This is a genomic window from Polaromonas sp. P4_F4 (genome assembly GCF_056401355.1).
The window spans coordinates 1-114,930 of record NZ_JBFUJO010000018.1; the positions used below are offsets into that span (position 1 = coordinate 1).

The window sequence follows — 114,930 nt, forward strand, 5'->3', positions numbered from 1 at the left end:
CTATATGGCCGCCGCCAAGGTAGGGGGCATTCATGCCAACAACACTTATCCGGCAGAGTTCATTTACGAGAACCTGATCGTGCAGGCTAATGTGATTCACGCGGCCCATACTCACGGGGTGCAGAAGCTGCTGTTTCTGGGTTCCAGCTGCATCTATCCCAAGCTGGCGCCGCAGCCCATGGCGGAGGATGCCTTGCTAAGCGGCAAGCTGGAGCCTACCAATGAGCCCTATGCCATTGCCAAGATCGCCGGCATCAAATTGTGCGAAAGCTATAACCGGCAGTACGGACGCGATTACCGCAGCGTCATGCCGACCAACCTTTACGGTCCGGGCGACAGCTATCACCCTGAAGACAGTCATGTAATTCCGGGCCTGCTGCGCCGCTTTCATGAGGCCAAGATGGCAAACGCACCGGAAGTTTCCATCTGGGGTACGGGTACGCCCAGGCGCGAGTTCCTGTACGTGGACGATATGGCCATGGCCAGTGTGCATGTCATGAATCTCGACCCTGCCATTTACGCCGCTCATACCCAGCCCATGCAAAGCCACCTGAATGTGGGATCTGGCAGCGATGTCACGATCGCCGAGTTGGCTCACACGGTGGGTAAGGTGGTCGGCTACGAGGGCAAGATCGTCTTTGATTCCACGAAATTGGATGGCACTCCTCGCAAGCTCATGGATTCCGCGTGTCTTCGCAGTCTGGGCTGGCAGGCCCATATTGGGTTGCAAGAGGGGCTGGCGGTGGCCTATCAAGACTTCCTGAAGAACAAAGCATGAGCAATACCAAGGCGCCCATGGCGCAACCCAAAGTCGCACTGATAACAGGCACCCGCAAAATCATCCGCGGTCTGCCCAATATCAGTCAGGGCCTCGAAGATTGCCTGTACATGGGCAATATCGATGCGCTGCGCGACTGGGAGCGCCAAGGATTACGTACGCATGCAATGGATGCTGTTGCAGCAGGAGCAACCCGAAGACTTTGTGATTGCTGCGGGTGTGCAATACCGCGTGCGCCAGTTCATCGAATAGACCGCAAACGCCCTGGGCATGCAGCTGCGCTGGGGGGCGAAGACGTCAACGATGTTGGTTATTGGACAAACCGTCATTCCCGCGAAGACGGGAATCCAGTGCCCCCCGAACCGGTAATCCGCATCGATCTCGGTTATTTCCGCTCCACTGAAGTAAAAACCTTGTTCGGAGATCCCACCAAAGCCAAACAAAAACTCGGCTGGGTGCCTGAAATCATGGCCCAGGAAATGTGTACCGAGATGGTCGCAGGCGATCTGGCTGAAGCCAGGCAACACGCACCGCTAAAAAAATATGGTTATTTAGTGAACGTAAGTGTGGACTAGTTGTGTTGCACGTACCATTAAGAAAAGCCAGTTCTGGTGCGCTCATTAATGATATTCGATAAGCTTTGGGATATAACCCAACGCGCGGTCAATATTCTGCGCAGATCACCGCACGGCTTACCTGAGATTGCCCGGCGATCTAGGGCGCGTTATCGACTCATTGCGTTTTCTGGCGCTACTGCCATTGCGACCAAGGTTGTTACTGCGCTAGTTGGATTGGCTAGTGTCCCCATGATTGTTCATTATGTTGGTAAGGAGCAGTTTGGGCTTTGGATGGTAGTTAGCTCTTTAGTGGTTTGGATGCAATTGGCTGACTTTGGCATCTCCAATGGTTTAACTAATGCCTTAGCCGAGGCCCATGGTCGCGACGACCCGGCAGCTGCAAGCGCATACTTGTCATCAGCCTTTGCGGCGACAGTACTGATAGCATTGATTTGCCTGCTTCCGCTGTGGGCTGTTTATCTTTGGGTACCGTGGGGAAAAGCTTTGAACCTCACTCAACCAGATTTGGTAGCAATGGCAGACGATGCCTTCCTTTTGGTGGGGTTGGCATTTGTCATTAGCATTCCTGTGTCTTTAGTTACCCGCGTCTATATGGCCTATCAGCGCAGCTACGTCATATCCATATCGCAAGCATTGTCGTCGGTTATTTCTTTTTTTGGAATGTGGTTGGCTGTGCAATATGGCACCAATTTACTGGGACTGGTCGCGATCGCAGTTTTTACACCAGTGTTATTCAATTTGGGGTTGTGGCTATTAATTTATAATTTAGATGCAGCGCTAAAACTGCAACGCCAAGGCATCAATAGAAAAGCAATCTCACGGGTGGCAAGCTCAAGCGTGCCATTATTTTTATTTCAGTGTGGTGCGTTGCTGGTGAATCAACTTGTCAATATCATGATTGCCAGGTTGGCGAACATTTCGGTTGTAGCGGACTACAACATGATATTGCGCGTTTATCTATTTGCTTTTTCTATTGCCGCGGCACTCAGCAGTCCGTTCTATGCAGCCATTCGTGATGCCTTCGAGCGTACTGATATTCGTTGGGTTAGAAAAGCCATTCAACGAAGTCTCATTTTGCGGATACTTGCATTGGTTCCTTTTTCACTGGCGCTGATATTTTTTGGCGACTCAATTATGCGTGGTTGGATTGGCGCTGGAAGTGCAAATGCCATAGGCTTTTGGGGTTGGTCTTGTGTGGTTTTATCATTGTTTTTTGTTTCTATCAGTTCTCTACTGAGCGAGACTCTAAGTAGTCTGGACGATATCTGGTCACAGATCGGTATGGTGTTTTTATCCGCACTCATCGTGATATTTTTGATGTACTTCCTTATTCCAACATGGGGTGTCCCAGGCGTTTTTTTTGCTATGGCAGCATCAACATGCATTCCAATACTCTGGCTGATGCATCGAGTGAAGAAAAAAATCGCTGTCGTATAAATTTTCCTCCTGAAAATTATGCATTTATATTCAAATAATTCTGAAATCCAATGCCAGACACCCTTAAAAAAATTTACGTGAATATTAAAGCGGATGCCACTCATATAAGGCGAAAGCCAATTGCCTTATTGTATGGTCTTGTTTTTTCATGGGTTAATTTACTTCGTGCAGCGTATAAGAATGGGCCAGGTGTTAAATTCCGCGTGGCAATCGCTTTATCGGCATTGCGATGGATTGGGTCGCGATTATCCAAGGGTGAAGTTTATAGATTGTTCACTTCACCGATGGATACCTTTCGCTACTTTGAGTTTGATTTTTTTTGGAAATCTATTTCACAACGAAACGCAATCGGAGATTATTTAGATGTTTCGTCGCCGCGAATGTTTTGTTGGCGAGTTATTGCCAGTGGTAAAACGCACCGTACAGTTATTTTAAATCCGGATGCCAAAGATTTGGCTGCTAGTGTTAATTTGTTTAAAGCTATTGGAATCGACAAAAAATGTGAGTTTTGTAGTGACCTCATTGGTGAATTTAAAGAGTCGCCCAATTCATTTGATTTGGTAACTTGCATCTCGGTGCTAGAGCACATACCTGACGAAGCCTCAATCAACGCGTTGCAAGCCATGTGGAAACTTGTAAAGCCAGGCGGACAATTGCTTCTCTCAGTACCTTGTGCGGCTACAGCATTCGAAGAATTTATTAATTTCAATGAGTATCATCTGCTTCAAACACAGAGTGATGGCTATGTATTTGGTCAGCGGTTTTATGATCAAAAGTTAGTTGAGGATCATATTTTCGGTGTCGTGGGTCGACCTGCGCGCATGGCGGTTTTTGGAGAAAAAATTGAGGGAACATTCGTACGTGATCGTGAGCGTAAACTTTCAGACTCAGACTACCCTTTCTGGCGAGAGTCGTGGATAATGGCCTCGGAGTATCAATACTTTGACCGCATTGAAAGTATGCCTGGTCTTGGCGTTGTCGCTTTTGAGTTTGTCAAGCGATGAAGATAGCCGTTATCGATCATGTTGGTAATCACGGTGGGGGTAGCCGGGTCGTGCGGGCGCTGCTGCCTGCTCTAAAGCAACTGGCTCCAGAACTTGAAATAACTTACTTTGGCAATCCCGCAGCCATACAGCGAGAGAACTCAGCCGAGGAATTTACCGCACTGAATATTCAGGTGCGTGCGCTGAAGTCCCTGTTGCTAAGCAAAGGCGCGGTTATTAAATCGAGTTACGTTCGGCGGGCAATTCAGTTATTGCAAGATCGATGGCTTGCAAATCAAAGTTGGCTACCTTTTGTATTGTCTGGTAACGTTTCTAAGGAAATTGTCGCTTGTGTCGAGGGGTTCGATCTTGCGTTTTACCCATGGCCCTTCTTGCTTGAATTTCCAAAGTTGGATTGTCCATCAGTAGGTATTTTTCACGACTTTAATTACAAATATTACTTTGGTGGATCATTCGTTTTTTCCGCTGAGCAACGTGCCCAGTTGGAAGCTGAAATGCCTGTTTGGCTGGCCAATACAACACCTGTGGTATCGACAAATTTCATGGCATCTGAATTGGCATTCTTTTATCCTGAAGCTGCTCATAAAACTAAAGTCGTCCATTTGGCACCGATGGGCAGTGTGGATTTGATCGAGCCAATGCAGGCTCAAAAGGTGGTAGCACAACTCGGCATTCATGATCAGTACATTCTCTACCCCACACACCTATGCAGTCATAAGAATCTGGGGCCATTGACTTCTGCGATGGCAATATTGCGGGAGCAAGGCCGCCAGATACAGCTTGTACTTACAGGTGCTGGAACCGAAGCTATATCGGGTAATGCGAGTACGATTGGAGTGCGACTTGACATAAATGGCGGGGATGTTCAGGGGCTTGGGTACGTTTCCAATTTTCAAATGGATGCACTCGTTCAATGTGCACTGGTTGTTGTCAGTCCGTCGCTCTATGAAGCTGGCAATGGCCCAGGGTTGGACGGGTGGGGCAGAGGTACGCCGGTGGCAATGTCAAACATCCCTGCTTTTTTGGAACATCTGGACGTTTTTGATGTTCGAGCTCAAGTATTCGACCCACGTAGCCCTCAGGATATTGCGAAAAAAATCGCCTTCATTCTTGATCATGGTGAGATCGCCCGTGAAGATGCAGAACACTCGCGTAATGCCTTGAGTCGATTGACATGGAGGAATACCGCTGAGGCGTATTTGAATATTTTTCAAAGTGTAATAAAGCAATGAACATGATTAAATACCCCATTTACCAACCCAGCCTAACTGGCAACGAAAAAAAATATGTCAACGAGTGCCTTGACTCCACATGGATTTCGTCCAAGGGTGAATTCATACAGCGCTTTGAACAGTCTTTCAGCCATTTCACCGGGGCGCGCAATGCCGCCACCTGCAGCAACGGCACTGTTGCCATCCATTTGGCCCTCATTGCCCTGGGTATCGGCGCGGGTGACGAAGTCATTGTGCCCACCCTTACCTACATTGCCTCGGTCAACGCCATTGTTTACACCGGCGCAACGCCCGTCTTTGCCGACAGCGTGGCGTCAACCTGGCAGGTCAGTGTGGACGACGTGCGCGCCAAAATCACCCCCCGCACCCGCGCCATAATGGCCGTGCATTTGTATGGACACCCCTGCGACATGCCCGCCCTGCGAGCACTGGCTGACGAACACGGACTGTTTTTAATTGAAGACTGTGCCGAAGCCTTTGGCAGCTACATTGGAACGCGCCACGTTGGCAACTTTGGCCACATTGCCACCTACAGCTTTTTTGGCAACAAGACCATCACTACCGGCGAAGGCGGTATGGTCACAACGGACGACGACACCCTACATGATCGTGTGGTCCATTTCAAAGGCCAGGGCTTGGCTAAGCACCGTCAGTATTGGCACGACGTGGTGGGCTATAACTACCGCATGACTAATATCTGTGCAGCCATTGGCTTGGCTCAGTTGGAACAGGCACAGTTATTTTTGCAAAAGAAGCGCGCTATTGCGCTGAACTATGCGCGGTATCTGGATCAGATAGGGCTGGACTACCTGAGAGAATCACCTGGCGTTACGCATTCATTCTGGATGTTTGCCATGCTTGTGCCAGATGCCAACCAGCGCGACCCTTTGCGCGATGTGCTTCAAACCGCAGGCATTGAAACCCGCCCCGTGTTTTACCCGGTACACACCATGCCCATGTATTCCCAGCGATTTCAAAGACATCCTGTGGCAGAAAACATTGGTTGGCGTGGCATCAACTTGCCCAGTTCGCCGGATATTTCGGTTGAAGGGCAAGAGTTCATTCTCGGAAAAGTCAAGGATTTCTTTTCGCCTCAAAAGTCATGAATCTTATTTTTGGTGCCAGTGGACACGCCACCGAGATTGAGTGGCTCACCCAAGTGTGTGAAGCTCCCGCCGGTCAAACCTGGCGTGCCGACAGCTTTGTGATGCCAGACACTTGCCCTCAAACGCTGCATGTTGGGCTGCCGGTGTTGACCGAATCCCAAGTGCTGCTACGGGGTGGACCTTTTAACGGCTTCCTTGCGCTGGGAAATCCCCGTTTGCGCCAAAAAGTCTGGCATAAATTTGACTCACCGCTGGCGGCGTGGCCTCTACTGATCCATCCAACCGTCACATTTGATAGCAGGTCAGGCAGAGTCAGCCTAGGCGCGGGTTGTATTATTTTTCCGGGGTGCACACTGACTAGCCAGCTTGGCCTGGGTTGCCACGTGCACGTTAATGTGGGCTGCAGCATCAGCCACGACGTGCGCATTGCAGACTTTTGCACCCTCTCGCCGGGCGTGCACCTGGCAGGCAAAGTCAGCCTGGGCGAGCGCGTCTTTTTAGGCATGGGTGCGGTGGTCATTGAAAACATCCACATTTGTGCCGATGCCATCATTGGTGCTGGTGCTGTGGTTGTGTGCGACATTGTAGAGCCCGGTACTTATGTGGGCATACCGGCCAAAAAAATCAAATGAGCAGGTTCAGGCATGCATATCGGCGTTAGTGCACACGGGTTTGTCGGCTGGGGCGGGGGCGTTGGATTTATTGAAAATCTGCTMTTTGGCTTGGTCGCAGTGCCCGACAAGGTGACCAAGATCACCGTTTTTGTACCTGCACAGAGGGAATTGCGCCAGCTGGCAGGCAGGGTAAAAAGAGCAGCTTTTCAACCGTCCCAAGCGATTCGGCATTTGTGGGGCACAACACATAACCTTACTCCTTGGCGGACGGCGCCAGCACTGTTCGCCAAAATTTGCCCAGTTGTCATGCGCTATGACGGCACATCGAAAAGTTTGAGTCAGCTTTGCCAACGTTTGAGGGTGGATGTGTTGCTGCCCAGTATGACGCCATTGCGAAAGTTCGGTACACCGTGGGCCGGCTATTTGTTTGACTGCCAGCATAGGTATTACCCTCAATTTTTTGGCTCAAACGAAATTGCCAATCGTGACCGCGACTTTGCACAAATGCTGCGCACCGCAAGTTGCGTCATAGTTAATGCCCAAGCTGTAGTAACCGACCTTGACACTTTTTTCCCTGATAAAAAAGCAAATATCTCCGCACTTCCTTTTTCACCACTGATGCGATCTGAAAATATCATGTCTGTCTTGGCGCAAACCCCCTTAGTTAGAAAAAAATACGATACTGGCGAGCAGTACTTCATTATTTCAAACCAATTTTGGATTCATAAAGACCATAAAACTGCGTTCAAAGCCTTTGCACTAGCAATTCAGGATGATGCCCTATCTAGTTATAGGCTAGTTTGTACTGGCGCGATGGAAGACTACCGTTTTCCGGGTCATTTTTCAAAGTTACAAGCATTACTTACATCGTTGAATATCAAAGACCGAGTTATTTTTACAGGTTATATTGATAAATTAGAGCAATTAGCCCTGCTTAATGGAGCCGATCTGATGCTGCAGCCAACGTTGTTTGAAGGCGGGCCAGGCGGTGGTGCGGCATATGATTCGGTAGCGTTGGGGGTTCCAAGTGTGTTGTCTGATATACCGGTCAATTTGGAAATTAATGACTCGACGGTTAGATTCTTTAAAGCAGGTGATGAGCAATCTCTAGCTAATGCGATTAAGCTGCAAATTCAGAGCAAAGCACTTCGACAGAACATGGATGAGCTATCACAGAAAAGCGGTGACTATGCACGCAAGCTGGGTTTAAGCTTGTTCGACATTGCTAGCACTTGTGCTGGAAGCTGTTGAGAAACAGGTTGAGTCTGCGTAATTTACCTTATGCCCGCTTTAAATATGCGTATCAAGTTTTCAACCTGAATCCGTGACCTCAAAACCCAGCCACTGCTTCCTAGCCTGAATTACGTCAATATTTCTAAAAAACTACGTGAAATCAGTCCTATCAGCCGTCCACAGTATCTCGAAAGCCCACTCGCGTGGATTTTCTGGTGATACTGCGCCGCTGATGCCAAATTGCGCGCAGGACTTTTTCTGCCCAGTCAGCCCTGGCGGAATAAATTTCGTATTACTAGATTTTCTGAGTGCTGCTGAACCGCTACGCCGTCTTGAGCTGGTACGGATTGGATTTTGAGAAATTAACTTTGCAGTGGCGACCATAATGAGCACCGAAAATCCTCCACTGATCAGCACGATCATCGCCGTATACAACGGAAGTGAAACGCTGCAGCAGTGCCTTGACAGTGTCACGCAGCAAACATATAAAAATACTGAACTGATTGTTATTGATGGTGGTTCCACAGATGGGACGGTGGATTTGCTGACGGCCAACCAGGAAAATATCGCTTATTGGATTTCAGAGCCTGACCGTGGCATATATAACGCCTGGAATAAGGCGCTGACTCAAGCACGGGGTGACTGGATTTGCTTCCTGGGTGCAGATGATTTTTTTTGGAATGAGCGCGTCTTAGCTCAGATGAGTGAGCAACTGCAAAAGCTTCCACCCAGTATCCGTGTGGCTTATGGTCAGGTGATGTTGCTCAGCGCTGCAGGAAAAGCAATATATCCAGTGGGTGAATCCTGGCGAAAAATAAAGCGACGATTCGGAAATGTCATGTGTATTCCGCACCAGGGAGTGATGCACCGGCGTAGCCTGTTTGAAGAGCGGGGGGCATTTGATGAAACGTACCGAATCGCTGGTGATTACGAGTTATTGCTGCGAGAATTAAAAATGGCTGATGCCATGTTTATTCCCGACTTGATCACAACAGGGATGCGTCAGGGAGGCATTAGCAGTAATCCTGCCAATAATCTCATCGCCATGCGCGAAATAAGGCGAGCACAACGAAAGCACGGTCAACGGCTGCCTGGATGGACGTGGTTAATGGCCGTGGCCAGGGTTTACATTCGGGCTGCGCTGTGGAGCGTGCTTGGTGAGCAATGGGCCCGCAAGTTTACTGACTTGAGTCGACGCCTCAGGGGTTTGCCGTCTTATTGGACCAAGACCTGAGCTTATGCGCCTTAAGTCGTTCGTAGCTGTTGGGGTAAGCATTGACTGATTTGCCAGGGAACGTTCCTGATTTTTTATCAGGCGTGAAACATAAAAACCAACTTCATATAGTCGCCGATGTCACTGTGACTTCAGGAGGGGAAGGGCTGGCGGCGTTGCGATATGCTGAATCTATTGCACGGGCAGGAGGGGTCGTTACCCTGTTGGCCAAACATATTCCTGCTTCTCCAAACACCGGGTTGCTTGGTGCCGGAAGGTTTGAATTGCAGGATGGCGTGGCAAGGCGCAATCTGCTGCCGTTGTTTTTTCAATATGACTTCATACGAAAACTTTCAGAAGCAAAGAATATTGACCTGATACATCTCCATGGCATGTGGTCACCGCTCCTGGCCGTTGCGGCAATGGTTGCGCGCAAGAGAGGTATTCCCCTTGTTGTCTCGCCACATGGGTGCCTGGAGCCTTGGGCGCTTGGGTATAAATACTACAAGAAGTGGCTTGCCTTGAAGACCTACCAGGGCGCGATTTTGCGCTCGGCCTCCTTGTTTGTCGCGACAGCGAGGCAGGAACTGGAAAGCATTCGACGACTGGGTTTACGTCAACCCATCGCTGTAATTCCCAATGGTGTCGATGTGGAGCAGCCCTTTCTTCGTGATGCGCATGAGGAGGTCAAGACAATCCTTTTCCTATCCCGTGTTCATCCCATCAAAGGGTTGCTGGATTTGGTTGAAGCCTGGGCGCTGGTGCGGCGACCCGGGTGGCGGATTGTTATTGCCGGAGGCGATGAGGGTGGGTACCGCGCTAAGGTAGAGGCCTTGATCCGGGCGAGAGAGCTGGAGTCTGATTTTGAATTTGTCGGGTTTGTGACGGGCGTGCAAAAACAGGCTTGCTTCGATAGTGCTGACATTTTTGTGTTGCCCACGTATTCCGAAAACTTCGGTCTTGCCATTGCCGAGGCCTTGGCCAACGAGTTGCCGGTGATCACCACGACGGGGGCGCCATGGCAGGAATTGCTGGAGCAGCGTTGTGGCTGGTGGGTGACGCCGGGCGTTGCGGGTGTGGCTGGCGCGTTGCGTGCTGCGATCGAGTGTGACCCTGTTGAACTAGGACTCATGGGCAAGCGGGGACGCCAGCTCGTGCTTGATAAATACTCCTGGACCCGGATCGGTTCCACGGCTTTGGAGGTGAGTGAATGGTTGTTGAATCGGTCCCGGCCCATGCCAGACGCTGTCAATGTGTCCGGACCGTGATGGCGTGCCGATGAAAATTCTGGTCATTACCCAGTATTTCTGGCCGGAAACCTTCCGCATCACGGAAGTTGTGCATTCATTGCAGGAGACGGGATGCGCCGTCACTGTGCTGACGGGGCAACCCAACTACCCCAACGGTGTCATCTTTCCTGGCTACAGCGCTACTGGGGCGGGCAAAGAAATGCATGATGGCTATGCGATTTACCGGGTGCCCCTGGTTGCAAGGGGAAGGGGGAACTCCCTGCGCCTTGTTCTGAACTATCTCTCGTTCATCGCATCGGCGTGCACCATCGGGCCCTGGCTGCTGAGCAAGCAGAAATTTGACATGGTGTTTGTGTATGCACCGTCACCCATCTTGCAGGCGATTGCGGGTGTCTGGTTCAAGCTGATCAAGGGCGCAAGTTTGGTCACCTGGGTGCAGGACCTTTGGCCGGAGAGTCTGGAAGTTACGGGTTTTGTGCGCAACAAGCGCTTGCTTCGGGCGGTTGCGGTGGTGGTGCGCTGGATTTACCGCCGCAATGATTTGCTGCTGGTTCAATCCCGGGCTTTTATTGAACCCGTACAGGCCATGGCAGATACGACGCCTGTTGTCTATTACCCGAATCCCGGTGAGCTCGCTTTTGAGCGCAAAGCACAACCGGGTGACAAGCCAGCCCTGCAGCTCGACCCGGGCTTTAACGTGGTGTTCGCCGGTAATCTGGGCACAGTGCAGGCGCTGGAGACCTTGCTGGATGCTGCCGAAATCCTGGCGACTCATCCTGACATCCGTTTGGTGCTGATTGGCAGCGGCAGCCGCACCACATGGCTGCAAGAACAAGTGACCCAGCGCCGGCTGCATAACGTTCATCTGCCCGGCCGGTTCCCTTCGGAGGCCATGCCGGCCATCTTGCAGCAGGCTTCGGCATTGTTGGTAAGCTTGGTACGGGATCCCACGATGAGCCTGACAATACCTGCAAAACTGCAGGCCTACCTGGCTGTCGGACGCCCTGTCATTGCGGCCATCGATGGCGAGGGCGCGCGCGTGGTTCTGGATGCGGGCGCCGGTGTGGCCTGCGCTGCCGAGGATGCTCAGGCGCTGGCTGAAGCCGTGCTGACGCTGCGCGCCTTGCCACCAGCAGCGTTGCAGCAGATGGGGGATTCCGGCCGGCGGTTTTATGCACAGAATTTTGAGCCAACCGTCTTGGCCCGGCGATTGGTAGAGTTGCTTGGCGGGGTGTCGCGTCGGTAGGCGGGCTGGGGTAAAACCTCAAGAGGGTCATCACCATGAATAGATCAAGCGCATGAAAATTCTCGTTCTCGGGGCCTCAGGCATGCTGGGCAGTGCCCTATTGAAGTTTTTCGCCGGCAAGCCTGACTATGTGGTGCAAGGCACGGTCAGGTCCCCACAGGCAATCAACTTGCTTCCTGAGGTGCTCAGGCCTTTCCTCATCGCGGGTGTGGATGTGGAGCAGCCTGACAGCCTGGTTCGTGCCATGGTGACAGCCAGGCCCGATGTGGTGATCAACTGTATTGGTGTCGTCAAGCAGCTTGCAGCGGCTGACGACCCATTAATGGCCATACCGCTCAATTCGCTTTTGCCACATCGCCTCGTGCATTTATGTGAACTGGCGGGTGCACGGCTGGTGCATATCAGTACCGACTGTGTGTTTTCGGGAAAGACGGGCATGTACACCGAAAATGATGATTCCGACGCTACCGATTTGTATGGCCGCAGCAAGCTCTTGGGCGAGGTCGACTACCCCAATGCCGTAACCCTGCGAACTTCCATTATTGGGCATGAGTTGAACGGTTCCCGCAGCCTGATCAGCTGGTTTCTGGCACAAACAGGTCCCGTGCATGGCTTCACCCGGGCGATTTATTCGGGTCTGCCGACGGTGGAAATCGCGCGGGTCATCTGCGACCATATCATCCCTGATGAGGCGCTTCGCGGTATGTATCATCTTTCTGCTGATCCCATCAGCAAGCATGATTTACTCATGCTGGTAGCAAAAGCATACGGGAAAACAGTTGACATCACACCCGACGATGAGTTGGTCATTGACCGGTCACTGGACTCCACCCGCTTTCGGGCCAGGACGGGTTATATGCCTCCCGCCTGGCCGGAGCTCGTGCGTAGCATGCATGCCTTTGGATAATTCACTCAACCAGACAATCAGACAATCTGAAAATCACATGGCCCAATTTACCCAGTCAGACCTGAAAACAATGGCGATGGCATGCGCCAGGAAAATAGAGCAGGCCAAAGAGGGAGTGGAATATTTCGCTGAGCCCTATCGGCACATCGTGCTGGACAATTTTATTGATCAGCGAATGGCTGATGCCTGCCTGGCGAATTTTCCGCCTCTCAGCGACAGTTCGTGGGAGCATGCCAACGACAAAGATATCGAGGTGAAGTTTCGTACGACATGGACTTCCGAGTTTGATATTCCAGAGGGCATTGTGGATGCAGTCCGCATTCTCAACTCCTCCTGTTTTCTCCAGGCGATGTCAGAACGAATTGGCATTGCGAAGCTGGTGGCGGACCCCTATTTCTCGGGCGGCGGACTGAACGTCACCCTGCGTGATGGCCTGCTGGACGTTCATGTTGACGGAAATTATCATGACGCCACTGGTTTGAACCGGCGGCTCAATGCGATTGTTTACTTCAACCCGGACTGGCAGGTCCAGTGGGGAGGGGAGTTTGGCCTCTACGATAAAACCGGCACAACATGCCTGAAAAAGGTAGCGCCCCTGTTTAACAGGCTGGTTATTTTTGATTCTCATGACTTCAGTTTTCACGGTCTGCCAGATCCCTTGACTTTCCCGGAAGGTGTTCCACGCCGCTCCCTGATTCTTTATTACTACACCAAAGAATCTCGACCGGCGCATCATGTGGCTGTGGATAGCCCCCATAGTGCTTTATGGGTCAAACGCGCTTTAATGGATAAGCGTGGCAACAAGACCCGTCACTTCAAATAGTTTCACGGTTGGTAAAAATGTTCAAAAACAAAACACTATTGATTACAGGGGGCACTGGCTCGTTCGGTAACGCCGTATTGCAGCGGTTTTTGGCGTCCGATGTTGCCGAGATACGCATTTTCAGTCGCGATGAAAAAAAACAGGAAGACATGCGTCTGTCACTGAAAAGTGACCGGGTGAAGTTTTACATTGGCGATGTCAGGCAATACGACAGCGTGCACGACGCGCTGCGAGGTGTTGACTATGTATTTCATGCGGCCGCGCTCAAGCAGGTGCCTTCCTGCGAGTTTTACCCGATGGAGGCCATGCGCACCAACGTGATGGGGGCCGAAAATGTCATGCGTGCTGCTATAGAGCATGGCATCAAGCGCTGTGTGGTGCTGAGTACGGACAAGGCGGTGTACCCCATCAACGCCATGGGCATCTCCAAGGCCATGATGGAAAAGGTGATGGTCGCCAAGTCGCGTCTCTCGGATGCAAATGGCACGGTGCTCTCGGCGACCCGCTATGGCAATGTGATGGCCTCGCGGGGGTCGGTGATTCCCCTGTTTCTCGATCAGCTCCGGCAGGGCAAGCCGTTGACCCTGACCGACCCGAACATGACACGCTTTCTGATGTCGCTGGAGGAGTCTGTCGATCTGGTTTTGTATGCTTTTGAGCACGCAAGGCCAGGCGATATTTTTGTGCAAAAGGCGCCGGCGTCTACCGTGGGTGATCTTGCGCAGGCGCTCAGGGAGCTCACGGGCAGTTCCAGTGAAATCAAGATCATCGGCACCCGGCATGGCGAAAAACTCTACGAATCTCTGGTGTCGCGGGAGGAAATGGCGCGTGCAGAAGACCTGGGCGGCTACTACCGTATCCCGGCCGATTCACGTGACCTTAACTACAACAAGTATTTTGTTGAAGGTGAAACCGAAGTTTCCAGGTTCGAAGATTACACGTCGCACAGCACGCGACGTTTGAGCGTCGAAGAAGTCAAGGAGACCCTGATGAGGCTCGACGTGGTACGTGAGGCGCTCGCCCATGCTTAAGGTCATGACGATCGTTGGCACGCGGCCGGAGATTATCCGTTTGTCTCGTGTGATCGAAAAACTGGATCAGCACTGCGAGCATGTTTTGGTACACAGTGGCCAAAACTACGATTACGAGCTGAATGAAGTTTTTTTTACGGATCTGAAAATCCGTAAACCGGACTGCTTTCTGGCGGCGGCCCGATCGACGGCGGCCGAAACCATCGGTCAGGTGATTGCTTCGGCAGACCAGGCGCTGGATACATACAAACCGGACGCGCTTTTATTGTTGGGAGACACCAATAGCTGCCTTGCTGCCATTGCCGCCAAGCGACGCAAGGTGCCCATTTTCCACATGGAGGCTGGCAATCGTTGCTTTGACTTCAGAGTGCCGGAGGAAATCAACCGGCGGATTGTCGATCACACGGCGGATATTAATTTGACCTACAGTGAGATCGCCCGGGAATACCTGTTGCGGGAAGGCTTGCCTCCCGATCAAATCATCAAGACAGGCAGCCCGATGCGTGAAGTGATTGATCACTATCGCTCAGGGATTGACGCCTCGGATGTGCTGCAACGTCTTGGTCTTGTTGAGCGTGAATATTTTCTGGTGAGCGCGCACCGGGAAGAGAATGTAGATGCGCCGGAAAATTTGACGCGCCTGCTGTCCATGCTCAATGCGCTGGCCGAGCGGTATGACGAGCCAATCATCATGTCCACGCATCCGCGCACCCGAAATCGCATGGCATCGCTGGGCATGAGTACCCATCCCCATATCGTCTTTAGCAAGCCATTTGGATTTCTGGATTACGTCAAACTTCAAATGGACGCCCACGCCGTGTTGTCTGACAGTGGAACGATCACTGAAGAATCATCCATACTGAATTTTCCGGCCCTGAATCTGCGTGAAGTGCATGAAAGGCCCGAGGGTTTTGAAGAGGCAGCGGTTATGTTTGTGGGGCTGGATGCAGATCGCGTGATGAACGGCTTGTCTCTTCTGGAAACACAGCCGCGTGGCGCCCAGCGTTTGCTTGGTATGGTTCATGACTATCAGTCCCTTAATGTGTCTGACAAGGTGTTGCGAATCATTTTGAGCTACACCGAGTTTGTCAATCAACGCGTCTGGAGGAAGGTTTGATTTCCTTCGTCTGCATTTTCCCGGTCTGATGCGGCTGCTGATTACTGGCGCTACAGGTTTCGTGGGGTCTGGCTTGCTGCGACGTTTGGCGCTGGAGCCAGGGCGCGAGGTCGTGGCTGCGACCCGGATAATGGGGTCGGACGGCGGGCTGGCTGATCAGCCGCCTGGCCAAGCATCCATTGCGGGTTCTTGCATCAGTAGGGTCCCTGTAGGGGGTATTCATGAAAAAACTGATTGGACCCAGGCGCTGGATCGGGTGGATGTTGCGATTCATACTGCCGCCCGCGTGCATGTCATGCATGAAACGGCTGCCGATGGCTTGACTGAATTCCGTCGGGTCAACGTAGAGGGCACGCTGAATTTGGCGCGGCAAGCCGCGAAGGCCGGCGTCAAACGATTTGTTTTTTTAAGTTCGATCAAGGTCAATGGCGAATCAACCCAGCCAGGGCAGGCTTTCTTTGCGGATGATTCACCCGATCCCCAGGATGCTTACGCCGTCAGCAAACACGAAGCAGAAGCGGGTTTGCGCCAGATTGCCGCCGAGACCGGGCTGGAGCTTGTTATTGTCCGCCCACCCCTGGTGTATGGCCCCGGGGTACGTGCCAATTTTCTCAGTCTGATCAAGGCAGTCGCACGGGGGATCCCATTGCCGCTGGGCGCCATTAACAATCGGCGAAGTCTTGTGGGTCTGGATAATTTGCTGGATTTCATCATGACCTGTGCGGATCATTCGGCCGCCGCCAACCAGACTTTCCTGGTCAGCGATGCCGAGGATTTGTCGACGACGGACCTGGTTCGTTACATTGCACGGGCCATGAACAAACCAGCTCGCCTGATTCCGGTGCCGGTGTCCGTGCTGGAAGCGGGCGCAGCATTGATGGGCAAACGGCATGTGGCGCAGCGTCTTTGCAGTAATTTGCAGGTGGATACTGCCAAAAATCGTGCATTGTTGGGGTGGATCCCTCCGTTCAGTGTGGATGAAGGTTTGCGCCAGACCGTGGCGCCATGGCGTGGTTAAGGCGTGAGGTGGATGTGAGCAAACGATGGTTTGATTTTCTTTTGGCCTTGATACTGGCGGCAGTCCTGTTGCTACCGGTTTTGATGGTGGCCTTGATCGTCAAGCTCACATCTCGTGGCCCGGTGCTGTATTGGTCTGACCGTGTCGGTCAGCGCAACCGGATTTTCCGAATGCCCAAGTTCCGCAGCATGCGGGTCGATACACCGGCTGTAGCCACGCATTTGTTGGAAGATGCCGCGGCTTATCTCACGCCGGTGGGGAGTTTCCTGAGAACAAGCAGCCTGGATGAATTACCCCAGTTGTGGAGCATTCTCAAGGGGGACATGAGTTTTGTCGGGCCCCGTCCGGCATTGTTCAATCAAAGTGACCTGATTTCGCTGCGCACACAATATGGCGTTCATGAAATTCCGCCTGGCCTGACGGGTTGGGCGCAAATTAATGGAAGGGATGAACTGCCTGTCCCGCAAAAGGTGCAGCTGGATGTTGAGTATTTGCAGCGCCGGTCTTTCTGGTTTGATTTGAAAATAATCTTCCTGACCGTGGCGAGGGTGATCCGGCGGGAAGGCGTTACTCATTAATCGGGATTGATTTTTACGGTGCCTTTCAGTACAAGTGATTCGTGTGATTTAATTACATCGGCAGTGATTTAACAAGGAGCATCCAACCATGAGCAGTCTGATCGATATTCAAACCCAAATTGAAAAACTTCAAAAACAAGCCAACGACATCAAAGTCCGGGAGTTTGATAAAACCGTTCAGGAAATCCTCGCCAAAATGCAGGCTTTCGGCATCACCCTGAAGGATCTGCAGCCCGGCAAGGGGCGTGGCCGTAAAGCCAAGGCCGTGCCCCAGAAAAAACCAGCCGGCAAAGGCGCTGCCAAGAAACCGGGAATCGCCGTTGCCGCCAAATACCGTGGCCCCGAGGGCCAGACCTGGAGTGGCCGGGGCTTGACGCCGCGCTGGCTTGCCACATTGCTAACAGAGGGCCGGACCAAGGAAGATTTCGCCATCAAGGACTGATCCGGCGCAACAAGTCACATGCAGCAAACAATCCTGGCGTGGCCGCGCGCCGTCAAGCGGCTGGTGGTGGCCGGGCTGGATGTGCTGCTGGCGCTGGTTGCCACCTGGCTGGCCTTTACGCTGCGCCTCGATGAGCTTCATCAGCCTACCGGTGCGCAGTGGTGGGTCTATGTACTCTGCCCCGTGCTGGCCCTGCCCGTCTTCATCAAGTTTGGACTTTACCGCGCCATTTTCAGGTACACCGGAAGGGCGGCATTGGTGGCAACCACGCAGGCCGTTGCGGTGTATGGCCTACTGCTGCTGGCTGCCTTGATGTGGTTGCAATGGCTGAATGTGTCGGATGCGGACATGCCGCGCAGCCTGGGTGTGTTGCAGCCCTTGATATTTTTGTTGCTGGTGGGTTTCAGCCGAGCCACGGCCCGGTTCTGGCTGGCGGGCCTGGGCCATGAGCATCGAAAAGCCGAAGGGCGCTTGCTGATATTTGGTGCTGGTACAGCAGGCGTGCAGACGGCATCGGCGATCGAGGACTCGGGGCAGTATGTGCTGTTGGGTTTCGTGGACGACGACCCGGGAAAAGTCGGGCGCGATATCAATGGGGTGGCTGTTTTTTCGCCGGCGCAGGTCTCGGGCCTGGTGCTTTACCAGGGCGTGACCGACATCCTGCTGGCCCTGCCCAGTGCGTCCCGGGAGCGCCGCAATGCGATTATTGACAGTTTGAGCGAGTTGCCGGTTCACGTCCGGTCGCTGCCGGGCCTGGCCGATCTGGCCAGTGGCCGTGTCACCGTGCGTGATTTCCGTGAGCTGGATGTGGAAGACCTGCTGGGGCGGGACCCGGTGCCTCCCAACGCCGAATTGCTGGCGCGCGACCTGGCGGGCAAGGTGGTGCTGGTCACGGGGGCGGGCGGCAGCATAGGCAGCGAGCTGTGCCGGCAAATAGCGCAGCAGCAACCTCGCCAGTTGCTGCTGCTGGACCACAACGAGTTTGGTTTGTACAGCATCCACCAGGAGTTGCTGGCCCTGTGTTCGGTTCAGGGCCTCAGGATCGAGCTGGTGCCGCTGTTGGGCAGTGTCGCCAATTACCCGCGCATGGCGGCGGTCTGCCAGCGTTACCGGCCGGTCACGGTGTATCACGCCGCGGCTTACAAGCATGTGCCTCTCGTGGAAAGCAACGCCAGTGAGGGCATTGCGAACAATGTGTTCGGCACCTTCAACATGGCCCGGGCCGCGATGGAGCAGGGTGCCAGCCGCTTTGTGCTCGTGTCTACCGACAAGGCCGTCAGGCCCACCAACGTGATGGGGGCCAGCAAGCGCATGGCGGAACTGGTGCTGCAGGCGCTGGCCGCCGAGGCGGCACCGGCGTTTTGTGGCAGCGGTGGCAGCAATGAAGCGCCGCAACGCGGGGTGGTCAACCAGACCTGTTTCACCATGGTGCGTTTCGGCAACGTGCTGGATTCAAGCGGTAGCGTGGTGCCGCTGTTTCGCCRGCAAATCGCGGAAGGCGGGCCGCTGACGGTCACGCATGCCGAAGTCACCCGCTACTTCATGACCATTCCGGAAGCCGCCCAGCTGGTGCTGCAGGCCGGCGCCATGGCCAGCGGCGGCGACGTGTTCGTGCTCGACATGGGCGCGCCGGTCAAGATACTGGATCTGGCGCGCCGCATGGTTGAGCTGTCGGGCCTGACGGTGCGCGACGCCGAATCGCCGGACGGTGACATCGACATTGAAGTCACCGGCTTGCGCCCCGGCGAAAAGCTGTACGAGGAATTGCTGATCGGGAACAACCCGCAAGCAACCGCGCATCCCCGCATCATGAAAGCGCATGAATCCCTGGCACCGTGGCCGCAGCTGTCGGCCGAATTGACGGCGCTGGGTGCGGCGGTGCAGCGGGATGACCTGGCCGCCATCAACGACCTGCTGGCACGGCATGTGCAAGGTTACAGCCCCAAGCCGGGCGCGTCCTGAGGGGTCCGGCACGGGTATTTCGGGTCCGGCACGCGCATGCGGCACAATTTGCGTATTGACTTTTCCTGAACAACTGCCATGACCCAACCCACCGTAACCGCTGACGATCCCGATCTGTCCCATGTAGGCCCGCGCGACAAGGCTGAAATCCTGGCCCAGGCGCTGCCCTATATCCGCAAGTTCCATGGCAAGACCATGGTCATCAAATACGGCGGCAACGCCATGACCGACCCGGCGCTGCAGGCCGACTTTGCCGAGGATGTGGTGCTGCTCAAGCTGGTGGGCATGAACCCGGTGGTGGTGCATGGCGGCGGCCCGCAGATCGAGGCGGCGCTGAACCGCCTGGGCAAGAAGGGCCATTTCATTCAGGGCATGCGGGTGACCGACGAGGAAACCATGGAGGTCGTGGAGTGGGTGCTGGCCGGCCAGGTGCAGCAGGACATCGTCGGCCTGATCAACCAGGCCGGTGGCAAGGCGGTCGGCCTGACAGGGCGCGATGGCGGCCTGATCCGGGCGCAAAAGCTCAAGATGGTGGACAAGGACGACCCGGCCAAGGAGCATGACATCGGCTTTGTCGGCGACATCGTCAGCATCGACCCCAGCGTGGTCAAGGCGCTGCAGGATGACGCCTTCATTCCCGTGATCAGCCCGATCGGCTTTGGCGAGGCCAATGAAAGCTACAACATCAATGCCGACGTGGTGGCGGGCAAGCTGGCGACCGTGCTGAAGGCCGAAAAGCTGGTGCTGCTGACCAATACGCCCGGCGTGCTGAACAAGGCAGGCGAGTTGCTGACCGACCTGACGGCGCGCGAGATTGACGACCTCTTTGCCGATGGCACGATTTCGGGCGGCATGCTGCCCAAAATCGAGGGTGCGCTGGATGCCGCCAAGAGCGGTGTCAATTCGGTCCACATCATTGACGGCCGGGTTCCGCATGCCATGCTGCTGGAAATTTTGACCGACCAGGCCTACGGGACCATGATCAGGTCGCATTAAATGGCCCCCACGCTTGCCACTTCGTGTGCTGCGCTGCCCCCCGAGGGGGCCCTCGCGCCTTGGGGCGGCCCGGCGGCGCTCAAGTGGGCATTGTCATGAGGCTGCTGCTGGTTGAAGACGATGTGATGCTGGCCAGCGGCATCAAGCTGGGGCTCAGCGACGCCGGGTATGCGGTCGACTGGGTCGGCAGCGCCGAGCGCGCCGAAGAGGTGTTGCAGGGCGAAACCTTCGATGCCGCCATCATTGACATCGGCTTGCCACAGCTCGACGGGCTGGAACTCACGCGGCGCCTGAGGCGTAGCGGCCTGGCCATGCCGGTGCTTATCCTGACGGCGCGCGATGCGCTGCAGGATCGCGTGCAGGGACTGGACATCGGCGCTGACGACTACATGGTCAAGCCCTTTGAACTGCCCGAGCTGCTGGCGCGCCTGCGCGCCTTGCTGCGCCGCTCGCAGGCTGCCACCAGCGCCACCCTGAGCTTTGGTGCGCTGGAGCTGGACACGGCCAACCGCCAGGCCCACGCCAACGGCCAGCTGATCGAGTTGGGCCCGCGTGAATGGACCGTGATGGAGTACCTGCTGATCAATGCGCCCAAACCGGCCAGCAAGGACAAACTGCTGCAGGCCCTGACTGGCTGGGACAAGGAGATCACGCCCAACGCCATTGAGGTCTACATCTCGCGCCTGCGCGGCAAGCTGGAGCCGCATGGCATTGCCGTGCGCTCCATCCGGGGTTTTGGCTACCGCCTGGAGTTGCGCGAGGTTTCGCCAGGTGCCGGTGTGGAGTAGCGCCCATGAACTCCCCCGGCCGTGCCTGGTTTGCCCGGTTCAGCGACTTGGTACGCCGCCTGAGTAGTGGTCTGAATACTGGCCTGAAGAGCCGCCTTCACGCCAGCGCTTTCCATGTCGTCAACAGCCGGCTGATGCCTGCCGCCATGAAGTCGGGCCTGCAGCGCAGGTTGCTGCTGCTGCTGCTCGTTCCGCTCGGCATTTTTGCACTGGTGAGTATTTACTTTGACTACCAGACCGCCGGCAATGTGGCCTTGCAAAAAGACCAGCAACTGCTGCGGCTGATTCCCCTGCTGGTCGATTCGGTGGTGGCGCCCGGCGTCACACCGGACAGCGCGCCGGTGCTGCTGCTCGCCCCGGCGGTCGAAGACTTCATCAAGGGCCTCGCGGGTTCCGCGGGCTTTCGCATTTCAGATGCCAAGGGTGGGTTTCTGGCGGGTGAGCCCTGGATTGCCGACATTCTGCCCGCGACCCACGAGCCCGAGTTCCATAGCATGGAGGACGGCGGCGTGACTTACCGCATTGCGGTGCAGCGCGTGAACACCGTGGCCGGCGAGCTGATCGTGCAGCTGGCCGACGGCTCGGACCCGCGCCAGCAGTGGGTGCGCTCCATCCTGCTCAAGGTGCTGTTGCCCAATTTCATTCTGGTGGTGGCGGCGGGGTTTGCCGTCAACTGGGCCGTCACGCGCGCGCTCAAGCCGCTGATAGACCTGAAGGAAGCCGTGGAACGCCGCAGCCCGCGGGATCTGAGTGCCATTGACCCGCTCACCACGCCGGCCGAAGTGCGGCCGCTGGTGAGCGCCCTGAATCGCCTGTTTGGCCTCGTCAATGACCAGGCCGACGGACAGCGTCGCTTTGTCGCCGACGCTGCGCACCAGTTGCGTACTCCGTTGGCGGGGCTGCAGGCCCAAGTCGAGGCGTGGGCGCAGGCCGCGCGGGCCAAAGGGGCGGACGGCGCCATCCTGCTGTCTGCCGACAAAATCATCAAGCTGCGCAGCGCCACAAGGCGTACCTCGCAACTGGCCAACCAGTTGCTGGCGCTGTCGCGCGCTGACGCCTCGGCCATGGCCGCCCAGCCTACGCAGCGGGTGGACCTCAAAGACCTGTGCGAGGCGATTTTGCCCCTGCACCTGGATGCCGCTACCGGCAAGGGCATCGACCTGGGGCTGGACGCCCGGTCTGCGCAAGTGAACGGCTACGAGTGGCTGCTGCGGGAACTGCTGGGCAATCTGGTGGACAACGCCGTCAAATACACCCCACCCGGCGGCACGGTCACGATTCGCTGTGGCCCTCTTCCCGCTCCGGGTGATCACGCCCCTGACACCCGCCCGCCGTACCTGGCCGATGCTGATGCCAAGGCCGACGGCGCGCATCGGCGCTGGGGCGTTTTTCTGGAAGTGGAAGACGACGGGCCCGGCATTGCGCCCGAGGAGCGCACCAGGGCCTTGCAGCGCTTTTATCGGGTGCGGGGCACGGCCGGCGAGGGCAACGGCCTCGGGCTGGCGATTGCCGATGAGATTGCCCGTGTGCACCACTCACAGCTGGAGCTTGACTATGCCAGCACAGGCCATGGTGGAGATGCAGGCGATGGCGAAGATGCGGACAATGTTGCGCAAGGCCCACGCGGCTTGCGTGTGCGCCTGCGTCTTTAGTCTTTCGCGTGTTTGGCCTCTTGGGTTCAGCCAGGGCTGTCGTCAGGCTGTGCGAGAATCAATTGCAACGATCCCCGGTTTTTTGAAACATTCTTCATACCGCCACTTATGTCCGACTTAGCGTCTGAACCCGAACTGAGCCCGAACGCCACGCCAGCTTCTGTCGAGTCCGCCGTGCGCAAGCGCCCCAAGCCGGGTGAGCGACGGGTCCAGATTCTTCAGGCACTGGCGACCATGCTGGAGCAGCCGGGTGCAGAACGCATCACGACGTCGGCGCTGGCGGCCAGGCTGGAGGTGAGCGAAGCGGCCCTGTACCGGCATTTCGCCAGCAAGGCGCAGATGTTTGAAGGGCTGATCGAATTCATTGAGCAAAGCGTCTTCACGCTGGTCAACCAGATCGGCGAGCGCGAGACAGACCACGCGGCGCGCACCCGCAAACTCGTGGTGATGGTGCTGCAGTTTGCTGAAAAGAATCCGGGCATGACGCGCGTGATGGTGGGCGATGCACTGGTGTTTGAAAACGACCGGCTGCAAGAGCGCATGAACCAGTTTTTTGACAAGCTCGAGTCCAGCCTCAAGCAAAGCCTGCGCGACGCAGCGGCCGCCAACGGCGCCGCCACGCCCACGGTCGATGCCCAGGTGCGTGCCTCGGTGATCGTGGCCTTCATGGTGGGGCGCCTGCAGCGCTTTGCCCGCTCCGGCTTCAAGCGGCTCCCTTCCGAGCACCTGGAAGCCAGCCTGGCGACGTTGTTGGGCTAGGCCCAATGCGGTTCAGTTAGCACACCGCGTGCAGTGCCGATCATCTCCTTCCCCCGCTGGGGGAAGGCCGGGATGGGGGCTCACGGCGTGGGCATCGAGCCGCCGTGCTCACCTGGTCGCCGCTGGCCCCCACCCCAACCCWCCCCCAAAAGGGGAGGGAGCTTCACGGGTCCTTGATTGAACCGTATGGGGGCCAGTCCACAGGGAAGCCAGTGGGGGCCGCGGAACGGGCTTTGCCCGGCCGCAGGCGCCGTCCCCTGGAAGGGGAAAAGGCGCGACACGAAGTGCGCGTCCGATAGGGGTGATTTTTTTCTGGAGGGGACGCTACACGCAGTGAGCGTCAGCAGGGGTGAGCTTGTTCACCAGTTCCACAACGTACCGTCATGCTGCAGGCGGTTCACCGGCAGGTAGGCGCGCTGGTAGGGGTATTTGGCGGCCAGCTTCTCGTCGATCTCCACGCCGTGACCGACGGCTTCGCCGCAGTCCATGAAGCCGTTCTTGAAGCTGTAGGCATGCGGAAACACTTCATCGGTCGCCTCAGTGTGGCGCATGTACTCCTGCACGCCGAAGTTCGGCACCCAGGTGTCAAAGTGCAGGGCCGTGCCCATGCACACCGGTGACAGGTCCGTCGCGCCGTGGCAGCCGGTGCGCACCTGGTACATCGCGGCAAAGTCGGCGATGCGCCGCAGGTGCGTGATGCCGCCGGCATGCACCACGGTGGCACGGATGTAATCGATCAGCTGGTTCTGGATCAGGTCCTTGCAGTCCCACAGCGAATTGAAGATCTCGCCCACCGCCAGCGGCGTGGTGGTGTGCTGGCGTATCAGTTTGAACGCTTCCTGGTTCTCCGCCGGCGTGGCGTCCTCGATCCAGAACAGGTGATAGGGCTCCAGTGATTTGCCCAGCCGCGCCGCTTCGATGGGCGTGAGTCGGTGGTGCACGTCGTGCAGCAGGTGAATGTCGGGACCAACGGCCTGGCGCACCGCGTCGAACAGCTTGGGCGTGTGCAGCAGGTATTTCTCCGAACTCCAGTCGTGCTCGCCGGGCAGGTCAGCGTCTGCGGGTTCATAGAACAGCGTGCCTTTTCCGACGCCGTAGACCTTGTCCAGCCCCGGCACACCGCTCTGTGCGCGGATGGCCTGGTAGCCCATTTCCTTGTAGCGCAGGACTTCATCGACGGTTTGTTCGATATCCTTGCCGTTGGCGTGGCCGTAGACCATCACCCCGGTGCGGCTGCGCCCGCCCAGCAACTGGTACAGCGGCAGGTTCGCGGCCTTGGCCTTGATGTCCCACAGCGCCGTATCGACTGCGGCGATGGCGCTCATGGTCACCGGCCCGCGCCGCCAGTAGGCACCCTTGTAGAGGTATTGCCAGATGTCTTCGATCTGGTGCGCATCACGCCCGATCAGGCAGGGAATCACATGGTCGGTGAGGTAGCTTGCCACCGCCAGCTCGCGGCCATTGAGCGTGGCGTCGCCGATGCCGGTGAGGCCCTCATCGGTTTCTATCTTGAGCGTGACGAAGTTACGGCCGGGGCTGCAGACGATGACGCGGGCGTTGGTGATTTTCATGATGCGTGCTGGGGGTTTCAGTGAATGGACGGGGCGGGGGACCGGGGCCGCTGTTTAGCGCCAGGCCTGGGCGAATTCCTTGATCACGCGCTCCAGGTGGGCGCGCATGGCGGCGCGTGCCGCTACGGGGTCTCGCGCCATCAGCGCATCGAAGACGCGCTGATGGTCTTCCTGCGACGACACGCGCAGGGCGGGGCTGTGAAAGTGCTGGTCAATCTTGGCCCACACGGGGCCTTTGGCATGGTCCCACATCGCGGTCACCATCTGCAGCAAAACGCTGTTGCCGGTGGACTCCGCGATATACAGATGAAACCGGCGGTCGGCGGCTTCGTTGGCCACCTTGTCGTCCATGTGCAGGCGCATATCGGCCAGGGCCTCGAAGATGCGGTCCAGATCGGCGTCCTTGCGCGTCTCCGCAGCCACAGAGGCGATTTCAGATTCGATCAGGCAGCGTGCGCGCAACAGCTCAAACGGCCCCGGTCCGGCTTCTGGCATGAAGACCGGGGTTTGTGTCGCCGTCGCCGGGGTCTGGATCACATAGGCGCCGGAGCCGCCCCTGACCTCGACGGCTCCCTGCAGTTCCAGCGCAATGATGGCTTCGCGCACCGAGGTGCGACTGACCTCGAACTGCTCGGCCAAAGCCCGTTCCGACGGCAGGCGGTCGCCCGCCTTGACGCCTTTTTGCGCCAGCAGCGCCAGAATCTGCGCGGCCAGCCGCAGGTAGGGCCGCTCGACGTCGGTCTCTTCAGGGTGAAGTTTTGCTGCGGTAGCGGGAATGAGTTGGAGGTTCATAAGAGGGTTGCCAGCAGGACGGGCCTGTCAGGCACAAGAACTGAAGATGGTTTACCAATTAAGCCAGAGACTGCCAACCCTGACCATTCAACACGGCGTTTCATCGGCGTGTCGCCGGGTTTGCTGCTCTTTTGGGGGCCATGAATGTGACAGGGATGCATAAGTGTATCTCGTAGCGCTTACTGGTTAGACCAAACTATAAGTGGTTTACCAATTTTGGCTTTACTGGTTTACCACTATGGCATTTCTGGTTGCCACTTTTAAACTTCCGTTCAGTTGGTGTCAGGCCAGCTCTTCCCAAAACCTGGCTTTTTCAAATCAAACCCAAGCGGAGTCATCTATGCAGATCAAGAAAATTCTCAGAGTTGCGGCGGTCGGCCTGACGGTTCTGGCCAGCGTCGCTTTGACGGGCAATGTCGCTTCAGCCCAGACCGTCACCGACATCGTCAAGCGGGGCAAGGTCAAGATAGGTGTCTTGGTGGGGGCTCCGCCGATGGGGGCGGTGGACTCGTCCGGCAATCCGGTGGGCTTTGATGCCGATACCGCGACCCTGCTCGGCAAGTACCTGGGCGTGCCGGTGGAGATGGTGGCGCTGGAGCCGCCGGCGCGTATTCCGGCGCTCGAGTCTGGCAAGGTGGACTTTCTCGTCTCGACCCTGGCGCCCACGCCTGAGCGCGCCAAGACGGTGATGTTCACCATTCCCTATAACGCCTTCCAGGTCGGCATTTACGCCAAGAAAGCCCTGAAGATCAAGGACTGGGCGGACCTCAAAGGCAAAAAGGTCGGCGTGAATCGCGGCTCCAGCGTAGAGCCGACACTGGTCAAGCAGGAGGGCTTGGTCGGCTTGAAGGTCGTGCGTTTTGACACCGATGCCGCCGTCATCCAGGCCGTCTTTTCGGGGCAAATCGACGCCTGTGCCGAGCCCGACACCATGGCCAACCAGAGTCTGAAGGCCCGGCCCGATGGCGATATGGCGCTGAAATTCATGTTCAGCAAACAGCCCAACTCGATGGCCGTGCGCAAAGACGCTTTCGAGTTGCAACAGTGGCTGAACAACACGATCTATTACATCAAGATCAACGGAGAGCTCGACGAAATTGCTCGCAAGTGGATTGGCTCCCCGCTGCCCGATCTGCCTACCTTCTGATTTTTCCCCTGATCCCTGGTCCCCCGGGATAAGGCATTGGCGCCGCCTGAAGCGGCGCCAATGTGCGTGCCTTGCCGTTCAACCCGCTGAAAGATGCCTGTGAAAGCCGAGCTTCATTTTCAATCGATTTTTGCCAGCTGGCAGCTCTACGCCGAAGGTGCGCTGGGTACGCTGGGCCTGGTGGTGTGCGTGATTCCGCTGGGATTTGCGCTGGCGGTGGCACTGGCGCTGGCGCGCAAGATCGCACCCCAGCCGATTCCCAAACTCGTCACGGTCTATGTCGAGTTTTTGCGCAACACGCCTTTTATCGTTCAGCTTTTTTATATCTACTTCGGACTGGGATCGATGGGCTTTCCGATCCCGCCGCTGATGGGGGCCTTGCTGGCGCTGATGCTTAATTTAAGCGCCTATTCCACGGAAATCATTCGGGCCGGCATCGACGCCATCCACCCGTCCCAGCTGGAGGCCGGGTTGTCCCTGGCCATGACCCGCGCCCAGCTGTACCGCCATGTGGTCATCATGCCGGCGCTGGCCAGGGTCTGGCCGGCGCTCAGCAGCCAGTTCGTGCTGACCATGCTGGCCACCAGCGTGTGCTCGTTCATTCCGGTGACCGACCTGATGGCCGCCACCAAGTTTGTGGAGTCCAACACCGCGCGCGGCTTCGAGGCCTACCTCATCCCCGCACCGATTTACCTCGGCGTCGCGCTGCTGATGAAATGGGGCCTGGCCGTGCTGGGGCGGACGCTGTTCCCGGCGCTGCAGGACGCCAAAGCCAATGCGGTTTCGAAAGGTTTGGGATGATGATCGAAAGCTTCGGGTTTCCCGAATTCATGTTTTTGATCCGGTCTCTGGGCTGGACGCTGGCACTGACCGTCTCGTCGCTCTTGCTGGGCAGTGTGATCGGTGCTTTTTTTGCCATTGCGCGGGTGTCTCACAACAATCTGCTGCGCAATGTCGCGGTTCTCTACATTCAGGTGCTGCAGGGCCTGCCGGTTTTGCTGGTGTTATTCCTGGCGTATTTCGGGCTGGCCTATATGGGTTTCGATCCACCGGCACTGGTCATTGCCACCATCGCCCTGGGCCTGTATGCCGGGGCCTATCTGGCCGACATCTGGCGTGGTGCGATGGAGTCGGTGCCTTACCAGCAATGGGAAGCTTCGTCCTCGCTGGCCATGACGCGGGCCCAGCAGTTTCGCTTCATCATCCTGCCGCAGTCGGTGCGTATTTCGCTGCCGCCCACGGTCGGGTTTCTGGTCCAGCTGATCAAGAACACCTCGATCGTGTCCGTCGTGGGCTACATCGACCTGATGCGCGCCGGCGAGCACATCGAGACCAGCCTGCACTCTCCCTTCATGGTTTACGGGATCGTGGCGCTGCTGTATTTCTCGCTGTGTTTCCCCTTGTCCCACCTGAGCAAAATGTTAGAGAGGAAAGTACATGCCAATCGTCAAAATTGAAAATGTCGTCAAGCGTTTTGGCGCAGTCGAGGTGCTCAAGGGTGTTTCGCTGGATGTCCAGGCGGGCCAGGTGGTGGCCATCATCGGGCGCAGCGGTTCGGGCAAAAGCACCTTGCTGCGCTGCCTCAACGGGCTGGAAACGATTTACGCCGGAAACATCGACATTGCCGGCCACAAGCTCGACAACAGCGGCCGGCATTTGCGGGAACTGCGCAAGGACGTGGGCATTGTTTTTCAAAGCTACAACCTGTTCCCCCATTTGACCGTGGGTGAAAACATCATGCTGGCGCCGCGCATCACCAAAGGCATCTCGCGGGAAGAAACCCGGCGCATTGCCGAGGCGACGCTGGCGCAGGTGGGACTCTCGGAGAAATTCGGCGCCTACCCGGAGAAGCTGTCCGGCGGGCAGCAGCAACGCGTGGCGATTGCGCGCTCGCTGGCCATGCAGCCCAAGGTCATGCTGTTCGATGAGGTGACCTCCGCGCTGGACCCCGAGCTGACGGGCGAGGTGCTGATCGTGATGGAAAACCTGGCCAAAAACGGCATGACCATGCTGCTGGTGACGCACGAGATGGGTTTCGCCAAGAGCGTCGCCGACATCACCGTCTTCATGCACCAGGGCAAGGTCTGGGAGGCCGGCCCGTCAGAGCAACTCTTCGCCTCACCCCAAACGCCCGAGCTCAGGCAGTTCATTGGCGGCAGCCTGAAATAGTCGTCCTTATCCTTCATTGTGTCTTCATTGCAACGCCTCGTTCCATTCACTCACCCCATTCAAATTTGCGATTCAAGTCCATGACCACAGCCCAACGCCACCCCCCCGCCGACCTGACCCGATTTGCCAGCCAGTTGCTCACGGCCGCCGGCCTGCCCGCCGCCAAGGCAGACACCGTGGCTCGTTTGCTGGTGCTGACCGACATGATGCAGCGCCATACCCACGGCGTGGCGCTGTGCCCGCTCTACATCGACCAGTTGAAGAACCAGCTGATGGGCACTGACGGCGAGCCCGAAGTGGTGCGGGACACGGGGGCCACCGTGGTGTGGGACGGCCACTACCTGCCCGGTCTGTGGCTGGTCGACAAGGCCTTGAGCCTGGCGTTCGAGCGTGTCGCCCGGCACGGCGTCGTGACCTTCGCCATGCGCCGCAGCCACCACATCGCCTGCCTGGCCGCGCTGGTCAAACAGGCCACCGACCGGGGCCTGGTGGCCATCCTGGCCACGTCCGATCCGGGCGGCAAGTTTGTCGCGCCTTTTGGCGGACGCGACCCGGTGTTGACCCCCAACCCGTTTGCCATCGGCTACCCCGGCAGCAAGGCCCCGGTGCTGGTGGACATCTGTGCTTCCATCACCACCGTCTCCATGGCCCGCACCAAGGCCGCAGCCGGTGTGCAGTTTGAACACCCTTGGTTGATGGACAACGCCGGCCAGCCGACCACCGACCCGCGTGTGCTGGAGCAGACCACGCCGCGCGGCTCCCTGCTGCTGCTCGGCGGTGCGGAATACGGCCACAAGGGTTTTGGTCTGGCCTTGATGGTCGAGGCCCTGACCCAGGGGCTGGCCGGCCACGGCCGCATTGATGCCCCCAACCGCTGGGGCGCCAACGTGTTTCTGCAGGTCATGGACCCCGAGGCCTTTGCCGGCCGCGACAACTTCCTCACCCAAATGGATTTCATTGGCGACGCCTGCCGCGCCAGCACGCCGGTTCAGCCCGATGGTCTGGTGCGTTTGCCGGGCGACCAGGCCAGCGGCAACATCGCGCGTGCGCAGCAACAAGGCATCGCCCTGAGTGACGCCACGCTGGACAAACTCGCGGCCTGTGCGACCCAGTTGGGCGTTGCGCCCCTGGGCAATGCATGACCACGGCAGCCACCAGCGCCGGAGCCACTAGCGCCGGAGCCACTACCACCAGAGAAAGGCAGATCGCCATCTCGGCCGTCGACGGCAAGCTGGTGCTGGACAAGGGCGCCATCAAAGTCATCAACCACGGTGAGCGCGACGGCGCCATGCTGTACGACCTGTCCGTCTTCCCGCCCCGGGAGGTGGGCTATCTGGCCATGCCCACCAGCCTGGCCGGTCCGCCGCAAAGCGTGGCCGTCAGCCCGGACCAGACGCTGGCCCTTGTCACGGCCGCGCAAAAAACCGATCCGGCCAACCCCGCGCGCACGGTACCCGACACGCGCGTGACCGTCATCGACATCGCGTCCGGGCCCGCACGCATCACGCAAACCCTGGAAGCCGGACTGGGCCCCACGGGGGTGTCGTTTTCACCCGACGGGCGCATGGCCGTGGTGGCCAACCGCAATGACGGCACGCTGTCCGTGTTCCGTGTCGAGGGCCAAGCCCTGGTCAAAACCGCCACCGTGCCGGTCGGCGACCGCCAGTGCCAGCCCGCTTCGACTGCCTTCACGCCCGATGGCGCCACCTTGCTGGTGTCGCGCGACGGCGACCATTTCGTGTCGGTCTTTGATGTGGCCGATGGCCAGGTGCGGGCGGCCGGGCGCGACATCAGCGCCGGCATCAAGCCCTATGGCCTGTCGGTGGCGCCCAACGGCCAGTTCGCGGTGACGGCGAACGTGGGGCGGGTCAGCGGCGACGCGGATTCGATCAGCGTGATCGATCTCAGGCGCAAGCCCTACCGCGTGGTGGACACGCTGGGTGTTGCCGCCACCCCGGAAGCGGTGCTGATCTCGCCCGATGGCGCCTGGGTGGTGGCGGTGTGCCATAACGGCTCCACCCGTGCGGAGGACTCGCCTTTTTTCAACCCGCACGGCACCCTGGTGGTGTTCCGTGTCAGCGGCCTGCAGCTGGTCCACCATGCCGAGCACCCGATTGGCCGCTGGGCGCAGGGCGCGGCGTTTTCGCACGACAGCACCGCCCTGCTGGTGCAAAACACCGTGGAACGTGAGCTGCAGGTGTTTCGCGTCAGCAGCCAGGGCTTCACCGACTCTGGCGAGCGGCTGCCCATCGCCTTTGGCAGCTTTGCCGCCATCCGCACCGTCGATTTTCCATCCACCTGATCACCTATGCAGCCATTGAACCAAGCCACACTGACGCAGTTGACGGACTCTGCGCTTGCCACACCATCACCAGTTCAACTGCCGCGCTACCGCCGCACCGATGCCTACGTAGGCGTGGTGCACCTCGGGCTGGGCGCCTTTCACCGCGCCCACCAGGCCATGGTGTTTGATGCCCTGCTGCAGCGCGGCGACCCGCGCTGGGGCGTGCTGGGCGTGGCCATGCGCACGACCGAATTGGCCGACGCGCTGGCTGCGCAAGATGGGCTGTATGCAGTGCAGGTGGCCAGCCGTGAGGCGCTGCGCTGGCAAATGGTCGGCTCGGTGTTGCAGGCCTGCGTGGCGGCGCGCGAGCCCGGGCAGGTGGTGGCGGCCATCGCCGCACCCGGCACGCGTTGGGTGACGTTGACCGTGACCGAAAAAGGCTATGGCCCCGCACTGGCGGCCTTGCTGGTGCAGGGGCTGGCGGCGCGCCGCGCGGCGGGTCTGGGCGGGCTGACGATCGCTTCCTGCGACAACCTCTCTGACAACGGCCGCAAGCTGCAGCAGCTGTGTGTGGATGCGGCGCAGCACGATGCTGCGCTGGCGCAGTGGATTGACACCGCCTGCGCCTTCCCCAACAGCATGGTCGACCGCATTGTTCCGGCCGCCACCGCACAGCATCGCAGCGATGCGGCACAAGCGCTGGGACTGGTGGATGCTTGTGCGCTGGGCACCGAAGAATTCTGGGAGTGGGTGATCGAGCGCCGCTTTGTCGACGACGCGGATGGCGTCGCGCTGGCGGCTGCCGGTGTCCAGGTGGTGGAAGACGTCAAACCCTTTGAGGAGGCCAAGCTGCGCATGCTCAACGGCAGTCACACGGCCATCGCGTTGATCGGTGCGGTGCTGGGTGTGCCCACGGTGGCCGACTGCATTGCCCGGCCTGACATCCACCGCTTTGTTCGCAGCCTGATGACCGAGTTGGTGATGCCGCACCTGCAGCGCCCCGGGCTGCCGGCCTATCGCGATGCCTTGCTGGCACGTTTTGCCAATCCCGAACTCCGGCACAAGGTGCACCAGATCGCCACCGACAGCTCGCTCAAGATTCCCTTGCGCTGGCAAGCGACGGTGCTGGCGCAACTGGCGGCGAACGGCTCGATTGAGCCCCTGGCGCTGGCCGCGGCGGTGTGGATGCGCTACCTGCTGGGCGCGGATGAACAGGGCCAGGCCTATGCCATCTCGGACCCGCTGGGGGCGGCCTTGCAGGCCACCGCGCAGCGGCGCCGGGACGATGTGCCTGGCACGGTGCGTGCGCTGCTCGCCGTGAGCTCGATATGGGGCGAGGTGTTGCCGCACGACGCACGCTGGACCGCGCGCGTGGAACACTGGTTGCAGGTCATTCGGCACCAGGGTGTCGCCGCTGCGCTGGCGCAGCTGCATCCGTCAGACTGAGCCCTTGCCGGGACTTCTCTCCATCATCAGACGGGCATTCGGCTACTGTTCGTCCTGAGCCTTCGCAGGGCTTCGTCACTTCGACAAGCCCAGGACAGGCCAGACTCAGCCCGAACGGTGTGGCGCCATGATTGACGTCAATAAACCAAGGCAATAAGTCAATAAGGCCATAAGGCAATCAGACGGCGCACGGGTTGCGTCGCATCGCTGCGACCTGTTCGCACCGCGGTCGGGGTGCGAACAGGCGCGGGTTCACTCAATCGAACTGCAGGCCGCCGTTGAGGTCCAGCACTTCGCCGGTGATGAAGCCACTCAGCGGGTGCGCCAGAAACAGCACGCTGTGGGCAAATTCCTCGAGCTCGCAAAAGCGGCCCACCGGGATTTTCTGGCGCAGCTCGGCTTGCCGCTCGGCGCTGACCTGCTCGGTCAGCATCTGGGTCTTGACGAAGGTTGGGGCCAGGGCGTTGCAGGTCACACCAAACGGGGCATATTCGCGTGCAAAACTGAAAGTCAGCGAAATCACGCCGCCCTTGCTGGCCGCGTAGGCCGGCAGCGGCGACAGGCCGCCGGTTTTGGCACCGTAGGACGACACGTTGACGATGCGGCCAAAGCCGCGTGCCTTCATGCCCGGCGCCACGCGCTGGCTCACGTAAAACACGCCGTCGAGGTTGATGCTCAGGGTCTTGCGCCACAGCTCGGGGGTGGTTTGTTCGCAATTGGCGTACTGCAGAAAACCGGCGTTGTTCACGCACACGTCGATGCGGCCGAAGCGCGCCTCGATCTGGTCGCAGGCCGCATGCACCTGGGCCTGGTCGCTCACGTCCATGGTGAAGCAGGCCAGCCGGTCGCCGTGCGCTGCCAGCGTGCTGGCGACCTGGTCGGTCCGCAAGTCGGTGGCGGCCACCCGGTAGCCTGCGTCGAGCAGGGCGCGGACGGTCGCCAGGCCCATGCCGGCGTTGGCGCCGGTGACGAGGGCGACCTGGTCTTGAATGGGGGGAGTCATGGTGTTGAGGGACATTTAAAAGTTGCTTGATGGTTTATGACCGGAAATCAGTTTTGCAATGTCGCGCCGACCTTGCGGCCTGCCGCAACAATTTCTTGCCAGGTCTGGGCATCTACCTCGATGCCATCGACTTCGCGCTGCACACGGGTGGCACGCTCAGGGTCGCCGGCAATCTGCACGGCGTCAAAGCCGGGTGCGACAGGGCCGGCCTGCAGCCAGTCGACAAACGCCACGGCTTCCTGCTCAAAAGTGGCCTCGGTGCCCAGTTTGGCCGGGTCGATCAGGATGCTCAGCATGCCGTTGACCACCGCACGCACGGCGGGGTCGGTTGGGCGGTGCCAGGTGCCGCTGCCCGTCAGCGCGCCGCCCAGCAACTCACAGGCCACGGCCAGGCCGTAGCCCTTGTGTTCGCCAAAGGCCAGCAGCGCACCAAACAGGCCGTTGCTTTGGGGCACCACCACCACGCCCGGGTCGGTGGTGGGGCGGCCGTGTTCGTCAATCAGTGTGCCGGGTTCGACGCGCCGACCTTCGTTGTGTGCGACCCGCATCTTGCCTTGTGCTACGCGGCTGGTGGCAAAGTCCAATATGAAAGGTTCGCGCCCTGCCAGCGGGATGCCAATGCAGCAGGGGTTGGTGCCATAACGCCCGTCGGCGCCGCCAAACGGCGCCACCACCGGGCGCGACTGGACGTTGACAAAATGCAGCGACACCAGGCCCTGGTCCACCGCCATTTCGGCAAAGTGCCCGATGCGCCCGAGGTGGTGGGCATTGCCCAGCGTCATGATGCAGCTGCCGTGGGTCTTGGCGCGGTCTATGCCCAGCGCCATCGCCTGCTCGCCGACGACCTGGCCGTAACCGCGCTGGCCGTCCAGCGTGAGCAGCGAGCCGGTGTCGAGGACTACCCGCACGCCGCTGTTGGGTTTCAGGCCGCCTTCGAGCACCGCGTCCACGTAACGCGGCAGCATGCCCACGCCGTGTGAGTCGTGGCCGCTCAGGTTGGCCAGCACCAGGTTGGCGGCGACGGTGGCCGCCTCTTCGGGCGAACTGCCGGCGGCTTTTAAAACCGTAGCTACCTGTGCACGTAACTGGGGGGCGGAGATGGTGTGGCTCATGAGGATGTTGAAGGTGTTCTGGGTTTTATTCCCTCTCCCCCTGGGAGAGGGAGTGAAGAAAAGGACTACATCACCGCGCCGACCTGCCAGGGCACAAACTCGTTTTGCCCGTAGCCGTGTTTTTCGCTCTTGCTGGGTGAGCCCGAGGCGGTGGCCAGTACCAGTTCAAAAATGCGTTGCCCCATCTCTGCCACCGTGCTGCTGCCGTCGATGATTTCGCCGCAGTTGATGTCCATGTCGTCTTCCTGCTTGCGCCACAGCGCCGAGTTGGTCGACAGCTTGAGCGAGGGCGAGGGCGCGCATCCATAGGCCGAGCCGCGGCCGGTCGTGAAGCAGATCAGGTTGGCGCCGCCGGCCACCTGGCCGGTTGCGCTGACCGGGTCGTAGCCGGGCGTGTCCATGTAGACAAAGCCGTGGGCCTGCACCGGCTCGGCGTATTCGTAGACCGCCTGCAGGTTGCTGGTGCCGCCCTTGGCGACGGCGCCCAGCGATTTTTCCAGGATGGTGGTCAGCCCGCCGGCCTTGTTGCCCGGCGAGGGGTTGTTGTTCATCTCGCCTTCGTTGATTTCGGTGTAGTGCTCCCACCACTTGATGCGCTGGATCAGCTTCTCTGCCACCTCGGGTTTCACCGCCCGGCGCGTCAGCAGGTGTTCCGCGCCGTAAATTTCGGGTGTCTCGCTCAGGATGGCGGTGCCGCCGTGTGCCACCAGCAGGTCCACCGCCGCGCCCAGCGCCGGGTTGGCGCTGATGCCGGAGTAGCCGTCCGAGCCGCCGCACTGCAGGCCGATGGTGATGTGCGCGGCGCTGCAGGGCTCGCGTTTCACGTTGTTGACCGCGGGCAGCATCTCGTTGATCAGTGCCACGCCTTTGGCCACGGTCTTGGTCGTGCCGCCCGTGTCCTGGATGTTGAACACCTTGAAGGTTTCGCCTTCCCGCAGGCTGCTGTGGGCCAGCCAGGCATTGATCTGGTTGGCTTCGCAGCCCAGCCCCACCACCAGCACGGCGGCGAAGTTGGCGTGCGTGGCGTAACCGGCCAGCGTGCGCTGCAGCATCTGCATGCCCATGCCCTCGGTGTCCATGCCACAGCCGGTGCCGTGGGTCAGCGCCACTACGCCATCGACATTCGGAAAATCGGCCAGTGCCGCCGGGTTGGTGCGCCGCGAAAAATGGTCGGCTATGGCGCGGGCCGCCGTGGCCGAGCAGTTCACGCTGGTCAGCACGCCGATGTAGTTGCGCGTCGCGACGCGGCCGTCGGCCCGCTTGATGCCCATGAAGGTGGCTTCCCGCCGCGGCGGCTCGGGTTTGACATCGGCGCCAAAGGCGTAGTCGCGCTCGAAGTCGCCCTTGTCCGGGCCCATGTCGAGGTTGTGCGTGTGCACATGCTCACCGGCGGCAATCGGTTTGCTGGCAAAGCCGATGATCTGGTTGTAACGCCGCACGGGCTCGCCCGGCGCGATGGCGTGGGTGGCAATCTTGTGGCCGGCCGGGATCAGGCCCTTGACCGGGACACCTTCGACGCTGGTGCCGCTCAGCAGTTGCTGGCGGGCGATCAGGACGTCATCGGCAGGGTGAAGGCGAATGAATGGGGTCATGGAAATTTCTCTTCAGTCAAACATTTCAACAAAATACATCAACAAGACATTTCAATAAAACATCTTCGGCAGCCACAGCACCAGCTTGGGGAAGTAGGTGATGATGATCAGACTGCCCAGCAGCGGAAACAGCCAGGGCAGGATGGCGATGGTGGTGCGCTCGACCGAGAGCTTGGCCACGCGCGCCAGCACAAACAGCACCATGCCCATGGGCGGGTGCAGCAGGCCAATCATCAGGTTGAGCACCATCACCAGTCCGAAATGGATGGGGTCAATGCCCAGCTGCACGGCGATGGGCACCAGGATGGGCACCAGAATCGTGATGGCCGCCGTAGGCTCCAGGAAGCAGCCCACAAACAGCATCAGTACATTGGCCAGCAGCAGGAAAACCCAGGCCTCCTTGGTGAAAGCCAGCACCCAGCTGGCGATGTCGGTGGTCACGCCGGTGGCTGTGAGCATCCAGCCGAAGATGGACGCCGCGGCCACGATGAACAGCACGGTGGACGTCGTCTCCACGGTATCGAGGCACACCTTCACGAAACTCTTGAAGGTCAGCGTGCCGTACCAGGCAAAGCCGAGAATCAGCGACCAGACGCAGGCAGCAATGGCGCCTTCGGTGGGCGTGAAGATGCCGGTGGTCATGCCGCCGATCAGCAGCACCGGCGTCATGATGGGCAGCACGGCCTGGAACTTGAACGCCTTGTCGGCCGCGAACAGCGCCACCAGCGCGGCGGCCACGGTAACTTGCGGCGGAAAGTCCAGCTTGCCGATCAGCAGCCACAGCAGCAGGGGCCAGCCGATGACCACGGCGGTCTCGATCAGCGCCTTGCTCAGGCGGCTCCACTCGAACTTGACGTCGGCGCCCCAGCCGTTCTTGTGGGCGAAGTAAGCCACCGTCAGCATCATCAGGATGGCCATCATGACGCCCGGCAGTATGCCCGCCAGAAACAATGCGCCGACGCTGACGTTGGCCATCATGCCGTAGATCACAAAGGGCAGGCTGGGCGGAATGATGGGCCCCAGCGTGGCGGAAGCCGCCGTCACGCCCACGGCAAATTCGGTGCTGTAGCCGTGGTCCTTCATGGCCTTGATCTCGATCGTGCCGAGTCCGGCCGCGTCGGCGATGGCGGTGCCGCTCATGCCGGCAAACACCACCGAACCCACGACATTGACATGGCCCAGCCCGCCCTTCATCCAGCCCACCAGCGCCAGCGCGTAGTTGTAGATGCGGTTGGTGATGCCGGCGTTGTTCATCAGGTTGCCGGCCAGGATGAAGAAGGGCACGGCCAACAGCGGAAAGCTGTCGATGCCGCTGACCATGCGGTGAATCACCACGAAGGGCGGGGAGCTCTGGGTGAACAGGATGTAGAGGAGCGAGGCGCCGGCCATGGCCATGGCCACCGGAAGGCCGCCGCTCATCAGGAACAGGAAAACAACCTTCAACATTTAACGGTCCTCCATGGTGGATTCAGGGCGTTCCAGCACGCTGTAGCCGCGCTTCACGTGCACACGCATGACCCAGAGCGAGCGCACGCACATGGCCGCAAAGCCGATCAGGCAGATGCCATACACCAGGTTCATGGGCAAGTCGACGATGGTCATTTTGTAATTGCCCATCTTCATCATCATTTGCCAGGTCAATACAACCGCAGCCGCCAGGAAGGCGATGCGCAGCACATCGGTGAGCAGGGCCATGGCCCGCCCCAGCCAGGGTGGCATGAAGCGGTAGAAAAAGTCGACCTGGATGTGGTTGTTCTTGGCCACGCCAATGGCGGCGCCCACGAACACGGTGGCGATCAGCAGGTAGCGCGCGATCTCTTCGGTCCAGGCGGCGGAGTCGTTCATCACATAGCGTGTGAAGAATTGGTAGAAAACCGTCAGCCCCAGTGCCCAGAAAAACAGCAGTGCCGCCCAGGCTTCGGCGGGTGTGTCCGACAGGTCAACCGCTTCGTCGGTGGCATGGAACTCGCCGTCGTCGCCCATGACCTTGGGCAGGGCGTCGATGTCAGGAATGGTGATCATGATGGTAGGGCGCAGGGGTTGGTGGGGAAGCCCCTCCCCGCGACGGGGAGGGGATCGAATGGCATGGGGATGGCGATCTGCAGCGTTAAGCCCCGCCCAGGTTCGGCGGGGCAACACGCAGTGCCTACTTGAGGGCCTGGATGCGGTCCCAATCCTTCTTGTCATAGCCCATGGAGCTCATGTCCACGGCTTTCACGATGCGGTCGCGGAACTCGTCCTTGTTGACCGTGACGACATTGAGGCCTTTTTTCTTGAACTCGTCGACCAGCTCGCCTTCACGTTTCTTGATGTCAGCCGTGGCGCTGGCTGCGGCCTCCTGCATCACGTCGGTGAAGATTTTCTTGTCCGCATCGCTGAGCTTGGTCCAGACGTGGGGGCCGACCTGCGTCACCAGTGAGTCCAGGATGTGGCCGGTCAGGATGATGTTCTTCTGGACCTCGAAAAACTTCTTGGCTTCGATGGTGGGCAGCGGATTTTCCTGCGCATCGACGGTGCCGTTCTGCAGGGCCAGGTAGACCTCGGCAAAAGCGATCGGCGTCGGGTTGGCGCCGCAGGCGCGCGGCAAGGCCATGTAGGCGGGCACGTCCGGCACCCGCATCTTCAGGCCCTTCATTTCATCGCAGGTCTTGAAGAGCTTGTTGCTGGTGGAGTGGCGTGCGCCGTAGTAGGTGACGGCGACGGTCTGCACGCCCGTTTTCTGCTTATAGCCGTCGGCCAGTTCCTTGAAGACATCGCTCTTGGAGTATTTGAGCAGGTGCTCAGGGTCGCGGAAGGTGTAGGGGTAGTAGCCCACGCCGATGCGCGGAAAGCTGCGGGCAGCGAAGGAGGCGCCCGAGATGATGATGTCGACGGTGCCCAGCTGCAAGCCCTGGTTGATGTCGCTTTCCTTGCCCAGCGTGGAAGCCGGGAACACCTGGATCTCGTAGCGGCCGGCGGTGCGCTTCTTGATCTCGTCTGCCGCCCAGACCGACCACTTGTGATAGGGCTCCGACGTTTCATACACGTGGGCCCACTTCAGCTTGGTTTGCGCATGGGCGATGCCAAATGACCCCATGGTCCCCGCCAATATTGCGCACAGGGCCATGGTTTTTATCGTCGATCGTTTTGTCATGTTGTCTCCTCGGTTGAAAAAAGGTGAACGTGAAAAGTTAAAAAATTGAAGAAGGTAAAAGTAAAAGCAGGGAAGTGCTGGACGCAGGCATCAGCTCGTCTTCGCGCGGCGCCAGCTCGCGCTGAATCGGGTGTGGGATTTGTCCATGTGGGCATGCATCGCAGCGCGGGCAGCGGCGCCGTCATGCGCGCAGATGGCGGCGTAAATCGCTTCGTGCTCGTCGATGGCGGATTGCCATGACTTCATGGTCTCGAAATAGCCACCCAGGCGCGTGAACAGCGGGCCGCGGCGCGAATCCCAGAAGCTCTGGACGGTTTCGATCAGCACCACGTTGCCGCAGGCCTCGACGATCGCGGTATGAAAGGCCCGGTCGCCTTCGAGCGGCAGCACGCCGCGCCCGGCATCGCTTTTCATGGCGTCTATGGCTTTGCGCATGGCGTCAATGTCTTTGCGTTTGGCCTGGACGGCGGCCATGGAGGCAATTTCGCCTTCCACCACGCGGCGCGCCCGGATGAGTTCCAGCGGTCCCCATTCGGTCGGCGCAATCTGCGGCCCGTTTTTCCGCTGAACCTGGTTCGACCGGTCCAGCACGTAAACGCCGGAGCCGGTGCGCACTTCGACCCAGCCTTCCACTTCCAGCGCGATCAGGGCTTCACGCACGGAGGGACGGCTCACGCCCAGTTGCTTGGCCAGGTCACGCTCAGCAGGCAGGCGTTTGCCAGCCGCAAACTCGCCCTTGCTGATCAGCGAGCGCAATTGCTCGGCAATCTGGCGGTACAGGCGTTTCGGTTCGACGGTTTGGATGGGCATGCGGGCTTTGGCGGCGAATTAAGGGTTAGCCAGAATTGGACAAGTGGTAAGACCAATTGATAATCCCATAAATCCACCGGCGGTGGCATCCGGCTAAACCCTGTAATACCGTTCATGACCTGAATAACCGACCTGAATAACCGACCTGAATAACCGCGAATAACCCTGGATACCCTTCCGCACCATGAAACCGCAAGTAACGATCGAATCCATCCGCCTGCGGCAGGTCAATTTGCCGCCCAAGGTCGTGCGCACCGACGCCATCCAGTCCTTCGTGACGCAGGAGACGCTGCTGCTGACCGTGCGCTGCAGCGATGGCGTGGAGGGCACCGGCTACGCCTACACCATAGGCACCGGCGGCTCGTCGGTCATGGCTTTGCTGCACGACCACCTGGCGCCGCGCCTGCTGGGCCGCAACCCGCTGCTGATTGAAGCGATCTGGAAAGACCTGTTTTTCCATACCCACGCCACGGCCGTCGGAGCCATCACCAGCCTGGCGCTGGCCTGCGTGGACACCGCGCTGTGGGACTGGCGCGCGCGCAGCCAGAACCTGCCCTTGTGGCAACTGCTGGGTGGCGCGCAGCCGCGAGTGCCGGTGTACACCACCGAAGGCGGCTGGCTGCACCTGAGCGCGGATGAGCTGGTGGACCAGACGCTGGCCGCCAAGGCCGAAGGTTTCAAGGGCGCCAAGATCAAGGTCGGCCGGCCGCATGTCAGCGAGGACGTGGCGCGCCTGTCCAAGGTGCGCGAGGCGGTCGGTGCGGGCTTCAACATCATGACCGATGCCAATCAGGGCTTCAACCGCCCCGAAGCCGTGCGCCGTGCGGCGGCTTTTGCCGCGCTGGACCTGGCCTGGCTGGAAGAGCCGCTGCCGGCGGAAAACATCTCCGGCCACCGGCATCTGCGCGAACACACGGCCATTCCGGTGGCGGTGGGCGAGTCGATGTACCACCTCAGCCAGTTCCGCGAATACCTGGAGCAGGGCGCCTGCAGCATCGTCCAGCCCGACGTGGCCCGCATTGGCGGCATCACACCCTGGATCAAGGTGGCGCATCTGGCCGAGGGCTTTGATGTGCCGGTGTGTCCGCACTTCCTGATGGAGCTGCATGTGAGCCTGTGCGCCGCCGTGCCCAACGCGGCCTGGGTCGAGTACATACCGCAGCTCGACGACATCACGACCAGCCGCATCCGCGTCGCGGAGGGCTACGCCTTTCCGCCGGACACGCCCGGCCTGGGCATCGAATGGGACTGGCCCGTCATCGGCAAGCGGCAGCTTGCCGACGTGACCATCAAGTAAGCCATCGCAATCATCGCAATCATCGTCAACAACCAAGGAACAAGCATGAGACTCCAGGGAAAAACCGCACTGGTCACGGCCGCCGGACAGGGCATCGGAAAGGCCACCGCGCTGGCCATGGCGGCCGAGGGCGCCCAGGTGTGGGCTACCGACGTCAATGAGAAACTGCTCGCCGACTACGCCGGCGTGCCCAACATCAAAACTGCAGCGCTCAATGTGCTCGACAAGGCCGCCATCCAGAAACTGGCGGCCGAGTTGCCGCCGATCAACGTGCTGTTCAACTGCGCCGGCTTTGTCCACGCTGGCTCCATCCTGCAGGCCACCGACGAGGACTGGGACTTTGCCTTCAACCTGAATGTGCGCTCGCAGTTCTGGATGATCCAGGCCGTGTTGCCCAATATGCTGGCCCATGGCGGCGGCAGCATCATCAACATGGCCAGCGTCTGCGGCTTCAAGGGCCTGCCGAACCGCTTTGTCTATGGCGCCTCCAAGGCCGCGGTGACCGGCCTCACGAAATGCGTGGCCGCTGACTTCGTGACGCAGGGTGTGCGCTGCAATGCCATTTGCCCCGGCACGGTCGACACCCCCTCGCTGCAAGACCGCATCAATGTGTTTGAGGACCCCGACGAGGCGCGGAAAAATTTCATCGCGCGCCAGCCCATGGGCCGCCTCGCGCAGGCCCATGAAATTGCGCCGCTCGTGGTGTTTCTGGCCAGTGACGAATCGGCCTTTGTGACCGGGCAGTCCTATGCCATCGACGGCGGCATGACCATATGAACCAGCTTGACCTGGCCGGCCGCCATGCGGTGATCACCGGCGGCGCGGCGGGCCTGGGCTTTGCCATTGCGCAGCGCATGCTGGCTTCGGGCGCGACTGTCACCGTGTGGGACCTCAACCCGCAGGCGCTGGCGGCGGCCCGAACCGAACTCGGCGCGGGTGTGCATACCGTTGTGGTGGATGTGAGCAGCCATGCCAGTGTGGTGGACGCCGTGCGGCAAACCGTGGCCCACCATCCGGTCATTGATGTGCTGGTCAACTCGGCCGGCATCACCGGCCCCAACGTCAAGCTGTGGGACTACCCGCCCGAGCAATGGATGCAGGTGCAGCAGGTCAACCTGAACGGACTTTTCTTCTGCTGCCGCGAGGTGGTGCCGCACATGCGCACGCGCAACTATGGCCGCATCATCAATATCGCCTCGGTGGCGGGCAAGGACGGCAATCCCAATGCCAGCGCCTACAGTGCCAGCAAGGCCGCCGTGATTGCGCTGACCAAGTCCCTGGGCAAGGAACTCGCCGATACTGGCGTGCGCGTCAATTGCGTGACGCCGGCTGCGGTAAAGACGCCAATTTTTGACCAGATGACGGCGGAACACATCCAGTTCATGCTGTCGAAAATCCCGATGGGCCGCTTCGGCACGCCCGAGGAAGTCGCGGCCATGGTGACGTGGCTGGCAACCGAAGAGTGTTCGTTTTCGACCGGCGCCGTGTTCGACCTGTCTGGCGGGCGTTCGACCTATTGATGTGATTGATGTGATTGATGTGACTTTGATTTAACCAGAAGGAAAACCATGAAACTCGTTCGTTATGGCAACCCGGGCAAGGAAAAGCCCGGACTGATTGATGCCGAAGGCAAGCTGCGCGACCTCAGCGGCGTGATCAAGGACATCGGTCCCGACCAGCTCGGCGATGCCGCGCTGGCCAAGCTGCGCAAACTGAAAACCGACAAGCTGCCGCTGGTCAGGGGTTCGCCGCGCATGGGCTGCCCGGTCAGCGGCGTCGGCAAGTTCATCGCCATCGGCCTGAACTACGCCGACCACGCGGCCGAGTCCGGCTTGCCGATTCCCGCCGAACCCGTCGTGTTCATGAAGGCCACCAGCTGCATCCAGGGGCCCAACGATCCGGTCATGCTGCCCAAGGGCTCGGTCAAGACCGACTGGGAGGTCGAGCTCGGCGTGGTGATCGGCACCCGCGCACGCTATGTGTCGCAGAAGGACGCGCTCACTTATGTGGCCGGCTACTGCACCATCAATGACGTCAGCGAGCGCGAGTTCCAGATCGAGCGCGGTGGTACCTGGGACAAGGGCAAGGGTTGCGACACCTTCGGCCCGATCGGTCCCTGGCTGGTGACGCGCGACGACGTGCCCAACCCGCAGAAACTGAGCATGTGGCTGGAGGTCAACGGCAAGCGCATGCAAAACGGCTCTACCAAAACCATGATCTTCAGCGTGGCCAAGCTCGTCAGCTACGTCAGCCAGTTCATGACGCTGGAGCCCGGCGACGTGATCACCACAGGCACGCCTCCCGGCGTGGGCCTGGGCATGAAACCGCCGGTGTACCTGAAAAAGGGCGACCAGATGACGGTGTGGATCGAGGGCCTGGGCGAGCAGAAGCAGACTGTGGTGCCGTTCAAGCTCGTGAAATAAAGCCCCCACGGTCGCTCGCTTCGCGTAACTCCCGAGGCCTTGCAGGCCGCGGCTCGCGAGACGCTTCGCCTCTGTCGCCTGTCCAAAGCTGCTCGAGCAGCTTTGGAGCCGCAGGCTCCAGCCCCTCGGGGGCCGCTGCGCCTGTGGCCCGGCAAAGCCGGTTCCACGGCTCATACTGGGTGAAGAGTTCGAGCGAACACAACTAGCGGGGGCCGCGGGACTGGCTTTGCCAGACCGCAGGCGCCGCCCCCTAGAGGGGGGAACAAGCTACACGCAGTGAGCTTGGACAGGGGGAGCCAATTTCTCCGCCCCCTGAGGGGGGAACAGGCTACACGCAGTGAGCCTGGACGGGGGTGGGCTTGTTCTAGGGTTTACCCTTGGTTTGGCTAGACCTTGTTCTCTATAAACAGACACTCCATCACCCGCAGGGCTTGACCGTCTTCGAATTGTTGCAAAATAGAACGATCGTTCGTTTTATTTTGGCTCAATCCCATGACCGTCAATGAACTCCCTGTCAAAACCGTTCCCGTCCCGGCTGCGCCTATCCCTGCGATCGGTGCACTCGTGCCCAAAAGCCAGCAAAAAGGCCAGCAGACCAAGGCGGCCATTGTCGATGCAGCTCTGGGGCTGGCCACGCAGATCGGCCTTGAGGGCCTGAGCATCGGGGCGCTCGCCGAAGTCATGCACATGAGCAAGTCCGGCGTGTTTGCCCATTTTGGCTCACGCGAGGAACTGCAAATTTCGGTGGTCCGCGAATACCACAGCCGCTTCGAGGAAGAGGTGTTCTTCCCGGCATTGCAGGCTTCCAGGGGTCTGCCGCGCCTGCGCGCACTGTTTCACAACTGGATGAACCGCACCTCGGTCGAGATCGATTCGGGATGCCTGTACATCAGCGGCGCCGTCGAGTTCGACGACCGGCCGGGGCCGGTGCGCGATGCGCTGGCGGGCTCGGTGCGGACCTGGCTGGCCGCGATGTACCGCGCCGTGATGCAGGCCAAGGAGGCCGGGCACCTGCAGCGCGATGCCGACGAACAGCAGATGGTCTTCGAGATTCACGGACTCATTCTCGCGCTGCATTACGAAGCCCGTTTCCTGAAGTCCCCCGGCTCTGTCGCCCGCGCCAACACCGGCTTTGCCAACATCCTGGCGCGTTACGGCAACGATGCGCCGTCGCCGGCAGAGCCATCCCCTGGCGCTTCGCCGACGAAGGCGCCGGCAAAAATCTCTCCCAAAACATCTTCATCTTCGAAACCGGCTTAAAGCCAAAGGACCCTCCATGCCTCAGTACACCCCACCCCTGCGCGACATGCAATTTGTCATGCACGAAGTGCTCAAGGTCACCGATGAATTGAAGGTCTTGCCGCGGCATGCCGACATCGATGCCGACACCATCAATGCGGTGATTGAAGAAGGCGGCAAGTTTGCGGCTGAAGTCACCTTCCCGCTCAATGTCAGCGGCGACCAGGAAGGCTGCACGCTGGACAAGACCACCCATGAAGTCACACCGCCCAAAGGCTTCAAGGAAGCGTATGCGAAGTACGTGGAAGGCGGCTGGGCCGCGTTGAGCTGCGACCCCGAGTACGGCGGCCAGGGCCTGCCCTTTGTCGTCAATCAGTGCGTTTACGAAATGATGAACTCGGCCAACCAGGCTTGGACGATGTACCCGGGCCTGTCGCACGGTGCGTATGAAGCCCTGCATGCCCACGGCACCGACGAGCAGAAAAAAATCTACCTGCCCAAGCTCACCAGCGGCGAATGGACCGGCACCATGTGCCTGACCGAGCCGCACTGCGGCACCGACCTGGGCCTGCTGCGCACCAAGGCAGAGCCGCAGCCCGACGGCACCTATCGTCTGACCGGCAACAAGATTTTCATCAGCGCCGGCGAACACGACATGACCAGCAACATCGTGCACCTGGTGCTGGCCCGCCTGCCCGATGCGCCACAGGGCAGCAAGGGCATCAGCCTGTTTGCCGTGCCCAAGTTCAACGTCAACCAGGACGGCTCGATCGGTTCGCGCAATGGCATTTACTGCGGCGGTATCGAGCACAAGATGGGCATCCACGGCAATTCCACCTGCCAGATGGTGCTGGAAGACGCCGTGGGCACCCTGGTGGGCGCACCCAACAAGGGCCTGGCCGCCATGTTCGTGATGATGAACGCCGCACGCCTGGGCGTGGGCAATCAGTCGCTGGGCCTGACCGAAGTGGCCTACCAGAACGCCCTGGCCTATGCCAAGGACCGCATCCAGATGCGCTCGCTCTCCGGCGTGAAAGCCAAGGACAAGCCGGCCGACCCCATCATCGTGCACCCCGACGTGCGCAAGATGCTGCTGACCGCCAAGGCCTATGCCGAAGGCGGCCGCGCCCTGGCCATTTACTGCACGCTGCTGCTCGACAAGGAGCTCCACCACCCCGACGAAAAGGTGCGCAAGGATTCCGGCGAAATCGTCGCCTTGCTCACGCCCATCGTCAAGGCCTTCCTGACCGACAACGGCCACATTGCCACCAACGCCTGCATGCAGGTCTTTGGCGGCCACGGCTTCATCAAGGAATGGGGCATGGAGCAGTTTGTGCGCGACAACCGCATCAACATGATTTATGAGGGCACCAACACCGTCCAGTCGCTGGACCTGCTGGGCCGCAAGATCCTGGGCAACAACGGCGCCACGCTGAAGAAATTCGGCAAGCTGATCGGCGCCTTGATCGAAGAGGAAGGCGTGAACGAGAAGATGGCCGAGTTCATCAACCCGCTGGCTTACCTGGCCGACCAGATGACCAAGTTCACGACCGAGCTCGGCTTCAAGGGTTTCCAGAACCCCGACGAAGTGGGCGCTGCCGCAGTCGACTACCTGCGGGTCGCCGGCCATCTGGTGTTCGGCTACTTCTGGGCCCGCATGGCGCAGGTCGCGCTGCGCGAGATTGCCGCCGGCAACACCGACAAGTTCTACGTGGCCAAGCTGCAGACCGCGCGGTTTTACTTCGCCAAACTCTTCCCCGAGACCGCGACGCTGATGCGCACCGCGCGTTCAGGCAGTCGGGCGCTGATGGACACCGATGAGGCGCTGGCTTGAACCATGCGGGGTCAGCCCCCACCCCCGCCCTCCCCCAGCGGGGGAGGGAGTTTCTTTGGCCTTCTTTGCGATCTTTTCTTTCTCCCTCTCCCTCTGGGAGAGGGTTGGGGTGAGGGCTCCCCAACCCATTAACGGAACCACATGATGCAAAAATTCACAGTCAAAAAAGTCGCCGTACTCGGCGCCGGCGTGATGGGCGCGCAGATCGCCGCCCATCTGGTCAATGTCAAGGTGCCTGTGGTGCTGTTTGACCTGCCCGCGAAAGAGGGCCCGAAGAATGGCATTGTCATCAAGGCGATTGAAAGCCTGAAAAAACTCAAGCCCGCGCCGCTGGGCGTGCCCGAGGACGCGGCGCTGATCCAGCAGGCCAACTACGAAGAGCACATGGAGGTGTTGAAAGAATGCGACCTCATCATCGAGGCCATTGCCGAGCGCATGGACTGGAAGACCGACCTGTATCACAAGATCGCCCCCTTCATTGCCGAAGGCGCTATCGTGGCCAGCAACACCTCGGGGCTGTCGATCACTAAACTCAGCGAGGCCCTGCCTGAATCGATCAAGCCGCGCTTTTGCGGCATCCACTTCTTCAATCCGCCGCGCTACATGACGCTGGTGGAGTTGATCAACACGCCCACCACCGAGCCGAAAGTGCTAGACGACCTGGAAGCCTTTGCGGTCAGCGCGCTGGGCAAGGGCGTGATCCGCGCGCACGACACGCCCAACTTCATTGCCAACCGCGTCGGCATTGCCGGCATGCTGGCCACCATCAAGGAAGCCGAAACCTTCGGCCTGACGTATGACGTGGTCGATGACCTGACCGGCAAGAAGCTGGGCCGCGCCAGCTCCGGCACCTTCCGCACCGCTGACGTGGTGGGCCTGGACACCATGGCGCATGTGATCAGGACACTGCAGGACAACCTCGGCCCCGTGGGTGGCTCAAGCAGTGGGAAAGTGGAAGACCCGTTTTCGGACATCTACGGCACGCCGCCGGTCCTGGCGAAATTGCTGGAATCCAAAAGCCTGGGCCAGAAGACCGGCGCCGGTTTTTACAAGAAGGTCGGCCGGGACATCTTGCGGCTCGACCCCGAGAGCATGGAGTACGTGGCCGCAGGCGCCAAGGCGAACGAGGTTGTCGGACGCATGCTGAAGAAGCCAGCCGGCGAGCGGCTGAAGCTGCTGCGCGAGGCCGAGGGCGCCGAAGCGCGTTTCCTCTGGGCCATCCTGCGCGACCAGTTCCACTATGCCGCGGTGCACCTCGAAAGCATTGCCGAAACCGCGCGCGACATCGATTTTTCGATGCGCTGGGGCTTTGGCGCCAAGCAAGGCCCGTTCGAGTTATGGCAACAGGCCGGCTGGAAGCAGGTGGCCAGCTGGATCCAGGAAGACATTGATGCGGGCAAGGCGTTGAGCAAAGCGCCGCTGCCCGACTGGGTGTTCAAGGGCCCGGTCGCCGACGCGGGCGGCGTGCACACCGCCGAAGGTTCGTGGAGCGCCTCGGCCCAAAAATTCATTCCGCGCCGCAAGCTGCCGGTTTATGAGCGCCAGCATTTCCCCGAAGACGTGCTGGGTGCCAACGTCCCGGCTTTCGAGACCGCCGGCACCACGCTGCATGAAGACGATGCCATCCGCCTCTGGACGCTGGATGGCGCGAACGGAGAAAAAGGCGACGTGTTGATTGCCAGCATCAAGACCAAGATGCACGCCATCAGCCCCGATGTGGCGGAAGGCCTGGCAATGGGCGTTGACCTCGCCGAGAAAGGCTACAAGGGCATGGTCATCTGGTCCAACGACGAGATGTTCTCGGCCGGCGCCGACCTGCAGGCCATGCTGCCCGCCTTCATGATGGGTGGCGCCAAGGCGATTGAAGGCGCGGAAGCCGAACTGCAAAACGTCATGCTCAAGCTGCGCTATGCCGCCGTGCCGGTGGTGTCGGCGATCCGCGGCCTGGCGCTGGGCGGTGGCTGCGAAATGGCGGTGTATTCGGCCAAACGCGTCGCCACGATGGAAAGCTACATCGGCCTCGTGGAAGTCGGCGTCGGCCTCGTTCCGGGTGCCGGCGGCCTGGCCTACATTGCGCGCCGTGCAGCGGAAAACGCCGCCATGTCCACCAACAAGGACATACTGCCTTTCCTGACCGAGGGCTTCACCGCCGCCGCCATGGCCAAGGTGGGCACCAGTGCGATTGAAAGCCGCAAGCTCGGCTACTTGTTGGACAGCGACGTCATCGTGCCGAACAAGGACGAACTGCTGTTCATCGCGCTGAACGAAGCCCGCGCCCTGTTCAACTCCGGCTACCGCGCGCCGCACAGGCGGCCCTTCCCGGTCGTGGGCCGCAACGGCCTGGCCACCATCAAGGGCCAGCTGGTCAACATGCGCGACGGCGGCTTCATCAGCGCCCACGACTTTCACATTGCCAGCCTGATCGCCAACGTGGTGTGCGGCGGCGACGTGGATGCCGGCACCCTGGTGACGGAAGAGTATTTGATGACGCTGGAACGCAAGGCTTTCTGTTCGCTGCTCGAAAACCCGAAAACGCAGGAACGCATCATGGGCATGATGAGCACCGGCAAACCAGTTCGTAATTGATAAAGCTACTGCGGAGCCCTCATGCGTCGTTGCAGCCCAAGCCCCATCCTCACGTACCTGAAGTACGTTCCGGTGGGTCTCGGGCACCCGCGCCTAGCCTGACGGCTCCTCGCTACGCTTTCTCAATCACGAACTCTCTATTTTTATGACAACTCCTAATCACGTCCCCAACCGCCTGGAGCGCCAGCTCGAGCGCCTGTCCGAGGTGCCGGCCTTTGCCCGCACCTGGTTTCGCAGCGTGATCCTGCGCCGCGCCGTGCCATTCACTGGCACGGCCGGGCTGGACTTTTTGCAGATGAGCAACAACCGGGTTGAAATCGGCATCCAGAACCAGAAGAAGGTGCAGAACCACATCGGCGGCGTGCATGCCTCGGCCATGAACCTGCTGGCAGAAACTGCCACCGGCATGGTGGTCGGCATGAACGTGCGAGACGACTGCGTCCCGCTGGCCAAGGAACTGAAGATGACCTTCAGGAAGCGCGCCACCGGCTCGTTGCGCGCCGTCGCAACGCTCACCGACGAGCAGCGAGCGGCCATGCAGGCCAGTGACAAGGGCGAAGTCAATGTGGCGGTCACGGTGACCGATGAGGCCGGCGTGAATCCGGTCGAGTGCGAGTTTGTTTGGGCTTGGGTGCCGTCAGGTCGCCTGCATCCCAACCTTCCCTCACAGGGGGACGGAAGCTGAACATCTCCCCGCATTGCTCCTTCCCCCGCTGGGGGAAGGCAGGGATGGGGGCTCTACGACATGCAAAACCAAGCCACCCTCAACGCCAGAATGTTCGCCAGGTCGCTCCGCCGCGAAATGACCGACGGCGAGCAACTGCTATGGCAGCGCTTGCGTGGCGAGCAACTGGGCGTCAAATTCAGGCGCCAGCATCCTGTCGGGTCCTACGTGGCGGATTTTGCGTGCCTCGCTCCCCAGCTGATTGTCGAGATAGACGGGTCGCAGCATATTGACCAGCAGGCCTATGACGCAAAGCGCGATGCATATTTCGAGTCTCTCGGATTTGACGTGATGCGTTTTCCGGCAAATTTGCCGTTCTCCGATTTGCAGTCGATGGTCGAGGCCATATACAACCGTTTGACCGAATTGGCCGCGGTCGCCCCCATCCCAACCTTCCCCCAGAGGGGGAAGGAGCCTGAGAGTTCACCCGTAACACCTCTGCCCCCTCGGAGTGCGGCGCTTGAAACCTCTTCTGTAACACTCCTTTCCCCTCAGGGCGGGGAGCTTAAAAACTCCCCCGTAGCACTTCTTCCGCCTCGGGGTGTAGAGCCTGAAAATTTCCCCGCACCACTCCTTCCCCCTCTGGGGGAAGGCAGGGATGGGGGCTCTCCCGAACCCTTGCCCGCAAGCCGCCGCTTTTAAAAGACACCCAACCTTTTACAGATTCACCGATTCACCGAGAAAGAGTTCCCCATGAAACAAGTCCAGGAAGCCTACATCGTTGCCGCCACGCGCACGCCCATCGGCCGTTCGCACCGGGGGTTTTTCCGCAATACCCGTCCCGACGACCTGCTCGTCAAGGCGCTGCAGGCCGCGCTGGCCCAGGTGCCCACGCTGGACCCGAAGGCGATTGAAGACATCATCTGCGGCTGCGCGATTCCCGAAGGCCCGCAGGGTTTGAACATCGCCCGCATCGGTGCGGTGCTGGCGGGCTTGCCCACCAGCGTGGGCGGCATCACCGTCAACCGCTTTTGCGCCTCTGGCCTGTCCGCCGTGCAGATGGCGGCAGACCGCATCCGTGTCGGCGAAGCCGATGTGATGATTGCCGCCGGCACCGAGAGCATGAGCATGGTGCCCATGTCGGGCAATTCGCCGTCGCTGTCGCCGGAGATGTTTGCCAACGACGAGAACGTCGGCATCGCCTACGGCATGGGCCTGACGGCCGAGAAGGTTGCGCAGCAGTGGAAGGTCTCGCGTGACGCGCAGGACCAGTTCGCCTACGAGTCCCACATGAAGGCGCTCAAGGCCCAGCAGGCCGGCGAGTTCACGAATGAAATCACGCCGGTGGAAGTGACCGACCGCAGCGCTAACCTGGAGACCGGCGAAGTCATCGCCACCACCCGCACCGTGAGCCTGGACGAAGGCGCACGCCCCGACACCACGGTGGAAGGCCTGGCCAAACTGAAAACCGTGTTTGCTGCGCGCGGCTCGGTCACGGCCGGCAACAGCTCGCAAACTTCCGATGGGGCCGGCGCGCTGATTCTGGCCAGCGAAAAAGCCGTCAAGGAATTCGGCCTGAAACCGCTGGCGCGTTTCGTCAGTTACGCCGCCAAGGGCGTGCCGCCGCACATCATGGGCATTGGCCCGATCGAAGCCATTCCAGCAGCGCTGCGTTACGCCGGCCTGAAGCAGGACGACATCGACTGGTTCGAACTCAACGAGGCGTTTGCCGCGCAGTCGCTGGCGGTCATCAACACGCTGGGCTTGAATGCCGCCAAGGTCAATCCGATGGGCGGCGCCATCGCCCTAGGCCATCCCCTGGGGGCGACCGGTGCTATTCGTGCGGCCACCGTGATTCATGCGCTGCAGCGCCATCAGCTGAAGTACGGCATGGTGACCATGTGCGTGGGTATGGGACAAGGCGCCGCCGGCATCTTCGAACGGGTGTAGCGGCTACTGCGCGGGCGCATTGCGTCGTTGCAGCCCAAAGAAAATCCTCACGACCCTTTAGGTCGCTCCGGTTTTCTTCGGGCACCCGCGCCTAGCACTGCATCCCGCTCGCTACGCCGGGGGAGTGGCGGCTGTTGTGGACTAAACCGGCGAAGACCGGCGTGCAATTTTTTGGAGACAAGACATGCAAAAACAGATTCTCGACTCGGGCACCTCGCAGCTGTCGCTGCGTGTGTACGAGGCCAGCGCGCCAGCCCGCGCCAGCGTCGTGATCGGCGGCGCAATGGGCGTGCGCCAGGACTACTACACGTCGTTTGCTGAATGGCTGTCCAGCCAGGGCTTTCGTGTCACCACCTTTGACTACCGCGGCTCGGGCGAGTCATTGCCTGATACCGTGGACGGCAGCCTTCGCGGCTTCAAGGCCGATCTGCTGGATTGGGCAAGCGATTACGCAGCCGTGGTGGATGCGGCCAAGTCCGCACTGCCCGACGCGCCGCTTTACCTGCTGGGACACAGTCTCGGCGCGCAGCTGCCGGGCTTCCTGAAGAACCAGGCCCAGGTCGACGGGATGATCAGTATTGCGGCCGGCAGCGGCTACTGGCGCGACAACGCGCCGCAGCTCAGGCGCATGATTCTGTACTTCTGGTATGTGCTGGTGCCGCTGGCCACGTGCCTGTTCGGTTATTTCCCGGGACGCAAGCTCAAAAAAGTGGGTGACGTGCCGGCAGGCGTGATGCTGCAGTGGCGCAAGTGGTGCCTGGACCCGCAGTACAGCGTGGGCGCCGAGGGGGAGAGCGCGCGCCTGAGCTATGGGCGGGTCAGCTTCCCGGTGAAGGCCCTGTCCATCACCGACGATGAGCTGATGACCTGGCGCGGCACGCAGAACCTGATCAACCTGTATGCCAATGCGCCGCGCAGCTTCGAGCGGATCGCGCCGGCCGACCTGCAGGTCAAGCGCATTGGGCATTTCGGGTTTTTCCGCGAACAGTTCGACCAGACCTTGTGGCCGCGCGCCCGGCAGATTCTGGACGGCTTGGCGCGGCTGCCGGCTTAAACCTGGAAACAGCAGTTGACCGCTCGCAAACTTCAGGAAAGCCGCATGCTCATTGACTTTCCCCTCTTCGATGGCGATTACCTTCTGGGGTGACAGCGCTATGCGCCCGATTGCACCATGCTCGGCGCGCCATGCTGCGTTGCTCCGCCTTGTGGGCAGAAGCCCACTGCGTTGTCACGCCTTGCCTGGCACGCCGATCACAGCGCACTCGGGCGCATCCAACTGCCGTTTCCAGGTTAGATCTCGAAACGAATCCCCTGCGCCAGCGGCAGGCTGGAGCCGTAGTTGACCGTGTTGGTGGCGCGGCGCATATAGGCTTTCCACGAATCCGAGCCCGACTCCCGGCCGCCGCCGGTTTCCTTCTCGCCGCCAAATGCACCGCCGATTTCCGCGCCGCTGGTGCCGATGTTGACATTGGCGATGCCGCAGTCCGAACCGCGCGCCGAAGTGAAGCGCTCGGCCTCGCGCAGGTCCTGGGTGAAGACGGCGGACGACAGGCCGTGCACCACGGCATTGTTCATGGCAATGGCATCGTCGAAGTCGTCGTAAGGCACCACATACAGAATCGGCGCAAACGTTTCGTGCAACATGGGGCCGGCCTGCTCGGCCAGTTCCACGATGGCGGGCCGCACATAGTGGCCTGTACCAGCACTACCACCAGCCCCGGCGCCTTCCTCGCGCTGGCCAAAATGAACCTTGGCGCCCAGGCCCTTCGCGCTGGCCAGTGCGGTTTGCATGGCGTCAAAGGCGCGGCCGTCGATCAGCGGGCCGACCAGCGTGCCTTCGGTGAGCGGGTTGCCTACCGGCAGGCGCGCGAACACCGACACCAGCCGCTCCACCAGCGCCGGGTAAACGGAGCGGTGCACGATCAGCCGGCGCAGGCTGGTGCAGCGCTGCCCGGCCGTGCCGGCGGCGGCAAACGCCGCGCCGCGCACCACCAGTTCCAGGTTGGCCGAGGGGCAGACGATGGCCGCGTTGTTGCCGCCCAGCTCGAGCAGCGAGCGCTTGAACTGCGCCGCGCAGGCCATGGCCACGTTCTTGCCCATGGCGGTCGAGCCGGTCGCGCTGACCAGCTTGACCTGCGGGTGGTTGACCAGCGCTTCGCCGACAGGGCGCTCACCGATCAGCAACTCGCTCAGGCCTTCGGTCTCCAGCCCCAGCTCCGTGGCCGCACGCAGCAGCAGGCCATGGAGCGCGACGGCCGACAGCGGCGTCTTTTCGGAAGGCTTCCAGGCCAGCGTGTTGCCGCAGACCAGCGCCAGCGCGGCATTCCAGGCAAACACCGCCATCGGGAAATTGAAGGCCGAGATGATGCCGACCACGCCCACCGGATGCCAGGTCTCCAGCAGCTTGTGGTCGGGCCGTTCGCTGGCAATCGTCAGGCCGTAGAGCTGGCGCGACAGGCCGACCGCAAATTCGCAGATGTCGATCACTTCCTGGACTTCGCCCAGGCCCTCCTGCAGGATCTTGCCGGTCTCCAGCGAGATCAGCTGCCCGAGTTCCGGCTTGTGGCGCCGCACGGTTTCGCCGAAGGCGCGTACCAGTTCACCGCGCTTGGGTGCCGGCACATCGCGCCAGCTCAAAAACCGCTGATGCGCACGATTGAGCGCGGCATCCACGTCGGCCGGGCTGGTGGTGGCGAGACGCGCCAGCCGGCTGCCATCAATCGGGGTGTGAACCTCAAGGGTCGCGGACGCCTGGCTGTCGAGGTCGGCGTGGATGCCCAGGCTTTGCAGCAGGGACGAGATGTCGTTGGCGTGGCTCATGGTGAAGTCCTTTCGGGGAAATGTTGGCGTGATGATGGCGTACCGGCCGGGGCGGCAAGGCTGCGCAGCCCGCGGCCCAGGCGTTGCGCGCCTTGCAGCAGGGCGTCTGCACTGGGGTTGGCAAAACTCAGGCGTAGCCAGGGCTGTGCGGTGTTGTGAAGGCTGAAGGCGGCGCCCGGCACGGCCAGCACCTGGTGCTGCAGGCCGAAGTCCACCCACGCCTGCGACGGGATCAGTGGCAGCTCGCTGGCAAGCCGGGCCCAGACAAACATGCCGCCCTGGGGCTCGCTGAATTCAAGCAGCCCGTCGCAGTGTGCATGCAGTGCACCGGCCAGCGCACGGGCCTTGACCGCGTAAGCCTTGCGCAGCATGGCCAGGTGCTCATCCAGGCGGCTGGAGGCCAGCATCGCGGTCAGGGTCAGCTGTTCAAGCGAGCCGCTGTGCACATCGGCGGCCTGCTTGGCCAGCACAACGGCGCGCAGCACGTCCGGCGGCGCCATCAGCATGCCCAGGCGCAGGGCCGGGGCCACCACCTTGGAATAACTCGTCATGTAGGCCACCTGCGCATGTGATCCGGTTTGCTGGTTGATCTGTGCCAGCGAAGGCGGTGGCGCCGCGCCAAACCAGAGTTCGCCATAAGGATCGTCCTCGATCAGTGTGACCTCGTGCCGTGCGGCAAGTTCCAGCAGGCGCACGCGCCGCGCCAGGGGCATCACGGCGCCTGTCGGGTTGGCAAAGTTGGGAACCACATACAGCACGCGTGGCCGTGCGCTGGTAAAAACACTTTCCAGCCGCTCAACATCCAGCCCCTGGGCATCGGCAGGAACTTCCACCAGCTGCGCTCCCGCAAAGCGGAAGGCCTGCAGGGCGGCCGGGTAGTTGAAGGACTCCACCGCCACGCCGGCGCCCGGCTCGACGAGAACCCGCGCCAGCAGGTCTATGGCCTGCTGCGAGCCGGTGGTGATCACCACTTGCTCAGCCTGGGCCTGCAGGCCGCGTTGTTGCAGCAGCTCAGCGCTGGCCGCACGCAGCGCGGGCAGGCCCTCGGTAGCGCCGTATTGCAGGCTGTGCCCCTGCAGGCCGGAGGCCACGGCCAGCATGCATTCGCGCAGCCAGTCCGCCGGCAGCAGTGCGGGGTCGGGATGACCGCCCGCCAGCGAAATCATGCCGGGCTGTCCGGCCAGTGCCAGCATGGCGCGAATCGGCGAACCGCTCGCCTGCGCGTAGAGCGGGCGGACCGGCGTGCGCGCGGTGACGCTCATGGGTTGACCTCCGCGCTACGCGCTGCGGTGTTCGCCTTGGGAGTGGCAGCCTTGGGAGCGGCCCGGTGGCTCATGCGCGGGCCGCCGTCATGCCAAAAATGCCGGTGGCATTGCCGGCGTCAAAGGCCAGGTCCAGGCGGCCGCCTTGCGCCGGGTCATTGGCGGCAGGGCTCGGATGCAGCTCGGCGCGGGTGATGAATTCATAGAACGAACCCGGTACCGCGCGTGTGACCTGGCCGGCGGGTGTGAGGAATTCGCGCTGCACGGTGGCGGCGCGAAACGCCGTCTGGCGCACCCGGCCACTGGCCGAGACTTCGACCTTGTCCTTGATGGGGCGGCCCAGTTCGCGCTGGCGCCGGGCCACCGCATCCACATCGCCGACGCGGTCGGTCGCGTGGTTGAAGGCGTTGCCCTCGGTGGCGATCCAGGCCATTTCGGCGGACTCGGCCAGCAGCAATTCATAGTCATCCAGCGCAAACACGCCATGCTGGCGGTCAAAGCACCGGAGCATCACCGGCAGCAGCCGCAGCGCCTGTTGCAGCGGCAGCTTGCCGTCGCGCGCCAGCTGCTCCAGGTCCGCCACATCTTGCGGGCCCAGCGGGTCGCGCGAGGTGCACAACACCCGCGTAACGGCTGCCTGGAAGGGCACCGTGAACTGTTCGGGATGCAGTTCGGACACAAAAAACTGCGCGATCTCCTGCGGGAAATCCTGGTGGCACCAGGCGCGGCCGGTCATTTTCAGGCGCGGCAAGGGGTAAGTGTCTTGTAGCGTAAAACCCAACGGGCGCAGCAGCCGCGTGAAGGCCGCCTCTCCCGGAGGCAGGGCGCCGCTGGGCCAGCGCACGGTGCGCAGCGCGCCGTGGTCAAAGACGACCTGGCGCTGCTGCCCGGCCACATCGCTGGCCATGTACTCTTGCGCCGCCGGCACCCGCTGCACCAGGCCATGGAACAGGGCCATGTTCAGGGCCTGGGCCAGTTCGGCGCGCGTCACCGTGCCGGACACGCCGGACTGCAGGGCAGGGTGGACGTACATCTGCTCATGGATGTGCTGCACGGCTTCGGGCGGCAGGCAGCTGGCAAGCAGGGTCTGGAGGTTGGTCATTGCGTGGGTAATTTCAGCGGTTGAAGGGGAGTGTTCTCAGCGGATAAATTCAACGGGTAGAAGCCGGATTCTCGGGAAATCACGGCCGCTGCGCAAAGGATGTATTTCGATGCAGGCATGAGATATATTCATGCGATGCGCCGAAAAATCCCCTCCACCCAGGCCTTGCTGGCCTTCGAAGCGGCGGCGCACCGCGGCAGTTTCACGCTCGCGGGGCAAGACCTGTCGGTGAGCCAGAGTGCGGTCAGCCATCAGATCCTGGGGCTGGAGCAGGACCTTGATGTGAGCCTCTTTTTGCGCCTGCCGCGCCAGCTGGTGCTGACCGATGCCGGGCGCTCGCTGCTGTCGCGTGTCAGCCCGGCGCTCGATGCGCTGGAAGCGGCGATGCTGGACCTGGCGTCTTCCAAGGGTGAGGGCGGCACGCTGGAGCTCGGCGTGGTGCCCACCTTCGCCACCAAGTGGCTGATTCCCCGCATGCCCACCTTCCTCAAGGCGCACCCGCATGTCACGCTGAACCTGTCGACCCGGCTGCTGCCCTTTGATTTTTCGCTCACCGGCCTGGACGCGGCCATCCACTACGGCCGGCCCGACTGGCCCGGCACCGAGTCCGAGTACCTGATGGGTGAGGAAAGCGTGGTGGTGTGCAGCCCCGCGCTGATGAAAAAGCGCCAGCTGCGGCGCCCGGCCGACGTGCTGAAGTTCACGCTGATCCACCAGAGCACGCGGCCGCACGCCTGGCGCGACTGGCTGCAGCTGGCCGGCATTGACGACGCGCAGGGCGCCAGCACCGGCCCGAAGTACGAGCTGTTTTCGATGATCGCCCAGGCCGTCAAGGCCGGGCTGGGGGTGGCGGTGCTGCCGCGCTTTCTGGTGGCCGACGAGATTGCCGATGGCACCCTGGCCGTGCCGTTTGACCTGTCATTGAGTTCAGACTTTGCCTACTACCTGGTGTGGCCCACGCAAAAGGCCAACTGGCGGCCCTTGCTGCAGCTGCGCGAATGGCTGCGCGAACAGGCGGCACCTCCGGCGTCCTCGGTGTAAAGGGGCTCAGGCGCTGTCTGTGGGCGCCAGGCTTTGCGCCGGCCGGCGCAGCGTGCTGTCAAAAGGGTTGAGCTGCGCGCCAATGGCCGTGGCCTCGCGCTTGAGCAACTCCACCACCGTTGGCAGGCGGTCGGGGCTGAGCCGCGACGAGATCGTGCCGACGCTCAGTGCCGCCACGGCGCGGCCTTCACGGTCCAGCACCGGCACACCCACGCCCGCCATGCCGTCGAGCAAACCGGTGTTGCGCCCGGCATAGCCCGTCTGGCGCACCCGCTCGATTTCGGTGCGCAGGTAGACCTCGTCATAGACGCCGTACTCGCGCATGCGCGGCAGGTTGTAGCGAATCACCTCTTCGCGTTCGGACTCCGGCAAAAAGGCCAGGATGGCCAGGCTGCCCTGGCCCATGCCCAGCGCCACCCGCCCGCCAATGTCGCCGGTGAAGGAGCGGATCGGGAAGGGCCCTTCGCTGCGGTCCAGGCACACCGCGTCAAAGCCGCTGCGCACCAGCAAAAAGATGGTGTCGCCCAGGCTGGCGCACAGCCGCAGCATGGACGGCCGGCACAGCGCGCGCAAGTCCATCGAGTTGCCGGCCTGTGCGGCCAGCGCAAAAAAATCAATGCTCAGCCGGTAGAGCTTGGACGCGGCGTCCTGCTCCACGACGCGCTCGGCCACCAGGCTTTGCAGCAGACGGTGGGTGGTGGCCTGCGTCAACCCCGTGGCCTTGGCAATGTGCGTGATGCGCCCGCCCTTGGCCTGAGTGGTGGCCAGGGCCCGCAAGATGGCAAAAGCGCGCTGCACGCTGCTCGAGGCGCTGTCGTCCTCTTTTGAATTTTCTTTCATGAGCATCTCCTTCATGGCATTTCTTTCATCGGAATGAATTTCATCCATATCTTATAGAAATTCCATTAAATGGAATAAATTAAATAAATATCTCTATATACGGAATAACCTATTGACGATTTTTTATGAGATGCCCTAGCATGAATGTCATCAAGGTGTCTCAAAACAACCTTGATGCGGCCTTCAGGCAACCGGTTGCGGCGCTGATGTCCCTGCGGATTTCCCCTGTGCATGTCTTCCCTGATGCCTTCCTTGTTTGTGCCTTGTTTGTGAGGTGTTCCTGATGTCTTTTCTGACCCTGGCGAATGTGAACAAGTCCTATGGCGCTACGCACGCCGTGATCGACATGAACCTGTCGGTGGAGAAGGGCGAATTTGTCTCGCTGCTCGGGCCTTCGGGCTGCGGCAAGACCACGACGCTGCAAATGATTGCCGGTTTTGCCGATGTCACCGCCGGCCGCATCACGCTCGATGGCCGTGACATCACCCACGCCAAACCGAATACGCGCGGTCTGGGCATCGTGTTCCAGAGCTACGCACTGTTCCCTCACATGAGCGTGCACGACAACGTCAGCTTTGGCCTGGAGATGCGGCGCATGCCCAAAAACGAGCGCACCGAACGCGTCAAGGCTGCGCTGGCGCTGGTGCACCTGGAGGCGCACGCCACGCGCTACCCGCGCGAGCTGTCCGGCGGCCAGCGCCAGCGGGTGGCCCTGGCCCGCGCCCTGGTCATCGAGCCGCCGGTGTTGCTGCTCGACGAGCCGCTGTCCAACCTCGACGCCAAGCTGCGCGAGGAAATGCAGTTCGAGCTGCGGCAGATCCAGCGCAAGGTGGGCACCACCACCGTGATGGTCACGCACGACCAGACCGAGGCCATGTCCATCAGCGACCGCGTGGTGGTGATGGAGGCCGGCCGCGTCACGCAAATTGACCAGCCGCACCGCCTGTACGAACACCCGCAAACGCGTTTCATCTCCAGCTTTGTCGGCAAGGCCAACCTGCTGGAAGGCCGCGTCATCGCCACCGGCGCCTGGGCCACGGTGGACCTGGGAACGGCCTCGCTCGAGGTCAATGCGCCCGGGGCCGCCGCGGGCGACGCCGTGGTGCTCAGCCTGCGGCCCGAAAAAATCCGCCTCGTGCCCGAAACCCAGGGCCGCCTCGCGGGCACCGTGTGCGAGCGTTTTTTCCTGGGCAGCCAGTGGCTCTACCAGGTAGACACCGCCGCCGGCGAGCTGGTGGTGGTTTGCCCCAACGACGGCGAAGTGCCCGCCGAAGAAGGCCAGCGCGTCGGCCTGGACTGGCCGGCCGGCCAGGTGCGCCTGTTGCCCGGCGCGCTGCATTTGCCACGCGAGCCGCAGCGCGTGCTGGAGGCGGTGGCATGAACGCGGCGACCCGTTTTCATTCCCTCTCCCCCTGGGAGAGGGTTAGGGTTAGGGTGTTCGCGCAGGCCGCTGGCCTTATAGCCGCCCAGGCCCTCACCCCTGCCCTCTCCCGGAGGGAGAGGGAGCAACACGGGGGCAAGCAGTGAACGCGACAACCATGGTGGGAGCTGCACCAAATGTTTCGCGGCCCTCGGCGGCTCGCGCCCCCTGGCTGCTGTCGGCGCCGGCCTTTGTGCTGTTTGCCTGCCTGCTGCTGGTGCCCCTGGCGCTCACGGCCGTGCTGTCCTTCCAGGCGTTCGACCACGCCACGGGCGTCAAAAACAGCTTCACGCTGGCGCATTACGCTGCGGTGCTCACAGACGACTACTACCACCGCATTTTCTGGCGCACCTTCTGGGTCTCCGCGCTCACCACGCTGATCTGCGTGCTCGTCGGCGCGCCCGAGGCCTATGTGCTCAGCCGCATGCGCAACCCGTGGCGCTCTGTGCTGCTGCTGGTGGTGCTGGCGCCGCTGCTGGTGTCGGTGGTGGTGCGCGCTTTTGGCTGGAGCATGCTGCTCGGGCCCGAGGGCGTGGTGAACCAGGCCGTGCGTGCCATGGGCCTGCCGCCCATGCGCATCCTCTACACCGAAGCCGCCGTGGTCATTGCGCTGGTGCATGTGATGCTGCCCTTCATGGTGATCCCGGTCTGGACCTCGCTGCAAAAGCTCGACCCCGGCGTGGAAGACGCCGCGCTGTCGCTCAAGGCCTCGCATTTCACCACCGTGCGCCGCATTATTTTTCCGCAGGTGCTGCCCGGCGTTCTCTCGGGCAGCCTGATCGTCTTCGGCCTGAGCGCCAGCGCCTTTGCCATTCCCGGCCTGCTGGGCGGGCGGCGCCTGAAGATGGTGGCCACCGTGGTGTACGACGAGTACCTGCACGAGCTCAACTGGCCGCTGGGCGCGGCGATTGCGCTCACGCTGCTACTGGCCAACCTGGTGCTGATGCTCAGCTACAACCGGGTGCTCGAGCGCTCCTACAAAAAATCAATGGGCTAAGCGGGGTCTGCACCATGTCAAAAAACGGTCCCATCGCACTCATCTTCAACGCCCTCGTCATCGCCTTCATGATGGCGCCGCTCGTCATCGTCTGCGTGGTGGCCTTCACGCCCGAGAACACGCTGACCATTCCCACCACGCATTTCTCGCTGCGCTGGTTCAAGGCGGTGTTTGCCCATGCCGACTTTGTGCAGTCCTTCAAGAACAGCCTGTGGCTGGCCTTCCTGTCGGCCACGCTGGCCACCGTCCTGGCCGTGCCGGCGGGGCTGGCGATTGCGCGCCACAGCTTCCCGGGGCGCGATTTCCTCAATGGCCTGTTTCTCTCGCCGCTGATCATTCCGCACCTGGTGCTGGGCGTGGCGCTGCTGCGCACCTTTTCGCTGATTGGCGCCACCGGCAGCTTCTTCTGGCTGGCGCTGGCCCACGTGGTCGTCATCACGCCGTATGCGCTGCGACTGGTGCTGGCGTCGGTGGAGGGCGGCGACCGCAGCGCGGAGCAGGCCGCCCTGTCGCTGGGCGCCAGCCAGGCCACGGTGTTCCGGCGCATCACGCTGCCGATGATTTTGCCCGGCGTCACCGGCGGCTGGCTGCTCGCCTTCATCAACAGCTTTGACGAGGTAACCATGTCGATCTTCGTCACCGCGCCGTCCACCGTGACGCTGCCGGTCCGCATGTACATGTATGCGACCGAGTCGATTGACCCGCTGATGGCGGCGGTCTCGGCGCTCATGGTGGCGCTGACGGCCGTCGCCATGCTGGTGCTGGACCGCGTGTATGGCCTCGACAAGATTCTGGTGGGGCACAAATGACCCTGCCTACTGAAACTGAAACACCCCGCTCCCCAGGAAACACCGTGGCTCTTCTTCAACGCGTGGCCGAAACCGGCCGTGCCCCGGTAGGCTTTGTGCTCAACGGCCAGGCGCTGACCGCGCTGGCCGGCGACACCGTGCTGACCGCGGTGCTCACCCACACGGCGCAGCTGCGCCACAGCGAATTCAGCGGCGAGCCGCGTGCCGGTTTTTGCATGATGGGAGCCTGCCAGGACTGCTGGATCACCACCGAGTCGGGCCAGCGCCTGCGCGCCTGCGGCACGTTCATTGAAGAGGGCATGCGCCTGGTGACCGGCGAGGAGGCTATGAGCGACGCCGGGCCGCCCCAAGGCGTGAAGGCCCCCTCGGGGGGAAGCGCAGTACACGAAGTGACAAGCGTGGGGGCTCTTACATCATGACGGCCGTCCTGCATCCCGTCATTGTGGGCGCCGGCCCGGCCGGCGTGCGCGCGGCGCAAACGCTGGTCGCGCACGGCGTGCGGCCGGTGGTCATTGACGAAGCACCGCGCTGGGGCGGGCAGATTTACCGCCAGCCGCCGCCCGGCTTCACCCGCTCCAAACGCACGCTGTACGGCTTTGAAGCCGGCCGTGCCGAGGCGCTGCACAGCGCCATGGCCAACATCCTGGACCGCGTCGACTACCGGCCCGACACCCTGGTCTGGAGCGCCGAAGGCGGCCGGCTTGATTTGCTCTGCCGCGGGCGCATGGGCACGCTGCCCTATGGCCAGCTGATCGTGGCCACGGGTGCAACCGACCGCGTCCTGCCGTTTCCCGGCTGGACATTGCCCGGCGTCTACACTCTGGGCGCCGCGCAGGTGGCGCTGAAGTACCAGGGCTGCGCCATCGGCTCGCGCGTGGTCATCGCCGGCACCGGCCCCCTGCTGTATCTGGTGGCCTACCAGTATGCGAAAGCCGGCGCCAAGGTGGTTGCCGTGCTGGACACCGCCAGCTTCAAAGACAAGGCGCTGGCGGCGCCGGCCATGCTGCGCCAGCCCGCCGTGTTTGCCAAGGGCGTGTATTACCTGGGCTGGTTGCGCGCGCACGGCGTGCCGGTGCACCAGGGCGTGCGGCTGGTGCGCGCCACGGGCGAGGCGCAGGTCACGGCCATGCGCTGGCGCGATGGCGCGGCCGAGCACGAAGTGGCCTGCGATGCCGTGGCCTTTGGGTATGCCTTGCGCTCGGAAACCCAGCTGGCCGACCTGCTGGGCTGCCGTTTCAGCTACAACGCCCTGCAGCGCGCCGCGCTGCCCGAACGCGATGGGGCCGGGCGCTCCAGCGTGCCGGGCGTGTACCTGGCGGGCGATGGGGCCGGCATCATGGGCGCCGACGCGGCCGAATGGGCGGGTGAGCGTGCGGCGCTGGCGCTGCTGGCCGATGCGGGCAAGCCCGTGAATGCTGTGGACGCCGCACGCGCCTCTGAACTGGAAGCGAAGCTGGCGCGCACGGCGGCCTTTCGCGTCGGGCTGGAGCGCGCCTTTCCCTTCCCGCAGGACTGGGCCGCCAGCGCACCTGACGAGCTGGTGATTTGCCGCTGCGAAGAAATCACCGCGGGCGAATTGCGCCAATGCGTCCACGACACCGGCGCGCGCGAGATGAACCGCCTCAAGGCGTTGACGCGCGTCGGCATGGGGCGCTGCCAGGGCCGCACCTGCGGCGTGGCGGCGGCGGAAATCCTGGCGCATGCCTGCGCCGCCGCACCCGATGCGGTGGGCCGGCTGCGCGGCCAGGCGCCCATCAAGCCACTGCCGTTTGCGGCCATGGCCCGGGTGAACGGAGAGGCCGCATGATGGAACGCCTCTCTGCCGACGTGGCCATCATTGGCGGCGGCATCGTGGGCTCGTCGGCCGCGCTGTTCCTGCGGCGCATGGGCTTGTCGGTGGTCTTGCTGGAGCGCGACCTCTGCGGCTCCCGCTCCAGCGGCGTGAACTACGGCGGCGTGCGGCGCCAGGGGCGGCCAGCCAGCCAGCTGCCGCTGTCGCAACGCGCACAGGGCCTGTGGGCGCAGTTGCCGCAACTCATCGGCGTCGACGGCGAATACCTGCGCTCCGGCCACCTCAAGATTGCACGCAGCGAGGCCGACCTGGCCGCGCTGGAAAGCTACCGCGAACGCACGCAGGGCTTCGGCATGGACCTGCAAATCCTTTCGGCGCGGGCCTTGCGCGAGCGCTGCCCCTGGCTGGGCCGGGCGGCCGTGGGCGCGTCCCTGTGCCCGGATGACGGGCAGGCCAACCCGCGCCTGGTGTCGCCGGCCTTTGCGCTGGCCGCGCGGCGGCTGGGCGCGGATGTGCGCGAGCAGACACGCATCGATGAGGCAGCGCACGATGGCACGGCGTTTGTGCTGCGCTCGGGCAATGCGCTGGAAGTGCGCGCCAGGCATTTGCTCAACTGCGCGGGCGCCTGGGCCGGCACCATCGCGGCGCAGTTTGGCGATGCGGTGCCCATGGAGTCGGGCCACCCCGAGATGGCGGTGACCGAACCCCTGCCGGTGTTCCTGAACTTCAGCCTGGGCGTGGAAGGCGGCGGCGTCTATGCGCGGCAGGTGGCGCGCGGCAATTGCGTCATTGGCGGCGGCCGGGGCTATGCGCTCGACGACCAGCGCGCCCGCGCCCAGCGCAGCGGCATTGCCGCGCTGATGCAGCAGACCATTGACTTGCTGCCGGCCCTGCGCAACGCCCACATCATCCGCACCTGGAGCGGCACCGAAGGCTACCTGCCCGACCGCCAGCCCGTGCTGGGCCCCAGCGCCACCACACCCGGCCTGATTCATGCATTCGGTTTTGCCGGCGGCGGTTTTCAGCTGGGCCCCGCAGTCGGCGCCGTGCTGGCCGACCTGGTGCGTGACGGCCAGACCGCCACGCCGATTGATGCATTTTCTGTTTCGCGCTTTTCCGAAAAAAGCCCGCGTGTGGCAACCACCGGGCCTGTTCCTTCAGCCGTTGTCTAACCCCTCGATGTTTAACCTTGTTTCCAGGAGAACCCCATGAAGCTGCCCTCACGTTTCCCGTCCGCCCGCGCCACCGCGGTGTCCCTGGCCGTTGCGGCCACCAGCCTGTCGGCCGGCCTGGCCATGGCGCAAACCAAAACGCTGTATATCGGCATGAACGGCGGCACGATGGAGAAAACCTACACCGGCCATGTGTTCGGCGCTTTCGAGAAAGCCAACAACGTCAAGGTCGTGGTGGTGCCCGGCACCTCGTCAGACATCCTGGCCAAGGCGCAAGCCAACAAAGACAACCCGCAGATGCACGTCATGTTCCTCGACGACGGCATCATGTACCGCGCCATCGGCATGGGCCTGTGCGAGAAGATGCAGCCCAGCCCCGCGCTCAATGACCTCTACCCCACCGCCCGCTTCAAGGGCGACATGGCCGCCGGCGTCAACGTCGGCATGACGGGCATCGCCTACAACAAGAAGATGTTCACTGAAAAAGGCTGGGCTCCGCCCACCTCCTGGATGGACATGGCCGACCCCAAGTTCAAGGGCAAGGTCGTGTTCCAGTCGCTGTCGTCTTCCACCTTCGGCCTGCACGGCTTCCTGCTGTTTAACCGCATCCAGGGCGGCAATGACAAGAACGTCGAGCCCGGCTTCAAGGCCTGGCCCACCACCATTGGCCCCAATGTGCTCGAGTACATCCCCAGCTCGGCCAAGCTCGCCGAGATGGTGCAAACCGGCGAGGCCGCCATGTTCCCGCTGACGCCCACCGCCGTCGGCGTGCTGAAAGACAAGGGCCTGCCGGTTGAATATGTACAGCCCAAGGAAGGCTCCGCCGTGCTCACCGTGGGCGAGTGCGTGATCGCCAAAAACAGCGAGCCCGCACTGGCCCACAAGCTGGCCCAGTACCTGCTGTCGCCCGAAGCGCAAGCCGCCGCACTCGAACACGGCGACCAGATTCCGTCCAACCCCAAAACCAAGGCTTCAGGCGCTGCCGCCGCACTGGTCAAGCAGATGAACGACTACATGAAAACCGCGGTCACCGTCGACTGGGACGTGATCAACGAAAACCGCCCGGCGTGGAATGCGCGGTGGAACAAGACGGTTGAGCGTTGAGTTGCTGATCGCTTGGTTGGCTGGCGGGTGAGGGCGGGAGTTCACGCCTTCCCTGGCAGCGGCGGCTTAGCCCCTTGGCCGAACGGCCTCAACGGAAGTCGTGCCACGATGCACCGACAGTCAGCTAGCCGCCAACAAGGAACCAAAAACACAAAAATGCTGGTCAGGAAAGCCCCCACCTCGGCGGAGCCCATGTCGCGCGGATGCCGCATTTGCCCGTCCTTCGCCTGCCAACGGATGAAAAAGCGGATCCAGTACAGGTAAGTTTTCTCGGTGCTCAGGCTATAGTGCAAATACCGAATGCGCTCGCGAACCTGATCCATCAGGCGGATAGAGTGCAGCGGAGTAGTGCCGGGTTTCATGCTTCCTTTATAACTGTGTTTATATACAGCATATCGGATGCAAACCCAGACTGCAAGCCATTCTCAGGAGGAAGTCATGCCCAGTTTATCCCGCAGCGTCCAGATTAATCCGCAAGTTTTGCGGTTTAAATTACGTTAGACCTCACAGAACCTCCTCATGCTCAGTCGCGCATCGGCACTAGCAATCGCAAACGCGTTCGCCAACCGCTTCACATCGAGTTCCAGCTCATCTCGAAGTAGTACGCGAGACACAGTGAATCGAAGCGGGGTCTATGACTTTCTCTTCGAGAACGAGTACGAACCTTGGTTCTGCAATCTGGCTAAGTCCCAGATGTACGTGCGGGCGTTCAAGGAATTCTGGATGAGGATCCACACCGGTGAATCGCTTGCATCTGCAACTACCGAATGGTCATGGGAGCAAAGGAAAAAGCTTGGGCAGCGGCTTCTTCGCGACCTCGCCAGAGACCACCTTCGGTTTCTTGAGAAGGCCAAGGAGACCCCATACTTCGCCAAGACCTACACCGCAGAGTTTCAAGATCTGCTGCGTCGGCTGGAACTAGACGGCTATGTCTATCGCGATGGCAACCTATATCAGCAGCAGACAGATCTGCTGGACGTAGATGCTGAGCGAGACATTATTCGGGCACTGTTTGAGCAGGCTAAGCTCGCGCGCCAAGTCGATGCCTTCGAGTTCCTCAGGCTTGGCGAGGAGCACTTCATTGCCGAAAGATGGTCCGACTCGATTTCTAACGTTAGAAAGTTTTTCGAACTATTGCTGCAGGAAGGTGCTCGCGCGCTGTCAAGTGGAAGAGGTTCTGCCTTGTCAGATTCGCAACTGAACCGTCCCGTTGAGGTGAGGACCTACTTGGAGACTGAAGGTTTGCTCGAAAAGAAGGAGCGCGAACTGGTCGATAAGCTTTACGGACTACTGAGCGAGGCCGGCGCTCATCCTTATATGGCTGAGTCAGATCAAGCTCGGCTACTGCGGCAGATGTCCCTGACGCTGTCGCAATTCGTTCTTCTGCGTTTGGCTAGTGCGTTAGCAACGTGAGGGTTGTCGCGTGCGGTCTAACCCTTCAATCGAGAGGACTTGCCCCGGCAAGCCGGGTCAAGCCTCTCATCTCAAACGTTAGGCGACACAGGGTGAGCACGTCGCGAATTGGGCTCGTGCCCTTGGAGCCAGACGGCGAGCGGCTCGTCGCGTATCTCGAACGGAGGACACCATGGGACTCTTGACCTTCAGCATCAACGTCACCCTGGACGGCTGCGTCGACCACCAGGAAGGAATCGCCGACGACGAGATACACGCCTTCTTCACCCGCCTCATGGACGAGAGCGGGGCGATGCTGTGGGGCCGCGTCACCTACGAGATGATGGAGAGCTACTGGCCAGCGGTCGCCCGCGGCGACGCGGAGGCACCGCCGGCGATGCGCGAGTGGGCGGTCAAGCTGGAGGCCAAGCCGAAGTACGTGGTGTCCTCGACGCGAAAGGACTTCCCCTGGACCAACAGCCACCACATCGCCGGCGACCTGCGCACGGGCGTACAGAAGCTCAAGGACGCGACCCCGGACGGCGTGCTCCTCGGTAGCGGCAAGCTCGCGACCGAGCTGGACCGGCTGGATCTGATCGACGAGTACAAGTTACTCGTCCACCCCAGGATCGCCGGCCACGGCCCGACCCTGTACGAGAGCGGGCTGCCCAGCACGCGACGGCTCGAGTTGATCTCGGCGAAGCCGCTCCGCAGCGGCGCGGTCGCCATGCACTACCGGCGCGCGCGCTGACTCGGAGATGGGTCATGTCGCCTAACAACGCGCTGCACTCGGACGGGCCTCGCGTTGCTCGGCCCGCCGGTGAGCGCGGGCGTTAAGGCGACAGCCAATGATCGTCCCTGCGCAAGCCACGGAATGGGTATCCGATGCCGGGCTATCGGTGCGCGGCCACCTAATTCCAATTTTGGGCAGCTTCTTGCTGGTATCGATGTTGGCAGCAAAGCGATCGCTGAGAGACCATCTAAAGGTTCCGCTTGGACTTTTCGTAACGTACTTGGTCGCCACAGGAGCATTGTGGGCAGTCACATTCTTCGGGTTTGGAAACATGTACACCGCATTGATCGTTGCGGTATTGGTGCATTTGATGCCTTGGCCAGTCTTCATCGTTATCGTGGTCGCCTTTTTTCAAGCACGTGGTCAAGCCGAGCGAAATGCGTCTTAACAGATCAGTCAACACGGACGCCCAGGGGCGTCCCGCCGCTGCGCGGCGTCCTCTTGGGCGCCGGTTACCTCCGTTAGCCCTCATGAACTCCCTACCAATTCGATCGTTCGCGGCGTGCTTCTTGACGCTGCTATGCCAACTCTGCATGGCGCAGAGCTCGGAGTGTGACTCCGGACAAGTTTCGCACGCGGGAGAGGCTGAGTGCTTGCGCGAAGAGTATCGTGGGATTGATCGCCTCATACTCCGGAAGATGGATCAACTGATTAAGGTCGTGGAACCTGCGGACATGCTTACTGCTCCGCGTGAGGAGCGGGATGCGAAGCGGAAGCAGATTCAGGATTCCGTGCGCCGAGCAGATACCCTCTGGCGCGAGTCGTTGAAGGTTGAGTGCGACGCCCTGATCGCCGCCTCATACGGAATGGGAAATGGAGATGACGTCGCCTCCCTGCGTTGCCGAATCGGTCGCACTCAGGCCCGTATCAAACATCTCAACACCTCGGAGGAATATCAATGGCTGTGGCGGTGATGAGGGCTAACAGGTCAATCGACACGGACGTCCTCGCAGCGGGCTTCGCCCGCCTATGGGCCACCGGTCATTTCCGACGTTAACCGCCTGGGGAGCTACATGATCGGTGCAACTGTCGGAAGAGTTTGCGCAACCCTGCGTCTCGAAGGCCTGTGCGTGTTGGTGGCATCTGTCTTCGCGTACTCGCAGTTTGGTGCTGGCTGGGGCCTGTTCTTCGCGTGCTTCCTGCTGCCCGATCTCTCATTCCTTGGGTATCTCGCGGGCCCACGTGTCGGCGCGTTCACATACAACGCGGCCCATTCATACATCGGGGTGGTCGGGTGCTTCGTGATTTCGTTGACCTGGCCGTCGCAGCTGCCGTTTGCGGTGGGTCTCATATGGGCCGCGCACATAGGGTTTGACCGGGCGCTTGGTTACGGGCTCAAGTACAGCAAAGGCTTCAGCTTCACGCACTTGGGTCCTATAGGCCGCTCGGCGCGCGAGGCGGCTACCCGAACGTGCCGCCGGCAGTGACCGACCCAACACCTGGCTAGAGAGGCTGGCGAAGGCGGGTTTCCCCAATAGGGCGGGATGCCAGAAGGGCCACAACGACGTGAGCAAGGTGTCAAAGCAGCCCAAAATCCGGCACACTTCTGGCATGCTGAAAAATACCCCACCGTGAACCATCCAGGCTTGCGCACGTGCGCTCCGCCGCTTGAAAAACGGGTTTATATACAGCCTCGTTAGGCGCTTACGAGTTTTACACGGTTAGTGGAGAGATTTAGTTGAACACCAAGGCTTACCTCGAGCGCATCAACTATCGTGGTTCGCTTGCTCCTACTGCTGAGACCTTGCGTGAGTTGCAAGTCGCGCATCTGTTGGCTGTGCCTTTTGAGAATCTAAGTATTCATGCCAAAGAGCCGATTGTTCTTGAGGATGAAGCTCTGTTTACCAAGATCGTTGAGCATAGACGCGGTGGCTTTTGCTATGAGGCCAACGGTCTGTTTGCTGCCTTATTGCGTGGACTGGGCTTTGATGTGGCTATGCTGTCAGCCGGAGTTGCGAATGGCGAAGGCGGATTCGGCCCGGACTTCGACCACATGGCGCTGATGGTTTCGTTAGATCGGCGTTGGCTTGTGGACGTGGGCTTTGGGGATTCGTTCCTTGAGCCGCTGCTGCTTGATGACCGGGGCGAGCAAGTGGAGGGAGAACGCACCTACCGCATTCTTGAGGATGGTGCGCACTTGATTCTGGCGCGGCGTGATAGTGGGGAAGAATGGAAGGCTCAGTATCGCTTTACCTTACGGCCCCATGAGTATGCCGACTATGCCGAGATGTGCCGCTACCACCAGACTTCTCCACAGTCGCATTTCACCAGAGCACGCATCTGCTCGCGGGTGACCGAGGAAGGGCGCATTACCCTGAGCGGGATGCGTTTTATCACAACGTCCAAGAATGGCGGACGGCAAGAGCGAATCTTAACGAGTCAAGATGAGTACGCAGACATACTGCGAGAGCATTTTGGCATTGGAATGACAAGCTAGTGCTATGAGCTCTTTTGTATTTACGCCGCGCTTAACAAGCAACACCACTGATCCGCAATCGATCGTGAACACACTGAGAAGACCATGAAGACACAAGAACGCGAAGAGCTGCTCCAGGTACTGAAGGCACGCTTCGAGAACAACATGCACCGACATGTCGGAATCGCATGGGCAGACGTACAGGCCAAGCTCGAAGGCAATCCTGATGCACTTGGGTCGCTACAAGGAATGGAAGCCACGGGTGGTGAACCGGACGTCATTGGTCAGGACAAAGAGTCCGGTCACTTCACCTTCTGCGACTGTTCCCCAGAAAGTCCCATAGGACGCAGAAGTACCTGTTACGACGTTGAAGCGCGTGAGTCCCGGAAAGAGAACAAGCCAGAGAACAGCGCAGTCGAAATGGCCACCGCGATGGGCATCAACCTTCTGACGGAGGAGCGGTACCTAGAGTTGCAGAAGCTCGGTGACTTTGATACGAAGACTTCCAGCTGGATCAAAACGCCGTCTGACGTTAGAGCGCTGGGTGGAGCCCTCTTCTGTGATCGACGCTATGGCAAGGTGTTCGTTTATCACAACGGCGCGCAGTCGTACTACGCTGCCAGAGGCTTCCGCGGTTCACTTCGAGTCTGAATCTTGTGCAACGCAGCGCCGGTGCCGCCGTTGTTCCAATAGGGCGGGATACCAGACAGGCCACAACGACGTGAGCAAGTGTCAAAGCAGGCCAAAATCCGGCACACTTCGGGCATGTCTGAAAAATACTCCACTGTGAATCATCCCGGCGTGTGCGCGTGTGCTCAGCCGCTTGAAAACGGGTTTATATACAGCTTCGTTGGCCCTTGTCAGGAGAAAGTGATGGCTTCCGTTCTTTATCGCATTTTGTTTGCTCTGACCTTCTTGATCGTCTGCGCATTCCTGCCACAGAGTGCGATCGCTCAAGCCAGCAACAGCAAGATTGGCGTTGTGCTTATGCATGGCAAGGGTGGCTCCCCGATGAAACATATCTCGGATCTAGTCTCTCCGCTGGAGGGGCAGGGATACCTCGTCGAAAATCTGGAGATGCCCTGGTCAGGAGGCCGCAATTACGATGTCCCTGTCAGTGCGGCTGAGGCAGAAGTCGAGGCGGTATTGAGCTCGCTACGCAGCAAAGGTGCTCAAAAGATATTTGTTGCCGGGCATAGCCAGGGCGGGCTGTTCGCGCTGTATTTCGGAGCCAGGCATGCCGTCGATGGTGTTATTGCGATCGCTCCCGGGGGAAGTGTTGGCAGCTCGTTATTTCGGGAAAAGCTGGGTGAATCCGTCGAGTTGGCACGCAGGCTCGTTGCCGAAGGAAAGGGTGGCGAGAAGGCAAGGCTTTTTGATTTCGAGGGCGCCAAGGGGACCTACCCCGTGATTGCCCCTCCCGCAGCCTACTTGACCTGGTTCGATCCGCAGGGTGCCATGAACCAGCTGGAAGCAATTCAACGCATGAATCCAGCCACGCCTGTCTTGTTCATCGTCCCGACAAACGACTATCCGGCGCTGCTTAAAATCAAGCAGCAGATGTTTGATGCGCTTCCAAGGAATCCTCGTACCAGGTTGTATGAGCCAAGCTCCAGTCACTTGGGTGCACCATCTGCGTCGATCAAGGAAATTGTCGACTGGACGGGTGCAGTGGCGAACGTGCGGTAGGGCTCCCGGACGCGTCGCGTTCCCTGCGTGCGCTTTGGTTGGACGTATCAAATGCTCTCTCTGCAATCATCATTTGAGCGCGCCTGGCGCGATATCGGAGCCAAGTCCAGTGGCTCCTCATTGTACGAAGAGCTAGTGGCGTCGTATGGCGAGCCGCATCGCAAGTACCACACGCTCCAGCATCTCACCGAATGCCTGCAGACGTTCGAAAAAGTTCGTCCGCTTGCGCAAAGACCTGCGGAAGTTGAACTTGCGCTGTGGTTCCATGACGCCATGTACGACGTCAAGCGTGGCGACAACGAAGCGCAAAGTGCTGACTGGTCCAGGCGGGAGCTTGAGGCGGCATCGGTGCCGCCGGACGCAGTCAATCGCGTGCACGATCTTGTCAAGGCCACGCGGCACACAGAGGTTCCAACCCATGGTGACCAGCAACTACTTGTGGATGTGGATCTGTCCATTCTCGGAGCGTCAGACGAGCGATTCAAAGAGTATGAGCAGCAGATTCGGGACGAGTACGCCTTTGTTCCGGGCTGGATATTCAGGCGCAAGCGTCGTGCGATCTTGACATCATTCCTGGGCAGAGGGCGCATCTACAGCACAGACCACTTCCACTTGGCCCTGGAGCAGCGAGCCCGTGAGAATCTCTCTCGTGCCATTTCCGGGAATGCGGGCTAGTTCCAATACGGTGCAGTTAAGCCCTTGCCCCTGGTTTGTCATCCCGGACTTGATCCGGGATCCATGGATTGCGGGTCAGGCCCGCAATGACAAGTCAGGGTTTTGGTCATTCCGATTCAGTCAAGCCCTTGCCCCTGGTTTGTCATCCCGGACTTGATCCGGGATCCATGGATTGCGGGTCAGGCCCGCAATGACAAGTCAAGGTTTTGGTCATTCCGAATCAGGGTGAATAACTTAACTGAACGATATTGGGGCTAGCCCGAAGATCATTGTCATGCCGGGCTTTCAAACCTGTGCCGCGTTAAACAACTTTCATCGTGCGCGCACCGAGGGCAGAATGGCAGTACCGTACGAGTTCAGTCCACTGGGCCTGCCCGATTGGTACCCATGGGTCGAATCGAGCGTTCTTGAGCCCTCTGCGGAAATTGGTAAAGGTGCCCGCCAAGACCGCGTCAACATTCCTGAGGCGCCATCAAAACGCAGGAGGCAACATGTTCATCAACAAACCGGAAGAAGCCGTTCAGGCATTCTTTGACGCATTTAACCGCGGGGATATTGATACCGTCATTGCGCTCTACGAGCCAAAGGCAACTCTGGTGGCACAGCCAGGTCAGATAGTCGAGGGGCACGCGGCCATACGTGAAGCGCTGAACGGCTTCCTCGCGATGAAGCCGACCTTGGTCCCTGAAAAGAAAACGCTGGTCGCAGCCGGCGACATCGCTCTCTCTGTCGTGCAATGGACGCTCAACGGGACAGGTCCTGACGGCGCGCCAGCGCGCATGGACGGCGTGACCTCAGACGTATTGCGCAGACAGGCCGATGGCAGGTGGCTCTTCGTGATCGACAACCCCTGGGGCGCGGGCGTCTTGAGTTGACCATCCGGCCTCAAATGGTGAAAAAGTGACGTCCGGCGTCGCGCAGACGACTGCCTTCGCCGATTTCCTGCTTCACACTATTGGGTCATGAATAAACACCCTTTTGACCAGGCCCTTCGGCTTGAAGCCGCCGGCAGTGACCGGCCCAACACCTGGCTGGGCGCCAGCAGCCCGGCCTACTGGAACATGGTTGGGCCGTTTGGCGGCACCACGGCGGCCACGGCTTTGCAGGCCATCTTGCTGCATCCGTCCTTGCTGGGCGAGCCGATCGCCCTGACCGTGAACTACGCCAGCGCCATGGCTGAAGGGCAATTCAGCATCACGGCCACGCCAGTGCGCACCAACCGCTCGACGCAGCACTGGACGGTTGAGCTGCTGCAGGCCGATGCGTCGGGTGCGGAGGGGGTGGTGATGACCGCGACCGCGGTGACGGCCGCGCGGCGCGAAACCTGGAGCGCGAACGACACGCCCATGCCCGCTGTCGGGTTTTCAGATACCTTGCCTCGGCTGCAGTTCGGCTCGTCCGAGTGGACCCGCCGCTACGACATCCGCGTGGTGCGCGGCATGATCCCGCAGGTCTGGGATGGCGGCGACCAGGGTGGTGAAGAGGGCAGCCTGACGCAGCTCTGGGTACGCGACGAGCCGCCGCGCCCGCTGGACTTTCCCGCGCTGACGGCCATGGCCGATGCGTTTTACCCCCGCGTCTGGCTGCGCCGCGCGACCCGGGTGCCGGCCGGCACGGTGTCGATCACGGTGTACTTTCATGCAGACAGCCGGCAGCTGGCGCAAAGCGGCGAGGGGCATTTGCTGGGCCAGGCGCGCGGCCAGAACTTCCGCAACGGCTTTTTTGACCAGGCCGTGCAGGTCTGGAATCAGGCGGGCGCCCTGCTGGCGACCAGCAGCCAGATGGTGTACTACAAGGAATAACAAGGAATAAACTTGACCGGCGTCCATGGGTCTATAAGACTACAGGACTGTATTTTCGGCATAGCCATGGGGCTTCCCGCACCTGGCCCTCAACCCTGAATCACCATGAACTCATCATCTTCCAGCACCTCTTCCAGCACATCCGCCGGCCCCATTCCCGAAATCCTCAGCCACGTTGAAGCGGGCGTGATGACCATCACGCTGAACCGCCTGGACAAGAAAAACTCCATCACCGCCGCGATGTATGCCGCCCTGGCCGACGCGCTGGAAGCGGCCCACCACGACAGCGCCGTGCGCGCCGTCGTGATCCAGGGGCATGAAACCATTTTCTCGGCGGGCAACGACATCGGCGACTTTTTGAACAAGCCGCCGTCCACGCCCGATGCGCCGGTGTTTCGCTTCCTGCGTGGCATCAGCAGCTTTCCCAAGCCCTTGGTGGCCGCGGTGTGCGGCCCGGCCGTCGGTATTGGCACCACGCTGCTGCTGCACTGCGACCTGGTGTACGCCGGCGACAATGCCGCGTTTTCCATGCCATTTGTCAATCTGGGCCTGTGCCCGGAGGCGGCATCGAGCTTGCTGGTGCCGCAGCTGATGGGTTACCCGCGTGCGGCCGAGGCCCTGCTGCTGGGTGAGCCCTTCATGGCGGAAACCGCGCTGGAGCTTGGCCTGGTCAACCGCATCGTGCCGCCCGCCGAGGCCAATGCGCTGGCGCAGCGGCAGGCGCTCAAGCTGGCGGCCAAGCCGCTGAGTGCGCTGATGGAAACCAAACGCCTGATGAAAAAAGGCCATGCCAGCATCGTGGCCGAACGCATGACCGAAGAGGCTGACAGCTTCGGCCGCATGCTCGGCGAGCCGGCCGCGCGTGAAGCGTTTGGTGCTTTCATGGAGAAGCGCAAGCCGGACTTCTCAAAGGTGTGAGGCGGCGGGACGGGCTCGGGGGTTATCAGGAACAAAGCAAGAAAAAAAGCCTGTCTCTGCTGTCGATATGGGGTGGTGAGCAATCAAAAACATCGCAAATTAAAACAGGAGACGTTCATGAATCTCAAAGGCAAGACCCTCTTCATCACCGGTGCCTCGCGCGGCATCGGGCTGGCCATCGGCAACCGGGCCGCGGCTGACGGCGCCAATGTGGTCATCGTGGCCAAGACCACCGATGCCAACCCCAAGCTGCCCGGCACCATCTACAGCGCGGCCGAAGAAATCCGGGCTTCGGGCGGCCAGGCGCTGGCGCTGGCCGTGGACATCCGCGACGAGGACGCGGTGATAGCCGCCGTGGCCAAGGCCGTGGAGACTTTTGGCGGCATCGACATCCTGGTCAACAACGCCAGCGCCATCAGCCTCACCGACACCGAGCACACGCCGATGAAGCGCTACGACCTGATGAACGGCGTCAATGCGCGCGGCACCTACCTGTGCACGCAGGCCTGCCTGGCCGAGCTGAAGAAATCCGCGCAGGCCGGGCGCAACCCGCATGTACTGACGATGTCGCCGCCGCTGTCGATGAAGCCGCGCTGGTTCGAGCACCACACGGCCTACACCATGGCCAAGTACGGCATGAGCATGTGCACGCTGGGGCATGCGGGCGAGTTCGGGAAGTACGGCATCGCCGTCAACAGCCTGTGGCCGCGCACCGCCATTGCCACCGCCGCGCTGCAGATGCTGCCCGGGGTGGACGTGAAGCGCTGCCGAACGCCCGAGATCCTGTCTGACGCCGCCTACCTGATCCTGACCAGCCCGAGTTCGAACACCGGCAATTTTTATATTGACGACGAACTGCTGGCCGCGCACGGCATCACCGACCTGGAAAAATATTCGGTGACGCCGGGAACGAAAGACTTCATTCCAGACTTCTTTGTCGATTGAGGAAATTGCGATGCCCTACATGCTGCTGATCCACGAGCCCGTCGGGCAGCGGGCGACCCGCACCGAAGCCGAAGGCCGCGCCGTCTACGGGCGCATGCTCACCTTTGCCGATGAGCTGAAGGCCCGCGGCCTGCTGCTGGGCGTCGAGTCGCTGGGCTCGCAGGCCGAGGCCAGCCGGGTCCAGGTCCGCGAAGGCCGGCCCCAGGTTCATGACGGCCCGTTCGCCGAGGCCAAGGAGATGGTCGGCGGGTTCTTCCTGGTCGACTGCGCCAGCCGGGAGGAGGCCGTTGCCATCGCGAAGCAGTGCCCGGCGGCGGAGTGGGCCACGCTCGAGGTGCGGGCGCTGGCGCCTTGTTACGAAGGTTGATCAGTCGAGGCTGATCAGTCGTGTATCTAGGGTTTATACCTAGCTGTCATGTGTCGATTTCCCGTCGGCTTGTTCGTCGTGTGAGTGGAAGCCAGCAATTTGGCTACCGTTTACCCGTTTACCACCCAGGAGAACCGATATGCGATTCATGATCATCGTCAAATCCAACCCCGAGTTCGAGGCCGAGACCACGCCCCAGTCGCCGGACGAAAAGCTGATGGCCGCCATGGCCGACTATCACGAGCAGCTGTCGAAGGCCGGTGTGCTGCTGGACGCCAGCGGCCTGCAGCCCAGCCGCAAGGGCTGGCGCATCCACTACGACGGCCAGAAGCGGACAGTGGTCGACGGCCCATTCGCCGAAAGCAAGGAGCTCATTGCCGGCTTCACCACGATCCAGGTGCGCTCGCGCGAAGAGGCGCTGGAGTGGTCGCGCCGTTTTCCCAACCCCGTGGGCGAGAACGCGCCGGCCGTGATCGAGGTGCGCCAGCTTTACGAGCTGGACGACTTTTCCCCCAGCGAGTCGGTCGAGCGCTTTCGCAAAATGAACACACCCAGCCAGAAGTGAGGGAGCGCGCCATGATCAAGACCCTGGCTCTCATCGCTGTCGCCGCCATTGGCGCGCTGCTGATCTTTGCCGCCACCCGGCCCGACACCTTCCGTGTGCAGCGCAGCGCCAGCATCAAGGCTGCGCCCGACACGCTGTACCCGCTCATCAACGACCTGCGCCAGTTCAACACCTGGAACCCCTACGAGAAGAAAGACCCGGCCATCAAGGGCAGCTATCGCGGCCCGGCCAGCGGCCCCGGAGCGGGCTACGACTTTCAGGGCAACAAGGATGTCGGCAAAGGCAGCATCGAGATCATCGAGTCCTCGCCGCCTGGCAAGGTCACGATGAAGCTCGACATGCTCGAACCCTTTGAAGGGCACAACGTCGTCGAGTTCAGCCTGGCACCGCGCGGCGATGCCACGGAGGTCACCTGGGCCATGCACGGCCCGAGTCTTTTCGTGGGCAAACTGGTGGGCGTGTTCCTCAACATGGACCGCGTGATAGGCCGCGACTTCGAAGCAGGGCTCGCCAACCTGAAGGCTCGGGCCGAGCGCGCCTGAGCGTTCCGTTTTTTTCAATCCGGTTTCAATCCGCCTTTAACTTTGGTTTTAACTCGCGTTTTAACTGGTTTTCAAATTCAATCAATCATTCATTCATTGCTTGTTCCAAGGAGTACCTCATGAGCCGCCAGATTTACGTCAACCTCCCCATCAAGGACATGGAACGCTCGAAGGCGTTCTTCGGCAAACTCGGTTTCAGCTTCAACCCGCAGTTCACCAACGAGCAGGGCGCCTGCATGGTGGTGGCGGACGGCAGCATTTACGTGATGCTGCTGGTCGAAAGCTTCTTCAAGACCTTCACCAAAAAGGCGGTGGCCGACACCACCAGGAGCACCGAGGTGCTGGTGTGCCTGTCGTGCGAGAGCCGCGCCGAGGTGGATGAACTCGTGGCCAAGGCGCGCGCCGCCGGCGCCACCGTGCCTAACGCGCCGCAGGACCACGGCTTCATGTACGGCCATGGCTTCGAGGACCTGGATGGCCACATCTGGGAGCTGGCGTACATGGACATGGCCGCAGCCCCGGCCACGCCCCCGCAGGCCTGAACGGACGGGGCCTGAGGACACTTGCCCATGCATTCAGCCACGCACCAGGCGATTGCCGCGGTCTGGCGCATCGAGTCCGCGAAGATCGTGGCCGCTGTCCTGCGCATGGTGCGTGACATCGGCCTGGCCGAGGAGTTGGCGCAGGACGCCCTGGTGGCGGCGCTGGAGCATTGGCCCACCGAGGGCGTGCCCCATAACCCGGGCGCCTGGCTGATGACCACCGCAAAGAACCGGGCGCTTGACCACCTGCGCCGCCACAAGCTGCTCGACAGCAAGCTGGCGCAGATCGGCCATGACCTGGAGGCGCAGGAGGCGCTGGTCGTACCGGACTTTGTGGATGGGCTCGACGCCGCCCGGGCCGACCAGATCGGCGACGATCTGCTGCGGCTGATCTTCACCGCCTGCCACCCCGTGCTCTCGACCGAAGCACGGGTGGCGCTGACGCTGAGGCTGCTGGGTGGCCTGACGACGCACGAGATTGCCCGGGCCTTCCTGGTGGCCGAGCCAACGATTGCGCAGCGCATCGTCCGCGCCAAACGCACGCTGGGGGAGGCGCGTGTGCCCTTCGAGGTGCCGGTCGGCGACGCGCTGGTCGAGCGGCTGGCTTCGGTGCTCGAGGTGGTTTACCTGGTGTTCAACGAGGGCTACACCGCCACCGCGGGCGAGGACTGGATGCGGCCGGCGCTCACCGACGAGGCCCTGCGCCTGGGCCGCATGCTGGCGGAGCTGGCGCCCGACGAATCCGAGGTGCAGGGACTGGTCGCGTTGATGGAGTTGCAGGCCTCGCGCGCCGCCGCACGCGTCGATGCGTCGGGCCGCCCCGTGTTGCTGGCGCAGCAGGACCGAGGCCGCTGGGACCGGCTGCTGATCCGCAGAGGTCTGGCCGCGCTCGCGCGCGCCGAGGCGCTGTGCGGCGCACGCGGCCATCCGCTCGGCACGTATGCGCTGCAGGCCTCCATTGCGGCCTGCCATGCGCGGGCGCCCACGGCGGCGGAGACCGACTGGGCGCGCATTGCCGCGCTGTACGACGCGCTGGCGCAGACCGCGCCCTCGCCGGTGGTGGAGCTGAACCGGGCGGTCGCCGTCAGCATGGCGTTCGGGCCCGCGGCCGGGCTGGAAATCATTGACGCGCTGCGCCAGGAGCCGTCGCTGCAGGCTTATCAATGGCTGCCCGGCGTGCGCGGGGATCTGCTCGCCAAGCTGGGCCGCCTGGACGAGGCGCGCGCCGAATTCGAGCGGGCGGCGCAGCTGGCCGGCAACCTGCGGGAGCGGGAGCTGCTGCTCGAGCGCGCGCGCGACCTGACTGCATGACAATCAACCCCATGACCCGATCTTCACCCCACCCCAGCCTCAACCCCGAGCCTTCAGTTTTCGAATTTGAAGAAGAGTTCATCACCGGCCTGAAAACCATCTTCGAGGAGAAAATTGTTTTCAACCAGACGCTGGGCCTGAAGATCACGTCAATCCAGCCCCAGCGGGTCACGGCACGCATCGACATGCGGCACGAACTGGTGGGCCACTACGCCCACAACCGCGTTCACGGTGGCGTGATCAGCGCCGGCCTGGATGCCATGGGCGGGCTCGCGGTGATGGCGGCCATCGGCGCGCGCCACATGGACGAGACCCCGCTGCAGCGCCTGCACCGGTTTTCCAGGCTGGGAACGATTGACCTGCGGGTGGATTATTTGCGCCCGGGCATCAGCGAGCATTTTGAACTGCGGGCCGAGGTGTTGCGCCTGGGGTCGCGGGTGGCGAATACGCGCATGGAGTTTCTGGGGGCGGACGGAACGCTTTTTTCCAGCGCTGCGGCCGCCTATATCGTGTCCTGAATTTTCTGCCCCGTTTTCTGCTGCAAGCGGCGGTGTCCCTGAAAATGGCCCGTCAAAAGGCCAGTCAAAAGGCTAGTCACTTCCGGCGTCGCGCAGCGCATCCAGGAATGTCTTGCGCCACCAGTGCACATCCTGCTCACGGATATTTTTCAGCAGCTTCTGGTGCCGTCCCTGCCGCTCCTGCAGCGGCATCCGTAGGGCGTGCTGGATGGTGTCTGCCGTGCCGTCCGTATCGTAGGGGTTCACCAGCAGGGCTTCCTTCAGCTGTTCGGCGGCGCCGGCAAAACGCGACAGCACCAGAACCCCCGGATCGGCCGGGTCCTGCGCGGCAATGAACTCCTTGGCCACGAGGTTCATCCCGTCGCGCAGCGGCGTGACCAGCGCCACGCGCGCCACGCGGTAGAGGCCGGGCAGGCGTTTGCGTGCCACGTTGCGGTGCATGTAGCGCACGGGCATCCAGTCCAACTCGCCAAAGTCGCCGTTGATGGCACCGCACAGGCTCTCGAGCTCCTGCAGCAGGTCGGTGTACGTGCCCATGTCTTCGCGGCTCGGTGAGGCGATCTGGATCAACGTGGCGCTGCGGATGTTTTCCGGGTATTTTTCAAGCAGGCTCTTGAATGCGCGCAGGCGCTGCGGCAAGCCTTTTGAATAGTCCAGGCGTTCCACGCCCAGCAGCAGTTTGCGCCGGGAGTATTCGTTCCTCATGCGCTCGTACATGTCGTTCCCTTCCTTGGCGTGGGTGAGCGCGGCGAATTCGTCCACGTCAATGCCAATCGGGAAGGAGCCTGCCCGCACGGTGCGGTTGAAAGCGCGAAACCGGTTGCCGCCCAGGTCCTCGGCGCCGGCCTCGGCCTGCACATAGCGCGAAAAGTTTTGCAGGTCGGCATCGCTCTGAAAGCCCAACAGGTCGTAGGCAAACATGGCCCGCATCAGCCATTCGTGTTGGGGAATGGCCGCCAGCACCTGCTGCGGCGGCAGGGGAATGTGCAGGAAAAAACCGATGCGCTGGGTGGCACCCATGGCGCGCAGCTCGGCCGCCAACGGAATCAGGTGGTAGTCATGCACCCAGATGATGTCGTCCGGCCGCAGCTGCGTCATCAGCTTGCGCGCAAACAGCTGGTTGACGCGGCGATAGGCGCGGATGTAGCCGGCGTCAAAGCGCGCCAGGTCGATCCGGTAGTGAAACACCGGCCAGAGCACGCCATTGCTGTAGCCCAGGTAATAGCCGGCATGGTCGTCGGCGGACAGGTCCACGGTGACCAGCTTGACGTTGCCCGCCTGCTGCACATGCAACTCGCCTTCGCCCGGCGCACCGCCTTCAACGACAGTGCCGCTCCAGCCAAACCAGAGTCCACCCGTGGCATTGAGCGCATCGCCCAGCGCCACGGCCAGCCCACCGGCAGCCGTCTTGCGCGGATCGGCCACGCGGTTGGACACCACGACAAGCCGGCTCATGACATGGCCCCCACGCTTGTCACTTCGTGTACTGCGTTGCCCTCCGAGGGGGCCGTTTTTTCCTTGGGGCGGCCCGGCGGAAAAAGCGCGTTCATCGATGAAGTGATCTTGCTACGCTTAGCAGGGGCCGCGGGTCCGGCTTCGCCGGCCCGCAGGCGCCGCCCCCTGCAAGGGGGGCAGGAGCTACACGCAGTGAGCCGCCGACGGGGGTGTGCATATTTTCGGGAGCCGGATCGACTCAGCAGGGGCCGCTGGTCCGGCTTCGCCGGCCCGCAGGCGCCGCCCCCTGCAAGGGGGGAGGAGGCTACACGCAGTGAGTCCTCAACGGGGGTGTTCATATCTGTGAATCCCACGGCGCCGAGAGCCGGACCGCTGCGTTGATGATGCCCACCATGGAATAGGTTTGCGGAAAGTTGCCCCACATCTCGCCCGTGGTCGGATGCGTGTCTTCGGACAGCAGGCCTACATGGTTGCGCGCCGCCAGCATGGTTTCAAAAATCTCGCGCGCCTGCGCCTTGCGCCCAATCCGCGCCAGCGCATCAATGCGCCAGAAGGTGCAGATGTTGAAGGCGGTCTCGGGCTTGCCGAAATCATCGGGGGCTTCGTAGCGGCGCATGTAGGGGCCGTCGCACAAATGGGTTTCCAGCGCGTCGACGGTGGCAATGAAGCGCGGATCTTTCGGGTCGATGAAGCCCACTTCAATCATCAGCAGCACACTGGCGTCCAGGTCGCGGCCGCCAAAGCTCTCGGCAAAGGCCTGGCGTTCCTCGCTCCAGGCCTTCCGCAAAATGTTCTCCTGCATGCGCTGTGCATGGTCCTGCCAGTAAGCCGCCCGCTCGGGCAGCTTGAGCACCAGGGCGATCTTGGCCAGCCGGTCGCAGGCCGCCCAGCACATCAGGGCCGACGAGGTGTGGACCCGTGCGCGCGTGCGCAGCTCCCACATGCCGGCGTCGGGCTGGTCATAGGTGCGCGCGGCCTGCTCGCCCACCGCCTCCAGCCGCTGGAATTCGGCCAGTCCGGCGCGGTGCAGCAGGCGGTTGTCGTGAAAGGCCTGCGCCGCACCGAGCACCACATTGCCATACACGTCATGCTGGAAATGCTCCTGCGCCTGGTTGCCCACACGCACGGGCCTCATGCCGCGGTAGCCGCCCAGGTGGTCCATCACCGACTCGGGCAACTCGCGCTCCAGGCCAATGCCATACAGCGGCTGGATGTGCCCGCCGTTGGCCTGCACCACCACGTTGCTGAGCCAGCGCAGGTAGTCCTCCATGGTGCCGACCTCCGACAGGCCGTTGAGGGCGCGCACCACAAAAAAAGCATCGCGCAACCAGCAAAAACGGTAGTCCCAGTTGCGCTGGCTGCCCGGCGCCTCGGGAATGCTGGTGGTCATGGCCGCCACAATGGCGCCGGTGTCTTCGAAGAGGGACAGCTTGAGCGTGATCGCCGCGCGTATCACCGCCTCCTGCCATTCCAGCGGAATGTGCAGGCGCTGGCTCCATTTGCGCCAGTACGACACGGTCTCCTGCTCGAACAGCCGCGCTGTGTCCGCAATGCCCTCTGCCAGCGACTCGTCGGCGCCCAGCAGGAAGTTGTGCTCGCGGGTCAGCACGAAAGGCTGGCGGGCCAGCAGGTGCGACAGCGGAGCGTCCGTGTTCAGCCGCAGCGTCATCGCATCTCCCACATAACGCAGGTGGTTGCTGCCCTGGGTGATCAGCGGTGCACGCCGGCCCCAGTCAAAACGAATGTCGAGCGAGACGCGAATGCGCGGCGCACCAGAGAGGGGGCGCACGCGCCGCACCAGCGTCAGGGGCCGGAAGAAACGCGAGCGGCTGAAAAAACGCGGCGCGAAATCGGTGATTTCTATGCCTTGCCCGTTTTTGTCAAACAACTGGGTACGCAGCACGGCGGTATTGGGCTCATACCACTGCCTGGATTCGGCAAAATCCTCGATCTCAATGGAAAAAGCGCTGGGCAGCGTTTCGGCAGAGGGCGTGTTGCCATCGATCCGGCCGGTGCCGGGCTGCAGCAATGCGTTGAACACCGGGTCGCCGTCGAAGCGCGGCAGGCAGCACCAGACAATGCGCCCGCGGATGTCGATCAGCGCGCTGAACGCGCAGTTGCCGATCACGCCCATCGCGAGCGAGGGTTCGGCGGGCGGTACAAAGCGCGCGGAGTCGTTCGGGGCCGTCATGGGCTGGTCCCGCGCCAGTGGTTCGAGTCCTGGCAGGCGGCCTGCAGCCACTGCCGCAGTACGGCCGGCGCCGCGCAACGGTGCCTGGCCAGCGTGACGCCTTCGCCGACCTTGATGCCCTGGCCGCCGAGGAACTGCACGACGGAGAACCCGGCTTCGTCGGTCACATCGTCGCCCGCGAACAGGGGCAGGCGGCCCATAAACGGCATTTCTCCCATGAAAGCCTCAATGGCCGTTCCCTTGCTGACGCCGGCCGGTTTGATTTCAAACACACACTTGCCATGCAGCAATTCTGCGCCCGGTGTGCTGTTGGCCGCTTCCCGCATGACCCGCAGCACCAGCGTTTCGAGGTCGGGGGCCTGGCGGTAGTGCAGGGCGACGGCCGCGGACTTGATTTCGAGGTGCAGGCCGGGATGGCGTGCGGCCAGCGCCGCGGCCCGGCGCACCACCTCCTGCAGATCAGGGGCGGCGGCGCTGATGACCTGGCCATTCGCCTGGCGGCGTTGTGACCCGTGCTCGGCCGCCGTGGCCAGTTGCAGGGGCTCGAGAAACCGGTCGAGGTCCGTGAGGGTGCGCCCGGACACGATGGCCAGCGCGCCTTTCAGCCGGACTGCGAGCTGGGTCAGGGTGGGGATCAATTCCGCGGTCAGCTGCACGGCGCCGGGCAGCGGCGCCAGGTCGGCCAGTGTCCCGTCGAAATCGAGAAAAAGCGCGGTCTGCGGCCCGATCAGGGGCAGGCGGGGCGAGCCCATTTGCAGGGGTGGATGGAAGAACTGCATCAGAACTCACCTTAGCAAAACCCTTGTGATATGGATGTAGGCCAGCTTCGCTTTTTCGTTTTTTTGTTTTTGTTTTTTGTGTTTTTTTCGTTAGAGGCAGCAGGTCGCTCGGTCGCTCGGGGTCATTCGGGGTTACTCGGGGTTACTCGGAAGTGCCCGCAGCAAAGCCGGGGTTCTTGCCCACTGCAGCCACGCGTGCCTGGCGAATCATCTCGCCAATCTGCCTGCCATCCTGCCCGGCGGCCTGTGCGTCGGCGGCCACCTGGTGCGTGGCAACAGACTGGGCGACGGCGAGGGCATCCAGCAGCCGCTGGCGCTGGGGATACGGCGAATGCTCATACCCGAGACGGCCGCGGGCGTCGCACTCGCACGCCAGCAGCACGTCGGCAAAGCGCTGGGGCTTGCGAAATGCATCGCAGCGCTCCAGCAGGCGCACCACGGCCGCCGCGCCGAATCCGGCACTGCGGTGAATGTTGCCGTGCTCGCGTGCCACCACGTCGGCCAGCTCGCGGCACTCCACCGGCACGCGCAGGCGCTCGCATACGCCCTTGAGCAGGCGCGCACTGCGCTCCTCATGGCCGACGTGGCGTCCCAGCTGGGGGTCGGCCTCCATTTTTGTGCGCCAGAACTCCGGCGACTGGGGCGTGCCCTGCGCCGTCATGACACCGGCGCCTGGCGCCAGGGTCGTGCCCTTGCCCAGGTCGTGGCACAGGCAGGCAAAGCGCACGGGCAAGGATGTCTGGAGTTGCGCCGCCATGTCCATCACCATCATCAGGTGGACGCCGGTGTCGACCTCGGGGTGGTGTTCGGCGCGCTGCGGCACGCCCCAGAGCCTGGCGACTTCCGGCAGCAGCCTGTGCAATGCGCCGCAGTCGCGCAGCACGTCAAAGAGGCGCGAGGGCTTTTCTTCCATCAGGCCGCGGGCCAGCTCCTGCCAGACGCGCTCGGGCACCAGCGCATCGACTTCGCCGTCCTCCACCATGTCCCGCATCAGCGCCAGGGTTTCGGGCGCCACGGAAAAATCCGCAAACCGGGCGGCAAAGCGGGCCAGCCGCAGAATGCGCACCGGGTCCTCGCGGAAGGCGTCGGTTACGTGCCGCAAGACCTTGGCCCGAATGTCCCGCTGGCCGCCATACGGGTCGATCAGTGCCGCAAAATCAGCTTCAAAGGCGGGTGTGGCGCCGGTTGCGGCGCCTGCCGAACGGGCCGGAGCCGCGATGGCATTGATGGTGAGATCGCGCCGTGCCAGATCCTGCTCGAGCGTGACGTCCGGATCGGCATGCACCACAAAGCCGTGGTAGCCGCGCGCAGTTTTGCGCTCGGTGCGTGCCAGCGCGTACTCTTCGCGAGTTTCGGGGTGCAAAAACACCGGGAAATCCTTGCCCACCGGCTGATAGCCCAGGGCCACCAGGTCCTCGGGCGTTGCGCCCACCACCACCCAATCGTGGTCCTGCACCGCCAGGCCCATCAAGGCATCGCGCACCGCGCCGCCGACCATGTAAATCTGCATGTCCGAAGTGTAGGCCTTGCCCGACCCACGCGGCACGGGCGGCCGCGCGGCCCTGCTGCTCACGGCTGCTTGATCAGGATGAAGCTGCTGTCCAGGTCCGTGGGATAGCCCTGGGCGTCCTTGGCGCTGCCTGCATCGCCAAACTGCAACTGGCTGCCGGTGACAAGCGCAAGGTCCTTGAAGCTCGGGAGGGTCGAAGGCGTGATGGTGATCCTGTCAGACCCGGAGGGCCCCGATCCCGGGCTGTCGATGGCCACGCTTCCCGAGAGTTTCGGGACCGCGGTGGGACCCGAGAGCTTGAGAACGTCGCAGCTGGAGGTGGCAAAAATGGTGACCGTCGTCGTGAAGGAGCCATGGGTCGCGTCGATCTTGGCGGCCGTGAAGCTCGTCAGGGCGGAGACACTGACGCCGCTAACGACGGTGGCCTGGCAGTTGGTCCAGTTGCCAACGTATTTGTCGATCGGCTCGGAAGATATCAGTGCAGCCGTGCCGCCATCGCCTCCGCCGCAGGCCGCGACCAGAAAAGCCGCGCTTGCGACTGAAGACAACCAGGCCAGTCGAATCATGATGAACCCCTCGCTTGAAGTTGTTGACGGGACAATTCATGCTAGGCCATAAATCGGGACTGCGCAATCAGACAGGATCGGGGTCTGGTACCAGGCGGTACGGTTCCTCGAAGTCCCGGAAGTCTTTTTCTGCCAGTGCATCGTCAATCCACGCCTTGACGCCGGGCAGCGCGCTCACGCGAGCGACATATCCTCTCCTGCAGGTATTTCGGGGGTCAGGAAAACACGGGGCGGAAAAAGCTGCGTTCGTAACTGATGATGCAGCCGGTGGCTTCTGCATATTTGAAGGCGGCCTGGCAGTCTGCATCTTCAAAGGAGCGCTGGCGATAGCTTTCGTAGGCGGCCAGGCTGTCAAAGGTAAACAGCGCCAGCGCGATGTTGTTGGCCCCTTCGCTGGGCATGAAATAGCCGTGGTGTTTGCCGCCGAATTTTTCGACCAGCGGAATCCACAGTTTGCCGTAGTGCTCAAACTCCTTGAGCTTGGTGGCATCGAGTACGTAGCGCAGGTAAATGGTGACCATGAGGAGGCTTGCTTTCTGTGGATCAGCGTTTGAGCCGGTACGGTTCTTCAAAATCGCGAAAATCGTTTTCAGCCAGCGCGTCGTCGGTCCAGGCTTTCACGCCAGCCAGGGCGCTCAGGCGCTGGATGTAGGCTGCGATCTCAGCAGGAACAGGCAGGGCGTAGCTTTTCAGGCGCATGCAGACCGGGGCGAAGAACGCATCGGCGATGCTGAACTCACCAAAAAGCATGGGCTCCTGAACGTTTTTATGCTGCGCCAGCAGCTCGCTCCACATGGCGATGAGGCGCTGCACGTCGGCGCGCACGCCGGGCTTGTCGCGCCAGATCAGCTGGCCCACTTCGGGCAGGCTGGCCTCAATGTTCATGGGGCAGGCCGAGCGCAGGGCGCCAAAGCCGCTGTGCATCTCGGCGCAGATGCTGCGCGCCCGGGCGCGTGTCTGCAGGTCCTGGGGCCAGAGGTTTTTGTCAGGGAAGCGCTCGGCCAGGTATTCGGCGATCGCCAGGCTGTCCCACACCACAAACCCATCATCGTCCAGGGCCGGCACCTTGCCCACCGGGCTCACACTGCCGATCTTTTGCTTGAAGCCCGAACCGGCGTCAAACGAATCAAAGCGCACCTTGATTTCTTCAAAAGGAATGCCGGCCTGCCTGAGCAGCACCCAGGGCCGCATGGACCAGGAAGAGTAGTTTTTGTTACCGATATAGAGCTTGAGCATGGAAATCCCCGATCTGCTGACGATGAAGGTCACAATGAAACGACAGGCGATGCTACAGGTACGCCAGTACACCATTGATGCAAAAAAATCGCCGGATTGATGCTACACGCACCCTGAGCGAGGGCGCGCGTGGGAGCCAACGAACGCAGCGCCGGGCCGCCCCGAGGGAAACCCCCGAGGGGCTGGAGCCTGCGGCTCCCCGCGGCCTGCAAGGCCTCGAGAGCTACACGCAGTGTGAGCGTGGGGACTCTTCATYCCAGCAGGGGCCGCGGGACTGGCTTTGCCAGACCGCAGGCGCAGCGGCCCCTTCGGGGGGCAGCGCAGTACACGCAGTGACAAGCGTGGGGGCTCTTCATTCCAGCAGGGGCCGCGGRACYGGCTTWGCCGGGCCGCAGGCGCAGCGGCCCCCTCGGGGGGCAGCGGCTACACGCAGTGAGCAAGCGTGGGGGCAATATTCTTCAAGACCTTCCAGCCGTCTTGCGCTTGGCCGTCAGGCCGCCGCGCAGGCCCTGCCTGCCCAGGTAGGACGGGGCGATGGCACTCAGGGCGGTGGGCGTGATGCCCAGCGCCTTCAGGCCGGGCAGCTTGCCGCTGGCCACATTGTCGGTTTGCATGGCGTCCAGGTTGTCGCGGCTGAGCAGGGGCTCGCCAGGCAGCAGTTCCATCAGGCGCGCCTGCAGGCGTCCCAGCGGTGCCGGCAGTGCGACGACCGGCCGGCCCTTCCCGCCATCGATGCCGGCATAGCGGCCCGCCAGCTCCACCAGCTGCCGCAGTGTGAACACGTCGGGCCCGCAGGCTTCGTAGACCTGGCCAATGGAGCCGCCGTCCTGCAGGCAGCGCACCACGGCGCTGGCCACGTCTTCCACCCAGACCGGCTGAAAGCGCGCCTGGCTGGCGGCCAGCGGGACCACCGGAAACAGCTTTTGCATCCGGGCAAAGGTGTTGAGGAATTTGTCTTCGGCGCCAAAGATCACGCTCGGGCGCAGCAGCGTCACATCCAGCCCGGCGCTGAGCAGCACGGCCTCGCCGCGGGCCTTGCTGCGCTGGTACATCGATGCCGAGCTGATGGACGCGCCGAGCGCGCTGATGTGAACAATGCGCCGCAAACCACCGGCCTCGCAGGCACGCACCAGCGCCAGCGGCAACTGCACGTGGGCTTTTTCAAATGCGGCCTCCGTGCCGTGCAGGATGGCGATCAGGTTCACCACCGCGTCATGCCCGGCCAGCAGGGATGTCAGGGCGGCGGTGTCATGCACATCGATCTCGATCGCGTCCAGCATTGGCAGTGTCTGGAGGTGGCGGGCGTTGTCAATCCGGCGTGTCGCCACGGTCACGCGGCATTGAAGCTGGGCCAGTTTCTCGCAGACATGGCGGCCCACAAAACCGGTGCCGCCGAGGATGAGAACTTGTTTCATGGACCTTAATTTAGCGCGTTTGGACAACTTTGCTTTAAAAAAATGATTTTTATCGTAAAAACGGTTTTGACACCGTTTTTTCGAGGGATTAAGCTATTAAATTGATAGCTTATGTGCAGGCCGGCGTCGAATTCTCTGTAGGCAAAACCCGCCATTTGCCTACACGCGCGGGCAGGCAGGGTCCGGACAATTGCCGGATGAATATCTTCGAAGCACTGCGCATCAGCCACGAAACCCAGCGAGGCCTGGTGGACCACCTGATCAAGACCGAGGGCGACAGCCCCGAAAGGCACAGTCTCTTCCGGGAGCTCAAGCAGGAGCTGGCGGCCCACGCGGCCGCCGAGGAGCGGTTTTTCTATGTGCCGCTGATTGCCCACGACATGACACAGGCACCGTCGCGCCACGGTATCGCAGAGCATCATGAGATGGACGAGCTGGTGGAGCAGCTGGAAGCAACGGATTTCACGTCGCCGGGCTGGCTGGCCACGGCGAAAGAGCTGCACCACAAGATCCATCACCACCTGGAGGACGAGGAGCAGGGCATCTTCCAGCTGGCGGGCAAGGTGCTCACCGAGGCCGAGAAGCTGTCGCTGGCCAAAGGCTACGAGGGTGAGTTCGTCTCCCAGCGTGTCGGGGGCTGAGGCCTTCGCTGCAGGCCGACGTGGGCCCCGTTCAGGGATAAATTTTCTCTCCGCGGCTCAGCATCCCTGCAAACTGCAGGAGGCGACGCTCCCGGGTCTCCTGCTTTTTCGCCGTCTGGAGCCGAAACAAGATGGCATAGCGGTTGCGTGAGTCGAGGGTTTCAAAAAAGGCCTTCGCCCGGGGCTCCCTGGCCAGCAGGGCTGCCAGGTCGTCAGGGATGGTCACCTTTGCCTGCCCGTCATAGGCCGCATCCCAGCGGCCATCGGCTTTGGCGCGTTCGATCTCGGCCAGGCCGGCGGCTTGCATGTGCCCGGCAGCCAGTAGCGCCAATGCCTTCTCACGGTTGATTTTGGACCAGATGCTCCTGGCCCGGCGCGGCGTGAATTTCTGCAGGAAGTATTGCGCGTCCAGCTTTTTGCGCTGGCCGTCTATCCAGCCCTGGCACAGGGCTGCTTCCAGCGCTTCGGGGTGGGAAATGGACGCCAGGCCCGAATCCTTCCTGGCCATCTGCAGCCAGACCCCCGGGCTGCTGGCATGGTGCCTGGCCAGCCAGTTCGTCCAGCATTTCCTGTTTTTGCAGGCGAGGATCGCCACGGCTTCGACGGGTTGGGTCATGGTGCCATTCTGCGCGAGCAAATGGCATACGGTTCAGTGAGCACACCGCGCGCAGTGCCGATCGTCTCCTTCCCCCGCTGGGGGAAGGCCGGGATGGGGGCTCGCGGCGTGGGCGTCGGGCCACCGCGCTCATCTGGTCGTCGCTGGCCCCCACCCCAACCCTCCCCCGGAAGGGGAGGGAGCTTCACGGGTCCTTGGCTGACCGTATTGGAGCAAATGGAGAAGGGGAGAAGGGGAGAAGGGAAAAGCGGAAAGGAGCGGGGGAAGGAGGTCAGGTGCTGGCAATCTTGCGCGGCTTGCCAAAATCGTCGATTGCCACGTAGGTCAGGCTGGCCTCGGTGACTTTGATGTAGCGGCCCTGTGCGCGAAAGCGCTCGGCATACACCTCGACCTGCACCGTGATCGAGGTCGTGCCGATGCGGGTGAGGCTGGCAAAAAAGGAGAGGATGTCGCCCACCCTGACCGGCTGCTTGAAGATGAACTGGTTGACGGCCACGGTCGCCAGGCGCCCGCCCGCGTGGCGCGCCGGTACCACGGAGCCCGCCAGGTCGACCTGGGCCATGACCCAGCCGCCAAAAATGTCGCCATTGGCGTTGCAGTCGGCCGGCATCGGAATCACCTTGAGAACGAGTTCCTTGTCGGTAGGCAACAGGACGCTGAGGGCGTCTGCAGCCTCGGCGGCCTCAGCGGCCGCCGCTGCGGCGGCTTTGGCGTGTATACCCGGGTTGGCGCTTGATTCGAAAGACATAGGCACAATCTTGAGTAGGAATTTAAACAACCAGGAGCCCGTCGGGCTCTTGCCACGATTGTCACTCATGCGCTCCCGAGCTTCCACTGTCGATTCTTCCCTTCATCTGCCTGCTCCGGCCGGCTCCCCGGCGGCCGCCGCGGGGCGCTCGGACCTGGGGACGCTGAAGCGGCTTTTCCCGTATTTGTGGGAGTACAAATGGCGCGTCGTGGCGGCCCTGGCCTTCATGGTGGGGGCCAAGCTGGCCAATGTGGGCGTGCCGCTACTGCTGAAAAACCTGGTCGACGCCATGAGCTTCAAACCCGGCGATGTGCAGGCCGTGCTGGTGGTGCCGGCTGCGCTGCTGCTGGCGTATGGCCTGCTTCGCCTGTCGACCACCCTGTTCACCGAGCTGCGCGAACTGGTGTTTGCCAAGGCCACGGAAGGCGCGGCCCGGCGCATTTCGCTGGAAGTGTTCCGGCATCTGCATGCGCTGAGCCTGCGTTTTCACCTCGAGCGCCAGACCGGCGGCATGACGCGCGACATCGAGCGCGGCACGCGCGGCGTGCATTCGCTCATCTCCTACTCGCTGTACAGCATCATCCCGACGCTGATCGAGGTCACGCTGGTGCTGACCCTGCTGGGCGTCAAGTTCGACGTCTGGTTTGCCGCCATCACCGGCATCGCGCTGGTGTTCTATATCTTCTTCACGGTCACGGTGACCAACTGGCGCACGCAGTTCCGCAAGACCATGAACGAGCTGGACTCGTCGGCCCACAGCCGCGCCATCGACTCGCTGCTGAACTACGAAACCGTCAAGTACTTCAACAACGAGGAATTTGAGGCCGCGCGCTACGACGAGAACCTCAAGCGCTACCGCAAGGCCGCCATCAAGAGCCAGAACACCCTGAGCCTGCTCAACACCGGGCAGCAGCTGATCATTGCGATCGGGCTGATGGCCATGCTGTGGCGCGCCACGCAGGGCGTGGTCGATGGCCGCATGACGCTGGGCGACCTGGTGATGGTCAACGCCTTCATGATCCAGCTGTATATTCCGCTCGGTTTTCTGGGCGTGATCTACCGCGAGATCAAGCAGAGCCTGACCGACCTGGACAAGATGTTCACGCTGATGGAGCGGGAGCGGGAAATCGCCGACGAGCCTTCGGCACAGCCGATTCGCATCGACGCATCGCCGGCAGTGTGTTTTGAAAATGTCAGCTTTGCCTACGAGCCGGCCCGCCCCATCCTGCACAAGGTCAGCTTTGAAATACCGCCGGGCAAGACGGTGGCCGTGGTGGGGTCGTCGGGCGCCGGCAAATCGACGCTGGCGCGCCTGCTGTTTCGCTTCTACGACGTGAGCAACCCGCATGAGGGCGGCCGCATCACCATTGCCGGGCAGGACATCAGGCACGTCACCCAGGCCAGCGTGCGCCAGGCCATCGGCATCGTGCCGCAGGACACGGTGCTCTTCAACGACACGGTGGAATACAACATTGCCTATGGCAAGCCGGGCGCCAGCCACGCCGAGGTGGAGGAGGCGGCCCGCGCGGCGCGCATCCACGACTTCATTGCCTCCACGCCGCTGGGCTACAAGACCATGGTGGGCGAGCGCGGGCTCAAGCTGTCGGGCGGCGAAAAGCAGCGCGTGGCCATCGCCCGCACGCTGCTGAAAAATCCCCCGGTGGTGATTTTTGACGAGGCCACCTCGGCGCTGGACTCGGCCAACGAGCGCGCCATCCAGGCCGAACTGCGCACCGCCGCGCAGAACAAGACCACGCTGGTCATCGCGCACCGGCTTTCCACCGTCGTCGAGGCGCACGAGATTCTGGTGATGGACAGCGGGCGCATTGTGGAGCGCGGCACGCACGCTCAGTTGCTCGAGATGGAAGGGGCTTATGCGCGCATGTGGGCGCTGCAGCAGAATTCCTCAGAGGCTTACGCGTAAATCGGCAATTCATCGGTATGTAGCGGCGGAAGTTTGCTATTTAATTGATAGCTGACTGGATATCCGCAAGACCCCGCCGCCCTCCGGGCGCCGGGGCCCATGGGAATCCCCGTAGCGCCGGGTGCCAGCGGGGCTCGCATAATCCGCCCATGGAAACCAAATGGCTGGAAGATTTCGTCAGTCTTGCTGAAACCCGCAGTTTTAGCCGCTCGGCCCAACTGCGTCATGTGACCCAGCCGGCCTTTTCGCGGCGCATCCAGGCGCTCGAGGCCTGGGCCGGCACCGACCTGGTTGACAGAAGCTCCTATCCCACGCGCCTGACGCCTGCCGGCGAGACGCTGTACAGCCAGTCGCTGGAAATGCTGCAGGGCCTGCAGTCCACCCGCGCCATGCTGCGCGGCCACACCTCGGCCGGGCAGGATGTCATCGAGTTCGCCGTGCCGCACACGCTGGCCTTCACCTTTTTCCCGGCGTGGGTCAGCAGCCTGCGCGAGAAGTTTGGCCCGATCAAAAGCCGGCTGATCGCACTCAACGTGCATGACGCGGTGATGCGGCTGGTGGAAGGCAGTTGCGATCTCCTGATTGCCTACCACCATGACTCGCAGCCGTTCCAGCTGGACCCCGAGCGCTATGAGATGGTGTCGCTGGGCCAGGAAGTGCTCGCGCCGTTTGTGAAGGCCAATGCCGCCGGCGAGCCCGAGTTCAGCCTGCCGGGGCGAGCCGGGCAGCCCTTGCCCTACCTGGGCTACGCGCCCGGCGCCTATCTGGGGCGGGTGGTCGACCTGATCCTCAAGCAGTCCAGTACCGCAATTCACCTGGACCGGGTGTATGAAACCGACATGGCCGAGGGCTTGAAGGCCATGGCGCTCGAGGGTCACGGCATCGCCTTTTTGCCGCTCAGCGCCGTCAGGAAAGAACTCCGGGCCAAAAAGCTGGTGAGCGCGGGCAGCAACCTGGAGATGACCATGGATGTCCGTCTTTACCGCGCACGGCCCACCTCCAAAGAGGCGGCCAAAAGCCATGCGCAGGCCCTGTGGACCTATTTGCAGACCTCAACCGGCCCCCGGGACAAAGCGGCGGGCCGGGGTGGAATCCAGCCGCCGCCCCGATAGCCTGGGTGGCCTGGGTGGCCTAGGTAGCAACCCTTAGTGGTTATAAATAAAATGCATAGTTGTCCACTCAAACAGCATTGGTGTTTTTGCATCCGCAAACTTACAGTGCGTCACCTTCAAATTTTGACCATGACCGAATTCCCAAGCCCTGCTGCCCCCGCATCCCGGACCCCGCTGGAACATCCGCTTTCCGACGGGATGCAGCGCCGCCCGGCGGCATGAGGCAGTCTGGAGGTTGGCGGTCCCACGGCTTGCCCGCTGCCGGCTCCGCACCGCGACGCTCGCTGCACACCCGGGTTGAAAAATCAGGAACGCCCGGCTAAGGTGTGGCATAAAGACTGCTTACATATGAAATTGATAGCGCTGGATTTTTATACATGCACCATTTTGGAAGCCAGAGAAATCGTCGTTTGTACCGAGGCTTTCAAGGCAGTATTTTCAGGCACGGTCCCCTGTGTCCGTCCCGCCTGAGCCGCTGCGAGAGCCGGGTAAACCTAGGCATGGCCTTGTATCCAACTCTCTAAAATAGTATCTACTCACCTTTTCATTTCAATACAGGAGATTCCATGAAACTCAAACTAGCCGCTCTGTCCATCGCCTTGCTCGCAACCGGCGGTGCCATCGCCCAGGCTACCGACACCATCGCCAAGGTCAAGGCTTCAGGCGTGGTGACCATGGGGGTTCGTGATTCTTCCGGGGCGCTGTCTTACACGCTGGGCGATGGCAAGTACACCGGTTACCACGTCGAGATCTGCCAGCGCGTCATCGCCGACCTGGAAAAAGCCGTGGGCCGCAAGCTGGAAGTCAAATACCAGCCAGTCACCTCGCAAAACCGCATCCCGCTGGTGCAAAACGGCACGGTGGACATCGAGTGCGGCTCGACCACCAACAACGCCACCCGCGCCAAGGATGTGTCTTTCCTGCCAACGACTTTTGTGGAAGAGGTCCGCATCGCCGTGAAGGCCAGCTCCGGCATCACCTCGATTACCCAGCTCAATGGCAAGAATGTGGCAACCACCACCGGCACGACTTCGGTGCAAACGCTGCGCAAGAATGAGCGCGCCAGCGGCATCGACTTCAAGGAAGTTTTCGGCAAGGACCACTCCGACAGCTTCCTGCTGCTGGAGTCCGGCCGTGCCGACGCCTTCGTGATGGACGGCGCCATCCTGGCCGGCAATATTGCCACCGCCAAGAATCCGGCCGACTTCAAGATCGTCGGTGAAGTGCTGAGCGTGGAGCCCATCGCCATCATGATCCGCAAGGACGACCCCGCCTTCAAAAAGCTCGGTGATGACACCGTCAAGGCCATGATGAAGTCGGGTGAAATCGCCAAGCTGTGGGAGAAGTGGTTCATGCAGCCGATTCCCCCGAAAAACACCAAAGTGGGCTATGCCGCCAGCGAGAGCACCAAGGCTGCCTGGAATGCACCCAATGACAAGCCTATGGAAGACTACGCCAAGAAGTAATTCCGGCCACTGAGATCACAAACCCCGCCGGGGACTGTTCTGGCGGGGTTTGTTGTTTAGTCAAGCGCAAAGAGTCACCGAAGTACAACAACAGGCTGGAGTTGCCATGAGCTGGGATTGGAAAGTTTTTTTAAACGACGATGGGAGCGGTCGCACCTATCTGCAGTGGATGTTTGATGCCTGGGGCTGGACGCTGTCCGTCGCGGGCCTGGCGTGGGTCGTGGCAATGCTGATCGGCGCCCTGATGGGGACCTGCCGGACCCTGCCCAACAGCCCGTGGCTGGTACGGCTCGGCGATGCGTGGGTGGAGCTGTTTCGCAACATCCCGCTGCTGGTCCAGATTTTTCTCTGGTACTTCGTGGTGCCCAAGGTGATCCCCCCGATGAAGGAAGTCCCGGGTTTCGTCCTGGTGGTGCTCGCCCTCGGGTTCTTTACCTCCGCCCGTATTGCCGAGCAGGTGCGCGCCGGCGTGCAGGCCCTGCCGCGCGGCCAGCGCTATGCCGGCATGGCCCTGGGCTTCACCACGGCCCAGACCTACCGCTATGTGATTTTGCCGATGGCTTTTCGCATCATCATCCCGCCGCTCACCAGCGAGTCGATGAACCTGCTGAAAAATTCCTCGGTGGCGTTCGCAGTGTCCATTGCCGAACTCACGATGTTCGCCATGCAGGCCCAGGAAGAGACCTCTCGCGGCGTCGAGATCTACATCGCCGTCACGGCGCTGTACGCGATGTCGGCATTTGCCGTGAACCGCGTGATGGCCGTGGTCGAGAAAAAAGTGCAGATTCCCGGCTACATCGTTGCCGGGACCGCAGGCGGAGGGCACTGACATGCTGGGACTCGACCTGACCTTTCTGAACTGGGAGATCATCTCCAAGTTCGTCGTCAACGGCTTCTTCTTCAGCGTGCAGCTGACGGCGATTGCCACCCTGGGCGGCATTGTGCTGGGCACCCTTCTGGCGCTGATGCGCCTGTCGGGCAAGCAGGTGCTGATGATTCCCGCCACTATCTACGTCAACGGCATGCGATCGATTCCGCTGGTGATGGTGATCCTGTGGTTCTTCCTGCTGGTGCCCACCATCATTGGAAGGCCCATTGGCGCCGAACTCTCGGCCACGATCACCTTTGTGGCCTTTGAGGCGGCTTATTTCAGCGAGATCATGCGCGCCGGCATCCAGTCGATTTCGCGCGGGCAGGTGAACGCCGGGCGCGCCCTGGGCATGACCTATGGCCAGAACATGCGGCTGATCATCCTGCCCCAGGCGTTTCGCAACATGGTGCCTATTCTGCTGACCCAGACCATCATCCTGTTTCAGGACACCTCGCTGGTTTATGCGATTGGCGCCTACGATCTGCTCAAGGGCTTCACCACCGCCGGCAAGATTTACGGCCGCCCCGAAGAGGCCTACCTGCTGGCCGCCGTGGTGTATTTTGTGATCTGCTACGGCTTGTCCTTCATGGTCAAACGGCTGCAAAGCAGGATCGCCATCATTCGCTGAAAATCGTATCAAGGCGCCATGGCGCAACATACATAACCATGACGCACACTGGAGAACAAGATGATTGAATTGAAAGAAGTTTCGAAATGGTACGGTGAAGTGCAGGTCCTGAACAACTGCACCACCGCCATCCAAAAAGGCGAAGTCGTTGTGGTCTGCGGGCCATCCGGCTCGGGCAAGTCAACCCTGATCAAGGTCATCAACGCGCTGGAGCCCTTCCAGAAGGGCCAGATTTTCGTGGACGGCCAGGCCGTGCATGACTCGAAGACCGACCTGCCCAAGCTGCGCAGCCGCGTGGGCATGGTGTTCCAGAACTTCGAGCTGTTTCCTCACCTGAGCGTCACCGAGAACCTGACGCTCGCACAGGTCAAGGTGCTGGGCCGCAAGGCCGATGAAGCCAAAACACACGGACTGAAATACCTCGACCGCGTCGGCCTGATGGCGCACAAAGACAAGTTTCCGGGCCAGCTGTCGGGCGGCCAGCAGCAGCGCGTGGCGATTGCCCGCGCGCTCAGCATGGACCCGATTGCCATGCTGTTTGACGAGCCCACCTCGGCACTCGACCCCGAAATGGTCGGCGAGGTGCTGGACTGCATGATGGGCCTGGCCGTCGAAGGCATGACCATGATGGTCGTGACCCACGAGATGGGCTTTGCCCGCAAGGTCGGCAGCCGCGTCATTTTCATGGACGTAGGCGGCCGGATTCTGGAAGACTGCTCGAAAGACGAGTTTTTCAACCACCCCGAAAACCGCCAGGCGCGCACCAAGGATTTTCTCAACAAAATCCTGTCGCACTGAAAAGCGCACGCAGCGTACAAAAAAAGCCCCGCGATGCGGGGCTTTTTTTATGTGGCTGACCAGTAAAGCTGACACTTTTTAGAAGAAAAAAAGGGAGTCAAGTGGAGTCCGTCTTCAGGGATAGATGCAATCGCGGCAGTGCACTTTCGAAGTAGAGATCGTGCTCGCTTTGCGTACTTACAAATGCACCCAAAGTCTTGAACAAACTGGCGCAGTCTGCTGTGATGTAGGGAGCAGGCCGTCAAGAAGCATCGTCCAACTAGATTAATTAACCCCTTTATTTTTTTCCGTGCGCGACCGATGCATGTCGCGCTATGACAACGCACCTGTTAGTCCTGACAGGGGGTGCGGCACTGGAAATGCGTTGGCGGTGGCATGATTAAACAGCTAGCAGACTCGCCAAGTCGAGATCAATGCTGATGAAGAGATAACGATAAGAGGAAAGCAGGGAGTGGGATGGGGAAGAGCTATAAAAATAGTGGCATCAGGAAGCCACGGTGTCTGCCGCCAGTTTTGGTGAGCTGTGATGGGAGTATTGGTCGCTTCGCGCCACCGCCGACCGTCATGTCATTTTGGTTCTGGCAAGGTGGTGTGCCGAAAATAGGCCGCCGAGAACAACCTACCCCCAACCCGATACCAAGATCGTCCGGCAAGCACACGGCGAACGCAAGTAAGGTGTATTTGCTTGCATCATCAGAAGTGCCGACGCGACGAAGTCACTCGTCGGGGCGACGAAATCAGTGGTTATCAAGATCGCCCATTGGTGCGATGCGCCGGATTGAGAGGGGCGGCGCATGAAGTATTTTTTGCGAAAGTGCGCTGTTGCGATTGCACCTGCACCTGTCCTCATTGCGGTTGCACTCGGCCTATACACAACCGCTCATGCGCAGGAGCGCAGTACTGCGGCCAGCAGCCAAAGTGCAGTTTCTGGTCAAGTTGTCCTGCCCTCAATGCCAGACGGCTTGTACATGACGACTTATCCAGGCGGGGCGATGCCCTTTCTGCTTGTAGATAAAGGTCAATGGGTCGACCCCTATATGTGGGTGCAACGCGGCGGTATCGAAGCGCTGAACATGCAGTTTGTACAGGGTCGCAAGTTTGAAGTGTTCCACATGCATACATGGCGGGCAAGCATTGACAGCGTGGTGCTTCAGAGTATGAGTCCGCAGCAATTGTTGGCGCACGACCAATTGAAGAACTATGGGAAGTTCGATATCAAATCCCTGCCGCCAGCCATCAGCGACCAGCGATGTAGCTTTGGGGGGGATGGGGCAGATAGGTGGCGATGCGACTCGACCACGATCTCAACCAAGTTTGGACCTCCTATGCAGTCGTGCAGTACAAGCTCCACTTCAATGGGGTGCGGTACCGGAGTGACCGCTCCTGCAGCGGCGTATCAGGAATTGGCGAACAAAAGGCTTGCCCTCGGCTTTTTGAAAGTGGACCGTGGTGCGATCAGCAGGCAAATTGATGCGGAATTTAAGAAGGTTGCACCAACTGATACGACGCGAAATCGACTTAGCGTCAATGCAAGCCCGACGGACGCTTTTTACGGCCCCGCCAAACAACGCCTAATCGCCGGACTCATAGAACTTAGCTTCAGGACCAATGCCAAATGGAAACCACGCTTTAGCGGAGAGCCAGAACCCGCAAGCAAGATCGAACTCGGGTTTATCTGGGACATTGACCGCGCTCGTTTTCTTTACTTGCAGGACAAGCCGAAAGTGCTGAATGCCAGTCTCATGCGCGCCTGCGAGCGCCCCAATCTTGATGCGTGCCCCCGTGCAAGGCCGTTGGGCATGTGGGCCATCGGAGACAAGCTCTATGTCGTGTGGCAGTACTCCCAAATCATTGGCATGCGTGCATACAAGAACCCGCCATCAGCTGGTGCCTACGAGTATGAACCTAAGGATGAGCTGGCTTTCCCAGAAGTCAAGCAGCTCGCCGTGATGGAGATCCAGTTGACTGACCGCGTGAGCAAGGAGCTGTTTGCTACCACGCCGTTCCTGTCGTTTTCTCCCTATTGAGGAATCCACATGGCTAACCCATCCAGTTTTCAGCAATTGCTGAACAACATGCTGCCACCCAAAGTGGTGAACGGTATCACGTATGTTCCCCGGCTGACCACAACCGGCGGTGAGGTGGGAGCGCAAGTTTTCGGGGCCGCCCGTGACGGCCGATTCCACGGCGGTATCGACGTCATCTACGGTGAACTGCAACCGAGCAAAACGGATACAAACAGCAGCGTTCCAACCGTCAGGGATGTCACCACACGGCATGCGGTTAACCAAAACGTCCTCATTGGCGCTCCGGTCGACGGCACGCTGAGAATAGTGACCGAGAATCCTAAGTTGCCGGCCAACAAAATCGCAATTATTGAGGGCACGGATGGCGTGGAATACGTCATCAGGCACATGAGTAACCTGCCTATTGGCTTGGATGGCCTGACCCTTAAAGCCGGTACGGTCATCGGCACCATGAGCAATGTCGGTACGGTTGCGGTACACGATCACCTGTCCGCCTACACCTACGCCGAAATCGACGGCAAGATGCAGCGCGTGGCGGTTGATCCGTACACCCTGTACAAAAATAACTTCGACTTCTCGAAGACCGACATGATTGTGCTTGTGGATCAAAAGGCGGTCGGTTATAGCACCGTTGGACGCTATCGTCCCAGCGATCTCGTAACTACAGATGATCGAAATCCCGTACTACAAAACATCTACAAGTACGAAGACGCCTCTCTTACCCCCGTCCGGATCGGCGGCACCAATGCTTTGCGTGAATATCTCGTAGGCCTGGAAGGCGGTGGGGACTATCGTGCGGTCAACAGTCATGGCGCGTTGGGCGCCTATCAGATGTTGCCTGATGCGCTACAGCAGACGAAATATCAGGATAAAAATGGCAATTGGACTGGTAAAGATGGGGTTTGGAGTAACGATGATTTTTTGACCAAAAAGACTGCTCAAGACAACGCTTTCGCCTTGAATGTTGAGGCCGTCAGAGATCAGTTAAAGAGCAATGGGGCATGGGCTCATTTGGGGGAGACTCTTTCCGATGGCACCGTATTAACCGAAGGTAGTCTGATTGGAGCGGGCTGGCTTGGGGCAGCTAATGTTGGCAAATACCTGAATCCGGAGAGTGGCTTCAATCGAACAGACAAAAATGGAGCAAGCGTAGGCTATCGCTTGCGTTCGTTTTCTCGATTTGACCCGTCGTTACCGGAAAATGATCGACCGGTGCCTGCGCAGGTTACCCCTGCCGGTGGCCACTGGGAAGATCGCACAGCCTACGACCTGATGACCGGTTTGCCTGTTGGTCCGGAAAACAAAGTCTGGATCGGTGATCCAACCAGCGCTTCAACCGCCCCTGCATCGGCCACCCCGGCATCTTCGTCAACTGCCGCCAGTGCGCAACCTCCAGCTGACAAGAACCGTGACATCAAAAACCATGAGGATGACTCAACCACCATTAGCTTCATCGCGAAGGCGGATAGCACCAATGGAGGTATCAAGAAAGGCGACATTGTTACCGAGGTTTTTGACCCTGAAGGCGAGCTCAGCTATTACAGTGTGAGCCACACCGAACGGGGCGAAACCACGGTAGTGGAGAGCATTCCAGGCGCCGCTGAAGGCGAAACCGCTACCACCTTCAGCCAGTGGACCGGCAACATCTTGAAGCTCCAGGGGCAGTGGGACCGGGCTGGAAACAGCGTGGGGGATCGCTATACGGTAGGCGGCGTCACTTACACCCGCAGCACGGACCCGGACGGACAAACCCAATGGCTTGATCCGAATGGCCTGAATACCGGCGAGCGCGCCCAGCAAAGTTTTGATCAGGAAACGCAGCGCTTGTTTAAGGTGCACCCGGGTGCCGATGGGTCAGAGGTAGTCAGCATTCGCACCTTGAGCGTTGATGAGCTCAGAGCCCTGGAAACCGGCTTGATCCAGGCCGCCACGGTAGGGCCCGGCACGGACTACGCAGACGCCGGCACCCACACCGGCAACGCCGTAGTTACCGATGGTGGTTCTGGCGCGGACGAGCCTCTGAACGTCGGCGATATTCCGGTCCTCGACTTGGCGAGTCACTTCACTGGCAACCACAACGCAGGCACCTATGGCGCAGGCCAGCTCGGCGGCTTTGACGTTTTGCCCTTCACTGCGACCAGCAGCTTCCTCGTGAACGCCGATGGTGATATTGCCGGCGAGATTAACCAGCTGGCCAATGGTTACTACCAGATCAAGAACTTGAGCGGCGACAGCGTGTATGTCAGCGACGCTGGCCAAGTCCTCACATCCAGTAAATACGAACAAGCCCAGGCCGAAGCCCAAGCCGGCCAAGCCGCCAGTGCCGTCGGCCTGATGAACAGCATCATCGGCCTGCAGTACTGGGACGACATGAGCGACCTGCAGCGCACCGCTGCCGTGGCCAGCATCTACAACGCTGTAGACAAGATTGCAGGCAATGCTCTGCCTGGCGACCTGGGAACGGCGGCCTCGGTGCTGGGCCTGCTCAACGCTTTAGATCAGGGTAATGCAGGTGGCGCCTTGTACAGCGGCCTAAGCTTGGTAGAAAACCTGACCTACGACGCTGCCACCAAGATGGGTCTGGTCAGTGACACCTTCGGCGGTAACTTCTTACCCGGCTTGGGCTTGGTGCTTGCCCTGGACTCGGGCGACCCCGTTGCCATCCTGGCCGCCGCCGCCAACTTCATTCCCGTTTACGGCCAGATTATCTCGGTGGCCATCACCATCTGCGGCAGCCTGTTCGGTGATGAACCCGATATCCCCATGCGCGAAGGCCTGGCCCATGCTGAATGGGATAGCGCAGGCAACACCCACGTCATCACCGACCAGGACGCAGAAGGCGGCGGAGCGACGGCCACTGGCTGGATGCAAAGCCTGGTCGATGGCCTGCAAACCCAGCTCGCAGCCATGAGGGACGAAGCTGGCAACAGCTACGCCTTGGTCCCCAACCTGCTGCCCGCCATTGGCTATCAGTACGACCCCGATGGCTTCAACCTGGGTAATGGCGCCAAGGGATTTGTGTACTTGAAGTGGCAGGATGAGAACGGTCAAACCCAGACCCGTTACTACGATGGCGCAGGTAGCCGGGGCGACGGCACCGGTGAAACCCTGGCTGGCGATTTCATGCAGCATGCCCAGGGCGCGATTGCTCCGGCATGGCAAGTGCAAACCGTGCTGGCGCATTTGCAACAAGGCCAAGGCATTCAACAGCCAGGCACACAGGCTGGCTTGCCGCAAGAATTGGCCGACGGTCTACATCAAACAATGCAAGCCCTCACGCTTGCATTGCCGGTGGAGCCTGCCCTTCAAAACGCTCTCATAGACATTGACGGCGACGGCTACCTGGAGCGCAGCCAGTGGTTGGCCGCCAATCAAAGCGCATTGGCTATCGACGCCAATGGAGATGGAACCATAGGCACGGGCGAACTGCTGAACCTGAGCAGCAGCACGGCCCTGAACAGTCTGAACTGGCTTGATGCCAATAACGACAAACTGCTTGATGCACGCGACCCTGCATTTGCAGCCCTGCGTTTGTGGATGGACGTTAATGCCGATGCGAGCGGTAGCAACAGTAGTGGCAACAACGCCGCAGAAGTCCAAACCCTGGCCCAGGCAGGTATCACTGCCATCGACTTTGGCAGCAACCCGCCCGCCATCGTCAAGGCCGACGGAAGCCGTGCGCCGCTGACTGCCCAAACCCTGACCGGTGACGTTCTGGGTGTGGCGTACAAGGCCGTCACGGGCGGCGTGCTCCAGCTGGATGAGCAAACCAATGCACCTGCCGTCGCCACGCTGCATGCCGTCAACACCCGGCAGTTTGACGGGCAGGCGGCGCATATCAGTGGCGGAGGAGCGGCGACTACAGCAGCAAGCGCCGCAGCCACATCCACGGTAGATACAGGCGACAGCCGCCTCACCACGACGAGTGCACGCACCATCGCCACGCAAAGCGCTCAGACCAGCACTGCGCTTGGTGCGGGTGATGCCAGGATGCAGGGTGGTGCAGCAGGGCAGACCGTTAGCGGCCAAGCCATGGGGCAAACAGAAGGCACAGCGCAAGTGCGCAGTAACTCAGCAGTCGCTGGCCTGGCATTCATACCCCTAGCCGCAACCAGCCTGGGTGGTGAGGTCAGACAGGCAACGGAGGCGATGGTGCGCAGCGCCAGCGTAGGTCTGTTCGACACAGCATCCGTCGCAATGCCCCTGACTGCGGTAGCTCTAGGCGCCGTCGCGGCGCAGTGGCCTGTGCTGGCCGCTGCGAGCAAAAACGCTTCAACGCCGGCAGACACCGAAAGTTTGATCACATCGGCAGCACCGTCTGAGTCCGCCGTCACAAGCGACATCGACTGGCAAATCTGGGATGGAACGCGGGTCAGCATTGCCGCGTCGGAGTTCCTTGCGCCTTATTCCACTGGCTCCACGCCTTCGTCTTCTGCCACAACGGGCACTGGCGTGCCAGTTGCAAATGATTCAGCTACCAGTGATCCAGTTGCAAGCCATATTGATGCTTCAAATCAGGCGTTAACCCGGGAAGAGGTGGCGCAAACGGCTATTAATTCAGTAGCGAGCGAAGTGTTGTCTTCTTCGATCCAGTCTTCAGGCTATGCCTCTCAGGGTATTTCCGCGACTGGCATGCTGAGCGCAGACTCCGCCACAGTCGTAGACTTTCCACGCGTTCAGGGCGAGCAGGGTTCCAGCGGGGAAGATACCGGCCTGCGCTTTCTTGAGTCTTTGCTGCTGGCCAACGACAGCACGCTCAACGCGCCAGCTCGGCCAGGCGAACCCAGCCTGCGCATCACCTCGGTGTTTGCCCCCGTGCATGGCGGCGTGTCGCTGCAGGTGAATGCCCAGGGCGCACTGGAAGTCGTGTTCTCGCCCGAAGCCAACTACCACGGCCCGGCCAGCTTCAGCTACACCGTGACTGACCAATACGGCCTGTCAGGCAGCGCCAGTGTCAGTTTGCAGTTGGCTGCCGTCAACGATGCTCCCGTTACACAAGGCGAGACCGCCAGCGGCGATGAAGACCACACGCTGCTGTTCACCGCTGCCAGCCTTCTGGCCAATGACAGTGATCTCGATACCGCGGTAGATGGCGATGTGCTGCGCATCACCCGCGCTGGTCTGGCGGAGCATGGTCAGGTCTTTTTGCAACCGGACAGCACGGTGCGCTTTGTACCGGACGCCAATTACAACGGCCCGGCCCAGTTCAGCTACTGGGTGGGCGACAGAAACCCCGCCAGCATTGCTGCGGGCAAAGGCTGTGAAACCCCAGCCACCGTGCACCTGACGGTCCTGCCCGTCAATGATTTGCCCGTGGTCACTGGCGAGGCTCTGGCCGGTGATGAAGACATCGTCCTCAACATCAAGCCGGCACTGCTGCTGGCCAACGACACCGATGTAGACACCGCAACCACCAATGCAGAGCCTGCGCAGGTGCTGGCGATTACCGCCGTGGGCAATGCCCAGCACGGCAGCATCGTGCTATGGCCGGACGGCACCTTGCGCTTTACGCCGGAGCGCGACTATTTCGGCGCGGCGGGTTTCAGCTACACGGTGGATGACGGCCACGGCGGGCAGGTAGCAGGCCAGGTAGTGGTCAATCTGGCACCGGTGAACGACGCCCCGGAGGTGCTGGGCGAGACGGTCAGCTTCAATGAGGACGAGGTGCAGACCTTGAGCCAGGCATCGCTGCTGGCCAATGACAGCGATGTGGACAACCCCCATTCGGATCTGCGCATCGTTGCCGTCGACAACGCCACGCACGGCGCTGTTGCGCTTAATCCCGATGGCTCCATCCGTTTTGTGCCTGATGCGGACTACTTCGGCCCCGCACAGTTCACGTATACCGTGAGCGACGGTGTTGGTGGCTTTACAGTGGGTCTGGCCAGTCTGGACATTGCCCCGGTCAATGATGCGCCGCGCTTGGTAGGTGAGGCGGCCACGCTGGATGAAGACATCCAGGCCCGCTTCACTGCAAGTGCGCTGCTGGCCAACGACGCCGATGTGGACAACCCTCACGGCGATCTCACCATCAGCGCAGCGGGCAATGCCAGCCACGGCAACGTGCAGGTGGTGGCTGGTGAAATTGTTTTTACGCCAGACCTCAACTTCAACGGCTCGGCGAGCTTTACGTATACCGTGAGCGACGGCGTGGGGGGCGAAAGCCAGGCTACCGTCAACCTGAACTTCAATGCGGTCAATGACGCACCGGTGGCCAACAGTGAGCTAGTCTGGGGCAAACGCGATGTGGGCTATACCCTCACGCAAGCTGCCTTGCTGGCGAACGACACCGACGTCGAGTCGCCCCAAGCGCTGCATATCAGCGCCATCAGCAACGTGCAGCATGGCGCCGCCACCCTGGATGCCAACGGCAACGTGCGCTTTACACCCGATGCAGGCTATGCCGGAAGGGGAAGTTTTGACTACGTGGTGCAGGACCCGGAAGGGGCCACGAGCACCGCCACGGCGCAGATCGATTTTTCGCACATCAACATCAACCCGACTGCCACCGATGACGGCTTCATCGGCTATGAGGACATTGCCTTCAGCATCGCCCAGGCCCAGTTGCTTGTCAACGACTCGGACGCTGATAACTTGGCGGCCGATTTGCGTGTCACCGCGGTGGCCAATGCCCAGAACGGCACGGTGAGCCTGCAGGCAGATGGTTCGGTGCGGTTTATGCCGACGGCAGATTTTTACGGAACGGCAAGTTTTCAGTACCAGGTCAGCGATGGAGATGGCGGCCAGACCTGGGCCATGGCCCAGTTGAACGTGCAGTCGGTCAATGATGCTCCCATCATCGAAGATATCTGGTATGGCAGGCCACTGTACGGCTACCAGCAAATCTTTTATCCCGGTAGTGGCTTGGACGGCGACGTGGGTTCCACCGAGGATGTAGCCATTCATGAGGAGGCGCAGGCGCGGGTTCTGGCCGCCACGGGCGACTTATACGACCGTACTTTGAAAATGGCCAATTTTGACCAAGAGGGTTATGTGGCCTATGTCTACGACTATGCGGCCGTGACACCCACCTACTACCGCAATGGCGCAATGCGGCCCGTGGCAATGGAGCCTCTGGATGCCACGTTCTATTCGGAAAGCAATCCCTTCAAGCTGCAAACCCCCGGAGACACCACAATCTGGTCGGTGGATGACCCATACCGGCAAGCGGGTGGTGTTGTGGCTTACGACCCCGATGGTGATTCTTCCGGGATCAGGTTTGGCATGGCGGGTGGTCCGCAGCATGGGCATGCATGGGCGAACCAGTACACCGACCTTTCCGCGCCCCGCGAAATTGACCATACCCAGGCACCCGCCTATGCCGTGGCGCAAAGTGGCGCCTGGCAGTATTACAGCCAGCGCGGCGACGTCTACGGCGGGGCCGACCCCTTCAGCATCACCGTGACCGACAGCGGTGGTGCCAGTACCAACGTCGCCATCAATACCGTGCATGTGGGCTCCAGCGCTAGCAGCGGGGGTGGCGGCAAGCCGGTGACGCTGGACCTGACCGGCAATGGCTTGCACTATGTAGGCTTGGACGACTCCAAAGCTTACTTCGACGTCAACCACGACGGCTGGCGTGAGCACCTGGCCTGGATATCGGCGGACGACGCACTGTTGGCGCGCGACATAGGCGGAGACCGGGTGATAGACCGTTTTGATGAAATCTCGTTTGTGAGCTACCTTGCTGGCGCCCGCACTGACCTGGAGGGACTTGCGGCTTTTGACAGCAACGGCAACGGCTTGCTTGACCGGCTGGATGCGCGCTGGCAGGAGTTCGGAGCCTGGGAGGATGCCAACGGCGATGGTGTAAGCGCACTGGGCGAATTCCATACCCTGGACGAAATCGGTATCACTCAGATTGGCCTTGCCAGTGACCACCAAGTCCGGCAGGTGGACGGGGTCACCGAACTGGGGCAGTCACGCTTTACATGGGCCGATGGCCACACGGGTGCTGTGGGTGATGTGGCGTTTCCGGTAGACGAAACCGCACGCTTGCCGAGTGCTTCTACCGTTGTCGCTGCCGAACCCGTCACTGTGCCCGCAGCCGTGCCGCTTGCCCCCGAGCACATGGCCTTGCTGATGGTGCAGATGATCAACAGCGTTACCGCCACCTATGACACCGCGCCGCTGGCCAACATCGAGATACAGGACGGGCAAGACCCGGACCAGACCCTTGCGGCCATGCAGGCGCAATGGACGCAGGCTGCCCAGTCGCAGGCCGTGCAGTTGCATGGGGCGTCTGCTTGAAGGTCGCACCGCCTGTTGTGGGTGACATCACGTCTTTGGTGAAACTGGGTCAACTGTGCCACCTGGAGAGCCGCTTCGCGCGTTTGCCGTACGACGGCGAGCGTGTGGCCCAGCGATTTTCCCGCATGATAGAGCAGCCGCTGTCCACCACTTTCTTTGTGGCTGCGCGGCATGCCTCGGGCGAGCTGCACGGTCTGATGATTGGCATCATCGACGAGTATTTTTTCTGCCGCGAGCGCATTGCTTCTTCGATTTTCTTGCTGGTGCATCCCGAGTATCGCGGGGGACTGGCCGCCATCAAGATGGTGATGGCCTTTCGGGCCTGGGCCCACGCTCGTGCCGCCGCCGAGGTGTACATCGGCGTGGCCAGTGGCGTTTCCATTCACCGCACCGGGCGCTTTCTGTCCAAGTTGGGCCTGACGCTCAATGGCGGTAATTACTCGGCCTGGCTGCCCGTCCCACCGGGCGACGCAGACACTGCCGCCATTCACTAGTTTTTTCATCAGCTTGAGCCTTTCGTGCAATCCGACACCTCACCTCAACACCCCGGTCCACCAGAGTCCGGTCAACCCAACGCTACAGATGCAGCATACGCGGCCTCCTTATCGGATTTATATGGCTTGATCGCATCCTTTTTGCATCTGGTGGGCGCCAGCGCCGATGTGGCACGCCTGGCCGAGCACCATGCCTGGCCGGCCGAAGGTCCCGACAGCGCGACCCTGGTTCAGTCTTTACAAGGATTGGCACTTGAGGCCAAGCATCACCAGACCTCGTTGAATAAACTCATGCGCGGCCCCTTGCCCGCGCTCGCACGCGGACCGGGTGGGACCTGGCTGCTCATAGGCCATGCCAGCAAAGACTGTGTGGTGGTTCAAGCCAGCGGCGCCGCGCAGCCGCGGCAGCTTTCCTGGGCCCAGTTTTCCCGGAAGATGGCCCCGCAAACCCGGCTGGAATGGATCACGGCGCGCCCGCAAGCCGTGGCGATGGACAACGGTGCCTCTGATCGGGGTTTTGGGGTGGGCTGGTTCTGGACGTCGCTCAGCCAGTACAAGCGGGTGCTCGGTGAGGTTTTGCTTGCCTCTTTCTTTGTGCAGATATTTGCGTTGCTCACGCCGTTGATTTTTCAGGTGGTGATTGACAAGGTGCTCACGCACCGTTCGATGACAACGCTGGATGTGATGGTGATTGCCCTGTTGGGAGTGGGACTCTTCGAGGTGATATTGGGTGCCATGCGGCATTACCTCTTTACCCACACCACCAACCGTGTGGATGTGGAGCTGGGTGCCAAGCTGTTTCGCCACCTGTTGCATCTGCCCCTGTCTTACTTTGAGTCACGGCGCAGTGGCGATACGGTGGCACGGGTGCGCGAACTGGAGAACGCGCGCAACTTCATGACGGGCAGCGCCCTGAGCAGTTGGCTGGACCTGTTCTTTGCCGTGGTGTTTCTGGGCGTGATGTTTTATTACAGCGTGCCGCTCACCCTGATCGTGATTGGCTCCTTGCCCGTGTTCTTCGCCGCGTCCTGGCTCATCACGCCACTGATGCGAAAGAAGCTGGAAGACAAGTTCGCACTGGGCGCCGAAAACCAGACCTTTCTCGTGGAAACCGTCACCTCCATGGAAACACTCAAGAGTCATGCGGTGGAAGGCGCGTGGCAACGCGATTGGGAGCGGCGCCTGTGCGACTATGTGACGGCCGCCTTCGAATCGGGCCACTTGGGCAATGCCACCAACCAGTTTATCGGCCTGGCGAGCAAGGTGTTGACGGTATTGCTGCTGTACTTTGGCGCCAAGCTGGTCATCGACGGTGACCTGACAGTGGGAGGCCTGATCGCCTTCAACATGCTGTCGGGTCGTGTCAATGCGCCGATCCTGAAGCTCGCCTCGCTGTGGCAGGACTTTACGCAGATGAAGGTCAGCATCAAGCGCCTCGCCGATATCATGAATGCGACCCCCGAACCCATATTCCGGCCTGGACGCAGCACACCGCCCGCACTGGAAGGCCGTGTGACGTTTGAGCATGTCTCGTTTCGTTATGCCCAGAACGCTCCAGAGGTGCTTGGCGATGTGAGCGTGGACATTCGTCCCGGCGAGATCGTGGGAATTACCGGAATTTCCGGCGCGGGCAAGACCACGTTCATGCGGTTGATGCAGCGCTTGTATCTTCCGGAGAAGGGCCGTGTTTTGCTTGATGGCATGGACTTGAGTGTGGTGGACACCGCCTGGTTGCGCCGGCAGATCGGCGTGGTCGGGCAGGACACGGCCTTGTTTAACCGCTCTGTGCGTGAAAACATTGCCTTGGGCAATCCGGCCATTGCCATGAGCGCGGTGATGGACAGCGCTCGACTGGCCGGTGCGCACGAGTTCATTCTGCAATTGCCCGAGGGTTATGACACAGTGATCGGCGAGCGGGGCAGCAAGCTCTCGGGTGGGCAGCGCTCGCGTATCGCGATTGCGCGGGCGCTGGTGAACAACCCGCAAATTCTGTTATTCGACGAAGCCACCGCCGCTCTGGACTACGAAAGCGAGCGGGTTATTCACGACAACATGGCCCGGATCTGCGAAGGACGCACCGTGTTCATCGTGGCGCACCGCCTGTCCACTTTGCGGATGGCTCACCGCATCCTGGTGCTGGATCGTGGCCGCCTGACGGAGACCGGCAACCATCGCGAACTCATGAATATCAATGGCCGCTACGCTTCGCTCTATCAGGCGCATCAGGTGCTGGAGGCCGCATGAGGATGTGGCCCTCATGTTCGCTCACTGGGCGTAACTCTCTGCCTCCGAGGGGGCTAATTTCCCTTGGGGCGGCCCGGCGGGAAATTGCTGGTCTCTCCTTTTGAGGTTTATATGAAAGACATCAGCAACCCGGCTGAGCATGCCATGTTCAGCACAGCAGCCATTGCAATGCGGCAACAACCACCCGCCAGAGTGGCACGCATGGTCACCCTGGCCATCTGTGCGATGGCTGCCGCAACGCTGGCCTACGCCAGCCTCGCGTCGATGGATATTGTGGTCACGGCCCAGGGGCGCGTCGGTGCCTTGGGCAAGAGCAAGGTCATCCAGCCGCTGGAGGCTGGGGTGGTCAAGGTCATTGCAATCAGGGATGGCCAGTCCGTCAAAGCCGGCGACCTGCTCCTGGAGCTCGACGCCACCGCTACCCTGGCCGATCGTGACCGGCTGCAGCGTGAATTTTGGGAAACCCAGGCGGACGTGGCGCGGCTCAATGCCTTGCTATCGGGCAAGGATGCCTGGGCGGAAGCGCGCGATTTGCCGGTCGCCATGGTTGCCAATCAACAGGCCGTGCTGGCCAGCCGGCGCAGCGAGCAGGATTCCCGTGTAGCGGCGCTGGACGCCGACATTGCGCGGCGTACAGCCGATCATGAGGCCATCTCGGCCAATATCGCCCAGTTGCACAACAGCCTGCCGCTGGTGCGCAAGAAACACGAGATGCGCGAAGAGCTGGCCACCACGGGCCATATAGCGCAAACGGGCCTGATCGAAACCCGGCTAGAACTGCTGGCCATGGAAAAAGACCTCTCCGTCATGGGCAAGCGGCTCAACGAATCGGCGGCGAGCCTTCATGCTTCTGTCCAGCAGCGCAAACAGGCGCAGGCCGAGTTTCGTGCCCGGGCCAGTGCTGAACTGGTGGACGCCATCCGCAAACATGATGCAGCGCGCCAGGAACTGGTCAAGGCCACCCAGCGCCGCGACTTGCAAACGCTGCGCAGCCCGATTGACGGCGTGGTGCAGCAACTGGCAGTCACTACGGTTGGCGGTGTGGTTACCCAGGCGCAGGCACTGATGACCATCGTGCCCCATGACGCGGTCCTGGAAATCGATGCCCAAGTCATGAACCGCGACATCGGCCATGTCAAGGTCGGCCAGCGCGTCATCAACAAGGTGGAAACCTTTGATTTCACCCGCTTTGGATATATCGAAGGCACGGTGCAGTGGGTTGGCACTGATGCAGTGACCGATCCCAAGCTCGGACCTGTATACCCGGTGCGCATCAAGTTGAATACGGTTGAGACACCGAATGTTGTGAACGGTTTGCACGGGGCCGTCACGGCCGGCATGAGTGTGACCTCGGATATCCGCACGGGCGAGCGCCGCATGATCGAATACTTCATCGCGCCCATGCTGCGCTATAAGCAAGAGGCCTTGCGTGAAAGATAAAGTGCTTTCGCGCATGTTGTTGCGCCCAGCGCATTGGGCCGATCTTGCTCCTTCCGGGGGAAGGCCGGGATGGGGGCTCTCTGCGGCTGCTTTTTTTTCAAACAAGGTTAGAAAATCTTGCGCCGTAGGCCCCCATCCCATCCTTCCCCCAGCGGGGGAAGGAGTAAGAACGCGGGCCGAGCGCGGCATTTTGGGGTCTTGTATGCGGCCAGGGCTGATACCCATGGCCATGGTCGGCGCACCTTTTCTCCTGGTGTCGTTTGGCGCCCTGGCTGACAGCTTGCTGGATGTTTACCGCAAGGCACAGGAGCGCGACCCGGCCTACCGCGGGGCAGTCCATGCGCTGCAGGCCGCGCGTGAGCGAGTGCCCCAGGCGCGTGCCGGTCTGCTGCCCGTCGCGAATCTGGTCGGCACCACCAGCCGGCAATCAGGGCAGGCTGCTTTCAGTGAGGCCCCTTATGTAGACCGCAACGTGCGCAGCCGGAACTGGAATCTGCAACTGACACAGCCGCTGTGGCGCGCGGCCAGCTGGGTGGCCCTGAGCCAAGCCGAACAACAGGAGTTGCTGGCCGAGGCACAGTTTCGGCAAACCGAACAAGAGTTGATACTGCGCTCGGCGCAGGCCTATCTGGACGTGCTGGTGGCGCAGGAGGCCGAACGCGTGGCGCGCCTGCAGATCGGCGCCGTCGAGCAGCAATTGGGTTTGGCGCGCCGCAACTTCGAGGTGGGCACGGCGACAGTGACTGATGTCCACGAGGCCAAGGCCCGGCTCGACCTGTCACGCGCTCAAGCGGTCGCTGCAACCAGCGACATGGAGAACAAGCGTGCTGAGCTTGCACGTATCCTGGGAGACTCGGACGCGCGTCTGG

At 61.1% G+C, this 114,930-nt stretch carries 106 protein-coding genes and 1 pseudogene (1 of these 107 only partly in view); 82 read left to right on the forward strand and 25 right to left on the reverse strand.

The features are described from left to right. From AC1DUR_RS17880 to slmA, 23 genes are all read left to right on the forward strand, one after another. Positions 1-778 (forward strand): GDP-L-fucose synthase family protein (locus AC1DUR_RS17880; RefSeq protein WP_477721849.1); only part of this gene is annotated, 778 nt, incomplete at its 5' end. Then, on the forward strand, positions 775-1,353 hold the full coding sequence (locus tag AC1DUR_RS17885; protein ID WP_477721850.1) for a GDP-mannose 4,6-dehydratase: 579 nt from the start codon (positions 775-777) through the stop codon (positions 1,351-1,353). The genes AC1DUR_RS17880 and AC1DUR_RS17885, both read left to right, overlap by 4 nt. A gap of 48 nt (positions 1,354-1,401) precedes the next feature. Then, entirely contained in the window at positions 1,402-2,793 is a 1,392-nt protein-coding gene (locus tag AC1DUR_RS17890; protein WP_477721851.1) for a lipopolysaccharide biosynthesis protein, read from the forward strand. 50 nt (positions 2,794-2,843) lie between these two features. After that, a complete protein-coding gene (locus AC1DUR_RS17895; protein WP_477718390.1) occupies positions 2,844-3,797 on the forward strand; it encodes a methyltransferase domain-containing protein in 954 nt (317 codons plus the stop codon). Then, a complete protein-coding gene (locus AC1DUR_RS17900; protein ID WP_477718389.1) occupies positions 3,794-5,029 on the forward strand; it encodes a glycosyltransferase in 1,236 nt (411 codons plus the stop codon). Before AC1DUR_RS17895 ends, AC1DUR_RS17900 begins: the two co-directional genes overlap by 4 nt. Beyond that, positions 5,026-6,135, forward strand: coding sequence for a DegT/DnrJ/EryC1/StrS family aminotransferase (locus tag AC1DUR_RS17905; protein WP_477718388.1), 1,110 nt, complete (start codon positions 5,026-5,028; stop codon positions 6,133-6,135). Before AC1DUR_RS17900 ends, AC1DUR_RS17905 begins: the two co-directional genes overlap by 4 nt. After that, the gene (locus AC1DUR_RS17910) at positions 6,132-6,767 is read left to right on the forward strand and encodes a NeuD/PglB/VioB family sugar acetyltransferase (RefSeq protein WP_477718387.1); all 636 of its coding nucleotides are present in this window, start codon (positions 6,132-6,134) and stop codon (positions 6,765-6,767) included. The genes AC1DUR_RS17905 and AC1DUR_RS17910 overlap by 4 nt, the downstream gene beginning before the upstream one ends. Positions 6,768-6,779: 12 nt before the next feature. Next, on the forward strand, positions 6,780-8,000 hold the full coding sequence (locus AC1DUR_RS17915; RefSeq protein ID WP_477718386.1) for a glycosyltransferase: 1,221 nt from the start codon (positions 6,780-6,782) through the stop codon (positions 7,998-8,000). Between the two features lie 367 nt (positions 8,001-8,367). After that, entirely contained in the window at positions 8,368-9,216 is an 849-nt protein-coding gene (locus AC1DUR_RS17920; RefSeq protein ID WP_477718385.1) for a glycosyltransferase family 2 protein, read from the forward strand. A gap of 41 nt (positions 9,217-9,257) precedes the next feature. Next, entirely contained in the window at positions 9,258-10,463 is a 1,206-nt protein-coding gene (locus AC1DUR_RS17925) for a glycosyltransferase (RefSeq protein ID WP_477721852.1), read from the forward strand. A gap of 10 nt (positions 10,464-10,473) precedes the next feature. Continuing rightward, the gene (locus AC1DUR_RS17930) at positions 10,474-11,691 is read left to right on the forward strand and encodes a glycosyltransferase family 4 protein (protein ID WP_477721853.1); all 1,218 of its coding nucleotides are present in this window, start codon (positions 10,474-10,476) and stop codon (positions 11,689-11,691) included. A 52-nt stretch (positions 11,692-11,743) separates the two neighbouring features. Continuing rightward, positions 11,744-12,598, forward strand: coding sequence for a dTDP-4-dehydrorhamnose reductase family protein (locus AC1DUR_RS17935; RefSeq protein ID WP_477721854.1), 855 nt, complete (start codon positions 11,744-11,746; stop codon positions 12,596-12,598). Between the two features lie 37 nt (positions 12,599-12,635). Further along, on the forward strand, positions 12,636-13,421 hold the full coding sequence (locus AC1DUR_RS17940) for a 2OG-Fe(II) oxygenase (protein ID WP_477721855.1): 786 nt from the start codon (positions 12,636-12,638) through the stop codon (positions 13,419-13,421). A gap of 17 nt (positions 13,422-13,438) precedes the next feature. Next, on the forward strand, positions 13,439-14,452 hold the full coding sequence (locus AC1DUR_RS17945; RefSeq protein WP_477721856.1) for a polysaccharide biosynthesis protein: 1,014 nt from the start codon (positions 13,439-13,441) through the stop codon (positions 14,450-14,452). Further along, the gene (wecB, locus tag AC1DUR_RS17950; RefSeq protein ID WP_477721857.1) at positions 14,445-15,569 is read left to right on the forward strand and encodes a non-hydrolyzing UDP-N-acetylglucosamine 2-epimerase; all 1,125 of its coding nucleotides are present in this window, start codon (positions 14,445-14,447) and stop codon (positions 15,567-15,569) included. Before AC1DUR_RS17945 ends, wecB begins: the two co-directional genes overlap by 8 nt. A 28-nt stretch (positions 15,570-15,597) precedes the next feature. Beyond that, positions 15,598-16,587, forward strand: coding sequence for a UDP-glucose 4-epimerase family protein (locus AC1DUR_RS17955; RefSeq protein ID WP_477721858.1), 990 nt, complete (start codon positions 15,598-15,600; stop codon positions 16,585-16,587). 8 nt (positions 16,588-16,595) lie between these two features. Next, on the forward strand, positions 16,596-17,165 hold the full coding sequence (locus AC1DUR_RS17960) for a sugar transferase (RefSeq protein WP_477721859.1): 570 nt from the start codon (positions 16,596-16,598) through the stop codon (positions 17,163-17,165). Positions 17,166-17,253: 88 nt separating this feature from the next. Then, entirely contained in the window at positions 17,254-17,607 is a 354-nt protein-coding gene (locus AC1DUR_RS17965) for an H-NS histone family protein (RefSeq protein ID WP_477721860.1), read from the forward strand. 18 nt (positions 17,608-17,625) lie between these two features. Beyond that, positions 17,626-19,569 carry a polysaccharide biosynthesis protein gene (locus AC1DUR_RS17970; protein WP_477721861.1) on the forward strand — a complete coding sequence of 648 codons (1,944 nt, stop codon included), beginning with the start codon at positions 17,626-17,628 and terminating at the stop codon, positions 19,567-19,569. Between the two features lie 78 nt (positions 19,570-19,647). After that, entirely contained in the window at positions 19,648-20,565 is a 918-nt protein-coding gene (argB, locus tag AC1DUR_RS17975; RefSeq protein WP_477718374.1) for an acetylglutamate kinase, read from the forward strand. Between the two features lie 95 nt (positions 20,566-20,660). Then, entirely contained in the window at positions 20,661-21,353 is a 693-nt protein-coding gene (locus AC1DUR_RS17980; protein ID WP_477721862.1) for a response regulator, read from the forward strand. Between the two features lie 146 nt (positions 21,354-21,499). Further along, positions 21,500-23,005 (forward strand): ATP-binding protein, encoded by a 1,506-nt coding sequence (locus AC1DUR_RS17985; RefSeq protein WP_477721935.1) that lies wholly within the window; start codon positions 21,500-21,502, stop codon positions 23,003-23,005. Positions 23,006-23,113: 108 nt separating this feature from the next. Continuing rightward, a complete protein-coding gene (slmA, locus tag AC1DUR_RS17990; RefSeq protein ID WP_477721863.1) occupies positions 23,114-23,764 on the forward strand; it encodes a nucleoid occlusion factor SlmA in 651 nt (216 codons plus the stop codon). Between the two features lie 359 nt (positions 23,765-24,123). Here slmA and manD read toward each other — a convergent pair whose 3' ends face one another. After that, positions 24,124-25,335 (reverse strand): D-mannonate dehydratase ManD, encoded by a 1,212-nt coding sequence (gene manD, locus AC1DUR_RS17995; protein WP_477721864.1) that lies wholly within the window; start codon positions 25,333-25,335, stop codon positions 24,124-24,126. Between the two features lie 54 nt (positions 25,336-25,389). Continuing rightward, positions 25,390-26,127 carry a FadR/GntR family transcriptional regulator gene (locus AC1DUR_RS18000; RefSeq protein WP_477718370.1) on the reverse strand — a complete coding sequence of 246 codons (738 nt, stop codon included), beginning with the start codon at positions 26,125-26,127 and terminating at the stop codon, positions 25,390-25,392. Between the two features lie 340 nt (positions 26,128-26,467). Here AC1DUR_RS18000 and AC1DUR_RS18005 point away from each other — a divergent pair, with 340 nt between their 5' ends. The 7 genes from AC1DUR_RS18005 to AC1DUR_RS18035 all read left to right on the forward strand — a co-directional run bounded on the left by AC1DUR_RS18005 (position 26,468) and on the right by AC1DUR_RS18035 (position 33,173). After that, a complete protein-coding gene (locus AC1DUR_RS18005; protein WP_477721865.1) occupies positions 26,468-27,274 on the forward strand; it encodes a transporter substrate-binding domain-containing protein in 807 nt (268 codons plus the stop codon). Between the two features lie 93 nt (positions 27,275-27,367). Beyond that, positions 27,368-28,075, forward strand: a complete 708-nt coding sequence (locus AC1DUR_RS18010; RefSeq protein ID WP_477721866.1) for an amino acid ABC transporter permease — start codon at positions 27,368-27,370, stop codon at positions 28,073-28,075. Beyond that, positions 28,075-28,731, forward strand: coding sequence for an amino acid ABC transporter permease (locus tag AC1DUR_RS18015; protein ID WP_477721936.1), 657 nt, complete (start codon positions 28,075-28,077; stop codon positions 28,729-28,731). The genes AC1DUR_RS18010 and AC1DUR_RS18015 overlap by 1 nt, the downstream gene beginning before the upstream one ends. Further along, a complete protein-coding gene (locus AC1DUR_RS18020; RefSeq protein ID WP_477718366.1) occupies positions 28,712-29,443 on the forward strand; it encodes an amino acid ABC transporter ATP-binding protein in 732 nt (243 codons plus the stop codon). The genes AC1DUR_RS18015 and AC1DUR_RS18020 overlap by 20 nt, the downstream gene beginning before the upstream one ends. 80 nt (positions 29,444-29,523) lie before the next feature. Further along, on the forward strand, positions 29,524-30,585 hold the full coding sequence (locus AC1DUR_RS18025; RefSeq protein WP_477721867.1) for an Ldh family oxidoreductase: 1,062 nt from the start codon (positions 29,524-29,526) through the stop codon (positions 30,583-30,585). Then, positions 30,582-31,745 carry a beta-propeller fold lactonase family protein gene (locus tag AC1DUR_RS18030; protein ID WP_477721868.1) on the forward strand — a complete coding sequence of 388 codons (1,164 nt, stop codon included), beginning with the start codon at positions 30,582-30,584 and terminating at the stop codon, positions 31,743-31,745. Before AC1DUR_RS18025 ends, AC1DUR_RS18030 begins: the two co-directional genes overlap by 4 nt. A 6-nt stretch (positions 31,746-31,751) precedes the next feature. After that, entirely contained in the window at positions 31,752-33,173 is a 1,422-nt protein-coding gene (locus AC1DUR_RS18035) for a mannitol dehydrogenase family protein (protein WP_477721869.1), read from the forward strand. 256 nt (positions 33,174-33,429) lie between these two features. On the opposite strand, the gene AC1DUR_RS18040 is transcribed toward AC1DUR_RS18035, so the two are convergent. From AC1DUR_RS18040 to AC1DUR_RS18070, 7 genes are all read right to left on the reverse strand, one after another. Next, entirely contained in the window at positions 33,430-34,191 is a 762-nt protein-coding gene (locus AC1DUR_RS18040; protein WP_477721870.1) for an SDR family NAD(P)-dependent oxidoreductase, read from the reverse strand. A 32-nt stretch (positions 34,192-34,223) separates the two neighbouring features. Beyond that, a complete protein-coding gene (locus AC1DUR_RS18045; protein WP_477721871.1) occupies positions 34,224-35,288 on the reverse strand; it encodes a malate/lactate/ureidoglycolate dehydrogenase in 1,065 nt (354 codons plus the stop codon). A gap of 65 nt (positions 35,289-35,353) precedes the next feature. Continuing rightward, complete coding sequence (locus tag AC1DUR_RS18050) at positions 35,354-36,880, reverse strand: UxaA family hydrolase (protein ID WP_477721872.1); 1,527 nt, start codon at positions 36,878-36,880, stop codon at positions 35,354-35,356. 51 nt (positions 36,881-36,931) lie between these two features. Next, positions 36,932-38,326 carry a TRAP transporter large permease gene (locus AC1DUR_RS18055; protein ID WP_477721873.1) on the reverse strand — a complete coding sequence of 465 codons (1,395 nt, stop codon included), beginning with the start codon at positions 38,324-38,326 and terminating at the stop codon, positions 36,932-36,934. Further along, on the reverse strand, positions 38,327-38,902 hold the full coding sequence (locus tag AC1DUR_RS18060; protein WP_477721874.1) for a TRAP transporter small permease: 576 nt from the start codon (positions 38,900-38,902) through the stop codon (positions 38,327-38,329). It abuts the gene before it with no gap. Positions 38,903-39,026: 124 nt separating this feature from the next. Further along, entirely contained in the window at positions 39,027-40,013 is a 987-nt protein-coding gene (locus AC1DUR_RS18065; protein ID WP_477721875.1) for a sialic acid TRAP transporter substrate-binding protein SiaP, read from the reverse strand. Positions 40,014-40,103: 90 nt separating this feature from the next. Then, entirely contained in the window at positions 40,104-40,823 is a 720-nt protein-coding gene (locus AC1DUR_RS18070) for a FadR/GntR family transcriptional regulator (RefSeq protein ID WP_477721876.1), read from the reverse strand. A gap of 184 nt (positions 40,824-41,007) precedes the next feature. On the opposite strand from AC1DUR_RS18070, the gene AC1DUR_RS18075 reads away from it, so the two are divergent. From AC1DUR_RS18075 to AC1DUR_RS18125, 11 genes are all read left to right on the forward strand, one after another. Continuing rightward, the gene (locus tag AC1DUR_RS18075; protein WP_477721877.1) at positions 41,008-42,120 is read left to right on the forward strand and encodes a mandelate racemase/muconate lactonizing enzyme family protein; all 1,113 of its coding nucleotides are present in this window, start codon (positions 41,008-41,010) and stop codon (positions 42,118-42,120) included. Between the two features lie 45 nt (positions 42,121-42,165). Beyond that, positions 42,166-42,897, forward strand: a complete 732-nt coding sequence (locus AC1DUR_RS18080) for an SDR family oxidoreductase (protein WP_477721878.1) — start codon at positions 42,166-42,168, stop codon at positions 42,895-42,897. Further along, positions 42,894-43,640 (forward strand): SDR family NAD(P)-dependent oxidoreductase, encoded by a 747-nt coding sequence (locus AC1DUR_RS18085; protein WP_477721879.1) that lies wholly within the window; start codon positions 42,894-42,896, stop codon positions 43,638-43,640. The genes AC1DUR_RS18080 and AC1DUR_RS18085 overlap by 4 nt, the downstream gene beginning before the upstream one ends. Before the next feature lie 48 nt (positions 43,641-43,688). Beyond that, positions 43,689-44,543, forward strand: coding sequence for a fumarylacetoacetate hydrolase family protein (locus AC1DUR_RS18090; RefSeq protein WP_477721880.1), 855 nt, complete (start codon positions 43,689-43,691; stop codon positions 44,541-44,543). A gap of 492 nt (positions 44,544-45,035) precedes the next feature. Next, complete coding sequence (locus AC1DUR_RS18095; RefSeq protein ID WP_477721881.1) at positions 45,036-45,803, forward strand: TetR/AcrR family transcriptional regulator; 768 nt, start codon at positions 45,036-45,038, stop codon at positions 45,801-45,803. Between the two features lie 16 nt (positions 45,804-45,819). Further along, complete coding sequence (locus AC1DUR_RS18100) at positions 45,820-47,616, forward strand: acyl-CoA dehydrogenase C-terminal domain-containing protein (protein ID WP_477721882.1); 1,797 nt, start codon at positions 45,820-45,822, stop codon at positions 47,614-47,616. 144 nt (positions 47,617-47,760) lie between these two features. Further along, a complete protein-coding gene (locus AC1DUR_RS18105; protein WP_477721883.1) occupies positions 47,761-50,202 on the forward strand; it encodes a 3-hydroxyacyl-CoA dehydrogenase/enoyl-CoA hydratase family protein in 2,442 nt (813 codons plus the stop codon). Positions 50,203-50,347: 145 nt separating this feature from the next. Continuing rightward, positions 50,348-50,887 carry a DUF4442 domain-containing protein gene (locus tag AC1DUR_RS18110; RefSeq protein ID WP_477721884.1) on the forward strand — a complete coding sequence of 180 codons (540 nt, stop codon included), beginning with the start codon at positions 50,348-50,350 and terminating at the stop codon, positions 50,885-50,887. A gap of 60 nt (positions 50,888-50,947) precedes the next feature. Continuing rightward, positions 50,948-51,568: an endonuclease domain-containing protein gene (locus AC1DUR_RS18115; protein WP_477721885.1), complete on the forward strand. Its 621-nt coding sequence runs from the start codon at positions 50,948-50,950 to the stop codon at positions 51,566-51,568. A gap of 51 nt (positions 51,569-51,619) precedes the next feature. Next, entirely contained in the window at positions 51,620-52,816 is a 1,197-nt protein-coding gene (locus tag AC1DUR_RS18120) for an acetyl-CoA C-acyltransferase (protein ID WP_477721886.1), read from the forward strand. A gap of 184 nt (positions 52,817-53,000) precedes the next feature. Continuing rightward, entirely contained in the window at positions 53,001-53,870 is an 870-nt protein-coding gene (locus AC1DUR_RS18125; RefSeq protein ID WP_477721887.1) for an alpha/beta hydrolase family protein, read from the forward strand. 236 nt (positions 53,871-54,106) lie between these two features. Here AC1DUR_RS18125 and amaB read toward each other — a convergent pair whose 3' ends face one another. The 3 genes from amaB to AC1DUR_RS18140 all read right to left on the reverse strand — a co-directional run bounded on the left by amaB (position 54,107) and on the right by AC1DUR_RS18140 (position 58,000). Next, the gene (amaB, locus tag AC1DUR_RS18130) at positions 54,107-55,636 is read right to left on the reverse strand and encodes an L-piperidine-6-carboxylate dehydrogenase (protein WP_477721888.1); all 1,530 of its coding nucleotides are present in this window, start codon (positions 55,634-55,636) and stop codon (positions 54,107-54,109) included. Next, on the reverse strand, positions 55,633-56,898 hold the full coding sequence (locus AC1DUR_RS18135) for an aminotransferase-like domain-containing protein (RefSeq protein WP_477721889.1): 1,266 nt from the start codon (positions 56,896-56,898) through the stop codon (positions 55,633-55,635). Before AC1DUR_RS18135 ends, amaB begins: the two co-directional genes overlap by 4 nt. A 70-nt stretch (positions 56,899-56,968) precedes the next feature. Next, on the reverse strand, positions 56,969-58,000 hold the full coding sequence (locus AC1DUR_RS18140; protein WP_477721890.1) for a 2-oxoadipate dioxygenase/decarboxylase family protein: 1,032 nt from the start codon (positions 57,998-58,000) through the stop codon (positions 56,969-56,971). 117 nt (positions 58,001-58,117) lie between these two features. Between AC1DUR_RS18140 and AC1DUR_RS18145 the strand changes: the two genes are divergently transcribed. Beyond that, on the forward strand, positions 58,118-59,041 hold the full coding sequence (locus AC1DUR_RS18145; protein WP_477721891.1) for a LysR family transcriptional regulator: 924 nt from the start codon (positions 58,118-58,120) through the stop codon (positions 59,039-59,041). 6 nt (positions 59,042-59,047) lie between these two features. Here AC1DUR_RS18145 and AC1DUR_RS18150 read toward each other — a convergent pair whose 3' ends face one another. Beyond that, positions 59,048-59,881: an IclR family transcriptional regulator gene (locus tag AC1DUR_RS18150; protein WP_477721892.1), complete on the reverse strand. Its 834-nt coding sequence runs from the start codon at positions 59,879-59,881 to the stop codon at positions 59,048-59,050. Between the two features lie 140 nt (positions 59,882-60,021). Here AC1DUR_RS18150 and AC1DUR_RS18155 point away from each other — a divergent pair, with 140 nt between their 5' ends. The 8 genes from AC1DUR_RS18155 (at position 60,022) to AC1DUR_RS18190 (ending at position 67,175) form a co-directional block, all read left to right on the forward strand. After that, positions 60,022-60,165, forward strand: coding sequence for a hypothetical protein (locus AC1DUR_RS18155; RefSeq protein WP_477721893.1), 144 nt, complete (start codon positions 60,022-60,024; stop codon positions 60,163-60,165). Next, positions 60,165-61,262 (forward strand): ABC transporter ATP-binding protein, encoded by a 1,098-nt coding sequence (locus AC1DUR_RS18160; protein ID WP_477721894.1) that lies wholly within the window; start codon positions 60,165-60,167, stop codon positions 61,260-61,262. Before AC1DUR_RS18155 ends, AC1DUR_RS18160 begins: the two co-directional genes overlap by 1 nt. Positions 61,263-61,419: 157 nt before the next feature. Continuing rightward, positions 61,420-62,298, forward strand: a complete 879-nt coding sequence (locus AC1DUR_RS18165; protein WP_477721937.1) for an ABC transporter permease — start codon at positions 61,420-61,422, stop codon at positions 62,296-62,298. A gap of 14 nt (positions 62,299-62,312) precedes the next feature. Further along, on the forward strand, positions 62,313-63,107 hold the full coding sequence (locus tag AC1DUR_RS18170; RefSeq protein ID WP_011484829.1) for an ABC transporter permease: 795 nt from the start codon (positions 62,313-62,315) through the stop codon (positions 63,105-63,107). Then, a complete protein-coding gene (locus tag AC1DUR_RS18175) occupies positions 63,104-63,526 on the forward strand; it encodes a (2Fe-2S)-binding protein (protein WP_477721895.1) in 423 nt (140 codons plus the stop codon). Before AC1DUR_RS18170 ends, AC1DUR_RS18175 begins: the two co-directional genes overlap by 4 nt. After that, positions 63,523-64,914, forward strand: a complete 1,392-nt coding sequence (locus AC1DUR_RS18180) for an FAD/NAD(P)-dependent oxidoreductase (RefSeq protein WP_477721896.1) — start codon at positions 63,523-63,525, stop codon at positions 64,912-64,914. The genes AC1DUR_RS18175 and AC1DUR_RS18180 overlap by 4 nt, the downstream gene beginning before the upstream one ends. Beyond that, complete coding sequence (locus AC1DUR_RS18185) at positions 64,911-66,071, forward strand: NAD(P)/FAD-dependent oxidoreductase (protein ID WP_477721897.1); 1,161 nt, start codon at positions 64,911-64,913, stop codon at positions 66,069-66,071. The genes AC1DUR_RS18180 and AC1DUR_RS18185 overlap by 4 nt, the downstream gene beginning before the upstream one ends. Before the next feature lie 36 nt (positions 66,072-66,107). Continuing rightward, positions 66,108-67,175: an ABC transporter substrate-binding protein gene (locus tag AC1DUR_RS18190; protein WP_477721898.1), complete on the forward strand. Its 1,068-nt coding sequence runs from the start codon at positions 66,108-66,110 to the stop codon at positions 67,173-67,175. Between the two features lie 41 nt (positions 67,176-67,216). Here AC1DUR_RS18190 and AC1DUR_RS18195 read toward each other — a convergent pair whose 3' ends face one another. Then, on the reverse strand, positions 67,217-67,537 hold the full coding sequence (locus AC1DUR_RS18195) for a phage integrase N-terminal SAM-like domain-containing protein (RefSeq protein WP_477721899.1): 321 nt from the start codon (positions 67,535-67,537) through the stop codon (positions 67,217-67,219). 361 nt (positions 67,538-67,898) lie between these two features. Between AC1DUR_RS18195 and AC1DUR_RS18200 the strand changes: the two genes are divergently transcribed. The 19 genes from AC1DUR_RS18200 (at position 67,899) to AC1DUR_RS18290 (ending at position 81,650) form a co-directional block, all read left to right on the forward strand. Then, a complete protein-coding gene (locus tag AC1DUR_RS18200) occupies positions 67,899-68,588 on the forward strand; it encodes a hypothetical protein (RefSeq protein WP_477721900.1) in 690 nt (229 codons plus the stop codon). Positions 68,589-68,760: 172 nt separating this feature from the next. Further along, entirely contained in the window at positions 68,761-69,318 is a 558-nt protein-coding gene (locus AC1DUR_RS18205; RefSeq protein WP_477721901.1) for a dihydrofolate reductase family protein, read from the forward strand. Between the two features lie 97 nt (positions 69,319-69,415). After that, a complete protein-coding gene (locus AC1DUR_RS18210) occupies positions 69,416-69,748 on the forward strand; it encodes a hypothetical protein (RefSeq protein ID WP_477721902.1) in 333 nt (110 codons plus the stop codon). Positions 69,749-69,893: 145 nt separating this feature from the next. Then, entirely contained in the window at positions 69,894-70,274 is a 381-nt protein-coding gene (locus AC1DUR_RS18215; RefSeq protein ID WP_477721938.1) for a lysozyme inhibitor LprI family protein, read from the forward strand. Positions 70,275-70,373: 99 nt separating this feature from the next. Then, the gene (locus AC1DUR_RS18220) at positions 70,374-70,787 is read left to right on the forward strand and encodes a DUF4260 domain-containing protein (protein WP_477721903.1); all 414 of its coding nucleotides are present in this window, start codon (positions 70,374-70,376) and stop codon (positions 70,785-70,787) included. Positions 70,788-71,038: 251 nt separating this feature from the next. Then, on the forward strand, positions 71,039-71,797 hold the full coding sequence (locus AC1DUR_RS18225) for an arylamine N-acetyltransferase family protein (protein WP_477721904.1): 759 nt from the start codon (positions 71,039-71,041) through the stop codon (positions 71,795-71,797). Between the two features lie 84 nt (positions 71,798-71,881). Beyond that, positions 71,882-72,427, forward strand: coding sequence for a DUF4256 domain-containing protein (locus tag AC1DUR_RS18230; protein ID WP_477721905.1), 546 nt, complete (start codon positions 71,882-71,884; stop codon positions 72,425-72,427). Positions 72,428-72,649: 222 nt separating this feature from the next. Further along, positions 72,650-73,465 (forward strand): alpha/beta hydrolase, encoded by an 816-nt coding sequence (locus tag AC1DUR_RS18235; protein ID WP_477721906.1) that lies wholly within the window; start codon positions 72,650-72,652, stop codon positions 73,463-73,465. A 51-nt stretch (positions 73,466-73,516) separates the two neighbouring features. After that, positions 73,517-74,140 (forward strand): HD domain-containing protein, encoded by a 624-nt coding sequence (locus tag AC1DUR_RS18240; protein ID WP_477721907.1) that lies wholly within the window; start codon positions 73,517-73,519, stop codon positions 74,138-74,140. Between the two features lie 491 nt (positions 74,141-74,631). Further along, positions 74,632-75,015 carry a YybH family protein gene (locus AC1DUR_RS18245; protein ID WP_477721908.1) on the forward strand — a complete coding sequence of 128 codons (384 nt, stop codon included), beginning with the start codon at positions 74,632-74,634 and terminating at the stop codon, positions 75,013-75,015. Between the two features lie 87 nt (positions 75,016-75,102). Further along, complete coding sequence (locus AC1DUR_RS18250; RefSeq protein ID WP_477721909.1) at positions 75,103-75,942, forward strand: acyl-CoA thioesterase; 840 nt, start codon at positions 75,103-75,105, stop codon at positions 75,940-75,942. 153 nt (positions 75,943-76,095) lie between these two features. Further along, positions 76,096-76,860 (forward strand): enoyl-CoA hydratase, encoded by a 765-nt coding sequence (locus AC1DUR_RS18255; RefSeq protein ID WP_477721939.1) that lies wholly within the window; start codon positions 76,096-76,098, stop codon positions 76,858-76,860. Positions 76,861-76,977: 117 nt separating this feature from the next. Continuing rightward, positions 76,978-77,805 (forward strand): SDR family oxidoreductase, encoded by an 828-nt coding sequence (locus AC1DUR_RS18260; protein ID WP_477721910.1) that lies wholly within the window; start codon positions 76,978-76,980, stop codon positions 77,803-77,805. Between the two features lie 10 nt (positions 77,806-77,815). Further along, positions 77,816-78,172, forward strand: coding sequence for a YciI family protein (locus AC1DUR_RS18265; RefSeq protein ID WP_477721911.1), 357 nt, complete (start codon positions 77,816-77,818; stop codon positions 78,170-78,172). Positions 78,173-78,311: 139 nt separating this feature from the next. Beyond that, the gene (locus AC1DUR_RS18270) at positions 78,312-78,737 is read left to right on the forward strand and encodes a YciI family protein (protein WP_011484809.1); all 426 of its coding nucleotides are present in this window, start codon (positions 78,312-78,314) and stop codon (positions 78,735-78,737) included. Positions 78,738-78,748: 11 nt separating this feature from the next. Then, on the forward strand, positions 78,749-79,279 hold the full coding sequence (locus AC1DUR_RS18275; protein ID WP_477721912.1) for an SRPBCC family protein: 531 nt from the start codon (positions 78,749-78,751) through the stop codon (positions 79,277-79,279). A gap of 119 nt (positions 79,280-79,398) precedes the next feature. Then, on the forward strand, positions 79,399-79,821 hold the full coding sequence (locus tag AC1DUR_RS18280; protein WP_477721913.1) for a VOC family protein: 423 nt from the start codon (positions 79,399-79,401) through the stop codon (positions 79,819-79,821). Positions 79,822-79,848: 27 nt separating this feature from the next. Then, on the forward strand, positions 79,849-81,132 hold the full coding sequence (locus AC1DUR_RS18285; protein ID WP_477721914.1) for an RNA polymerase sigma factor: 1,284 nt from the start codon (positions 79,849-79,851) through the stop codon (positions 81,130-81,132). Positions 81,133-81,143: 11 nt separating this feature from the next. Further along, entirely contained in the window at positions 81,144-81,650 is a 507-nt protein-coding gene (locus AC1DUR_RS18290) for a thioesterase family protein (protein WP_477721915.1), read from the forward strand. A gap of 72 nt (positions 81,651-81,722) precedes the next feature. Here AC1DUR_RS18290 and otsA read toward each other — a convergent pair whose 3' ends face one another. The 9 genes and pseudogenes from otsA to AC1DUR_RS18335 form a co-directional block, all read right to left on the reverse strand. Then, entirely contained in the window at positions 81,723-83,105 is a 1,383-nt protein-coding gene (gene otsA / locus AC1DUR_RS18295; protein ID WP_477721916.1) for an alpha,alpha-trehalose-phosphate synthase (UDP-forming), read from the reverse strand. 334 nt (positions 83,106-83,439) lie between these two features. Next, positions 83,440-85,296, reverse strand: coding sequence for a glycoside hydrolase family 15 protein (locus tag AC1DUR_RS18300; protein WP_477721917.1), 1,857 nt, complete (start codon positions 85,294-85,296; stop codon positions 83,440-83,442). Further along, complete coding sequence (gene otsB / locus AC1DUR_RS18305; protein ID WP_477721918.1) at positions 85,293-86,075, reverse strand: trehalose-phosphatase; 783 nt, start codon at positions 86,073-86,075, stop codon at positions 85,293-85,295. The genes AC1DUR_RS18300 and otsB overlap by 4 nt, the downstream gene beginning before the upstream one ends. A 142-nt stretch (positions 86,076-86,217) precedes the next feature. Continuing rightward, positions 86,218-87,585, reverse strand: coding sequence for a multifunctional CCA addition/repair protein (locus tag AC1DUR_RS18310; RefSeq protein WP_477721940.1), 1,368 nt, complete (start codon positions 87,583-87,585; stop codon positions 86,218-86,220). Positions 87,586-87,644: 59 nt separating this feature from the next. Beyond that, positions 87,645-88,151: a hypothetical protein gene (locus tag AC1DUR_RS18315; protein WP_477721919.1), complete on the reverse strand. Its 507-nt coding sequence runs from the start codon at positions 88,149-88,151 to the stop codon at positions 87,645-87,647. 67 nt (positions 88,152-88,218) lie between these two features. Continuing rightward, a pseudogene (locus AC1DUR_RS18320) lies at positions 88,219-88,341 on the reverse strand (glutathione S-transferase); the annotation flags it as partial. Between the two features lie 25 nt (positions 88,342-88,366). Then, the gene (locus AC1DUR_RS18325; RefSeq protein ID WP_477718313.1) at positions 88,367-88,672 is read right to left on the reverse strand and encodes an NIPSNAP family protein; all 306 of its coding nucleotides are present in this window, start codon (positions 88,670-88,672) and stop codon (positions 88,367-88,369) included. 22 nt (positions 88,673-88,694) lie between these two features. Next, positions 88,695-89,387 (reverse strand): glutathione S-transferase family protein, encoded by a 693-nt coding sequence (locus tag AC1DUR_RS18330; protein ID WP_477721920.1) that lies wholly within the window; start codon positions 89,385-89,387, stop codon positions 88,695-88,697. Positions 89,388-89,845: 458 nt separating this feature from the next. Further along, entirely contained in the window at positions 89,846-90,802 is a 957-nt protein-coding gene (locus AC1DUR_RS18335; protein WP_477721921.1) for a complex I NDUFA9 subunit family protein, read from the reverse strand. 197 nt (positions 90,803-90,999) lie between these two features. Here AC1DUR_RS18335 and AC1DUR_RS18340 point away from each other — a divergent pair, with 197 nt between their 5' ends. Then, positions 91,000-91,443, forward strand: a complete 444-nt coding sequence (locus AC1DUR_RS18340) for a hemerythrin domain-containing protein (protein WP_477721922.1) — start codon at positions 91,000-91,002, stop codon at positions 91,441-91,443. Between the two features lie 31 nt (positions 91,444-91,474). Here AC1DUR_RS18340 and AC1DUR_RS18345 read toward each other — a convergent pair whose 3' ends face one another. Together AC1DUR_RS18345 and AC1DUR_RS18350 are read right to left on the reverse strand one after the other, a co-directional pair. Then, complete coding sequence (locus AC1DUR_RS18345; RefSeq protein WP_477721923.1) at positions 91,475-92,059, reverse strand: YdeI/OmpD-associated family protein; 585 nt, start codon at positions 92,057-92,059, stop codon at positions 91,475-91,477. A 271-nt stretch (positions 92,060-92,330) separates the two neighbouring features. Beyond that, positions 92,331-92,807 (reverse strand): acyl-CoA thioesterase, encoded by a 477-nt coding sequence (locus AC1DUR_RS18350; RefSeq protein ID WP_477718308.1) that lies wholly within the window; start codon positions 92,805-92,807, stop codon positions 92,331-92,333. A gap of 67 nt (positions 92,808-92,874) precedes the next feature. Between AC1DUR_RS18350 and AC1DUR_RS18355 the strand changes: the two genes are divergently transcribed. The 12 genes from AC1DUR_RS18355 to AC1DUR_RS18410 form a co-directional block, all read left to right on the forward strand. Beyond that, complete coding sequence (locus tag AC1DUR_RS18355) at positions 92,875-94,731, forward strand: ABCB family ABC transporter ATP-binding protein/permease (RefSeq protein ID WP_477721924.1); 1,857 nt, start codon at positions 92,875-92,877, stop codon at positions 94,729-94,731. Between the two features lie 149 nt (positions 94,732-94,880). Then, positions 94,881-95,843 (forward strand): LysR substrate-binding domain-containing protein, encoded by a 963-nt coding sequence (locus AC1DUR_RS18360; RefSeq protein WP_477721925.1) that lies wholly within the window; start codon positions 94,881-94,883, stop codon positions 95,841-95,843. Positions 95,844-96,409: 566 nt separating this feature from the next. Continuing rightward, on the forward strand, positions 96,410-97,309 hold the full coding sequence (locus AC1DUR_RS18365) for an amino acid ABC transporter substrate-binding protein (protein ID WP_477721926.1): 900 nt from the start codon (positions 96,410-96,412) through the stop codon (positions 97,307-97,309). Between the two features lie 106 nt (positions 97,310-97,415). Next, a complete protein-coding gene (locus AC1DUR_RS18370; RefSeq protein WP_477721927.1) occupies positions 97,416-98,138 on the forward strand; it encodes an amino acid ABC transporter permease in 723 nt (240 codons plus the stop codon). A 1-nt stretch (position 98,139) separates the two neighbouring features. Continuing rightward, the gene (locus AC1DUR_RS18375) at positions 98,140-98,808 is read left to right on the forward strand and encodes an amino acid ABC transporter permease (protein WP_477721928.1); all 669 of its coding nucleotides are present in this window, start codon (positions 98,140-98,142) and stop codon (positions 98,806-98,808) included. 60 nt (positions 98,809-98,868) lie between these two features. Continuing rightward, a complete protein-coding gene (locus AC1DUR_RS18380; protein WP_477721929.1) occupies positions 98,869-99,606 on the forward strand; it encodes an amino acid ABC transporter ATP-binding protein in 738 nt (245 codons plus the stop codon). A 794-nt stretch (positions 99,607-100,400) separates the two neighbouring features. Beyond that, positions 100,401-101,633, forward strand: a complete 1,233-nt coding sequence (locus tag AC1DUR_RS18385; protein WP_477718300.1) for a hypothetical protein — start codon at positions 100,401-100,403, stop codon at positions 101,631-101,633. Between the two features lie 1,212 nt (positions 101,634-102,845). Beyond that, a complete protein-coding gene (locus AC1DUR_RS18390; RefSeq protein WP_477721930.1) occupies positions 102,846-109,883 on the forward strand; it encodes a cadherin-like domain-containing protein in 7,038 nt (2,345 codons plus the stop codon). Then, complete coding sequence (locus AC1DUR_RS18395; protein WP_477718298.1) at positions 109,880-110,377, forward strand: hypothetical protein; 498 nt, start codon at positions 109,880-109,882, stop codon at positions 110,375-110,377. The genes AC1DUR_RS18390 and AC1DUR_RS18395 overlap by 4 nt, the downstream gene beginning before the upstream one ends. Before the next feature lie 126 nt (positions 110,378-110,503). Beyond that, on the forward strand, positions 110,504-112,621 hold the full coding sequence (locus tag AC1DUR_RS18400; RefSeq protein ID WP_477718297.1) for a peptidase domain-containing ABC transporter: 2,118 nt from the start codon (positions 110,504-110,506) through the stop codon (positions 112,619-112,621). Between the two features lie 111 nt (positions 112,622-112,732). Beyond that, a complete protein-coding gene (locus AC1DUR_RS18405; RefSeq protein ID WP_477721931.1) occupies positions 112,733-114,061 on the forward strand; it encodes an HlyD family type I secretion periplasmic adaptor subunit in 1,329 nt (442 codons plus the stop codon). Positions 114,062-114,284: 223 nt separating this feature from the next. Further along, on the forward strand, positions 114,285-114,930 hold the beginning of the coding sequence (locus AC1DUR_RS18410; protein ID WP_477721932.1) for a TolC family outer membrane protein. 680 nt of this gene lie beyond the right edge of the window; only the first 646 of its 1,326 coding nucleotides appear in the window; it begins with the start codon at positions 114,285-114,287; its stop codon lies off the right edge, out of view.

Excerpts from the sequence above, each read along its gene's own strand:
- AC1DUR_RS18155 (WP_477721893.1), top strand. The coding sequence starts at position 60,022 with ATGAATGTCATCAAGGTGTCTCAAAACAACCTTGATGCGGCCTTCAGG.
- AC1DUR_RS18340 (WP_477721922.1), top strand. The coding sequence starts at position 91,000 with ATGAATATCTTCGAAGCACTGCGCATCAGCCACGAAACCCAGCGAGGC.
- AC1DUR_RS18250 (WP_477721909.1), top strand. The coding sequence starts at position 75,103 with ATGAATAAACACCCTTTTGACCAGGCCCTTCGGCTTGAAGCCGCCGGC.
- AC1DUR_RS18050 (WP_477721872.1), bottom strand. The coding sequence starts at position 36,880 with ATGACCCCATTCATTCGCCTTCACCCTGCCGATGACGTCCTGATCGCC.
- amaB (WP_477721888.1), bottom strand. The coding sequence starts at position 55,636 with ATGAGCCACGCCAACGACATCTCGTCCCTGCTGCAAAGCCTGGGCATC.
- AC1DUR_RS18090 (WP_477721880.1), top strand. The coding sequence starts at position 43,689 with ATGAAACTCGTTCGTTATGGCAACCCGGGCAAGGAAAAGCCCGGACTG.
- AC1DUR_RS18100 (WP_477721882.1), top strand. The coding sequence starts at position 45,820 with ATGCCTCAGTACACCCCACCCCTGCGCGACATGCAATTTGTCATGCAC.
- AC1DUR_RS17935 (WP_477721854.1), top strand. The coding sequence starts at position 11,744 with ATGAAAATTCTCGTTCTCGGGGCCTCAGGCATGCTGGGCAGTGCCCTA.
- AC1DUR_RS18330 (WP_477721920.1), bottom strand. The coding sequence starts at position 89,387 with ATGCTCAAGCTCTATATCGGTAACAAAAACTACTCTTCCTGGTCCATG.
- AC1DUR_RS17885 (WP_477721850.1), top strand. The coding sequence starts at position 775 with ATGAGCAATACCAAGGCGCCCATGGCGCAACCCAAAGTCGCACTGATA.
- argB (WP_477718374.1), top strand. The coding sequence starts at position 19,648 with ATGACCCAACCCACCGTAACCGCTGACGATCCCGATCTGTCCCATGTA.
- AC1DUR_RS17905 (WP_477718388.1), top strand. The coding sequence starts at position 5,026 with ATGAACATGATTAAATACCCCATTTACCAACCCAGCCTAACTGGCAAC.
- AC1DUR_RS18120 (WP_477721886.1), top strand. The coding sequence starts at position 51,620 with ATGAAACAAGTCCAGGAAGCCTACATCGTTGCCGCCACGCGCACGCCC.
- AC1DUR_RS18115 (WP_477721885.1), top strand. The coding sequence starts at position 50,948 with ATGCAAAACCAAGCCACCCTCAACGCCAGAATGTTCGCCAGGTCGCTC.
- AC1DUR_RS18355 (WP_477721924.1), top strand. The coding sequence starts at position 92,875 with ATGCGCTCCCGAGCTTCCACTGTCGATTCTTCCCTTCATCTGCCTGCT.
- AC1DUR_RS18365 (WP_477721926.1), top strand. The coding sequence starts at position 96,410 with ATGAAACTCAAACTAGCCGCTCTGTCCATCGCCTTGCTCGCAACCGGC.
- AC1DUR_RS18105 (WP_477721883.1), top strand. The coding sequence starts at position 47,761 with ATGCAAAAATTCACAGTCAAAAAAGTCGCCGTACTCGGCGCCGGCGTG.
- AC1DUR_RS18000 (WP_477718370.1), bottom strand. The coding sequence starts at position 26,127 with ATGAACCTCCAACTCATTCCCGCTACCGCAGCAAAACTTCACCCTGAA.
- AC1DUR_RS18230 (WP_477721905.1), top strand. The coding sequence starts at position 71,882 with ATGAAGACACAAGAACGCGAAGAGCTGCTCCAGGTACTGAAGGCACGC.
- AC1DUR_RS18335 (WP_477721921.1), bottom strand. The coding sequence starts at position 90,802 with ATGAAACAAGTTCTCATCCTCGGCGGCACCGGTTTTGTGGGCCGCCAT.
- AC1DUR_RS18360 (WP_477721925.1), top strand. The coding sequence starts at position 94,881 with ATGGAAACCAAATGGCTGGAAGATTTCGTCAGTCTTGCTGAAACCCGC.
- AC1DUR_RS17945 (WP_477721856.1), top strand. The coding sequence starts at position 13,439 with ATGTTCAAAAACAAAACACTATTGATTACAGGGGGCACTGGCTCGTTC.
- AC1DUR_RS18220 (WP_477721903.1), top strand. The coding sequence starts at position 70,374 with ATGATCGGTGCAACTGTCGGAAGAGTTTGCGCAACCCTGCGTCTCGAA.
- AC1DUR_RS18055 (WP_477721873.1), bottom strand. The coding sequence starts at position 38,326 with ATGTTGAAGGTTGTTTTCCTGTTCCTGATGAGCGGCGGCCTTCCGGTG.
- AC1DUR_RS18200 (WP_477721900.1), top strand. The coding sequence starts at position 67,899 with ATGAGGATCCACACCGGTGAATCGCTTGCATCTGCAACTACCGAATGG.
- AC1DUR_RS18210 (WP_477721902.1), top strand. The coding sequence starts at position 69,416 with ATGATCGTCCCTGCGCAAGCCACGGAATGGGTATCCGATGCCGGGCTA.
- AC1DUR_RS18145 (WP_477721891.1), top strand. The coding sequence starts at position 58,118 with ATGAGATATATTCATGCGATGCGCCGAAAAATCCCCTCCACCCAGGCC.
- AC1DUR_RS18385 (WP_477718300.1), top strand. The coding sequence starts at position 100,401 with ATGAAGTATTTTTTGCGAAAGTGCGCTGTTGCGATTGCACCTGCACCT.
- AC1DUR_RS18035 (WP_477721869.1), top strand. The coding sequence starts at position 31,752 with ATGCAGCCATTGAACCAAGCCACACTGACGCAGTTGACGGACTCTGCG.
- AC1DUR_RS18350 (WP_477718308.1), bottom strand. The coding sequence starts at position 92,807 with ATGTCTTTCGAATCAAGCGCCAACCCGGGTATACACGCCAAAGCCGCC.
- AC1DUR_RS18030 (WP_477721868.1), top strand. The coding sequence starts at position 30,582 with ATGACCACGGCAGCCACCAGCGCCGGAGCCACTAGCGCCGGAGCCACT.
- AC1DUR_RS18085 (WP_477721879.1), top strand. The coding sequence starts at position 42,894 with ATGAACCAGCTTGACCTGGCCGGCCGCCATGCGGTGATCACCGGCGGC.
- AC1DUR_RS18110 (WP_477721884.1), top strand. The coding sequence starts at position 50,348 with ATGACAACTCCTAATCACGTCCCCAACCGCCTGGAGCGCCAGCTCGAG.
- AC1DUR_RS18025 (WP_477721867.1), top strand. The coding sequence starts at position 29,524 with ATGACCACAGCCCAACGCCACCCCCCCGCCGACCTGACCCGATTTGCC.
- AC1DUR_RS18245 (WP_477721908.1), top strand. The coding sequence starts at position 74,632 with ATGTTCATCAACAAACCGGAAGAAGCCGTTCAGGCATTCTTTGACGCA.
- AC1DUR_RS18010 (WP_477721866.1), top strand. The coding sequence starts at position 27,368 with ATGCCTGTGAAAGCCGAGCTTCATTTTCAATCGATTTTTGCCAGCTGG.
- AC1DUR_RS18045 (WP_477721871.1), bottom strand. The coding sequence starts at position 35,288 with ATGAGCCACACCATCTCCGCCCCCCAGTTACGTGCACAGGTAGCTACG.
- AC1DUR_RS18310 (WP_477721940.1), bottom strand. The coding sequence starts at position 87,585 with ATGCAGATTTACATGGTCGGCGGCGCGGTGCGCGATGCCTTGATGGGC.
- AC1DUR_RS18380 (WP_477721929.1), top strand. The coding sequence starts at position 98,869 with ATGATTGAATTGAAAGAAGTTTCGAAATGGTACGGTGAAGTGCAGGTC.
- AC1DUR_RS18195 (WP_477721899.1), bottom strand. The coding sequence starts at position 67,537 with ATGAAACCCGGCACTACTCCGCTGCACTCTATCCGCCTGATGGATCAG.
- AC1DUR_RS18005 (WP_477721865.1), top strand. The coding sequence starts at position 26,468 with ATGCAGATCAAGAAAATTCTCAGAGTTGCGGCGGTCGGCCTGACGGTT.
- AC1DUR_RS18290 (WP_477721915.1), top strand. The coding sequence starts at position 81,144 with ATGACCCGATCTTCACCCCACCCCAGCCTCAACCCCGAGCCTTCAGTT.
- AC1DUR_RS18140 (WP_477721890.1), bottom strand. The coding sequence starts at position 58,000 with ATGACCAACCTCCAGACCCTGCTTGCCAGCTGCCTGCCGCCCGAAGCC.
- AC1DUR_RS18080 (WP_477721878.1), top strand. The coding sequence starts at position 42,166 with ATGAGACTCCAGGGAAAAACCGCACTGGTCACGGCCGCCGGACAGGGC.
- AC1DUR_RS18235 (WP_477721906.1), top strand. The coding sequence starts at position 72,650 with ATGGCTTCCGTTCTTTATCGCATTTTGTTTGCTCTGACCTTCTTGATC.
- AC1DUR_RS18275 (WP_477721912.1), top strand. The coding sequence starts at position 78,749 with ATGATCAAGACCCTGGCTCTCATCGCTGTCGCCGCCATTGGCGCGCTG.
- AC1DUR_RS17910 (WP_477718387.1), top strand. The coding sequence starts at position 6,132 with ATGAATCTTATTTTTGGTGCCAGTGGACACGCCACCGAGATTGAGTGG.
- AC1DUR_RS18095 (WP_477721881.1), top strand. The coding sequence starts at position 45,036 with ATGACCGTCAATGAACTCCCTGTCAAAACCGTTCCCGTCCCGGCTGCG.
- AC1DUR_RS18180 (WP_477721896.1), top strand. The coding sequence starts at position 63,523 with ATGACGGCCGTCCTGCATCCCGTCATTGTGGGCGCCGGCCCGGCCGGC.
- AC1DUR_RS18285 (WP_477721914.1), top strand. The coding sequence starts at position 79,849 with ATGCATTCAGCCACGCACCAGGCGATTGCCGCGGTCTGGCGCATCGAG.
- AC1DUR_RS18170 (WP_011484829.1), top strand. The coding sequence starts at position 62,313 with ATGTCAAAAAACGGTCCCATCGCACTCATCTTCAACGCCCTCGTCATC.
- AC1DUR_RS18150 (WP_477721892.1), bottom strand. The coding sequence starts at position 59,881 with ATGAAAGAAAATTCAAAAGAGGACGACAGCGCCTCGAGCAGCGTGCAG.
- AC1DUR_RS18065 (WP_477721875.1), bottom strand. The coding sequence starts at position 40,013 with ATGACAAAACGATCGACGATAAAAACCATGGCCCTGTGCGCAATATTG.
- AC1DUR_RS17895 (WP_477718390.1), top strand. The coding sequence starts at position 2,844 with ATGCCAGACACCCTTAAAAAAATTTACGTGAATATTAAAGCGGATGCC.
- AC1DUR_RS18325 (WP_477718313.1), bottom strand. The coding sequence starts at position 88,672 with ATGGTCACCATTTACCTGCGCTACGTACTCGATGCCACCAAGCTCAAG.
- AC1DUR_RS18265 (WP_477721911.1), top strand. The coding sequence starts at position 77,816 with ATGCCCTACATGCTGCTGATCCACGAGCCCGTCGGGCAGCGGGCGACC.
- AC1DUR_RS18070 (WP_477721876.1), bottom strand. The coding sequence starts at position 40,823 with ATGCCCATCCAAACCGTCGAACCGAAACGCCTGTACCGCCAGATTGCC.
- AC1DUR_RS18075 (WP_477721877.1), top strand. The coding sequence starts at position 41,008 with ATGAAACCGCAAGTAACGATCGAATCCATCCGCCTGCGGCAGGTCAAT.
- AC1DUR_RS17930 (WP_477721853.1), top strand. The coding sequence starts at position 10,474 with ATGAAAATTCTGGTCATTACCCAGTATTTCTGGCCGGAAACCTTCCGC.
- AC1DUR_RS18370 (WP_477721927.1), top strand. The coding sequence starts at position 97,416 with ATGAGCTGGGATTGGAAAGTTTTTTTAAACGACGATGGGAGCGGTCGC.
- AC1DUR_RS18160 (WP_477721894.1), top strand. The coding sequence starts at position 60,165 with ATGTCTTTTCTGACCCTGGCGAATGTGAACAAGTCCTATGGCGCTACG.
- AC1DUR_RS18190 (WP_477721898.1), top strand. The coding sequence starts at position 66,108 with ATGAAGCTGCCCTCACGTTTCCCGTCCGCCCGCGCCACCGCGGTGTCC.
- AC1DUR_RS17985 (WP_477721935.1), top strand. The coding sequence starts at position 21,500 with ATGAAGTCGGGCCTGCAGCGCAGGTTGCTGCTGCTGCTGCTCGTTCCG.
- AC1DUR_RS17955 (WP_477721858.1), top strand. The coding sequence starts at position 15,598 with ATGCGGCTGCTGATTACTGGCGCTACAGGTTTCGTGGGGTCTGGCTTG.
- AC1DUR_RS18020 (WP_477718366.1), top strand. The coding sequence starts at position 28,712 with ATGCCAATCGTCAAAATTGAAAATGTCGTCAAGCGTTTTGGCGCAGTC.
- AC1DUR_RS18215 (WP_477721938.1), top strand. The coding sequence starts at position 69,894 with ATGGCGCAGAGCTCGGAGTGTGACTCCGGACAAGTTTCGCACGCGGGA.
- AC1DUR_RS18205 (WP_477721901.1), top strand. The coding sequence starts at position 68,761 with ATGGGACTCTTGACCTTCAGCATCAACGTCACCCTGGACGGCTGCGTC.
- AC1DUR_RS17940 (WP_477721855.1), top strand. The coding sequence starts at position 12,636 with ATGGCCCAATTTACCCAGTCAGACCTGAAAACAATGGCGATGGCATGC.
- AC1DUR_RS17965 (WP_477721860.1), top strand. The coding sequence starts at position 17,254 with ATGAGCAGTCTGATCGATATTCAAACCCAAATTGAAAAACTTCAAAAA.
- AC1DUR_RS18185 (WP_477721897.1), top strand. The coding sequence starts at position 64,911 with ATGATGGAACGCCTCTCTGCCGACGTGGCCATCATTGGCGGCGGCATC.
- AC1DUR_RS18015 (WP_477721936.1), top strand. The coding sequence starts at position 28,075 with ATGATCGAAAGCTTCGGGTTTCCCGAATTCATGTTTTTGATCCGGTCT.
- AC1DUR_RS18175 (WP_477721895.1), top strand. The coding sequence starts at position 63,104 with ATGACCCTGCCTACTGAAACTGAAACACCCCGCTCCCCAGGAAACACC.
- otsB (WP_477721918.1), bottom strand. The coding sequence starts at position 86,075 with ATGCAGTTCTTCCATCCACCCCTGCAAATGGGCTCGCCCCGCCTGCCC.
- slmA (WP_477721863.1), top strand. The coding sequence starts at position 23,114 with ATGTCCGACTTAGCGTCTGAACCCGAACTGAGCCCGAACGCCACGCCA.
- AC1DUR_RS18060 (WP_477721874.1), bottom strand. The coding sequence starts at position 38,902 with ATGATCACCATTCCTGACATCGACGCCCTGCCCAAGGTCATGGGCGAC.
- wecB (WP_477721857.1), top strand. The coding sequence starts at position 14,445 with ATGCTTAAGGTCATGACGATCGTTGGCACGCGGCCGGAGATTATCCGT.
- AC1DUR_RS18300 (WP_477721917.1), bottom strand. The coding sequence starts at position 85,296 with ATGACGGCCCCGAACGACTCCGCGCGCTTTGTACCGCCCGCCGAACCC.
- AC1DUR_RS18405 (WP_477721931.1), top strand. The coding sequence starts at position 112,733 with ATGAAAGACATCAGCAACCCGGCTGAGCATGCCATGTTCAGCACAGCA.
- AC1DUR_RS18040 (WP_477721870.1), bottom strand. The coding sequence starts at position 34,191 with ATGTCCCTCAACACCATGACTCCCCCCATTCAAGACCAGGTCGCCCTC.
- AC1DUR_RS18375 (WP_477721928.1), top strand. The coding sequence starts at position 98,140 with ATGCTGGGACTCGACCTGACCTTTCTGAACTGGGAGATCATCTCCAAG.
- otsA (WP_477721916.1), bottom strand. The coding sequence starts at position 83,105 with ATGAGCCGGCTTGTCGTGGTGTCCAACCGCGTGGCCGATCCGCGCAAG.
- AC1DUR_RS18345 (WP_477721923.1), bottom strand. The coding sequence starts at position 92,059 with ATGACCCAACCCGTCGAAGCCGTGGCGATCCTCGCCTGCAAAAACAGG.
- AC1DUR_RS18125 (WP_477721887.1), top strand. The coding sequence starts at position 53,001 with ATGCAAAAACAGATTCTCGACTCGGGCACCTCGCAGCTGTCGCTGCGT.
- AC1DUR_RS18280 (WP_477721913.1), top strand. The coding sequence starts at position 79,399 with ATGAGCCGCCAGATTTACGTCAACCTCCCCATCAAGGACATGGAACGC.
- AC1DUR_RS18270 (WP_011484809.1), top strand. The coding sequence starts at position 78,312 with ATGCGATTCATGATCATCGTCAAATCCAACCCCGAGTTCGAGGCCGAG.
- AC1DUR_RS17980 (WP_477721862.1), top strand. The coding sequence starts at position 20,661 with ATGAGGCTGCTGCTGGTTGAAGACGATGTGATGCTGGCCAGCGGCATC.
- AC1DUR_RS17920 (WP_477718385.1), top strand. The coding sequence starts at position 8,368 with ATGAGCACCGAAAATCCTCCACTGATCAGCACGATCATCGCCGTATAC.
- AC1DUR_RS17900 (WP_477718389.1), top strand. The coding sequence starts at position 3,794 with ATGAAGATAGCCGTTATCGATCATGTTGGTAATCACGGTGGGGGTAGC.
- AC1DUR_RS18240 (WP_477721907.1), top strand. The coding sequence starts at position 73,517 with ATGCTCTCTCTGCAATCATCATTTGAGCGCGCCTGGCGCGATATCGGA.
- AC1DUR_RS18135 (WP_477721889.1), bottom strand. The coding sequence starts at position 56,898 with ATGAGCGTCACCGCGCGCACGCCGGTCCGCCCGCTCTACGCGCAGGCG.
- AC1DUR_RS17890 (WP_477721851.1), top strand. The coding sequence starts at position 1,402 with ATGATATTCGATAAGCTTTGGGATATAACCCAACGCGCGGTCAATATT.
- AC1DUR_RS18165 (WP_477721937.1), top strand. The coding sequence starts at position 61,420 with ATGGTGGGAGCTGCACCAAATGTTTCGCGGCCCTCGGCGGCTCGCGCC.
- manD (WP_477721864.1), bottom strand. The coding sequence starts at position 25,335 with ATGAAAATCACCAACGCCCGCGTCATCGTCTGCAGCCCCGGCCGTAAC.
- AC1DUR_RS18315 (WP_477721919.1), bottom strand. The coding sequence starts at position 88,151 with ATGATTCGACTGGCCTGGTTGTCTTCAGTCGCAAGCGCGGCTTTTCTG.
- AC1DUR_RS18260 (WP_477721910.1), top strand. The coding sequence starts at position 76,978 with ATGAATCTCAAAGGCAAGACCCTCTTCATCACCGGTGCCTCGCGCGGC.